This is a genomic window from Phaeodactylibacter sp. (assembly GCF_040219495.1).
In the GTDB taxonomy this organism is placed as follows: Bacteria; Bacteroidota; Bacteroidia; order Chitinophagales; family Saprospiraceae; genus Phaeodactylibacter.
In genome coordinates this window covers 1-94,464 of record NZ_JAVJSK010000124.1, presented here as the reverse complement: position 1 = coordinate 94,464, position 94,464 = coordinate 1, and the positions used below count along the sequence as shown (strand labels likewise).

At 51.6% G+C, this 94,464-nt stretch carries 74 protein-coding genes; 32 read left to right on the top strand and 42 right to left on the bottom strand.

What is annotated here, in order from left to right; translation table 11 throughout:
• Positions 1-377 precede the first annotated feature (377 nt).
• Positions 378-938: a hypothetical protein gene (locus RIC19_RS20040; RefSeq protein ID WP_350180143.1), complete on the top strand. Its 561-nt coding sequence runs from the start codon at positions 378-380 to the stop codon at positions 936-938.
• A 23-nt stretch (positions 939-961) separates the two neighbouring features.
• Here the strand turns inward: RIC19_RS20040 and RIC19_RS20035 are convergent, their stop codons facing one another.
• The 6 genes from RIC19_RS20035 to RIC19_RS20010 are packed head-to-tail and all read right to left on the bottom strand — an operon-like array spanning position 962 to position 8,079.
• A complete protein-coding gene (locus tag RIC19_RS20035; protein ID WP_350180142.1) occupies positions 962-1,375 on the bottom strand; it encodes a secondary thiamine-phosphate synthase enzyme YjbQ in 414 nt (137 codons plus the stop codon).
• A gap of 11 nt (positions 1,376-1,386) precedes the next feature.
• Positions 1,387-2,730 carry a TolC family protein gene (locus RIC19_RS20030; protein WP_350180141.1) on the bottom strand — a complete coding sequence of 448 codons (1,344 nt, stop codon included), beginning with the start codon at positions 2,728-2,730 and terminating at the stop codon, positions 1,387-1,389.
• A gap of 7 nt (positions 2,731-2,737) precedes the next feature.
• Positions 2,738-3,151 carry a GtrA family protein gene (locus RIC19_RS20025; RefSeq protein WP_350180140.1) on the bottom strand — a complete coding sequence of 138 codons (414 nt, stop codon included), beginning with the start codon at positions 3,149-3,151 and terminating at the stop codon, positions 2,738-2,740.
• Between the two features lie 37 nt (positions 3,152-3,188).
• Positions 3,189-6,395: an efflux RND transporter permease subunit gene (locus RIC19_RS20020; RefSeq protein ID WP_350180139.1), complete on the bottom strand. Its 3,207-nt coding sequence runs from the start codon at positions 6,393-6,395 to the stop codon at positions 3,189-3,191.
• A gap of 8 nt (positions 6,396-6,403) precedes the next feature.
• Positions 6,404-7,588, bottom strand: a complete 1,185-nt coding sequence (locus tag RIC19_RS20015; protein ID WP_350180138.1) for an efflux RND transporter periplasmic adaptor subunit — start codon at positions 7,586-7,588, stop codon at positions 6,404-6,406.
• A 44-nt stretch (positions 7,589-7,632) separates the two neighbouring features.
• Positions 7,633-8,079 (bottom strand): MarR family winged helix-turn-helix transcriptional regulator, encoded by a 447-nt coding sequence (locus RIC19_RS20010; RefSeq protein WP_350180137.1) that lies wholly within the window; start codon positions 8,077-8,079, stop codon positions 7,633-7,635.
• A 192-nt stretch (positions 8,080-8,271) separates the two neighbouring features.
• On the opposite strand from RIC19_RS20010, the gene RIC19_RS20005 reads away from it, so the two are divergent.
• Both RIC19_RS20005 and RIC19_RS20000 read left to right on the top strand, forming a co-directional pair.
• A complete protein-coding gene (locus RIC19_RS20005) occupies positions 8,272-8,673 on the top strand; it encodes a heavy-metal-associated domain-containing protein (RefSeq protein WP_350180136.1) in 402 nt (133 codons plus the stop codon).
• 39 nt (positions 8,674-8,712) lie between these two features.
• The gene (locus tag RIC19_RS20000; protein WP_350180135.1) at positions 8,713-9,261 is read left to right on the top strand and encodes a group I truncated hemoglobin; all 549 of its coding nucleotides are present in this window, start codon (positions 8,713-8,715) and stop codon (positions 9,259-9,261) included.
• Between the two features lie 83 nt (positions 9,262-9,344).
• Here the strand turns inward: RIC19_RS20000 and RIC19_RS19995 are convergent, their stop codons facing one another.
• Together RIC19_RS19995 and RIC19_RS19990 are read right to left on the bottom strand one after the other, a co-directional pair.
• The gene (locus RIC19_RS19995) at positions 9,345-9,641 is read right to left on the bottom strand and encodes a hypothetical protein (RefSeq protein ID WP_350180134.1); all 297 of its coding nucleotides are present in this window, start codon (positions 9,639-9,641) and stop codon (positions 9,345-9,347) included.
• Positions 9,642-10,022: 381 nt separating this feature from the next.
• On the bottom strand, positions 10,023-10,769 hold the full coding sequence (locus RIC19_RS19990; RefSeq protein ID WP_350180133.1) for an RDD family protein: 747 nt from the start codon (positions 10,767-10,769) through the stop codon (positions 10,023-10,025).
• Positions 10,770-10,872: 103 nt separating this feature from the next.
• Between RIC19_RS19990 and RIC19_RS19985 the strand changes: the two genes are divergently transcribed.
• The 6 genes from RIC19_RS19985 (at position 10,873) to RIC19_RS19960 (ending at position 18,039) form a co-directional block, all read left to right on the top strand.
• Positions 10,873-12,723, top strand: coding sequence for a stage II sporulation protein M (locus RIC19_RS19985; protein WP_350180132.1), 1,851 nt, complete (start codon positions 10,873-10,875; stop codon positions 12,721-12,723).
• Positions 12,720-13,499: a DUF4129 domain-containing protein gene (locus RIC19_RS19980; RefSeq protein ID WP_350180131.1), complete on the top strand. Its 780-nt coding sequence runs from the start codon at positions 12,720-12,722 to the stop codon at positions 13,497-13,499. The genes RIC19_RS19985 and RIC19_RS19980 overlap by 4 nt, the downstream gene beginning before the upstream one ends.
• Positions 13,489-14,766, top strand: a complete 1,278-nt coding sequence (locus tag RIC19_RS19975; protein ID WP_350180130.1) for a DUF4350 domain-containing protein — start codon at positions 13,489-13,491, stop codon at positions 14,764-14,766. Before RIC19_RS19980 ends, RIC19_RS19975 begins: the two co-directional genes overlap by 11 nt.
• The gene (locus RIC19_RS19970) at positions 14,767-15,861 is read left to right on the top strand and encodes an AAA family ATPase (protein WP_502930850.1); all 1,095 of its coding nucleotides are present in this window, start codon (positions 14,767-14,769) and stop codon (positions 15,859-15,861) included.
• On the top strand, positions 15,861-17,183 hold the full coding sequence (locus tag RIC19_RS19965; RefSeq protein ID WP_350180129.1) for a DUF58 domain-containing protein: 1,323 nt from the start codon (positions 15,861-15,863) through the stop codon (positions 17,181-17,183). The genes RIC19_RS19970 and RIC19_RS19965 overlap by 1 nt, the downstream gene beginning before the upstream one ends.
• A 181-nt stretch (positions 17,184-17,364) precedes the next feature.
• Positions 17,365-18,039 (top strand): response regulator transcription factor, encoded by a 675-nt coding sequence (locus RIC19_RS19960; protein ID WP_350180128.1) that lies wholly within the window; start codon positions 17,365-17,367, stop codon positions 18,037-18,039.
• Here the strand turns inward: RIC19_RS19960 and RIC19_RS19955 are convergent.
• From RIC19_RS19955 to RIC19_RS19945, 3 genes are all read right to left on the bottom strand, one after another.
• Complete coding sequence (locus tag RIC19_RS19955) at positions 18,036-21,326, bottom strand: sensor histidine kinase (protein WP_350180127.1); 3,291 nt, start codon at positions 21,324-21,326, stop codon at positions 18,036-18,038. The two genes, RIC19_RS19960 and RIC19_RS19955, sit on opposite strands and share 4 nt — an antisense overlap.
• A 53-nt stretch (positions 21,327-21,379) precedes the next feature.
• Positions 21,380-21,919 carry a DedA family protein gene (locus RIC19_RS19950; RefSeq protein WP_350180126.1) on the bottom strand — a complete coding sequence of 180 codons (540 nt, stop codon included), beginning with the start codon at positions 21,917-21,919 and terminating at the stop codon, positions 21,380-21,382.
• A gap of 72 nt (positions 21,920-21,991) precedes the next feature.
• On the bottom strand, positions 21,992-22,216 hold the full coding sequence (locus tag RIC19_RS19945; RefSeq protein ID WP_350180125.1) for a heavy-metal-associated domain-containing protein: 225 nt from the start codon (positions 22,214-22,216) through the stop codon (positions 21,992-21,994).
• Positions 22,217-22,584: 368 nt separating this feature from the next.
• Here RIC19_RS19945 and RIC19_RS19940 point away from each other — a divergent pair, with 368 nt between their 5' ends.
• Entirely contained in the window at positions 22,585-23,439 is an 855-nt protein-coding gene (locus tag RIC19_RS19940) for a tetratricopeptide repeat protein (RefSeq protein WP_350180124.1), read from the top strand.
• 53 nt (positions 23,440-23,492) lie between these two features.
• Positions 23,493-24,269, top strand: a complete 777-nt coding sequence (locus RIC19_RS19935) for a DUF2189 domain-containing protein (RefSeq protein ID WP_350180123.1) — start codon at positions 23,493-23,495, stop codon at positions 24,267-24,269.
• Between the two features lie 29 nt (positions 24,270-24,298).
• On the opposite strand, the gene RIC19_RS19930 is transcribed toward RIC19_RS19935, so the two are convergent.
• Complete coding sequence (locus RIC19_RS19930) at positions 24,299-25,438, bottom strand: VWA domain-containing protein (protein WP_350180144.1); 1,140 nt, start codon at positions 25,436-25,438, stop codon at positions 24,299-24,301.
• 104 nt (positions 25,439-25,542) lie between these two features.
• Here RIC19_RS19930 and RIC19_RS19925 point away from each other — a divergent pair, with 104 nt between their 5' ends.
• Positions 25,543-26,424 carry a bile acid:sodium symporter family protein gene (locus RIC19_RS19925; protein ID WP_350180122.1) on the top strand — a complete coding sequence of 294 codons (882 nt, stop codon included), beginning with the start codon at positions 25,543-25,545 and terminating at the stop codon, positions 26,422-26,424.
• A gap of 640 nt (positions 26,425-27,064) precedes the next feature.
• Here the strand turns inward: RIC19_RS19925 and RIC19_RS19920 are convergent.
• Complete coding sequence (locus RIC19_RS19920) at positions 27,065-30,322, bottom strand: PAS domain S-box protein (protein ID WP_350180121.1); 3,258 nt, start codon at positions 30,320-30,322, stop codon at positions 27,065-27,067.
• 30 nt (positions 30,323-30,352) lie between these two features.
• Complete coding sequence (locus RIC19_RS19915; RefSeq protein ID WP_350180120.1) at positions 30,353-31,723, bottom strand: sigma-54-dependent transcriptional regulator; 1,371 nt, start codon at positions 31,721-31,723, stop codon at positions 30,353-30,355.
• 275 nt (positions 31,724-31,998) lie between these two features.
• Between RIC19_RS19915 and RIC19_RS19910 the strand changes: the two genes are divergently transcribed.
• Entirely contained in the window at positions 31,999-38,880 is a 6,882-nt protein-coding gene (locus RIC19_RS19910; RefSeq protein WP_350180119.1) for a T9SS type A sorting domain-containing protein, read from the top strand.
• A 194-nt stretch (positions 38,881-39,074) separates the two neighbouring features.
• Here RIC19_RS19910 and rbp read toward each other — a convergent pair whose 3' ends face one another.
• The 7 genes from rbp to RIC19_RS19875 form a co-directional block, all read right to left on the bottom strand.
• On the bottom strand, positions 39,075-39,584 hold the full coding sequence (rbp, locus tag RIC19_RS19905) for an RNA-binding regulator (protein ID WP_350180118.1): 510 nt from the start codon (positions 39,582-39,584) through the stop codon (positions 39,075-39,077).
• A 582-nt stretch (positions 39,585-40,166) separates the two neighbouring features.
• The gene (locus tag RIC19_RS19900) at positions 40,167-40,586 is read right to left on the bottom strand and encodes a DoxX family protein (protein WP_350180117.1); all 420 of its coding nucleotides are present in this window, start codon (positions 40,584-40,586) and stop codon (positions 40,167-40,169) included.
• Positions 40,587-40,650: 64 nt separating this feature from the next.
• Positions 40,651-42,210 (bottom strand): NAD(P)/FAD-dependent oxidoreductase, encoded by a 1,560-nt coding sequence (locus RIC19_RS19895; protein ID WP_350180116.1) that lies wholly within the window; start codon positions 42,208-42,210, stop codon positions 40,651-40,653.
• Entirely contained in the window at positions 42,203-42,769 is a 567-nt protein-coding gene (locus tag RIC19_RS19890; RefSeq protein ID WP_350180115.1) for a hypothetical protein, read from the bottom strand. The genes RIC19_RS19895 and RIC19_RS19890 overlap by 8 nt, the downstream gene beginning before the upstream one ends.
• 122 nt (positions 42,770-42,891) lie before the next feature.
• Positions 42,892-43,335: a hypothetical protein gene (locus RIC19_RS19885; protein ID WP_350180114.1), complete on the bottom strand. Its 444-nt coding sequence runs from the start codon at positions 43,333-43,335 to the stop codon at positions 42,892-42,894.
• 183 nt (positions 43,336-43,518) lie between these two features.
• A complete protein-coding gene (gene kdsA, locus RIC19_RS19880) occupies positions 43,519-44,334 on the bottom strand; it encodes a 3-deoxy-8-phosphooctulonate synthase (RefSeq protein WP_350180113.1) in 816 nt (271 codons plus the stop codon).
• A 112-nt stretch (positions 44,335-44,446) separates the two neighbouring features.
• Entirely contained in the window at positions 44,447-45,022 is a 576-nt protein-coding gene (locus tag RIC19_RS19875) for an outer membrane beta-barrel protein (RefSeq protein ID WP_350180112.1), read from the bottom strand.
• Between the two features lie 416 nt (positions 45,023-45,438).
• Here RIC19_RS19875 and RIC19_RS19870 point away from each other — a divergent pair, with 416 nt between their 5' ends.
• The gene (locus RIC19_RS19870) at positions 45,439-46,668 is read left to right on the top strand and encodes a metallophosphoesterase (protein WP_350180111.1); all 1,230 of its coding nucleotides are present in this window, start codon (positions 45,439-45,441) and stop codon (positions 46,666-46,668) included.
• A gap of 68 nt (positions 46,669-46,736) precedes the next feature.
• Here RIC19_RS19870 and RIC19_RS19865 read toward each other — a convergent pair whose 3' ends face one another.
• Positions 46,737-47,420 (bottom strand): hypothetical protein, encoded by a 684-nt coding sequence (locus tag RIC19_RS19865; protein ID WP_350180110.1) that lies wholly within the window; start codon positions 47,418-47,420, stop codon positions 46,737-46,739.
• Positions 47,421-47,696: 276 nt separating this feature from the next.
• Here RIC19_RS19865 and RIC19_RS19860 point away from each other — a divergent pair, with 276 nt between their 5' ends.
• Complete coding sequence (locus RIC19_RS19860; RefSeq protein ID WP_350180109.1) at positions 47,697-48,269, top strand: PhnA domain-containing protein; 573 nt, start codon at positions 47,697-47,699, stop codon at positions 48,267-48,269.
• A 76-nt stretch (positions 48,270-48,345) separates the two neighbouring features.
• On the opposite strand, the gene RIC19_RS19855 is transcribed toward RIC19_RS19860, so the two are convergent.
• Positions 48,346-48,918: a hypothetical protein gene (locus RIC19_RS19855; RefSeq protein ID WP_350180108.1), complete on the bottom strand. Its 573-nt coding sequence runs from the start codon at positions 48,916-48,918 to the stop codon at positions 48,346-48,348.
• Between the two features lie 282 nt (positions 48,919-49,200).
• Positions 49,201-49,836, bottom strand: a complete 636-nt coding sequence (locus RIC19_RS19850; RefSeq protein ID WP_350180107.1) for an outer membrane beta-barrel protein — start codon at positions 49,834-49,836, stop codon at positions 49,201-49,203.
• Between the two features lie 115 nt (positions 49,837-49,951).
• On the opposite strand from RIC19_RS19850, the gene RIC19_RS19845 reads away from it, so the two are divergent.
• Together RIC19_RS19845 and RIC19_RS19840 are read left to right on the top strand one after the other, a co-directional pair.
• The gene (locus tag RIC19_RS19845) at positions 49,952-51,088 is read left to right on the top strand and encodes an OmpA family protein (RefSeq protein ID WP_350180106.1); all 1,137 of its coding nucleotides are present in this window, start codon (positions 49,952-49,954) and stop codon (positions 51,086-51,088) included.
• Positions 51,089-51,114: 26 nt separating this feature from the next.
• Positions 51,115-51,405, top strand: coding sequence for a hypothetical protein (locus tag RIC19_RS19840; protein WP_350180105.1), 291 nt, complete (start codon positions 51,115-51,117; stop codon positions 51,403-51,405).
• A gap of 47 nt (positions 51,406-51,452) precedes the next feature.
• Here RIC19_RS19840 and RIC19_RS19835 read toward each other — a convergent pair whose 3' ends face one another.
• Both RIC19_RS19835 and RIC19_RS19830 read right to left on the bottom strand, forming a co-directional pair.
• Positions 51,453-51,938 (bottom strand): heavy-metal-associated domain-containing protein, encoded by a 486-nt coding sequence (locus RIC19_RS19835; RefSeq protein ID WP_350180104.1) that lies wholly within the window; start codon positions 51,936-51,938, stop codon positions 51,453-51,455.
• Between the two features lie 315 nt (positions 51,939-52,253).
• Entirely contained in the window at positions 52,254-53,162 is a 909-nt protein-coding gene (locus tag RIC19_RS19830; protein WP_350180103.1) for an ROK family protein, read from the bottom strand.
• Between the two features lie 356 nt (positions 53,163-53,518).
• Here RIC19_RS19830 and RIC19_RS19825 point away from each other — a divergent pair, with 356 nt between their 5' ends.
• The 3 genes from RIC19_RS19825 to RIC19_RS19815 are packed head-to-tail and all read left to right on the top strand — an operon-like array spanning position 53,519 to position 57,403.
• Entirely contained in the window at positions 53,519-54,658 is a 1,140-nt protein-coding gene (locus RIC19_RS19825; RefSeq protein WP_350180102.1) for an alpha/beta hydrolase-fold protein, read from the top strand.
• 4 nt (positions 54,659-54,662) lie between these two features.
• Complete coding sequence (locus RIC19_RS19820; RefSeq protein ID WP_350180101.1) at positions 54,663-56,144, top strand: leucyl aminopeptidase family protein; 1,482 nt, start codon at positions 54,663-54,665, stop codon at positions 56,142-56,144.
• A gap of 47 nt (positions 56,145-56,191) precedes the next feature.
• Entirely contained in the window at positions 56,192-57,403 is a 1,212-nt protein-coding gene (locus RIC19_RS19815) for an ATP-grasp domain-containing protein (RefSeq protein ID WP_350180100.1), read from the top strand.
• Between the two features lie 177 nt (positions 57,404-57,580).
• Here the strand turns inward: RIC19_RS19815 and RIC19_RS19810 are convergent, their stop codons facing one another.
• Positions 57,581-58,042, bottom strand: a complete 462-nt coding sequence (locus RIC19_RS19810; RefSeq protein ID WP_350180099.1) for a hypothetical protein — start codon at positions 58,040-58,042, stop codon at positions 57,581-57,583.
• The gene (gene tatC, locus RIC19_RS19805; RefSeq protein WP_350180098.1) at positions 58,042-58,881 is read right to left on the bottom strand and encodes a twin-arginine translocase subunit TatC; all 840 of its coding nucleotides are present in this window, start codon (positions 58,879-58,881) and stop codon (positions 58,042-58,044) included. The genes RIC19_RS19810 and tatC overlap by 1 nt, the downstream gene beginning before the upstream one ends.
• A gap of 331 nt (positions 58,882-59,212) precedes the next feature.
• Here tatC and porM point away from each other — a divergent pair, with 331 nt between their 5' ends.
• The 4 genes from porM (at position 59,213) to RIC19_RS19785 (ending at position 63,185) form a co-directional block, all read left to right on the top strand.
• Positions 59,213-60,730 carry a type IX secretion system motor protein PorM/GldM gene (gene porM, locus RIC19_RS19800; protein WP_350180097.1) on the top strand — a complete coding sequence of 506 codons (1,518 nt, stop codon included), beginning with the start codon at positions 59,213-59,215 and terminating at the stop codon, positions 60,728-60,730.
• A gap of 17 nt (positions 60,731-60,747) precedes the next feature.
• A complete protein-coding gene (gene porN, locus RIC19_RS19795) occupies positions 60,748-61,566 on the top strand; it encodes a type IX secretion system ring subunit PorN/GldN (RefSeq protein WP_350180096.1) in 819 nt (272 codons plus the stop codon).
• A gap of 168 nt (positions 61,567-61,734) precedes the next feature.
• A complete protein-coding gene (locus RIC19_RS19790; RefSeq protein WP_350180095.1) occupies positions 61,735-62,664 on the top strand; it encodes a calcium/sodium antiporter in 930 nt (309 codons plus the stop codon).
• A 5-nt stretch (positions 62,665-62,669) separates the two neighbouring features.
• A complete protein-coding gene (locus tag RIC19_RS19785) occupies positions 62,670-63,185 on the top strand; it encodes a gamma carbonic anhydrase family protein (protein WP_293568028.1) in 516 nt (171 codons plus the stop codon).
• A gap of 17 nt (positions 63,186-63,202) precedes the next feature.
• On the opposite strand, the gene RIC19_RS19780 is transcribed toward RIC19_RS19785, so the two are convergent.
• The 10 genes from RIC19_RS19780 to RIC19_RS19735 all read right to left on the bottom strand — a co-directional run bounded on the left by RIC19_RS19780 (position 63,203) and on the right by RIC19_RS19735 (position 76,523).
• Positions 63,203-64,633 carry a transglutaminase-like domain-containing protein gene (locus tag RIC19_RS19780; RefSeq protein WP_350180094.1) on the bottom strand — a complete coding sequence of 477 codons (1,431 nt, stop codon included), beginning with the start codon at positions 64,631-64,633 and terminating at the stop codon, positions 63,203-63,205.
• 33 nt (positions 64,634-64,666) lie between these two features.
• Positions 64,667-65,857 carry a C40 family peptidase gene (locus RIC19_RS19775; RefSeq protein ID WP_350180093.1) on the bottom strand — a complete coding sequence of 397 codons (1,191 nt, stop codon included), beginning with the start codon at positions 65,855-65,857 and terminating at the stop codon, positions 64,667-64,669.
• Between the two features lie 25 nt (positions 65,858-65,882).
• Positions 65,883-67,526, bottom strand: a complete 1,644-nt coding sequence (locus RIC19_RS19770) for a caspase family protein (RefSeq protein WP_350180092.1) — start codon at positions 67,524-67,526, stop codon at positions 65,883-65,885.
• Between the two features lie 353 nt (positions 67,527-67,879).
• Positions 67,880-69,181 carry a sensor histidine kinase gene (locus tag RIC19_RS19765; protein ID WP_350180091.1) on the bottom strand — a complete coding sequence of 434 codons (1,302 nt, stop codon included), beginning with the start codon at positions 69,179-69,181 and terminating at the stop codon, positions 67,880-67,882.
• A complete protein-coding gene (locus tag RIC19_RS19760; RefSeq protein WP_350180090.1) occupies positions 69,171-70,541 on the bottom strand; it encodes a sigma-54-dependent transcriptional regulator in 1,371 nt (456 codons plus the stop codon). The genes RIC19_RS19765 and RIC19_RS19760 overlap by 11 nt, the downstream gene beginning before the upstream one ends.
• A 44-nt stretch (positions 70,542-70,585) precedes the next feature.
• Complete coding sequence (locus RIC19_RS19755; protein ID WP_350180089.1) at positions 70,586-71,758, bottom strand: ABC transporter permease; 1,173 nt, start codon at positions 71,756-71,758, stop codon at positions 70,586-70,588.
• On the bottom strand, positions 71,755-73,095 hold the full coding sequence (locus RIC19_RS19750) for an ABC transporter permease (RefSeq protein WP_350180088.1): 1,341 nt from the start codon (positions 73,093-73,095) through the stop codon (positions 71,755-71,757). Before RIC19_RS19750 ends, RIC19_RS19755 begins: the two co-directional genes overlap by 4 nt.
• A 21-nt stretch (positions 73,096-73,116) precedes the next feature.
• Complete coding sequence (locus tag RIC19_RS19745; RefSeq protein WP_350180087.1) at positions 73,117-73,782, bottom strand: ABC transporter ATP-binding protein; 666 nt, start codon at positions 73,780-73,782, stop codon at positions 73,117-73,119.
• Between the two features lie 21 nt (positions 73,783-73,803).
• Positions 73,804-75,231, bottom strand: a complete 1,428-nt coding sequence (locus tag RIC19_RS19740; RefSeq protein ID WP_350180086.1) for a TolC family protein — start codon at positions 75,229-75,231, stop codon at positions 73,804-73,806.
• Positions 75,232-75,272: 41 nt separating this feature from the next.
• Positions 75,273-76,523 (bottom strand): efflux RND transporter periplasmic adaptor subunit, encoded by a 1,251-nt coding sequence (locus RIC19_RS19735; protein ID WP_350180085.1) that lies wholly within the window; start codon positions 76,521-76,523, stop codon positions 75,273-75,275.
• Positions 76,524-76,848: 325 nt separating this feature from the next.
• Here RIC19_RS19735 and RIC19_RS19730 point away from each other — a divergent pair, with 325 nt between their 5' ends.
• From RIC19_RS19730 to RIC19_RS19720, 3 genes are all read left to right on the top strand, one after another.
• Complete coding sequence (locus RIC19_RS19730) at positions 76,849-77,064, top strand: hypothetical protein (RefSeq protein ID WP_350180084.1); 216 nt, start codon at positions 76,849-76,851, stop codon at positions 77,062-77,064.
• Positions 77,065-77,067: 3 nt separating this feature from the next.
• A complete protein-coding gene (locus RIC19_RS19725; protein WP_350180083.1) occupies positions 77,068-77,517 on the top strand; it encodes a type II toxin-antitoxin system death-on-curing family toxin in 450 nt (149 codons plus the stop codon).
• Positions 77,518-77,878: 361 nt separating this feature from the next.
• On the top strand, positions 77,879-78,196 hold the full coding sequence (locus RIC19_RS19720; RefSeq protein ID WP_350180082.1) for a HigA family addiction module antitoxin: 318 nt from the start codon (positions 77,879-77,881) through the stop codon (positions 78,194-78,196).
• A gap of 135 nt (positions 78,197-78,331) precedes the next feature.
• Here RIC19_RS19720 and RIC19_RS19715 read toward each other — a convergent pair whose 3' ends face one another.
• From RIC19_RS19715 to RIC19_RS19700, 4 genes are all read right to left on the bottom strand, one after another.
• A complete protein-coding gene (locus tag RIC19_RS19715) occupies positions 78,332-79,867 on the bottom strand; it encodes a T9SS type A sorting domain-containing protein (RefSeq protein ID WP_350180081.1) in 1,536 nt (511 codons plus the stop codon).
• A gap of 62 nt (positions 79,868-79,929) precedes the next feature.
• Positions 79,930-81,453, bottom strand: coding sequence for a T9SS type A sorting domain-containing protein (locus RIC19_RS19710; RefSeq protein ID WP_350180080.1), 1,524 nt, complete (start codon positions 81,451-81,453; stop codon positions 79,930-79,932).
• Between the two features lie 57 nt (positions 81,454-81,510).
• Positions 81,511-85,839, bottom strand: a complete 4,329-nt coding sequence (locus tag RIC19_RS19705; protein WP_350180079.1) for a T9SS type A sorting domain-containing protein — start codon at positions 85,837-85,839, stop codon at positions 81,511-81,513.
• A 199-nt stretch (positions 85,840-86,038) separates the two neighbouring features.
• A complete protein-coding gene (locus RIC19_RS19700) occupies positions 86,039-87,520 on the bottom strand; it encodes an ArnT family glycosyltransferase (protein ID WP_350180078.1) in 1,482 nt (493 codons plus the stop codon).
• A 380-nt stretch (positions 87,521-87,900) separates the two neighbouring features.
• Between RIC19_RS19700 and RIC19_RS19695 the strand changes: the two genes are divergently transcribed.
• From RIC19_RS19695 to RIC19_RS19675, 5 genes are all read left to right on the top strand, one after another.
• Positions 87,901-88,425, top strand: a complete 525-nt coding sequence (locus RIC19_RS19695) for a DUF4920 domain-containing protein (protein WP_350180077.1) — start codon at positions 87,901-87,903, stop codon at positions 88,423-88,425.
• A gap of 616 nt (positions 88,426-89,041) precedes the next feature.
• Complete coding sequence (locus RIC19_RS19690; protein WP_350180076.1) at positions 89,042-90,289, top strand: hypothetical protein; 1,248 nt, start codon at positions 89,042-89,044, stop codon at positions 90,287-90,289.
• A 4-nt stretch (positions 90,290-90,293) separates the two neighbouring features.
• Positions 90,294-91,106 (top strand): hypothetical protein, encoded by an 813-nt coding sequence (locus RIC19_RS19685; protein WP_350180075.1) that lies wholly within the window; start codon positions 90,294-90,296, stop codon positions 91,104-91,106.
• Positions 91,107-91,219: 113 nt separating this feature from the next.
• Positions 91,220-93,886, top strand: coding sequence for a T9SS type A sorting domain-containing protein (locus tag RIC19_RS19680; RefSeq protein ID WP_350180074.1), 2,667 nt, complete (start codon positions 91,220-91,222; stop codon positions 93,884-93,886).
• A gap of 310 nt (positions 93,887-94,196) precedes the next feature.
• Positions 94,197-94,464 (top strand): hypothetical protein (locus RIC19_RS19675; RefSeq protein WP_350180073.1); only part of this gene is annotated, 268 nt, incomplete at its 3' end.

Sequence of the window (94,464 nt, the reverse complement as noted above, 5' to 3'; positions counted from 1 at the left end):
TAACTTGAAATAACCTATCTTGGAGTCGTGCCCACATGGATGACTTTTTTGGTCGAACTCTAAAGTTACGAAGTGTGGGCACACTTTTTCGCTGTCACAAAAGCAGAGCGGGAAAATTACTTCAAACCGAACAGCCTAAGTTAAGAGAAGAAGCCAGTGCTGATATCGTTGTGGTTCTAACATTTGGAGAATATATAAGAGAAACTATTTTGGGAGAAGCCGAATTAGCTGTTACAGCGTTTTCTATTTGAATTTAAGAGGAAGTAACGAAACTCATACACAACAGCTATTGATCTCTAAGTAAAGCGTAACCTTTTATTTATAGAGTAAGGAGGAAACAAATAGCTGTTTCCTCCTTGTAAAATCCACACCCGCTCATGAAATATCCAGCCGTTTTTCTAACAACCTTCCTGTATTCTGTTACTATTTTTCTTTTTACCTCCTGTGAGAAAATCAGCCCCCGGCCTGAAAAAAAGTCTAATGCTTCTTACCACCTGAATGGGCTGGATGAAGCACTATGGAAAGGAGCTAGTGCAGTAAAACGAAACTATGTCAAGGATACTTTCAATTTGAATATTCAAGCTTCTGAAGACGGATTTGTGAAAAGGAGTATGTCATTAGACCATTTATTAATTAAAGAAGGTATCCAGGAATTGAGAAGTATTGAAAAGCTAGGTGTTATAAATGACGATAGCCCATCCGCAAGTGTGCGGACCATTTCAGATGATGGCCATGACTTTTTAATTCTGGACTGGTATTACCTGGATACATCCGCTGTAGACAACTGGGTCAATATTATTCAGTATAACAAAGAAACACAGTTTATACAAGGTACGTTTCAGTTTACGGCTATCCGTGATACGGTATTCGTTGGTGGTAATGATTTACCAGATACGATTCAGGTGCGAGAGGGGTATTTTGAAGCCACTTTGGAATAATCGAACCTCTATCCTTTTAACATTCACCCATAAACCGTAGCTACCAATTGCCGGCTACCCCCATGATTGCGGAACTCGCACAGATAAATCCCCTGCCAGGTGCCCAGGTTGAGCCGGCCTTTGGTAATTGGAATGGTAATAGAGGAGCCGATCATCGCTGCTTTGATGTGGGCAGGCATGTCGTCGGGGCCCTCAATGGTGTGGGTGAGGAAGGGGAGGTTTTCCGGCACCACGTGGTTGAAGATGCTTTCGAAGTCCGTACGCACATCCGGGTCGGCATTCTCATTGATGGTGAGGGCAGCGGAAGTGTGTTTGATAAACAGGTGAAGCATGCCGCGGTCGGGCAGGGCACCCTTCAACTGCCGTTGCACTTCAGCAGTGATGATGTGGTAGCCCCGCTCGAAAGCAGGGAGGGCGAATTCGTATTGTTGTACCATGCTGTAAAGTTTTATCGCACCAGCCCCCCAATCAGGCGGATCAGCTCTGTCTCTGTATTTTTAAGGTTGAAGACAGCATTGAGGCGCTGCTGGGAAGCATTGATGTAACTCACCTGTATAGTACGATAATCGAAGCTGTTAATCAAGCCCCCCCGGAAGCGCTCCTCGGCAATTTCCAGGTTGCGGCGGGCATTACTCACCAGGCTTGTGGTTACTTCCACCAGGCGCTTTTGGGTGTTGTAGGTCGCCAGGGTGTTGGCCAACTGGTTATTGAGGGTGCGCTTGAGGTCGCTAATGTTGAGCTGAGCGATGAGTTCCTCCTTGCGGGCATTCTCCAACCGGATTTTACGGGCCCCACCATCGTAGATCGGGTAGGAAGCCGAGAGGTTGAGGAACGGCTGAAAGGTCTTGGCGGCAATCTGCGGGATTTCCTGAATGGTCTCATTCGGGCCGAAACTCAGGGTTTGTTCGCCAAAGGAGATACCGACGTTGTAGGTTGCACCGGCGTTTACCTGCACCGTAGGCTTGAAGGCTGCTTCCTGCAGACGGGTATTGATAGACGACAGCTCCCGGTTGATGTACTCGTTGCGCAGCTCCACGTTGTTGCTTTCCATCTCCTGCTGCAGGTCGGCCAGCTGATAGTCTTCAGCTGCGTAGGAAAGGGTGTCGGTGAGGGTGTAGGAAGTGCCCATATCGTCGATACCCATCGCCAGGTTGAGGTTGCGGATGGCGGTTTCGTAGGCATTGATTTGCAGCACGTAGTTGGTGGAGTCATTGAGGTAAGCATCCTGCGTCTGTAGGATATCGAAGGTGCTCGACTGCCCGAATTCCTGCCGCACTTCCTGATACGCCACGCGGTCGTGGGACAGTTCCAGGACTTCCACCAGCACGTCGAGTTGTTCTTTTTGCACCAGGGCATTGTAATAGGCATTGATGATAGCCTGAATGCTGTTTTGCACCGCCAGTTGCTGGTTGCTCTGGCTCAGCTCTGCCTGCGTTTCCAGCTGCTCTTTGGTAATCTGCACCCGGTAGCCATCGAAGAGGATCATGCTGGCCTCTATGCCCGGTGTGATGCCGGTGTTGTAAGTATTGGCAGCCGTCAGCGGGCCTGCCGGGTTGCTGAGGTTGCGGTAGTTGTTTTGAGAATTGGCCGTCAGGTTGATGGTCGGGACTTTCCCGGCGATGGCCCAGTCGTCATTACGCTCCGCAATATCGGTGCGGGCTTCCGCAATTTTGATCTGGTAGTTGTTGTCCAGCCCCTTTTGGATGGCATCGGACAAGCTGAGGTTTTCCTGAGCCTTTCCCGTAAGGGCAAAAAGCAGCAGTGCGGGCAGTAATGCGAGTTGTATTTTCATGTTCGGCTTATATAAACTTGCGTTCAAAGACATATCGCTTGAGGTAAAAGTTGTAAAAGAATACGACGCCTGTCGCGATCAGCTTAGTCAGGACCTGGTATTCCATAAAAAAGGCAAAGCGGGTCAGCGCATAGACGATGCCCGTGTTGATGCTGAGCCCCACTATGGAAACCAGCACCGAGAGCAGGAAAGCCCGTCGGGCAGAGCCCTGCAGCTGAAATACGAAGCGCTTTTGCATCATGAAATTCAGCACCACCGCACAGGAGTAGGACACGATATTCGCCGGCACCGGCGTCCAGTCCTGATAGTCCACGAGCCAGAGGTAGAGCAGGAAGTCCACCGAGGTGGCTACCGCGCCCGACATGGCAAATTTGGCTTTCATTTTCACCAACTGCGCCAGCGTTTCCCTATTCAGCCTCATGACTTTTCATTTTGGCGGCAAAGGTAGCCCTTTATAATCAACCCAGCATAAAGGATACGGCCCCCGCCACTACGATAACGGTGACCAGCACATACCACAGGAATTCATACCCGGTTTCCCGCCGTACCGCAGGCTCCACTGCTTCGTAGCTGGGCTTCACGCCATTCCAGGCGTAGGAGGTATAGACTTTGAAGCGGTTCATGATGATGAGCAGCACCGGCAACAGCACCAGGATCACCGCCGTGATGACCAGCAGCCCAAAGGAAACGGAAATGGCCATCGGGATGAGGAACTGCGCCTGCAGGCTCTTCTCAAACAATAGCGGTGCCAGTCCGGCAAAGGTGGTGACAGTAGTCAGCACGATAGGCCGGAAACGCGATAGGCCGGTCTCGTAAATGGCATCCATGTGCGAGCGCCCTTCCTCAATGAGGGTGTTGTAGGTGCTCACAAAAACCAGGGCGTCATTCACCAGAATACCGATCAGCGCGATAATGCCCAGGGCAGAGAATAAGCTGATCGGCAAGCCCATGAGCCAGTGCCCCCAGCCCACCCCAATGAACCCGAATGGGATCAGCAGGAAGACCAGGAAGGCCTGCCCGACGGAGCGGAAGGTCAGTGCAATCACAAAAAACATAAGTGACAGCACGATGCCAAATACCGTCTGAATGGAACTGGCCGATTTTTGCTGCTCCCGGTTTTGCCCTTCGTAGATAGCAGAAACGGTGCTGTAACCGCTTATGATTTCGGGTATGATGTTGTCCTTCAGGCTTGCGGTGACATCGCTTACCGACACATCGTTGCTCGATACATCGGCTTCGATCTTCACTTCCCGCTTACCATCAATGTGGTTAATATTGATGACGCCCCGCTTCAGCTCCAGGGTGGCAATTTCCGAAAGGGGAAACGCCCGCCCATCGTCAAAGCGGATGCGCATGTCTTTTAGTTTGTTGATGTTGTCGCGGTCTTCGCGGTCGTAGCGCACCCACACCCGCACCTCATCCTGCCCGCGTTGCAGGCGTTGTACTTCGCTACCAAAGAAGCCACTACGCACCTGACCAACGACATCCTGCAATTTCAGCCCCAGGTATTTGCCCTTTTCGGTGAGCTGAATGTTGACCTCCCGCAGCCCCTCCTGATTGTTGTCCACTACATCTGCCAGCTCAGAAAGCCCCTTCATAGCGGCTTTGACTTCCTCGGTCGCCGCTTTGAGCTGAGTGTAATCCTCCCCAATCAGGGAGATGGAAATGGGCTTGCCAAAAGCAGAGGCTGCCCCGAAGGTGAGCACCTCAGCGGTAGGGATATCGCCCACCATTTGCCGGATCGTATTGGTGACGGCCCGGGCAGTAAGGCTGTCCCGGTTTTCACCATCCAGGATGCTCAGGCTAATGTTGCCCTGATAAGTGGTAGGGCCGAGATTGACCTCCACCCGCTCAATAGCTTGTTTCTCTCCCTTGAAGTAATGCTGGCTCAGGGAGTCATTGGCACGCCAGGCGGCTGCCTCAATCATTTGGAGATTATCCAGGGTGATGTGCTCCCGGGTACCGGCGGGCATTTGGAGCTGTATGGAGATGTCGTCCCGCTCAATAATCGGGAAGAAGGTAGTGCTGATGATCCCCCCGCCAATAGCGCCGCCAGTGATAACCAGCAGGCTAACGAGCACAGCAATTGTAAAAAACTTGTTGTGCATGGCAAACTTCAGGGTCGGCCCATACATTTTGTGGCGCATCCAGTTCATGAACCGCTCGAAGCCTTCCTGGATTTTGTTGGTGTCGCGGTCGGGGCTCAGGGCCTTACTGTGCGCGACGTGGGTGGGCAAAATGACCGCCCCCTCAATGAGAGAGAAAACGAGGGAGAAGATAACCACAATAGCCATCTGCGAGAAGAAGTCGCCCAGCCGCCCGTCAATGAAGAGGAAAGAGGAAAAGGCCAGCACGGTTGTTACAATTGCGGCAAAGACAGCAGGTAGGACCTGCATCGTGCCTTCCAGAGCGGCCTTCATGCGGGGCACTCCGGCTTCGTACTGCTGATAGATATTCTCCCCAATGACGATACCATCGTCTACCAGGATACCGATCACGAGGATCATACCGAACAGGGAGATGACGTTGATACTGACGCCCAGCGCACCCGCTACCAGGAACATACCGGCGAAGGAAATCGGAATCGCAATAGCGACCCAAAATGCCAGGCGCCAGTGCAGGAACATGGCCAGGAGGACCAGCACGATTCCAAAACCTAAAAGGCCGTTTTCCATCAACAGGCTGATCCGTTGCCGGAGCACTTCCGAGCCATCGCGGACGACTGTCGCTTCAATAATGTCGTTGGCCTCATTGAAGTCGATGATGTACTGCTGTACTTTGTCCGTGATGGAAATCATGTCTTCTTCCAGGGTATTCTGAACGGTAACCACCACAGAAGGCACTCCATTAAGGAAGCTGCGGTTGGGCGAGTCGGCCCATTTATCTTGCAGGTCGGCAATCTCATATAATCGCACCACGCTGCCCTCGGCCGTCGTCTTGACGATGATGTCGCGCAGCCCCTCAGCGTAGTATTCTTTGTTGCGGGCGCGCACCAGCAGCTCTTCGTCTTCCCCTTTGATGGTACCGCCGGTGATTTCGATATTGGCCGCCCGAACCGCCTGTGTAGCCTGCTGAAAAGTAAGCCCGTAGGCGCGCAGGTCCTTTTCGCGGAAAGCGATCTCAATTTCTTCATCCGGAAAACCACTCAGGCTTACCTTAGAGATGCCCTCCATTTGCCGGAGGTTTTCTTCCACCTGACGCCCGTAGCGTTTCAGTGTTTTGAGGTTCACGTCACCGCTCAGGGCAAAGCTGATGGCAAAGCCCAGGTTTTCCTGAATGTAGACGACGGGAGGCTCCAGGCCAGTGGGGAAGGAGCTGATCTGGTCCACGGCATTGCGTACATCCACGAGGACATCATCCGTATTAAAGCTTTTGAGGACTTCAACGGTAATGCTGCCGCTGTTTTCGCTAGAGACTGAGGTGTAGCGATCTACCCCCGTCACGCCTTTGAGGTTCTCCTCGATACGTTTGACCACGCCCTCCTCCATCTCTTCGGGAGAAGAGCCCGGGTAGACCAGCTGTATTTTGATGATTTTGCTGGGTACCTCCGGGAAGAAGGTGGACTTCATGTTGAGCAGCCCGGCGATACCGAGCACGAAAAGCCCCACCATGATCAGGTTGGCCGCTACCGGGAATTTGATGAAGTAGTTGACAAATCTTTTCATAATGGAGTTTATTCAGCGCTGCCCAGTTGACCGTTAGAGCCAGCTGCTGCTGATTGGGCGTTTTTGGATTTTTGCTTTTTGCTGATGCGGACTTTCATGCCGTCAAAGGCATCAGGTATAGGCTGTGCCAGGACGGGCGTGCCTGGTTTCAGCCCGCGGATAATGGCGGACTCATCCGTAATTTTAACGACCTCCACTGTTTCCAGCCGGAGTACGGAGTCTCGCACCACAAATACCCCCCGCTGATCATTGAGCAGGTTGCGGGGCAGGGCAAAGGCCTGGTCAATATTGCTGGACACGACGTCACCGCGCAGGTACATATTTTCCCTGAGGTTTTCTCCACTCACACTGATGAACACCCGCACCGTCTGCGTACCGGCGTCCACCTGATCGCTGATGCGGCGGATTTTGCCACTCCAGCTGCCTTCGATGTCTTCAGAATACAGCTCTACCGGGTTACCCACCGCCAGGTATTTCAGGTCGCGCAGCGCCACGGTAGCTTCCAGTTCATAACTGCCCGTGCTCATGAGCTCGCCCAGTTTCTGCCCCGCACGGACTACCGCACCGGAGTTGATGGACGCGGCCGTGATCACCCCGCTGAACGGTGCATAGAGGGCGTATTTGTCCAGCCGCTCTTCCTGGCTTTTGATGGTGTAATACTGACTATACAGATTCCGGGAAGCAATGAAGTATTTCTCCTGGTCATTCACCGGCTCCGGGAAGGCTGCGATGGGCGCATCCACCTCAAAGTTGTCGAGGTAGGCTTTCCAGTGCTGATAGCTTTCCGGGTAATCGATTTTGAGGTCGGGCATCAATTGCGTAATGCCATTGAGCAGGCTGCTTTTTTGGGAAAGCAGGGAAAGCTGAGCTTCCTCCTGATCCACCTTAATGAGCATTGCGCCTTTGGGGAAATAAGTGCCTACCTTGAAGGGGCGTTCTGTTTTTTCGAGGGTGCCCGTCACTTCTGAGAAAAGGTCAATTTTGTCGTAGGCCGACAGCTCGCCCTGAACATCCAGCGTAGTAGGGATGCTGCTGAGGCGGACGTGCAGGGTGTCGACGGTTTTGACCTGTGTGCCGGCGACCTTGGGGCGGGGCGGGTCTTTCTGCTGGCTTAGAAAGCGCGACAGGGCAAAGGCGCCAAGCAGGAGAACAAGCCCTGCAAACATGATGATTCTTCTTGCGGTGATGCTCATAAAGCAGCTTTATTAGTGGCTTTTAATTGTTGATTTTGCAACTTTTATGTATTGGTAAAGTTCTGGTAGATTTGCCATAGCACACGCTGACAGGTGGCCAGATCTTGCTCTGCTATGCCTGCGGTGGCTTCTTTGACTGTTTCTTGTGCTTCGGGCATTAGCTTTTCCCGCAGGGCCCTGCCCCGGTGGGTCAGGTAGATCAGCTTATTGCGGCGGTCTTCCTGATCGGGTACCCGTACCAGGATGTTTGCCTCTTCCAGAACCTGTAGGGCACGGGCTATAGTACCTTTATCCTTAATATTGGAAATGGCCAGGTCCTGCTGCCGTACGCCCTCCTTCATCCACAGATCCACCAGAATGCCCATGTGCTGAGGGGACACCCCCCACTGATCCACTGCTGTGCGGTGCCGGATTTCATGGGCCAGCAACCGACCGACACGATTGGTCAGAAACACCAGTGAGTTAATAGGGAATTCAGCAGAATGATCCATCCAATTAGTTGCGTTTGCAACGAAAACACAGTTGTTTCAATAAAGTTTAAACAGGGGTTGTTTTTTTACTGCCTCAGGAGCGGAACACAAAAATCAGAAAAATGTCAAAAAAAAGAGCAGGTTTTTTGATCCGCCCCCTTTGCATCTCCCGTAAATCAGGGAAAAACAATGGCAAAACATTCAAAAAGAAGCTTGCTGACAGCAAGCGCCCTGGCGATAGGCATGGCTTTGTTCTTTGCATTGGCACTCAACCGGCAGCAGCCTCTGCCCCACGCACAGGTTCAGATGAGCCGTATCGACTTTGCTGCCCCTCTGCCCGGACCGGATGTTCAGGCGGTCAGGGGTGCGGTGATGCAGGTACCTGGTGTAAAACACTGTTATGTCAATCCGGAAGCGGGCACCCTGACGTTTAGCTATGACCTGCGCGAACAGGAGCGCGGGGCGGTCCTGACTGCTGTTCAGCAATCTACAGCTGTGGGGGCGCATCTTTTTGAAGTACCGGCGTCAATGGCAGCGTCAGGCTGCCCGGTCACCGGGCCTAATGCTCCCCTGAGTAAAGCCATAGCGCTGGTAGGCCAGGTCTGGCCATTTTAAAACACCATTTACCATTCCATAATATTTAAAACTGAAAACATGAACACTCGATTATTGATTTTACTGCTTGGCATGGCCTGCCTGACTTTTACGGCCTGTGATAATGATGATGAAGAACCGATGATGGCGGAGGACACCCTCTACCAGAAGCTGGGCGGGACCAATATGGTGGCTGACCCGGCAACGGGCGGCATGATAGAACAGGGCCGCCTGGGTCTACGCTCGGTGGTGGACAGCTCCATTTTTGTGATTGCCGCTGACCCCGTTCTGAGCCCCTACTTCGCTTCCTTACTGTCAGAAGTCGGCAACGGCAACACGACTAACCTGGCTGTGCTCAGCGAAAATCTTACCGACTTTTTCTGTGTCGCCACCGGTGCAGAAAACTATACCTATGATGGTATGGACATGGTCAGTGCGCACGACCCGGCGCAAAATCCCCGAATGGCACAGAAGTCTACGGATGCCGCCTATGATGCGTTTGTCGCTGCGGTAGCCGAAGGGGCTATGCAAAACAACGTACCTGAGGACCTGATCGGGGAAGTGGGCGCGCTCCTGGAGACGTTAAGAGCAGATGTCGTACAGCAGTAACGGGCTCTTAATCTAACGAAAGAAGCCGCTTTGAGCATGAGCTCAAAGCGGCTTCTTTTATTTAACGTAATTCAACCATACTCTTAGTTCAAAGAGAACTGCAGGACGGCATCAGAAGTATTGTGGAACATCAGCTCCGAAATATTCGGGCTCATATACTCGCTCAGGGGCAACTGCGCGATGTTTTCCATTACTTCAAACTCCGAAGTACCGGTCATAATGGCCCACAGCCTGGACCGGTCCATAGACAGGGAATACGCTTTAACTCTTCCGTCTGCCAGCATGGTATTGATGATGTAACGCTGCTTAGGTATGAGCGCCATAAACTCTTCATCAAAAGATTGTGGCAGGTCGAATTCTATCATGAATGTCTTTTTCATCTTGTTGCTTTTAGTCCTGTACTTTTTGGGCAGCCGTCGCATTTATCAACTTTACCCAATGTATGCAAGCACAAATTATTAAGGCAATGTGGTCAGCATTGACGGACCATTTAGTAATGTAAATGCGAAAAGGGGGGCAGATGTTGTCTTCGTGCTGTTAAGGAAGCATTAAGAGCAGGGCAAAATTTGGCAAGAGCAGCCCGAAGTGTAAAGTCCCAACACGCTCTTAAACACTGCAAGCCTTCGGAGAAGTTACACCTTCTTAACCTTGGCAACACCACAGGAGCCCGACTTCGGAGAAGTCGCATGTTTCCCCCAGCCGGGGGGAAGTGTGCCTTCCGCTCATCTCCGAACACCCGGCTTTTCAAACTTTCCAAAGCACTATCGGGTGATGACGATATAATCACGGATCAGCGTTTTGAGAAAGGCGATTGGATCCCGGGGGCGTTCCTCAATATCCAGCAATTCCTGCAATCGGGTGGTCAGTTCCAGAAGTGCTTGGTCGTGGGCTGTGTTGCGGTGGCTGCGGTACCGGGTGAGCATATTTTTAATGAGCAGCATGTCTTCCTCTGCCAGCTGTTGCACCTGCGGATAGGTCAGCTCGTAGTTGTCCAGGGAGTTGATGCCCAGAATATCCGACAGCCCGAACTGCAACTGATGGCGCAGGCGGATGACCGTGGTATTGGCCGTCATATCCCCCAGGCGCTGATTGTTGGTGGAGGAACTGATAAAAATAGCCGCCAAAATACCGGAAGAAAAAACGGCATCAACGATATGAAACACCGCCCGGAGCAGATAATCGCTCAGCCCCGGCTCCTGCCCGTCAATCCGCACCACCCGAATGCCCATAGCGCGCTTGCCCCAGGTCTGCCCATTGGACATAATTTCGGAAAACAGATGGTACCCGATAAATAGGATCAACGGAAAGAGCCCGTACAGGACACCGCCCAGCATGCTGCCCTCAATGGCGTTGCCCAGGATCCGGCCAAAGATCAGGACCACAACCACAAAAAATACCATTAGAATGATAAAGAGGTCGATGAGAAAAGCCATAGCGCGTTCACGAAGCAGCGCGAGCTCATACTCAATGACGACATTCTGAGCGGTCTTGATTTCTATAGTCTTCAAAGCAAATAGACAAGTTTGTCCTCTAAACTAACGCAAATAATTCACGGTTTGCAACATTTTCCCTAAAATAGAGCTTCCTGTAAAGGAGTTACAACCTCACCGCATGCGCGAGACGAAATTCATTCAGCAAAATAAGGACAAGTGGCGGGCCTTTGACCAGGCTCTGGACCAGGAAGGGCGTGACCCCAAAGAGCTGGATGAGCTTTTCGTGCAGGTCACCGATGACTTGTCCTACGCCCGTACGTTCTACCCCAACCGCTCAGTGCGCGTGTACCTCAACGGGCTGGCCCAACGGGTATTTACCGTCCTCTACCGCAACCGCCGGTCTTCTGCTCACCGACTGGTCACCTTCTGGACAGACGAGTTGCCGCAGTTGGTGTACGAGGCCAGAGGGGAGTTCCGGTTTGCCTTTCTGGTATTCGCCCTGGCTATGCTCATCGGTATGGTATCCAGTGCCAGTGACGCGGAGTTCCTGCGGGTCATCCTCGGCGATAGTTATGTGGATATGACCCTGGAGAACATCGATTCTGGCGACCCCATGGCCGTGTACAAGCAAAAAGGCGAGTTTGAGATGTCGCTGGGCATCACGCTCAACAACCTTTGGGTATCCTTTCTGACCTTCGTGACCGGTGCTTTCTTCACCATAGGCTCCATTGCCGTACTGGTCCGCAACGGCATTATGCTGGGCGCCTTCCAGTATTTTTTCATTGAGCAGGATTTATTCTGGGAGTCGTTCCTGACGGTATGGATTCACGGTACGCTGGAGATTTCGGCCATCATTATTGCTGGTGCAGCGGGCATCACCATGGGCAAGGGGCTGGTCTTTCCGGGCACTTACAACCGCATACAGGCTTTCCAGAAATCAGCACGTCGGGGCATCAAAATCATGGTTGGCATCGCCCCGATCATCATTTTGGCAGGCTTCATTGAGGGCTACCTGACCCGGCACACCGAGACCCCAGATGCCGTACGGGCGCTTTTCATACTGCTCTGCCTGTCTTTTGTGCTCCTGTACTTTGTCTGGTATCCACGGATCAAAGCCCGGGTGGGCTTTGATCAGCCGGTGCGGGATACGCGGCTTACGCCGGATGCACGGTCGGAATTGTCGTTTACCAAAATCCGGTCGGCCGGGGAGCTGTTTACGGACTTGTTTGTCGTGTACAAACGCCACTTTGGGGTTATTTTATTGACCACTGCCGGAGCTGCCCTGCTGTTTACCGCTTTTGCTTTTTTGCCGGGCGATGCACTGCCGGAAGACCGCTTCCGGTTTCCATCCGGGGTATTTTTGGGGCTTGGGCACCTCGCCCAATTTTTCAATAACCCCTTCGCTCCGCTCATCCCGTTTGCCCATGTTTTAAACCTCTCCGTTATTGCGCTGCTGGTCTTCCGTAAACTGGCGCAGGAAGAGCGGCCGGGCTACAAACGGTCCGTGGGCATCGCATTCATCAACCTGATGCCCCCCATGGGCGCACTGACTGCCCTGCTGTACACCAACGACTGGTACACGGTTTTTCTGTCCGTCCTTTTCATTGTCATTCCTGCGGTTTGGGGCTACTGCAGCTACCGGGAGGGGCTCAATTCGCTGGCGGCTTTCAGCAAAAGCCTCTCTTTATGGAGCGCCAACTTCAGCCGTATCTTCAGCCTGTCCCTCATGCTCATGCTGATCGGGCTGCTGTTTTACTCTTTGGTCAATACCGTGCTGGCCTGGTTCTTCCTCGATCTGGTGACCTGGGTGGTGCAGCTCGACGAGGCAGGGATGGCTCAGCTAAGCGTAGTCTTGCTGGCCTGGCTGAGCGTATGGTTGTTGTACCTGGTCGGAGCCATGCTCCTCCTCGGCGGCGGGCTGTTGTACTACACCTTATTGGAAATACAGGAGGCGCCCGGGCTGCGAACGCGCATCGCACAAATCGGGCAGCAGGTGCGGATCAGAGGGCTGGAAAAAGAAAGGAGATGATGCATAAAGGGCAACGGATAATAAGATGGCTTTTACCGGCGCTGCTCGCCTTTGGGGCAGGGTTGGCGCCATTGCCGGCACAATCCTATCTGGAGCAGGAGGTCAGGCCAGCAGAGGTAGACCGGGAACGCTGGGCAGCTGCCAAGGAGGGCATAGATTATGGAGTGCCGGAGCCCCGTCAGGAGCGGGAGCGCAGCGGGCAAAGTGAAAACCAACGGGGCGGAGGAGAACGGGAAGGGCCTCAGGCCGAGGCGCCACCGTCCCCTGAGCCCTGGGTAGGTGGAGAAACGGCAGCGCTGCTGCTGCGCCTCTTTTTTTGGATTCTTATTGCCGTATTCATTGCGGTGATTATCCGCTACCTGCTGGGGCTCAAGCGGCCGCCGGGGAACCCGAGCATTGAAAAAGGCTTTAGCTCCGGCATTGATTTGGAAGCCATAGAAGAAGACCTGCCCGAAGTGAAGCTGGAAGATTTTTTGCAACAGGCCATCAACAATAAGGAATATACCCTGGCGGTACGTTTGTACTACCTGGTGCTGCTACAGGGGCTGGCCCACAAGAAACAGGTGGCCTGGCAGAAAGACAAAACCAATAATCAATATGTGCAGGAACTGAGCGGTACGCCACTGCAGGCTGATTTTCGCAGGGTGACGTTGCTGTTCGAGCGGGTCTGGTACGGCGATCAGCAAATCGACGAGGCCGCATTCGAGTCGATTGCACCCCGATTTCAGGATTTTGCACAGCGCATTCAGGATTTAAAACCAGATTATGCTCAGTAGGCGGCGCACTATAATCATTGCAGTAGCGCTCCTGCTCATTGGCGTGTTACTGACCCTGCTCTTCCGCAGCGACCGGAAGGAGCCCGTAGACTGGCGGGAGACCTACGAGAGCCAAAGCCGTGCGCCCTACGGCACGTCTGTTTTGACGGCCATGCTGGAAAGCCATTTCCGTAAGGATAGCCTGACGATATTGCGGGATAGCCTGCGCGGTCAGCTCGACTCCCTGCCCTCGGATGCGGTCTACCTCTTTTTTGGTCAGGCCCTGTACCAGGATTCCGCCGATCAACAAGCCTTGCTGGACTTTATCGCGGCGGGTAATACGGCTTTCATTGCCAGCAAAACAGTGCCGGACCTGATCGGGTCATCCTTATTCTCCACCCGGGCTTACTGCCAGGGTACAAGTTGGGACGAATACCAGTTGGTGGAAGACTCCACCGCCGGGCTTAATTTTGTGCACCCTGACCTTCAGGTGGATACCAATTTTCAGTACACTTTTGCAGATCGGGGGTATCCGGCAAACTACTATTGGACAGGATTGCCGCAAGCGCTATTCTGTGGCCGGGAAGCCTCCTTTTTGCCCTTGGGCACCCTGAACGACAGCCTTTATAACTTCACACGTCAGGCGTATGGCAACGGGTATGTGTACCTACACACCACCCCACTGGCCTTTACCAACTACCACCTCATTGAAGAAAACGGGCTGGAGTACCTGCGCCGCGTCCTGATCCACCTGGACGCCACCGGGCCCGTATACTGGGACCGTTACAGTCAGGTGCCAGAAAAGTCGGACGGGCAACCGGACCCTTTCCCCGAAAGGCGGCTGAGCGCCAATAGCCCGCTGGGCTTCATCCTGAGCGAGCCGGCCCTCACCTGGGCGTGGTACCTGCTGTTGAGCATGGGCATACTCTATTTGATTTTCCGCGCCAAGCGGCAGCAGCGTGTTATCCCTGTGCTGGAGCCGAATGAGAACACTTCACTGGAGTTTCTGAATATGATCGGGCGCTTATATTTCCTACAGAACAACCACCGTCAGCTGGCTTTACAGCAAATCAAAATGCTAAAGCAGCACATTCGCCGGAGGTACAATATCAAGGAGCTGAATGAAGAGGCGGTTGAAACATTGGCACAACGTTCGGGGGTGGCAGAAGCGCATATCCAACGCCTGCTTACCTTTAACCGCAACATCCAAACCTCTACCTTTATGTCGGCCAAGTCCCTAGCGGACTTTCACCAATTAATCGAACATTTTTACCAAAACAGCAAATAGATGCACCTGGACGAGCACGATGAACCCTGGAATACCCCGGAAGAGGATGCCGGGCGGCAGGAGCCGCAGGAACGGCCCGATGATGAACGGCAGGAAGTACCGCCGCTGCCGCCCCAAGCAGATGCGCAGTGGCAGCCGCCCAACCCGGCTATGCAACAGATCAATATTGCGGTAAGCCGCGTCAGAGAAGAATTGCAAAAGCTGATTATCGGGCAGGAAGAAATGTTGGAGCTGCTGCTGGCCGCCTTGTTTTCCGGAGGCCACGTGCTGCTGGAAGGGGTGCCCGGTATTGCCAAAACCCTCACCGCCAAACTGATGGCTCAGGCTATGGAGGTCGATTTTTCCCGCATTCAGTTTACGCCCGACCTTATGCCGAGCGACGTTGTGGGCACCACGATCTTCAATATGCAACAGTCCTCGTTCACTTTCAACGCGGGGCCGGTCTTTTCCAATGTGGTGCTGATTGATGAGATCAACCGGGCGCCCGCCAAAACACAGGCCGCCCTGTTTGAAGTAATGGAAGAGTATCAGGTCACGGTTGACGGGCAGACCTACCCCATGAAGCTGCCCTTCTTTGTGATTGCTACCCAAAACCCCATTGAGCAGGAGGGGACCTATAAGCTGCCGGAGGCGCAGCTCGACCGCTTCCTGGTCAAGATTAACCTGCATTACCCCAGCCTGGAAGAAGAAAAGCTGATCCTGCGGCGGTTCCGCTCGGATTTTGGTATGGCACAGCGCAGCACGGTCCGTCCCGTTTTTAATGCTCAGGAAATCCAGGAATGCCAGGCATTGGTGCAGCAGGTGCACATCAAAGATGAACTACTGGACTATATTGCGGGCATTGTGCACGATACGCGGAATAACGGCGACCTCTTCCTGGGCGCTTCCCCCCGGGCTTCCCTGGCCATTCTGAAAATGTCAAAAGCGATAGCCGCCATTCGGGGACGTGATTTTGTGACCCCCGATGACATTCAGTATGTGGCTTACCCGGTCCTCAACCACCGGGTCATGCTCACGCCGGAGCGGGAGATGGAAGGCTATACCACCCGCGAGGTGGTGCAGTCGATTATACAGAAGATTGAAGTGCCCCGCTAATGAAAGCCATTTACCTCACCAACCGGTTCTTTTGGGCTTTCGGAGGCCTGGTGCTGCTGTTTGTGGTCAGCTTCTGGGTGCCGGTCTTGCTGCCTGCTTCACAAGCCATTTTTGTGCTGCTGCTGGCGGTAGTCATACTCGATGGGCTTCTGCTGTTTGGCAGGCAGCTGGAAGTCAGTGCCACCCGGCATACGCCTAAAATGATGGGCCTGGGGGATGAAAACCCGATCAAAATAACGCTAAACAGCAAGGCTAACCTGCCCCTTCGCCTGCGTGTAATTGATGAACTGCCGGTGCAGTTCCAGCGGCGGGATTTTGAATACCGGGTGGGCCTACAGCCGGGGGCGGCAGAAAAACTGCAGTACACACTCCGGCCGGTGGAGCGTGGGCGGTATGCATTTGGAGATATCAACCTCTTTTTGTCTTCACCCATCGGCCTGCTGGAGCGGAGGTGGATTGCGCCCGCGGAAGTGACCATCCCGGTTTATCCGTCTGTGCTACAGATGAAGCAACTGGAACTGCGCGCCCTCGACCGCATTGCTCAGCACCCCGGCATTAAGAAAATCCGCCGTATCGGGCACAGCTACGAGTTTGAACAGATCAAGAACTACGTACGCGGTGATGACTACCGCAGCATCAACTGGAAAGCCAGCAGCCGCCGCAGCACACTGATGGTCAATCAGTACGAAGACGAGCGCTCCCAGCAGATTTATTCCATCATCGACAAAAGCCGGGTGATGAAGATGCCCTTTAAGGGGCTGAGCCTGATGGACTATGCGGTGAACGCCAGCCTGGCCATTTCCAATATTGCGCTTAAAAAATACGACCGGGCGGGGCTGATTACCTTCTCGGATAAAATCGGGGCTACCGTCAAAGCCGACAGCAAGGCCATGCAACTCAACAAAATCCTCAATGCCCTCTACGCCGAGGAGGAGCGGCAGGTGGAAGCCAATTACGAACTGTTGTACTACGCTGCCCGCAAGCTGATTGCCGGGCGGAGCATGATTCTGCTGTACACCAATTTTGAAAGCCGGTTTGCTCTGGAGCGGGCACTCCCGTTCCTGCGCCGTATCAACCGCACCCACCTACTGGTGGTCATCTTCTTTGAGAATACCGAAATCCGCACTTTTATCGAAAAAGAAGCGGAGCACATCGAGGACATCTACCTGCAAACGGTGGCCCGCAAATACCTCAATGAGAAGGCACAAATGGTGCATCAGCTCCGGCAATACGGCATTCAGGCTGTTCTCACCCGCCCTGAAGACCTTTCGGTCAATACGGTGAATAAATATTTGGAGCTGAAATCCAGGGGGTTGATTTAAGAGCTTGTCGGGACTTTAGTAATCGGTCTAACCAAAAAATGGTTAGTTTTCGACTAGAAGACAAAAGCCCCAACACGCTCTAAGTTGACCTTTAAAGCCATCTTTTTAAATCATTTTTGAGTTTCCTTCGTTTCTATTGCTGTTTTCTTTTCTAACTTACAATTCACCAAACAAACAGGAGTTGGGGCAAATAATACGCACAGCGATCATAGACGATCAGCAACTGCTGCTACAGCAAATGAAGATGCTTTTGGAGCTATCGACCCATCAGATCAAGTGCGTTATTATGGCTACTTCTGTAGAAAGCTTTTTTGATGCGTTATTAACGCAGCAGCTTTCGCTGGATATTATTCTGTTGGATCTGGACCTGCGGGGCCAGGAAAGCATTACCCACCTGCCTAAGATCAAACGCCTGACCGGAGGTGCCAAAGTTATTATGGTAACCGGGCACGACAACCCGGAGTTATTGGCCAAGGCCATAGCAGCGGGAGCAGACGGTTACTTTGTAAAACGGACGGACCCCCAGCCTGACCTGGCTGAGGTGGTGAAGCTCACTTTTGAAGGAGGGGCATTTCTGGAGCCTAGCATTTCCGCCAATTTACTGCAAGCCTTCCAAAACCGGAAGGTGCCGCACCGGCAAGTCAATATTGGACAACTATCCAAAGCACTGGGCATTCTACTCTCCAAACGGGAAGTAGAAGTACTGGATGGATTGCTGGAAGAAAAGAGCTATCAGGAAATTGCGGACCAAAACCACATTTCTATCAATACGGTGCGGCACTATGTCAAGGAGCTTTACCAAAAAATGGGCGTCAGCAGCCGGCGGGAACTGATCGAAAAGGTGCTGGAAATTTAGAGTGTGTTTGGTGGTGACGACCCTGGCGTTGCCTTTTTGTGCAACGGCAGGGTTATGATTACCGTAGTGCCTATCCCTACTTCACTCTCAAAAGCAATAGAGCCGGATTGCTTTTCAATGAGCTCTCTGGTGATATTCAATCCCAGTCCGGTGCCCACTTCGCCTGAGGTGCCTACCTGGCTTTGCGTTAGTGTATTTGAAGTGACCCGGTCAATGGTTTCCGGAGTCATACCAATGCCGGAATCTTTTACTTCAATGTGTGCATTTCCCCCTTGCTTATAGCACGACACTACCACTTCCCCACCCTGATCTGTAAATTTCAAGGCATTGCGCAACAGGTTTTGCAGGCAGATACTCATAGCGTTGGAGTCTGCAAATACAGTAAGGCTACCTGAATCCTCCACGCTAAGTATTATACCTTTCCGATCTGCTTCCGGCTGATGCGCTCTGACCAGGTGTTGCAGTAGCGGACTAAGCTCAACGTCACTTTTCCGGACCACCATCTTGCCATTCTGCAGAGAGGCCCAGCGGGTAAGGTTTTCAATCGCCCCTTCCATGCGCAGGGCAGCGAGGTGAATATTCTGACTCAGTGCGGCCGCACTGTCATAATCTTCTGATTTGAGCGTCTGCAGAATTTGGCGGGTGGCGCTGCCAATGAAAAAGAGGTTGCCTCTGATCTCGTGCCCGATGATGGACATGACCTTGTCCTTCCCCTCGTTGAGCTGTTCGAGTTCTGCATTTTGCCTCAGTATCGTTTGCCGGTCCTGTTCGATGGTTTTGGTGCGCCGCTCCACTTCCCGGCGCAGCCGCTTCTCCGAAAACCGGAGTTGCCTCAAACGGAAGCGGAAGAGTAAAAAGCCCACTCCAAAGGTGCCCACACCAACCAACAGCCAGAAGTACCATTTTTCGTAATAGGGCCGGTGTACCACTATTGGAATGCGCAATTCATTGGACCGATGCGAATAAGTAGTGGTGCGGCCTCTGATGCGTAGCTGATATTCGCCATACGGCAACCCGCCAATCACCAACTCATTGCTACTCATCGGGATCCAGCTATCGTGCTGCCCATCAATACGATAATCGTATTGGTGGTTTTTGAGGGGCAGGTAAGAAGCAACATGGACTTTGAGGTGGCACGCTATATTGGTCAGTGGAGAAAAATCAATCCTTTGCGTTTGGTGCCACTGTGCAGTACGATCCTGCAACAAGCCTGTTTTTTTGTCTGGCACCCCAAAGTAGACCAGGTTGAGGGAAACATTCTGCTCCTGCCCTAGCAGCAGGCTGTCGGGATGAAAGACCACTGCCCCGGCCACCCCGCCAAGCAGGAGCCGCCCATCGGGAAGCCGAAGGTGGGCATTATAGTTGAACTCGTTGTCGGGCAAGCCACTTTGGCGGGTAAAGGTGCCAAAATCCCCGGTACCCGGCATAAACCAAATCAGCCCGTCGTTTGAGGGGATCCACAAGCGCCCCGACCCGTCAGTGAATACAGCATGGTGGACATCATTCGGCAGCCCTGCGGTCTCCCGGTTGTACTTTCGTAGGGCGCCATCAGAAGGCGTCCATCGCCACAGCCCACTGCCATTGGTAGCCATCCAGCAGGTATCCGGTGCAGCCCAGTAGAGGTAGTTGAGCGATACAATGGTGTCGCCATCCAGGTGGTGCTGTACAGCCCGGGTATCCGCTTCCATACTGTACAGCCCTTTGTTGGTCGCTATCCAGATGCGGTTTTGGTATTCAACCAGGTGCCGGATTGAGGCATTGCCGAGCGCTCCGGTAGTATTGATATCCGCACAATGATCGTACAAGGTGTCTCCGCGGTGATATTCAGCTAGTCCAGCAGCTGTGCCTACCCAAATACGCCCTGATGTATCTTCAAGCAGTGAATGCACACTCAAAAACGAACCAAAAGGCTTGGGTAGATACACCTGCCGGTACACGCGGCCAGCTCCGTCAACCAAGTTAAGTCGAGAATTATGCGAACAAGTCAGAATGGTATCCGGAGCTAGTTGAAGGGCATCCAGCCAGACCTGATCTGCAGCTCTGTTGATCCGGTAAGTATCATGGCTGACCGGATTGTAGCCCCAAAGCCCTGAGTAGGCACTCAGTAGTATGGTGTCTTCCCGGTAAGGGACAAAGCTGCGCATACTGTTTAGCCCTTCTTCTGTAAATAGCTTTCGGAAAGGGAGGCTGGAAATTTTCAGTGCCAGGACCTTGGAGTAGAGTGTGGCGTAAGCCACGCCTTCCTCATCGAAGTACAGCTCCTGAGGGTAATTATTGATAATATACCCATTGACTTCCTCCGGATAAGCTTCTTTAAATGAAAAGGACTGCTTGGTTTCCTGGTCAATCACTTGCCAGTCTTTTCGGCTAACGATATGCCAAAGCCTGCCCTTCTGAAGCTTGACCATAACGGCTTGGGTGATATCTATCTGGTTGTCATTACTGACCTCAAGGTAAGGTTTGACTCCTTGTCCAAGGTACAGCATCAGATGCCTGCAGAGTTCGCCATTGTAGGTGATTTCCGGCAAAAACAAAAGCGAGTAAATATTCGGGCCGGCTTGTATAATCTGCATCGGTGCAATGGGCACCTGATAGGTATTCAATATTGCTCCCCAACGGTCTTCCTGTTCTATTTTTCCAGGGCGGCCAATCAGATAGGTACCATCCGAAACCGGATAAACGGTGTTGATCAACTGCCCGGAGTTGTGTTCCAAAACTTCATGGAAGCCCGCCTCATCGTAGCGGAATATCTTGTGCTTGTTGGTAATGACGTAGATAGGGGCTCCGGGCACCCCGTTGCTGCAAACATTGATGATGTCATTCGTATGGAAGGGCAGCTGACTTTTGTAGAACGTATTAAAATCCGTTAGCTCCTCTTCAGGGCCAAGTACTTTGATTTCAAATTTCTCGCCAAAAAGCAGCTGTTTTTGCCGGGCGTGTTGGTAGCTACCGGCCCAGATTGTGCCATCGGGTGCTTCGAGCAGCAGGCCATTGATTTTCGCAACAGCCGGGGGGCTATCGCTGGAGAACGCTTTTACGGTATACCCATCGTAGCAGTTGAGCTGCTTTTCGGTGTAAATCCATAACCTCCCATCGGTGCTGATCATACTGGTATGAGGCGCATGGCCTTCTATCCCATCCCGGTAACTGATACTCCCGAATTTGCTCTGAAAGTTTTGCGCTGGCAACCCCATACAAAACAGCAGCAGCACGAATATGCAACAGGCTATTGCCAATCGCCTGATCGTTGTGGTCTTATAACTATTCTGGTATAGCTGTTGCTTCATGCTCTGCGTTCGTCCCTGCAAACCAAAGATAAGTGTTCCTGAACAGAAACAGGCTATCGGGTAAATGGATACCGGAAGAACAGTACGGCAACAATAGCGAGCAGAGCAAGCAAGACCGGCAGGTAGGGCTTTACCGCTGACAGCCCGTAGAGTAAAGGCTCAGAGAAAAAGAACCCTAAATTGCCCACGATGGTTACCCAAAGCAATGTACTGATGAAGCTAAATACGGCAAAGCGGGTTACCGGCACTTTCGCTACGCCAAAGAGGGTAGGCAAAACGATACGAAAACCATACATAAAACGATAAACAAGCAGAAGGAGCGTGGATCGCTCCTCAACGGCAGCTGACATCTGATTGAAGCGGAACTGTAGTTTCGGCCGGCGGTCGATCGCCTTTTGGCCACCTTTCCGCCCGGCAAGGTACAGAGACCAGTCAACCACCTGTGCGCCTAAGAATACCGCAAGCAACACGTAATAAAAATTGAGATACCCCAACCGCGTAGCCTGAATCGCCGTCAGAAAAGCCACCTCTCCTTCGAGCACAGCGCCGAGAAAAGCTCCCAAATAGCCCAACGATGAAATCCATTCTGCCATGAGGCTGGTTTTTTAGATGATCTAAAGGTCTCCGTTTTGCGCTAAAAGTGCATCAGGCAAACGTAAAAACAATTACCTGTTTGCTACTTCGACAGGGCTGATATCAAAACCCGCATCCTCCACCGCTTCAATAACGGCTGCTTCTTCGAAACTGCTGCCGCTGACGGATAGTACTTTTTCGGGGTGGCTGGTGTCTACTTCCCAATGATCGATGCCGGGCACGTCGCTCAGAAAGCCGGTAACCGCTTTGACACAGTTGCCGCAATTAATGGTGGTTTTGAATTTTTTAGTCGACATAGAAATTTACGCGATGGTTATGGGGTTAAAACGTCGTGTAAAAGCGGATAGTTGAGGAGCAGGAAGCGGTAAATACGGCCCAAAATTTGGGATCAAAAGCCTTAACGCTTATCTTATCCCTGAATTTAGGCCAAACCGCCTGATGCTATAGCCCCAATCCTGTTTCGGAAACAACCGGCTTTTTATTTGGTAAGAGTATGTTTGGAGGTGTTTTGTTAGCGAAAATCAATGGTTTAGGGTTCTGGCTAACCGTTTTGAAAGGAGTTTAGCAGGCTAAATGACTGCCAGCACTGGACGCCAAGGTTCCTAAAGCATTGATTATCAGTATAAAAAATACTCCAAACATACTCTAAGGCAGAGGAGATAAGATGAGCAATCAACCATCAGAGCAACACCGAGCACTATTTGAACAGGCGCGGCAATACGAAGCGGCAGCTGACCCCTATAATGCTGTAAAGTTGTATAAGCGGGTGATCAAAGAAGTACCTCAATGGCAGCAACCCTACCTGCGGCTGGGGCACATGTACAAGTACCGCAGAGAATGGAAGCCAGCGCTTTACTACAACAAAAAGGCGGTGGCTTTAGAGGTGTCTAACCGCCAGGCTTGGTGGGATGTTGGCCTGGCAGCAACTGCTTTGGGAAAGCTCAGGCAGGCCCGGAGGGTTTGGGAAAAGTTTGGCTGGAATACAACCGGGCAGCATTCGCTGAAGCCCGTCTCGGTAAGGCTGCAATTTCAAAATCAGTTTGAAGTCCTGTGGGTGCAGAGGATCAGCCCCTGCCTTGGCTATATCCGCTCCATTCCACAGCCGGCATCAGGCCGGCGTTATGGCGATCTGGTGCTGATTGACAATATGGTGAGGGGCTATCACAGCAGCGGCATGCACCGCTTACCGATCTACGACGAGCTGGGCCTGAAAAAGTGCGGGCACTACGGTACCTTTTCCTGTACGCTGCTGCAAGCCACAGAGGAAGACATCAAACTGCTTCAGCAATTGTGCCAGGAGCAAAATATGGGCTTTGAGGTCTGGGGCAACGCGGCTCAGGCTGCTACGGTCAGATCCGCAAAGGGTAAACCGGAGTACTATGCATTCAGCAGGTATGCTGCACCAGAACTATTAGTCGCCATTGCGGCCCGGCAGCAGGCAGAGGTACGCAGTGTACTCAAAGCCTGGGAAGTCATCTCACTGAAGAACTTCGCGGACTTCCGGGTCCATCAATTGTAAATATTCACCAATAGGGTTTATAATAAACTCTAATAAATATCCAGCTAAACTCCATGACTGAACAACAACGTAACCGACTGAATACCATCATCGAAGATGGCTACCAATTTGATCTTGGCGAGTACATTAGCAAAGGGGCCTCCCTTTTCCAAAAAAGTGCCGGCAATTTCATTGGCTTTGCCTTCCTGGCTGGTATGATCCTTAGCGTCGCCAGCTTTATCCCGATCATCGGGTCTATACTCACCAACCTGGTCTTATCGCCAGCCCTTTTTGTAGGAGGCTACCTGGCTGCGCATAAACTTAACAATAAGGAACCTCTTGAATTTGGCACCTTTTTCAAAGGTTTTGATCACGTTGGGCAGCTCGCTTTGGCGGCTTTGGTAACCAATCTGATTCTCTTCGCCACCTTTATCCCACTGCTGGCGGTTTGGTATATGTATGGTGCAACCGACTGGCTCTATGACATCTTTAGTAACCCGGTGATGGCAGGTGAGCCGCCGAGCTTCCCGGTCTGGTCCTTCCTCCTGACGCTGCCAGCTATATACCTTTCCATAGCCTACGCCTGGTCTTATCTGTTTATCGCCTTTTACGGCATGGACTTCTGGGAAGCCATGGAGAGCAGCCGGAAAATCATCAGCAAAAAATGGGGCATATTTTTTCTCTTTTTGCTGATCCTGGGCCTAATGGCAGCTTTGGGTTTCCTGTTTTTCTTCGTCGGTGCGCTGGTGACTTTCCCCATCTTAATCTGTGCCAATTATGCGGCATTCGCTGAGGTGACGGAGCTGCTGGCAGAACAAGAAGATGACCTGGTAGAACACCTGATCGACTAAGAGCATGTTTGGAGGTTCACGCAGAGGCTCTAATGCTTTACAGGGATGCCTTCCTGCGCGAGCCATTCTGTGATAGGGCGTTGCTGAATAGCGGCAGCCATCAGGCCCGGGAATTGATCCGGCGTGCAGGCAAAACATGGAATGCTCAGTGCTGCCAATTGCGCTGCAATATCTCTGCTGTAAGCTGGTGCTCCCTTATCATTGAGCGCAAGCAAGACAATAAACTGAGTGCCGGCAGCTTTGATTTGGGCAGCCTGAGCAAGCAGCCGTTCCGGCCGGCCGCCCTCGTACAAGTCACTGATGAGGACCAGGATCGTATCATTGGGGCGGCGGATGAGCGGCTGTGCGTAGGCGACTGCTTTGGCAATGTCTGTTCCTCCGCCCAGCTGTGTGGCAAACAAAAGGTCTACCGGGTCCAACAGGTGTTCTGACAAATCAGCTACTGAGGTATCAAAGGCAATAAACCTGGTGTACAATGCCGATACAGAAGCCATGATGCAGCTCAGGATGCCGGCGTAAACGACCGAGGCCGCCATAGAGCCACTCTGGTCAGCGAGGATGAGCACGTCTTTTAGCCGGGACCGCTTGCGCCCGTATCCGTGCAATCGCTCCGGGATGATGGTTTTGTAGTCGGGCTGGTAGTGCTTTAAATTGGCACGGATGGTCCGGTTCCAGTTGATTTCATTCAGCCGGGGGCGCCGGTTGGGCGTTGCCCGGTCGAGGCTGCCCCGGATAGCCCGCTTGAGCGGAAACTCCAGCCGCTGCTCCAGTTGTTTGACAATACGGCTAATGACGATACGTGCCGAGGCGCGCGTTTCATCGGTCATCTGTTTATTGAGGCTTAGCAGGGTGCCCACGAGTTCCACATCGGGCTCAATAGCTTCCAAAAGCTCAGGCTCCAAAAGCATGCGCTCCAGGCCCAGGCGTTGTAGTGCATCGCGCTGCATAAGCTGCACCACCGGCGTTGGGAAATAACGGCGAATGTCACCCAGCCACCGGTTGACATTAGGCGCAGAGCTGCCCAGCCCGCCTTTACGGTCGCTGTCATAGAGGGCTTCCAGGACCTTGTCCATCCCTTTGGCACTACCGGAAAGCGGTACGGTTGCCGAGGGGTCGGATTGTTTCCCCAGGATAAGCCGCCAGCGTTCTGTTTTCTGAGCTTCTTTCAATTTCAATCCTGAATTTAGCCTGGCTTTAGCCAAACTTATAACTTTTACCTTTCTTTACACAAAGGTAATGGATAGCGCCGCCTTTCGCACATTTTCAATCCAATATGGCATTTATAGATATTCTCATCCCGATTGTGCTTGCGCTGACGATGTTTGGCGTCGGCTCTTCACTGCAGCTTTCCGACTTCAAAGCGATTGCTGCCCGGCCAAAGCTCGTATTATTAGGGCTGGGGCTGCAAATGCTCTTTTTGCCTGCCGTTGCTTTGCTGGCGTGTTTCCTGTTGCCGATCAGCAATGCCTGGAAACTGGGGATTATCATCTTGTCGCTCTGCCCCGGTGGCGCCACTTCCAACTTTATTGCTTATTTGCTGGAGCTCAAGACCGCACTTTCGATTTCGCTGACCGCCATCAATAGTTTACTAATCCTGATAACGATACCCCTGGGGGTTAACCTGGGAGCGCATATTTTCATGAACACCTCTGCCTCCTTTTCCCTTTCTGCCGCTGAAACTTCGCTTAATGTGTTTTTTATTGTACTGCTTCCTGTTTCACTGGGCCTTCTTTTTCACCGTCGGTATACAGCTGTTTCAGAACGTTTAAAACAACCGGTGAAAATTATAACCACACTCCTTCTGGCTACCGTTTTTGCAGTCAAATTCTTTGGCAGTGAAGAAAGCGGGGGTAGTGAAATTGAGTGGAGCGATATTGTAATACTTGCGCCAATCATGCTCACTTTCCACTTCATTACGATGTCTATGAGCTATTGGGCTGCATACCGGCTGCTCAAAGGCGGCGCTTATGATGCGATCACCATTGGGATCGAAGTGGGGCTGCAAAATACAACCCTTGCGCTCCTTGTCGCTACAGTCATGATCGGGGACGAACAAATGGCTGAGCCAACCTTGGTGTATGCGATGTTCTCTTTTTTTACCACCCTTGGCTTTGGTTACTTTGCCAAACGATATGCTGATAAGCACCGGGGATAGGGGAGTGGCGTGGCCTTTTACTCCTTCTGGCAGTTGTCTGAGATGTGCTGATGTAGCGAGCGTAAAAAAGCCCTCTGAGCGTTAAGCTCAGAAGGCTACAATTCTCCCAACACATTTAATCTTTTATCGGTTTTTTGGGGGTTCGGTAAAGAAACAAACATTTTAGTTTTCTTAAAATGTGAAAAACATGTAAGGCCATGAAAACGCCGGGTATGCAGTGCATTTGCCTACAACGGACTCCCAATTGACCTTTTTCCCAAAACAGGAACAATGTCTAATTACAGGATCATATCAATTGAATAAATACCTTTTATTTGCTGATTTACAAGTGTTTGTAAATTTGGCACAACTTATGAATCAGAATTTATTGGTAATGAGAACGAAGTTACTAAAGCGTAGCTTCCAAATTGTGTTATGTTGGAGGAAGCCTTACTTTTTAATGGGGAATGTTATCAGAGAGGCTTCCTCCCCATAACTTATCACAAGACAATCACCGTACGTTTTCGTATCGGTTAATATATATGGGTTTTTAGGTGTATTTATGGTTAGTTGCTATAGGCTGATTTCATTCATAAAAGAGCGCATGAATATCTGGAGCGTTAAAAGTAAATTGAAATCAACACGAGAGCAACTAACCTTTTTAAGCCTCCAGCTCCGATAGCTTACCTTCCAGAAGAGGGAAAGCCAACTCTGTATCTGACACAAGCTGCCTTACCGTTTCGTGTATCCCTGTTTTTTCCGTTTCGTTTTTCGCTAGTTTTTCTACAGCCAGGGCTTTTTCCTGTTGTGCAGACATGCCAAGCATCATATAATTAGGTTTAAGTTGATGCGCCATTCTGTAAACGGTGTCCCAGTCTTCCTGGCTGAGCCCCTCCGACAAGCGTACTACATTTGCAGGGGCTTCCTCCAAAAAGGTTTGAATAATTTCTTTGATGAAGGCTTGGTCCCCACCACTAAACTCGTTGAGGTAGGTCAGATCGATCTGTACAGGTGAAGAACTCTGCTCCTTGTCCGTATTCATATTTAACTGCTTTTCTTGAGAGGTGGTACTAAGCTGCAGGCTTTTGAGCATAAGCTCTGATAGCGCTACAGGTGAGAAAGGTTTAGTAATGAACTCGTTCATGCCTGCTTCGATAGCCCGCTTCTTTTCATCCAGCATGGCAGCGGCTGTCAATCCTATAATTTGGGAGTTCCGATTGGGATTGGCCGGGTCTGCCCTGATTTGCGCCGTTGCCTCGCATCCGTCTAATTTCGGCATGTGAATATCCATCAGGATGATATCAAAATGTTGCTCCCTGGTTTTTTCTACCGCTTCGATGCCATTACTGGCTATTTCAAAATGGCAACCCCACCCTTTAAGAATGTGGCCAGCCAGCTTTTGGTTCATCGCGTTGTCTTCCACCAAGAGCACCCAAAGGGACCGGAGCAGGTCTTTGTGATCAGCATCTGCCAAACTGATTGGGGCCCTTTTATTGTCCAACTGATCAGACATGGGCAGCGATAAGTTAAAAAGGAAAGCGGTCCCTTTACCCACCTCACTCTCTATCCAGATTTTACCGCCCATCAATTCTACCAGCTGCTTCACAATTGAAAGCCCAAGCCCCGTCCCACCGTACATTCTGGTGATATCGGAATCCGCCTGCTTGAAATTCTTGAAAACCAGTTCCAGCTTTTCGGAAGCAATACCAATGCCGGTATCAAAAACGGAAAACTGTAAGTGCATATGCGTATCGGTACGGTCCAGCAAATGCGCTTTGATCCCAATCGTACCCCGGCTCGTAAATTTTATGGCGTTGCCCAGCAAATTGGTAAAGATTTGGTTCAACCGGGTCGGGTCACCAATGAGCTTCCGATCTATTTTTTCATCCAGCTCCAAGTCTACACTCAGAGGTTTGTTCTTTACTTTCAGCTGAAAGCTTTGCCTGAGGTTGCTCAGCATATGGTACAGGCTAAACGGCACCGACTCCAGGCTGAGTTGGCTGGCCTCGATCTTAGAAAGGTCCAGAATGTTATCAATTAAGGCGAGCAGGCTATCCGCAGAATACTTTAGAGACTGCAGATAATCTTTTTGCTCAGGGGTGGTCGCCGTATTGAGGAGCAAGTGCGTCATCCCAATCACGGCATTCATAGGCGTACGGATTTCGTGGCTCATGTTTGCCAGGAACTGCCGCTCGGCCTTTATGGCTTTTTCTGCCCGGGTTTTAGCAGCCTGCAGGCGGTCTTCCAATTGTTTGCGCTCAGTAATATCATAGTAGATGCCTATGTAGCCTTTCAATTGCCCTTTGCGGTTCAGAATGGGGGTGTTGCTCACAATCGCCCAAATGACAGCGCCATCTTTGCGCTTAAATTGCTGCTCGTAGATCACCGCTTCAGAAGCAACCTGCCCGGCCTGCCCCGGCCACTCGCGGTACACTCCGGGTTGGGACACAAAAACATCACCCGGTTTTCTGCCCGCCAGCTCGGACTCTTCGTACCCCAACATCGCGCAAAACCGGTCGAAAGCACGAGTGATGACCCCATGCTCGTCAAGTTCCAGCAAGCCAAGCTCCATGTTCTCCAGTATCCCCCGGTACCGCTCTTCGCTCTCCTGCAGCCGGGCTTTGGCTGTTGCCCGGGCAGTGATATCATGGCACTGCCATAGCAAGCCGAGGTAGTCTTGGCCCGAATACACAGGGATCGCATCAAAGCAGAGCACCTGCCCGTCAGGCATAATAAATTTTTGCCCCATAGAGAGCTGCCCTGCATGCCGTACCTCCTCAGCCCATTTTTCGAACACTTCCGGTTGAGCATGCTTTTGGGCTACTTCCCTGAGTAAAACCCCTGCATTTAACCCGATCAGGTCCCCGGGGTAGTACGGAATACTAAACTGCTCACAGAACAGCTTATTCACCAATAACGTCTTCCGCTCAGTGTCCTCAAAAATAATAGCAGCCTGAAGATTGGAAACCAGCGCTTTTAGCTGTGTATTCAGTTGACTCAGCCTATTTTCGTAGACAATCTGACTGGTAATATCCCGAACGATATGCCGCGACCCGGACTGATGCCCACTTTGATTAAGGATCAGGCTGGAGTTGAAAGCCACAAATCGTTCTACCTGGCCTGTGGTTAAAACCCGGCACCGGAAGCTTCTGTCAGACTTATGGTCAAGCAGCTTTTGCAAAAAATAAGCAAACTTATCCCGGTCTTCCGGGTGAATAAAGCGGGGCAGCTCATGCTGAAAGGGAAGCTCCCCGTTTGGGGCTGCCTTGATATCCAGCAACGCCTGAGCAGACCGGTTCGCCTGAACAATCTGGTGATCCTCATTGAGGATGAGCAATGCATCTGACATATTCTCAAAAAGATCACTATACTGAGCAACACTTTTTTCGAGCTGCCCTTGCACCTGATTGATCAACTGCTGTTGTTCCCTCAGGCGGGCGTGCACCATGCAGGCATCCATAGAAATGCCGAACTTTATAATCAGCTTAGCAAGCTCACGCATAGAAATTGCTTCAAATGGGCGTGTTCGCTGGGGTTCGAAAATTTGCATAAAGCTGAATACCGGCAGCTGGAAGTAGCCGTAAGCACCCGGGCCAAGCTCCTGGCTATTGATAAAGCGGGTAGTAGCCTCCCCTTCCTTCAGGACCTCGGTGAAAAAGGGCTGTTTTTCGAGTACTTTTACCATAGGATGGTGATCCGGGACCTCCACAGGCGAGTGCTCATCTTGAGCAGGAAAGGAAAACTCCAGGCGATAAACACCATCGGCTGACCTCAGCCAAAGCCCTGCGAAAGAGAGACTGGTAGACTCGACAAGCTGGCTAAGAAAAACCTTAGCGTTCTCTTGTGCATGGAGCGATGTGCCGATGGCGAGCGAGAGCTCAAAAAAGCGCTCCAGCTCGTTTCTTTTTATTTGGTGCATATCTGTTAGCCCGCTTGATCAACAGTCAGATCATCCAACATTGTTGATATCTTCCTTTTCTTCCTTAAGCATTCGGTAAATCGTGGATTTACCAATATCCAGTTTTTTGGCGACCCGGATAACATCATCCTCATATTTTTTCAGAAAATGATGGATAATCAGCCGTTTATATTCTTCTAAAGTCAGTTCTTCGGTCAGGAAAGCGTCTTCCTTCCGTATACTTCTAAACTGAATATCATCAGCGAGTATACCCTCCTGCTCATCGGCCATGACCGCAGCCAGTTCAATTACAGCTCTAAGCTCCCGCACATTGCCAGGAAAGCTATAACCCAGGAGTTTGTTCTTCGCTTCCTTGGTCAAATTAAGATTGCCCAGATTGTTCTGCTGCTGAAACTCCTTTAAGAAAGCGTTGGCCAGCAGAAGTACATCATTGCCGCGATCCCTCAGGGGCGGCAGCTCAATCGTCAGGCCAAGTAAGCGATAATACAAGTCTTCTCTGAACAGCCCTTTCTTAACCTCCTCCCCCAGGTCTTTGTGGGTCGCAATGATGATGCGGGCATCAAAGGGGATGGGCTCTTCCCCTCCTACCCGTACAATTTCCCGCTCCTGAATAGCCCGGAGCAGCTTGGCTTGCAGGTTGAGGTCCACCTCGCCGATCTCATCCAGAAAAAGCGTCCCTTTATCCGATAATTCAAACCGCCCCTTCTTCCGGGCAACAGCACCGGTGAAGGCGCCTTTCTCGTACCCAAAGAGTTCACTCTCCAACAGGTCTTTGGGAATAGCCCCCATATTTACGGCCACAAAGCCGCCGTCTCTGCGTATAGAATTATAGTGGATGCTTTTTGCCGCCACCTCTTTCCCGGTACCAGTCTCTCCATATATAGATACGGTGATATTGGTCCGTACTGCTTTTTCCATCAATCGGAAAACCCTTTGCATAGCCGGGCTGCCACCAATAACCGACTTGCTGAATTCATACTTAACAGCCACTTCCTGCCGTAGTTGGTCTACTTCTTCCTCAAGGTCAAGCTTCTTCTTGATTTGCCGAATGTCATTCTCCAGCCGGGCCCGAAAATCTTCATTCTTGGTGATGTAGTCATAGGCCCCGTCGTTCCGGATGAGCTTTACGGCGGTTTCTACGTCCTGTTGCCCGGATAGCATGACCACCTGTATATGCTCATCGTAACTTTTTATACGCTCCAGCACTTCTTCCCCGGTCATATCGGGAAGCGAGTAGTCCAGAGAAATCAGATGAGGGTTGAGGCTGAGCTTCGCCAGGCAAGCTGCGCCGGTAGCAAAAGCGTGCACCTCGTGCTCAGGGTCGAGCTCCAGAAAGTAGCGCAGCATCCGCATATATACAGGGTCGTCTTCGACGACAAATATTCTAAAGGATTTATCCATGAATTATACAGCAAACAAGTTTATGGGTAAGATATTATTTATGGTGCAATATTCCTAGCATGGCGCTAAGGAAAACCACTTCATGCCGTTTTTGGCACGGTTGTTGAAATGTATTCAGTGCAGGTCTTTTTACAGCCCTGCCAAACGGTCTGCACGCCCCCCTACAGAACCGCTTTCAATGCCCGAAAGGGCCATTTATTCATTAACCGATTGATCGCAAGCCGGTGAAACGACCGGGGCTTGCCTGTAAACCGTATTGTCAAAACTAATGTACCATGCACAACTTACTTAACCTTCGGACAAAGCAGTACCCCCCACAGCCTGTGCCACTGATGAGCCTGCTACTGGCCATCTTGCTTTTCGCAAATACCCAGGCCCGGGCCAATGATTATGGTAGTACTGAAGCATTCCAGATGCCCAACTGTACCGCACCGGTATTGAACCCGGTACAGTACAACTGCGATGGTTCAGTTACAATAAGTTGGACTCCTGCTCCCAGCGCAGCAACCTATTCCGTTGATATCATGAATGGTGGCAATCCTGTCCTCGACTTTGCGAACACAGGGGATACCGCTTTCACGGTTGTTGCCGGATCACTGACGCCAGGAACCGATTACACCTTTGCTGTAACTTCTGAATGCAACGGCACCACCGCAGCTTCCGCTCAGGGAACCATACAGGGGGACCAGATACAAAACCTCTTGCCCGTTTTGGCCCTAGCCGGCTCTGAAGGCACTTCCTGCCCGGACGCAGCAGATGGCATGGCCATGCTCGTAGTCAACGATGAAGGGTGCGGCGCTACGTACAACATCACCGTCGAAGGCACTAGCCAGATGACAACGAGCGGCAATTTTGTTACCTTCAACAACCTGACCGTTGGCGATTACACAGCTACGGTTACCCTGAATGACCCGGGTATGTGCAACCTGAGCAGTGATTGTATAGACGGTATGAGCATAGACTTTTCTATTGCCTCTACTGATGATATGATGCCCACTCTGGATATCACATCGAATATCGGTATCACCCCTCCTGCATTTTCCACCTTCAACTTACCGGAGGGGGAGTGTGGGCTACAGTTCCTGTGGTTCATCACCACCAACGACAACTGCGATAACGCACAGGTGAGCGCAACCATCCAAACCTTCACAAACAATGCAGCGGTATTCCCGGGCGGCAGCATCAATCTGATCAATACCGGCAGCGCTTATGTGCTCGAGGGCTTTGCGGCTATTGGTACAAACCTATTGACCATTACCTCGTCCGATGCAGATGGCAACCAAATCACTGCCGAATTTGAAATCGAAATCAAGGACAACCGCCCACCGGTATTCCAGGGGCCCAGTTCGCTCTTGGTGGAGACCCCATCCTGCGACAATGAAGTACCGGTAAACTGGTCTGTCATTGCAATTGATGATTGTGATATCGACGCAGAAATTATCCAAACCCAAGGGCCGGCTTCCGGCTCTTACCTGACCCCGGGCACTTATACGGTGGGCTATGAAGCCTTTGACGACTACGGCAATACCGCAACCTACAGTTTCGACATTACCATAGTGCAAGGCGAAAGCCCGGCCCCGATCGTGGATGTGAGCGGCAATACCCAGTATACCGTCACCGCCTGTGAAACCGAAGCTTTTACCATCTTTTCCGGAAATATTTTTGATTGCAATATTACGCCGGGCACTAATGTCCAGCCTGATATTGAAGTCACGGGAGCACCACTAAACGTAGGCTACACCAGCGTGCAGAGCGGCTTCGCTTACTTCGAGCTTTCGGGCTTCCTGAGCCCCGGAATTTATGGCCTGAACGTATCCTACCAGGGCGTGGAAGTAAGCAATATCTTGCTGGAAGTCGTGCAGGAAGCTGATATCCCTGCTGAGGTGACCCTCCCCGGGAACCTCACCTATGCTTTACCTTACTGCCAGGACTCCCTATGGATTAACCTGCAGGTACAGATTGATGATGATTGCGACGCCGTGATCAGTGGCGATGACCTGACAACCACCCTTAATGGCTCAGCGATTGACTTTGACAACAACCTGTCGGAGCTGGGTACTTTTGTCTACCCGGTCCTGCTCACACCAAGCCTCGATAGCGCAGAGCTGCTCGTCATCTATACCGATGGGGCCGGCAATATTACCGAATCAAATACCCGCCTTAACATCATCAGCAAACCAGATACGATTGCCCCCATCATCATTTATCCGAATCAAAACCTCAATCAGCACCTGAATGCATGCGAAGCGAGCCTGACGGAAGTCTGCTTCCAAATCAAAGCGATAGATGACTGTTCGGATGAGGTGACCCCATTCATTCAGCTTATTGGCAACGGTGGCAGCTTATTCCCCGTTACGAATACCACCGGAGACACCTACTGCGCCAACCTGAACCCCGGCCTGTATACTGTGAATGTTGTGGCAACCGATGACCACGACAACACTCGCCAGGTATCTTTCAGCATTGGCATCACGCAGGATACCGCCCAAATGGCCAACCTGGCGTGCAACGATCAAATCAACGCCGTCACGGATGCAGCGTGCCAGCGTACAATCACCCCCGACATGCTGTTGGACGGCAACTTCGGTTGCCTGACTGATGCCGATTTCAGCATCAGCATTGCCGACACAGACCCTACCAATGGTAACATCCTGGACGGCCACGGTTTATTCTCTTATGAAATCGAACTGGCACCTGGCGTTGATGCAGGAACGGGCTTCATCCCATGCTGGGGCTACATCAAAGGCATTGACAACAAAGCGCCGACCGTAATCGCGCCGGCAGATACAGACGAGGCGATCATCAACTCCAACGGATACGTACTGCAAGGTGCACTGACTGACACCATGCCTACGATGAACGCTCCGACTTACATTTGCCTCGATGGACTGAGCAGCAACGGCGCCCGCTACTACAACCTGCAAACAGTGGAAGTAGACGCTACTGGTTTTTACACCTTCCTGCTGACCTCTGATTTTGCAGATGGGCTGGTTGCTATGGCGCTCTTCGATGGAAGTTACAGCCCGTCCAACCCTTGCCACAATATTGTAGTGGAAGGTACCAACCTGGAAGGCACCACGGGCACTGGCATTCCATACATTGCCCTGAATGTATTCCTGACAGAAGGGGAGACTTATACCGTACTTACCACTTCTCAGCAACCCGGACAGACGGGCAACTACACCTATACCATACTGGCTGACGGGCCGGGGCAGGCTGGGCTTTACGACACCACCTACAACGCTGCTATGGCTGAAACGGTGACCTTTTCGCCCTTCGCCCTCTCGCCGGTCACCTTTAATCAGCCGCTGTTCTGCAAGGACCTGGACTCCCTGTTGAACAACCCTGCAAGTCTGCAGTATACCGGCACGCCAACCATTGAAGACAACTGTGGGGACGTAACCCTTACTTTTGAAGATACATACAGCCAAGGTAGTGACTGTGGGAATATTACCATTACACGGACTTTCACCGTCACGGATGCGGCGGGCAACAGCGCTACAGCACAGCAGACCATCACCCTGCAGCGCCCTGACCCCGAACTGGATGTCAACCTGCCCCCCAACAACCTGCCTATTGATTGCCAGGCTGTATACGAAACCTTGCCTAATGGCTACCCGGCACCTTCTGTTACCGGCTACCCCTACATCAACGGGGTGTTTGGAGTGACCGAACTGAAATATGCCTTCTGTGATGTAGCCGCTACGTTCCAGGATGGCCCCCAGATTCCGTTGTGCGCAGGTGCCTTTAAGTTTGCACGGACCTGGCAGGTCTTCGATTGGTGCGATATGAGCACGCTCTATACCTATCAACAGTGGATCAAGGTGGGCGACTTCTCCGCGCCGGTAATAACCGCACCCGATATTGACTATAACAACGATGGGGAAATTGACATGCCCGTATACTCCAACAGCCCCTTCAGCTGCGATGCGGCTTTCGAGGCACCATTGCCAGTAGTAGAAGAAAACTGCTCCGATTATCAGGTACATACCCAAATTGTAGCAGAAGAAATAGACAGCATCTTCGGCAACAACGGTCAGCTGACCGGTACCGAAACAGATACCGTAGTGGTGCGCGTCATCGGCTGGAATGCACCCAGCCGGATCGTTTCCGGTATACCGATTGGCAGCTACTACTTCCGTTATACAGTAACTGATGGCTGCGGCAATAGTGCCACACGTTACTTCCCCTTTGAGGTAGAAGACAACGTAGCGCCTACTGCCGTTTGCGACCAAAACACGGTAGTCTCGATTGGCGGGCAGGACTACGGCCGGGTTTATGCAACAGATATTAACAACGGCTCCTGGGACAACTGCGGTATTGAAAACCTGGCAGTCCGCCGCAACGGCTTCAACAACTCAACCGGAAGCTGTGGCAACGACTTCTCCAACTTCGGCCCCTATGTGGACTTCTTCTGCTGCGATGCCGGAGAACCGGTTATGGTCGAGCTGCGGGTAGTGGATGTTCATGGCAATATCAATACTTGTATGGTACAGGTCATCCCGGAAGAACAAGCGGCTCCGGAGTGCGTAGCGCCGGCTGATGTCACCGTTGACTGCACCGACCTGCCCCTGGGCTTTGATGCTGAGAATACAATGAGCCTTCAGCAGCTCTTTGGCAGTGCTTCTGCCAATGACAACTGCGGTGCAACCACCACGGAGCTCACGCCTATTGTAAATATGAACTGTAACGCCGGTACCATCCTGCGCCGTTTCACCGCTACCGATGGCTTTGGTAACGTGAGCGGAGGGGATTGCCAGCAACTGATCACCGTGGAGCAGGTGCACAATTACGAAATCCGCTTCCCGGCAGATAATGCGGCCGTCTGCGGCGCTACCCTCGCCGACAGCGTCACCTACAATGCCCTCGGCTGCGACATGCTGGCGGTTAGCTCTGAAGACGAGATCTTCGAGCCCACCAACGGAGAATGCTACAAAATATACCGGACCTGGCGCGTGATGAACTGGTGTCAGTACGACGGGGTAAGCGATCCATTCGTTGTGAGCCGAGACCCCGACTGTAATACTGAAAACGGCGAAGAAGCCGTATTTGTCCTCCACCGCCCGGATGGGTTTACCTACATCGACCGCGACAATGACGAGACGGAGCCTAACAATAACCCACTTGCGAGTGAAAACCTTTGCCAGGGCTTTGACGACTACTGGCAGCGGGCAGATTATGCCGGTGGCTTCTACGAGTACACACAGGTTATCTCGGTCTTTGATGAAGCGGCACCAACGATCAGCTTTGCCCAGGCTTCTCCTTTCTGTAGCCTGGATAATGAAACCTGCGAGGCACAAGTGAACTACAACTTCAGCGTCAGCGATGACTGTGTGACCGGTACCGCCAACAACGATATTCTGCAAGTACGAGTCTTCCTGGATGCAGAGAATAATGGCACCCTGGATATGGAGCTTACCCTTACCAATATGGTAGTGGCCAACTTCCCCAACTACGAAGTCAGCGGGTCCTTCCCGATCGGGAGCCACCGTTTCGAGGTGCAGGTGAGTGATGGCTGTGGCAATACTACGGTTGAAAGCCTGCCTTTTGATGTGGTAGACTGTGCCACCCCAACCTTATCCTGCCTGAATGGGCTTGCGGTGGAGCTTGATGCTCACGATGCTGACGGAGACGGTATTGCAGACGGCGGCATTGGAGATGTATGGGCAGATGACTTTGTGATCGGCGACCTGACGGACTGTTCTGGTGAAATCACCTACTCCATCAACCGGCTGGGCGATCAGCCCAATGTAGACAGCACCGGCATCTACTTCAGCTGTGCCGATACAGGCTTGGTCATGGTGGAAGTGTACGCCTGGGACCCTGCCGGAAACAATACAAGCTGTGAAACCTTCCTGTTTGTTCAGGACAACGATAATGTCTGCAACGGCGGGCAGCCTACTGCAGCTGCTGCTGGCAGCATCGAAACGCCGGCTGGTGCCCATGTGGAAGAAGTAGAAGTCAACCTGAGCGGTCAGAACGGCGGATGGATGGTCACTGGTGCAGATGGGTCCTTTACTTTCGAAGGGCTGGTACCAGGACAGGATTATACCGTGACGCCTTCACGTGACGGGGACGACCTCAACGGGGTCTCTACCTTTGACTTACTGCTCATGAACAAGCACATTCTCGGCATACAGCCGTTCAGTACGCCTTATCAGATTATCGCTGCTGATGTGAACAACTCCGGCAATGTCTCGACGCTCGATATGATCGTACTGCGGAAGCTCATCCTGGGCGATGAGCTGGAAATGGCCAACAACAGCAGCTGGCGGTTTGTGGAAGCAGACTACATCTTCCCGAACCCTTCAAACCCCTGGGCAGAGCAGTTCCCCGAGGTGCTCAACATCAATGATATCCCACAGGCTGGTATTGCCACTGCGGATTTCGTAGCCATCAAAATCGGTGATGTCAGTGGAGATGCACAGCCCAATAATCTGATGGGTATTGATGAGCGGGACTTTGACGGCATCTTTGTCCTCAACCTCGAAGACCGTGAGCTGGAACAAGATGAAGAGCACACCATCTACATCACTTCCGAAGACATTCGGTCGGTAGGTGGCTATCAGGGCACGATCAACTTTGACGAGGACGCTGTTGAGCTCCTTGATGTAATCCCGGGCCGCATGGAGTCCCGGTACATCGGCACCTCTTTTACCGACCACGGTATGGTAACCCTGAGCTGGAATAAGTCTGAAGATGAGCTGGCCGACTACTTCGCACCCAATGACGTCTTATTCTCTATCAAGCTACGAGCTAAAACGAGCCTGATCCTGAGTGAAGTAATGGGTACCAACTCAAGAGTGACCATCGCGGAAGCTTATAGCGAGAGCGGCGACCTCTATGAGTTTGGGCTGGAGTTCTACGGCCGACTCAACGGTGCTAATGCCAGCGACCGGTTTGAGCTCCACCAGAATTACCCGAACCCATTCCGTGATGAAACCGTGATTGGTTTTGAATTGCCGGAAGGGACCCCTTACCTGCTTACCATCAGCGATGTTGCAGGCCGGGTAGTAAAGACCATCGAGCAGGAAGGCCAAAAAGGCTATAACACAGCCACTCTTAGCAAGGCGGGCTTACCCGAAGGTTTGCTGCAGTACACTCTGCAGGCCGGGACGCATATCGCCACCAAACGCATGATGATACTGGCGGATTAATCCGGGCCAGAAGATAAATATAGTGTTTCATGATGATGCCGGGCGTACAGGAAGTGCGCCTGGCTTTTTTTGTGGCTGCGGGCGCAAAAAAATACAGGGGATAACCCGAAGGCATCCCCTGTATGACTGGTAAGGGTAAACAAGTTGGTCAGACCCTTAGAGCATGTTTGGAGCGTATTCCGGATTGATTCATCCTAATCGTTGCGGCGATTGTCATCATCTCGTCTTGGGCGGTAGTCGTCACGGTCACGGCGTTCCCGGTAGCCACCGCGGTCGCGGTTTCCACCATAATCGTCTCTGCGACCACCGTCAGAGCCGCCACGGTCACGGCCACCGCCGCCGTAATCATCCCTGCGGCCGCCATAGCCACCACGGTCACGACCACCGCCGCCACCGTAATCATTCCTGCGGCCGCCGCCGCCACCGTACCCGCCGCGGCCACCGCCACCGCCGCCACGTTTTTCACGCGGCTCCGCTTTTTTCACTACGATTGTGTTGCCGTCCAGGTCAGACTCGTTAAGCGCCTCGATAGCGTTCATGGCCTGCTCATCATCTGGCATTTCTACAAAACCAAAGCCGCGGGACTTACCCGTAAATTTATCATTGATAACTTTGGCGGAGTCTACCTCTCCATAGGCTTCAAATGCATTGCGCAGACCATCGCTGTCTGTGTCAAAATTGAGCTTAGCAACAAAAATATTCATCACAAGAAAGTTAAAAAGGTGATTAGGAAAAGATTGAAAAGAAAACCCGGGCGCAGAGCCCTCACATACCAGGCGCACGAAAGGTGCGAAAGCGTCTTATCGAATCAGTCTTGGATTATTGGAGGCCGGTACAAAAGTGGGCGATCAATAGAAGGCTGGCTTAATAAGGCTAGATGATATGGATATCGCTATTGGGTATTTATATTTTTGCGGTCATTAGTTATGATAGATGCATCAATTATTACCTCGATACGAACAAGTCGGCTAAATACGGTACAATCGTTCCCCGGTTACGGAGCGTATAATTCTTCTATTGTGCTGTAAATACAACCCAATATAGGATAAATTCGGAATAAAAATCAAGTCCTTAGAGTTTATTAATGCAGGTTTTGTGCAAGGCCTGAATTAGGATTTTTTGCCAGATCAAGACCTGTCCCGCCAAATAGCGTTAGAGCAACGAAAAGCAGGACGAAATTTGGAGAGAGCAGCCTGAAGTGCACAATACCACCAAGCTTTTAGACTATGTTTGGAGCGGGTTCATAACTCCTTGGTTTGCAATAGGATCAAGCTCCAAACATAGTCTTAGTTGCCAGGTACATGAGTCGTTGCAAAGAGCCGTTTGATGCTGTACTTGCCTACACCATTGGCCCAAACCATCAGCAAGCCGCCAACGATAGCGATGTTTTTCATAAACATAATCGACTCAAGGCGGCGCTGCGGCTCAGGGTCGAGCCAAAAGGAGTGCACAATAAAGGTAACGGGAATCCAATAGCACAACAGGAAAAACATTGCGAGCCCGGTACGATAGCCAATCAATAGCAGGATCCCCCCCATCGTGAGCAAAATGATGGCCCCGAACAACAGCAGGTCTTGCTGCCACTCCAGCCCGTAAGCGGTCATCTGCTGCTTGGTGGCTTCGTAGTAAAAAATGGAATCATAGGCTTCATACAAGAAAATAAAGGCCAACATTCCTCTGCCTAGCAAATCAAGAATATCTTTCATTAGCTGTTGTCTTTTGGAGGCCGAAAGGTAGGGTATTTTTACTTGATGCTGCGGCTTAAAAGCACTATTCGCTTAGGAACCTTTTGACGGCCCTGGCCACGTTTTGCCCATCCATAGCAGCGGAGATGATGCCTCCTGCATAACCCGCGCCCTCACCCGCAGGGAATAGTCCCCGGGCATCACCGTGCATATAGGTCTTAGGGTCTCTGGGGATTCTGACCGGGGAACTGGTCCGGCTTTCGGTACCAATCACATTGGCTTCTTCAGTGTAGTAGCCTTTCATTTTTCGGCCAAAAACCTGTACGGCTTCCCGCAGCCTTCCGGCAATAGAGGCGGGCAGCAGGTTGTGCAGGGGCGCCGCATAAAGCCCGGGAATGTAAGAGGTCCCATTCAGGCTGCCGGAGACCTTCCCCTTCACGAAGTCGGTCAGCCGCTGCGCCGGCGCTTTCTGGCTGCCATCACCATGATTGAAAAGAGCCTGCTCCACACTTTGCTGAAAAGTTAAGCCTGCAAAGACGCCATGCTGCTGAAAAGGTTTGAGGTCTTCAAGTTCTACGGCCACTACAGTGCCTGAATTGGCATAGGGGGAATCACGTTTGGACATGGACATGCCATTGACGACGAGCTCGCCCGGGGCGGTGGCGGCAGGGACAACAAGCCCGCCGGGGCACATACAAAAAGAAAAAACACCACGGTCGCCGACCTGGCAGGCGAGGCGGTAACTGGAGGCTGGCAGCCCCTCTTCCCGCTGACGTTGATTGTACTGTATCTCGTCAATCAGGGGCTGCGGGTGCTCAATGCGCACGCCAAGAGCGTAGGGCTTTGCTTCCAGTCTGATGCCTTTGCGGTGCAGGAGGTGGTAGATATCGCGTGCCGAATGCCCCGTAGCCAAAACGACTGCTTCGGCAGTATGTACTGTACTGTGATTAATGATTACTCCTTTAATGACACCGTCCTGCAGCAAAAAATCGGTAACGCTGCTCCCGAAGTGGACCTGACCGCCGTAACGCTCAATAGTGGCGCGGATATTACTGACGATTTTAGGTAGCTTATTGGAGCCAATGTGCGGATGAGCGTCCACCAGTATGTCGGTTTTGGCACCATGCTCTACCAAAAGGCGCATGGCTTTTTCGATATTCCCGCGCTTGTGGGACCGGGTGTAGAGCTTACCGTCCGAGTAAGTGCCGGCCCCCCCTTCGCCGAAGCAATAGTTCGAATCGGGGTTGACTTCATCAAATTGCTGAATAGCACGAAGGTCTCTGCGCCGGGCCTGCACATCCTTGCCCCGGTCAAAAATAACCGGCTTCAACCCCAGCTCAATAAGCTCCAGCGCAGCAAAATAGCCTGCCGGGCCGGCCCCGACAATAATCACCTCCGGGGCTTCATCCACCATCTTAAATTGGTCGAGAATGGCTGGTTCGGGCTGATAGCTTTCGCCTGCGTATACCGCTACCCGCAACCGGATTGCCGGGCGCTTGCCACGGGCATCTACCGACCGCCTTAGCAAGCGGACTTCCTGCACGGTGTCGGCAGGCAGCCGGCATTTCTGTATAGCCCGGGTATGTACGATCGTTTCATCCTGAGCTTCCGAAGGGCTCAGCTTAAGTTCCAACTCTTTAACCATTGTCGTCATTCTGGGTGCCTGGATCAGTACTCGTACCTGTAGAGTCCGGGGCAGCAGGCTTCACCGCCTCTTTTAGCTCCTCGTTTACGTCCATTTTTTCCCGGTTGAGCTTTTTGCGCTTTGGCTGCTGATCCTGTTGTTCTTCCGGCCGCTCCCAAAACGTGGGAGACTGCTGAACGAAGTAATCGGGGATATAGATGCGGCTATGTACCTTCTCCAGCGCCTCCACATCTTCTAATTTGATCACGCGCCGGAGCAAATCCTTGCTACTCACAATCAGGCTGTCACCCTGAGGCGCAGTGATAAAATCATAACGGCCTTCTTCCAGGAAGAAATCAAAAACCCCGCGTGAGGCCTTGTACATTTCCACATTTGTTTCTGCCATTATAGTATTGCCCGCCCAGGGGATAACATCGTAGGAGTCCCCTTCATAGATATTGAGGACCAGCTGATTAGCGGTCTCCGGGACTTCAAAAACTTTGTGTAGTGTCTTTTTAAGCTGAGCCTGAGCAGGACTGCTAAGCAGGAACAGCCCTATTAGGATCGATCCGATTCTCATTGATACTGCTGGTTTGTGGGCCAAAGGCAAAAAACGCCTTGGCAAAATAAAAGGTGTGCCGCATTTTCAGCAGCACACCTCTTATAACGTTCTGTTCTTTTTAAAAGTTGCTCCGCGGGAGCTTACAGTGACGAAGCTGTTTCTTCGGTCATATTTTCCGGTTGTGCCGGGTTGAAAACCACATTGCGTGGCTTCTTAATCACAAAAGAAACCCGGTCGCTCAGGGGGTGCCCGCTGATGGTAACCTCCCGGCCCAGGTTGGGTGCGGAAATACCATAAACCTGATCGGATTCTTCTGCGGTTAGGTTGTACCGGCCGGCACGTACAAGGGATTTGAGCAGGGCTTCCGTGCCTCTGTCAAGCTCTATATGCATTTGTACACGCACAAAGGGCTGATCCCAATCTGCCACTTCTACCGGCGCATCGACATTAAGGGACACCGTCTGCGCCCCGTTCAAATTGAAGGATTTGACCAACGTCTTTTCTACTTGTTGCCCAATCAGGGTTGTAGTGGCGAACAGCAGGAGGATGGTCAGTGTTGAATTGTAGATGTTGCTTTTTCTCATAGTTCCTCCTTTTGGTTTGGGTTTACGAAAAAATTACAAAATTTTCTTGTAAAAAACAAGGCTTGGGTGGTGTATTGTTTTGTTTTCATTTCAACCGGAGCGTAGCGTCTTCACAGCTAACATGAGTAGCCGCTCTGATTTAAAGACCCTTCGTTTTTCAAAAACGCTGCCTGACAGGTCTTTTTAAATTATAGCTTTTCTGATGTTTACCAACCGCTCCAGCAAAGGCTCCAATTGGTCGAGCGGGAGCATATTCGCACCATCCGACTTCGCTTCCGCCGGTTTGGGGTGGGTCTCAATGAAGAGCCCGTCGACGCCAGCGGCAATACCGGCTTTGGCAATAGTGCCAATCAGTGCCGGGCGGCCACCGGTCACCCCGGAAGCCTGATTGGGCTGTTGTAAAGAGTGCGTGCAGTCTAGTACGACGGGAGCCCCCAATGCCTGCATAGTCGGAATACCCCGGAAGTCCACCACCAAGTCCTGATAGCCAAACGTGGTGCCCCGCTCAGTGAGGAGGATATTTTCGTTCCCTGCCGCCCGTACCTTATCCGCAGCAAACTGCATGGCGTCCGGACTGAGGAACTGTCCCTTTTTGATATTGACAACCTTACCGGTTTCCGCCGCCGCCGTGAGCAGGCTCGTTTGGCGGCAAAGAAAAGCAGGGATTTGAAGCACGTCTACGTACTGAGCAGCAAGCGCTGCTTCCGGTTCAGAATGAATATCTGTCGTGACCGGAATCTGATACTTTTCCCCTACTGCTTTCAGAATGCTCAGTGCTTTTTCGTCACCGATACCGGTGAAAGAATCTGTACGGGAGCGATTGGCCTTACGGTAGGACCCCTTGAAAATGTAGGGAATCTTAAGCCGGCTACAGATGTCATGTACCTGCTCAGCGATTTCGAAAGCCATATCTTCTCCCTCGATGGCACAGGGGCCGGCAATGAGGAAAAAGGAGTGCCCGTCGGTGAACTTCAATTTAGGGATATGCTTCAGTTCCATAGTTTTTCTTGCAGGAGTTAGAGCGTGTTGGGCCTTTGCTTTTCCAAGTCAAAGGAGAGCAAAAGCCCGTACATGCTTTATGCCTTTAACCCCAATCGGGGCGGCTTAGTTCCTATAGTCGGAAACTGATGCCTACGTTCAGCAGGCTGTTGCCATAACCAACCTCGCCGAAGAAGCCCAGGTTGCTTTTAGGATAGTAAGAAGCTCCGATAAAAGCACTGTAGATGAGGGAGTTGTTGTCGTCCTCGGGGCGGATGAAGGAAGGCTCGTCGCCTTTGCTCTTTGGCTGCCCGTTAATTGATTCTTCTACCGTTGCCATGTCGTAACCGAGCATGCCACCACCGTAGATGTCAAACTTTTCGCCCACCTGACCATGTGCAGCGGCGCGCAGCCCTACCTGAAAAGACTCGTTGGAAATATCCTGTACTGCTCCCGTTGGCAGGACACGGCCGTTGCGCTCAAAGGAGGCATAAGCGGCGTAGGCGCCCAGGCTAAAGTTGGAAGACAAACGGGCATTCATGCGCAAGCTTACCGGAGGCACGATCGTAGTAGCACCGTCTTTGGCATAAGTGGAGACAACGCCATAGCCAGCAGCTAATTCAATATCGCCAGGCTTGAATGACAATTGAGCAGAAAGAGTAGTAAGGCTTGCAAACACCAGGGCGCAGATTAAAGTTAGGTTTTTCATCGGATTCTCGTTTTTAGCTTTTTGCGGTTTTGTTGCCGCAAATGTAGGTGCAAATGGCGTAGGAGTCAAGCTTATAGGCAGAATTTTATTTTGAATAACCCTATATTGAAAGGCTTTTGAAAAATTTAATTAAAAATTAACGTGTTTTTGTTTATCATTATTTTAAACAGAATTAAATTTCGATATAAAAATGGGTGAGGGGGGAAGAATCGAAATCTAATTTTTTTGCTTCGATTTGGCTTATAAACGGGCCCAAACTTCGGTTTAGTATAGCACCGTTTCATTTCGCTAAAAAAAAGGAATTCCAAATGCCAAATACTGACATTAATCAGGGCAGAAGCAAAAAATATTATGACATTTCTCAGTTCGCTGCAACAAAATCAAAACTGCCCTCTTTGTAGTAGGAAACAAAGCGTATGCGCCTTCTGATTCTAATACTGATCCTCCTGGCTTTTGACGGGTATGCCTTCATGGCTATACGAACCCTGGTGCAGGACTGGCAACCGACAATACGCTACGCTCTATACGGTATATACTGGGCCGTGCCGGTTCTCTTGCTGGTATGGATGCAGGGCGGTGATGCCGGGTGGTTTGAGGGCTGGTCAAAATCGACGGTCACCGTAGTGCGTACCTTATTTTTCATCCTCTACATCTCCAAAATGCTGGTAGCGGCCGTTGTGCTGATTGACGACCTGCGGCGGCTGATCGGCTGGTCGGCGGCCCAATTGGGTAGTGGTGCGAAATTCAGCACCGGGCGGTCGCGTTTTTTGGCACAACTTGGCCTGATGCTGGGGTCGGTACCTTTCTTTAGCCTCATCTATGGAATGGTGCGCAATCCCTACCGCTACCAACTCTTCAAGGAGACGGTCCGCATACCGGGGCTTCCGGCTGCGCTTGAGGGGCTGAAGATCGTACAAATTTCGGATATTCATTCCGGCAGCTTCCTGCACCGGGAGCCGGTGCGCAATGCCGTAGACCTTATTAATGCTCAGGAGCCCGACCTGGTCTTTTTTACTGGCGACCTGGTCAACAATAAAGCCGAAGAGGCACAACCTTTTGTGGAGGTGTTTGATAAAATCAACGCGCGCTTTGGCGCCTACTCCGTTTTGGGCAACCACGACTACGGTGATTATGTGCGCTGGGGATCTGCCCCGGAGAAAGAAGCCAATATGGATTTGCTCAAAGATATCCACCGCCGCATCGGCTGGGACTTGTTGCTGAATGAACACCGCTCGGTTGATGTGAATGGTGCCAAGGTGGCGGTGATTGGGGTGGAAAACTACTCCACCCACCCCCGTTTTCCTAAATATGGCGACCTCAGGCAGGCTACAGCGGGCTTAGAATCCGCTGATTTGAAGCTCTTGTTGTCCCATGACCCTTCCCACTGGAAAGGGGAAGTGACGAATGACTTCAAAGATATAGCGATCACTTTTTCCGGGCATACGCACGGTATGCAGTTTGGGGTGGAAATCCCGGGCTGGATCAAATGGAGCCCTATCAAGTACGTTTACAGGCAATGGGCGGGGCTGTACCAAAGCGGGCAGCAATTCCTGTACGTTAACCGGGGGCTTGGCTATTTAGGCTACCCGGGGCGCGTGGGCATCCTCCCGGAAGTCACCCTCATAGAGCTGCAACGGGAAGCCTGATGGCACACAAAGCGGGGGCAAAGTGGAATTCCACCTTGCCCCCGCAGCTTTTTTTTCTGACCTGTCCCCTAATTTTTCAGGGACTTGGTTTTCGCTTTCGCCTGATCGACAATTTGCTTTTGCTTGCTAACGGCATCGGCTTTCATCTCCGTTTCTTTCTTAGCGCTGGCCAACTGCTTTTTGAGTTCGGCCAGTTCCTTTTCCATATCCTTGATTTCTCCCGCGACGTTCTCTTCCGTCTTGCGTGCATCCTTGAGCACTTTCTCCATCTCTTTGAGCTTATCCTCTTCGGCTTCCAGCGCCTCCTCGGCGTATTCTTTCAACACAAAATCGCGAAAGCCCTGCAGCCAGTTGCGGGCGCCCTCCATACGGTCGGGGTGGGTAGCGGAAGACAGGTAAGCACCGCCCAGGTCAAACCAAATCGTGACCGTAGCGCCCGGAGCGGGTTTCTTCGACTGCACCGTAGAGTAAATATCAATGGTGTTATCGCTAATGGCTTCGATCTCGGCATTATCGCCAAAGTACTCCCCGGCTTTGTTTGGCTTCGGTTTACGGGCGTCAAAGTCTTTCTGATAGTCTACCCACAGGTCGGCAATAGCATCAGCTTCCCCAATTTGGAAGTCGATCAGGAAGCTGCTGTGGACGCCCTTGCTCATGGAGCGCTCGCCTTCCTCAAAAGGCTGGCCCATAGCGGTTCCGAAACTCAGTACCGACAGCAGCAGTGCGCATGTCATTTGTTTTGGCAGTAGCATAGTTTTTGTTTTTTTGACGGCTGAAACGGAAAGCGTCACAACCAGATATCTTCTACTGTTTTAACGGGCTGCCCGGGCAGGTGTTCAAAGGGGCAAAATCCAGGTAGGTAAGCCTTGGCCCCACGCCGGATTATGGGTTTAAGGATTTACCTCCGCCAGAGGCCTGGAAAAGCCCGGTGCGCCCGTCTTTTTTGGAGGAAGCTGCCAATCAAACGCCTATTCCGACCAATGAATGCGGGGTTTGCCCTACCTTTGCGGCAGCCAAAAAAAGTCACCATGTCTGTAGAAAAAGAATTGATGGCCCGAAGCGGTCAGGCTTGCGAACTGTGCGGCCAAAATGAAGCCCTTGAGGTATACACGGTCCCGCCTGCTGATAGCCCGTCTTTTGAGGAGAGCCTGCTCGCCTGTGCTATCTGCCGAAGTCAGCTCGCCGCTCCGGAAACCCTCGACCCCAACCACTGGCGCTGCCTCAATGACAGCATGTGGAGCCCGGTCCCCGCAGTGCAGGTTGTAGCCTGGCGTACGCTCCATGCCCTCCGGAGCGAAGGCTGGCCAGCTGAGCTGATTGATACAATGTATTTGGATGAGGAGGCCCTGAAGTGGGCGAAATCGGGCATGCCGGATGAGAATGCCGTCATCCACCTCGACAGCAACGGGCAGGTACTCGAAGCCGGGGATACCGTAACGCTCATCAAAGACCTGAAAGTCAAAGGCGCGAACTTTACGGCCAAACGGGGCACAGCGGTGCGCCGCATTTCACTGGTGCGCGACAATCCCGGCCAAATCGAGGGCAAAGTGGAGGGGCAGCAAATTGTGATCCTTACGGAATATGTGAAAAAGAGAGGGTAAAAATGGGAATGGGGGAATTGAGAGACAGAAAACAGCCGAGATAAGGCTATCCTGAGCCCTCAATCCCAACACGCTCTTAATCATTCCAGGACAGCCCAAACCGGAGGGCAATATTCACGAACGGAGAAGAGAAATCGCTGGAGTTATACTCCGGAATATCATCGTAGGTAATGAAGCGGTAGCCGGCTTCAAGCCCTACCCGGAACCACTGCGTGGCGTTCAATTCCAGCCCGGCAGAAGGCTTGAGGACATAGACCGGGTCATCGCCCACACCTTCGACGGTTGCTCTACCGCCCCCGGCAAAAAAGCCAATACGCGGGTGGAGCAAGCGCTCTGATTTTGGTGCATACGCCAGCTGTAAGCCATCGTAGTAAAGGTCGAGTCGGCGGTTGTCCGGCCCGGTGACCGGCTCCTGCCGGAAGCTGTTGCGGGCATAGCCGATGTAGATCGAACGGCTGACTTCAATACCAATATTGAAACCACGGGCGTAGGCGTATTCGTCCTCAAAGAAGTTGTAATTGTGGTCAATACTGGCCCAGATACCGGAAAGCCGGATGTCGGTGCTGTTGAAAAGGGTTTCTTCCTTCTGAGCAGTCAGGCTCAGAGCGGAAAGTAAAAACAAGGTGGTGAGTAAGTGGGTGATTTTCATAATTCCTTGATTTTTGATTCTGCATTCAAATAAAAAGGAAATTTCACATCCATGCTGGTTTTTAACCCACTTTAACCGGCTTTAGCATTTGGTTAAGAAAGCTTAGAGCTTGTTTGGAGCGGTTTCGTCATGAAAATCAAGGATTTATGGTTCTGGCGAAGTCACTAAATTTGAGTTTAGCGGGCTAAGTGAAAATGTAGTGAGGAAGTCAGAGCTTGCCCCGCATTTCTGCGGGGTTCATAAAGCGTTGATTTGCGATAGGAACGAGCTCCGAACATGCTCTTAAAAAAGGTAGCAGCCCCGTACGGTGATGGTACGCCCGATCCAGGGTACAAGCGTTTGCTCGTTGGTTTCCGCCAGCTCCTCGCTGTAGGGGGAATTGAGCCAACGCGACCACCGCACATCAAGCACCCAGTTTTCGGTGAAGTAAAAAGAGCCGCCAAGGATGACGGAGAAGATGTCCTGCGATAAGGGGTGGGCTTCAATACCGTCCTCGCCGGTCACCTCCGTCACACTATAGTTGATGATGTTACCGTAGGAGCCCCCTGCCGTCACCTGCAGCTTCCAGTCCCGGAAATGGACCAGCACTGGTGCTTCCACCATATTAAAATGTATCTCCTGCACGTCCAGTTCGGAACTGGGCACATCAAATTTACTTTGCCGCGCCCCTTGCTGCGAATAGAGGATTTCGATACCGACCTTCCAACGGTCGGAAAGCACGGCATCGGCCTTTATGCCGCTCTGGAAGCCAAATTTATAGAAGCCGCGCAGCTTGTCGCCGTCCACCTGTGAAATATTGAGGCCGGCTACCACACCGGCTTCGAAGCGGCGCTCCGGCCCGGTCTCCTGCGCCTGCAAGCTCCAAAACAAGCAGCCTGCCATGATGGTCAAAAACAATCGTATGGGTCTCTTTTGCATAGCAGCGATTAAAGTTATGTGGCAAAGTTATCAATTGAACGCATTTTGTGTCACTATGGTCTAGTAAAGACCGCTGTAACTTATGCCACTGCATTGCATTATTATGTAAAACCCTATGAAAACTTTCCTGTTCGCCGCCGGAAGTTTTTTGTGCGCCTTTAGCATTTGCGCCCAAAATCTGGTGCTCAACCCCGGCTTCGAAATCTTACAGACCGATAAATACCAAGCGGACTGCCGCTTCTCGCAAAGGACCTATCAGTTCAACGAATCGGCAGCGTACTGGAATTCCTTCAACGGGCTTACCCCTGATCTGATCTCTTACCCCGACTCTGCTGATTGTGTATTCCCCAAGCCCTTTGCGGGCAAAAACATGCTGGGCTTTATCAACTTCTACCCTGCCGCACAAACAGGCTGGCTCAATGACTATCATGAGTTCGTACAGGGGCAGCTCAGCGAACCCCTGGTGGAGGGGGTAACTTACGAGGTCCGCTTCTGGGTCAACCGGCAGGTGCAGGCTCCGCTACAGCACCTCAAGACCCTGCCCCGGAGCGAATTCAACGTCCCGCCAGTGCCCGTAGCCAGCAACAACATCGGCATAGCCTTCCTGCGCAGCCCCGCCGACCCCAATGAGTTTTTCGATCAGTCGGTGCGGCAGTTTGGCATCCGGCCCCACTTTAATGTGGATACGATTGTGGGCGACAGTGCCATGACCTGGATGCAGGTAAAAGGTACATTCAAAGCGCCCTTTGCTACCCGTCACTTTGTGATTGGCAACTTTTTCAAAGACGCGCATACCGACGTTAATTTCGAGCCTTCCCCCTATGTCGTCTTCCCCGTACGCATTGCCTACTACTGCCTGGACGAGCTCTACATCGGCCCTGCAGGTTCAGATTTGGAGGAAGCCCTTACGCAGACCGGGCGCTATACCTTCCGATCGGTACACTTCCCCACCGCAAGTGCAGCACTGCAGCCCGAAGCCTTCCCAGAGTTAGATACGCTGGCCGGCTATCTGGCCAGGCATCCGGAAATACAGGCCAAGATTGCCGGACATACCGATAATGTGGGCCAGGCAGAAGACAACCAAATACTTTCGGAGCGCCGCGCCGGGGCTGTCCGGCAGTACCTCATCGGGCAGGGCATTGACGACAGCCGCATCACCTATCAGGGCTATGGAGAAAGCCAGCCTGTAGCCGGCAACGGCACCGCAGAAGGCCGGCAGCAAAACCGCCGTGTAGAGTGTGTCTTGAAATAACTAATTTAGCGCCAAAGCCATCACGTATGTTCAAGTACACCCGCCATAGCCTGAAGAAGCTGGAAACGCTGTTTGAAGAAATTGACTTCACCATCCGCTACGAGAAAGGGAGCTTCAACTCGGGCTATGCCATTGTAGAAGACCGAAATATTATTGTGATCAATAAATTTTACGATATAGAAGGGCGGATCAATGTCTTGCTAGACATTCTGGGGCAAACAGAAGTGCGTATGGAAGCACTCAGCGAGCCCTCGCTAAAGCTGTACAAGCAGCTTGAGAAGAATGAGTTGATTTCTGATGACGAGGAGGAAGAGTAATTGTTGGCTGCTCTTTGAACAGCCAACAATCAGGTGTAGGCAGCAGGCTACCCCTTTGGACGGTCGTACTGACAGCAAGCGTGCAAGTTGGCATACACCTCATCCGGTGCGCGGTGGGTATCAGAATCATACCCCGCTGCCGCCACTTTGGCCTTGATATCATCTTCGGATACTTTGTCCGCTTCGTACGCTACCGAAAGCATACCGGATTTCACATCCCAATCTGCAGAGTGGACACCTTCCACTTCGTTAAGAGCACTTTCGATGGTACGCTTGCACATACCGCAATTGCCGTAAATGCGGATAGAAGCCATCGTAGCTTCCGCATCCATGCTTACCTTTTGTGCTTTGGCGTCGCCCATTTTAGCGCAAGCTTTGCCGTCTTCATTTTTGGCGCAGCAAGCCTTTTTCGCTTCTGCTGTTTTGGTGCAGCTGGTCTTATCTTTACCGCTACAGCATGCTTTGGCCGACTGTGCCTGCAGGGACATAGAGCCCAGGAAAAGCAGAGCCAGCATCATCATTAATGGTTTCATGGTCATTATTTGTTTCTTTCATGAATAAATCAGGTTAAAGATACGGACTTTTGTGGTATATCCATCCAATTACCGTCCAACCAGGCTTTCCCTTTTGCTAAACCAGCGGTTATAAATGCCCGTGGTGCCGCTTATGAAAGTCATGCCTCCGGGGCAGTAATTGCAGGGAATAACAGGGGAGCGTTCGCTTAAAGCCCTGCCAGGTACAACGCAGAAAGGCGCGGCTGTGTTATTACCTGGTAGCGTTAAAAGTTTTCACGCCTGCTGTTCATTCTGTGTCGAAGCCATTTACGAAAGTGGCCGTGTCCCAATAGGCTACGCCACCAACATCGCCGCCCCAAAAACCCCGGCGCTATCGCCCAGCTCCGGCGCCATAAACTGCGTATCGAGGCGGTGGTTAAAGACGTGTTTTTTGACCGATTCCACGCCCTCCGTGTAGAGGTTGGGAATGTTGCCCAGGCCGCCGCCGAGCACAATCACATCCGGGTCGAGGATATTGATGACGGAAGCCATGCCCTTCCCGAAAAAGTGGATAAGGCGGTCGAGGGTCGCCTTGGCGTGCTCGTCTGTATCTACGCGCTGCAGGATGTTTTTGAGTTTGTCTTTTTGTCCGGACTGACTGTGGTAAAAACGCTGCAAAGCCGGGCCCGAGATGATACTTTCGACGCAACCCACCTGCCCGCAGTAGCATTCTCCGCCCGAAAAATCAAGGAAGTTATGGCCCCATTCGCCTGCGATGCCCTGCCGGCCGTTGCGCACCTGCCCGTTGATGACCAGCCCGCCGCCCACACCGGTGCCCATAATGACGCCGAAGACCACCTGTGCGTCCGGCGCTTCCCGGGGCACTTTGCCCAGACGGGCTTCCGCAATAGCAAAACAGTTGGCATCATTAGCCATTTGTACCGGCAGGCCGAGAGCTTTTTCCAAATCCTGCTTCAGGGGCTGCCCGTTCAGGGCGGTGGTATTGGCGTTTTTCATCAGCCCGGTGATGGGGTCGAGGGTGCCCGGGGTGCCGATGCCCACGCGTTCCGGTGCTGCCCCGCTGTCTTTCTGCAAGAGGTCTAAAACCTTACCGATTTGCCCGATGATGTGCTCATACCCTTTTTCCTTTTCGGTAGGAATGCGCAGTCGGGAGCGCACTTTCAAAGGTTGAATGCTTTCGATGATCGCACCTTCAATTTTGGTGCCGCCGAGGTCAATGCCCCAAAGGAGTTGGTTTTCCATGGATTCGTTTTGTTGTGCCTGACAAAATTAGGTTTTCGTGGGGATTATTAGGCATTGGGGCGGGAGATTTGGGGCACTATCCGAGAGAGAAAGTTCTGGTGTTGTAAGCAAGTAGTCTGTTTACCGCTGAATTAGCCCAAGGCTGCTAAACGTCATCAGCAAAAAGTCCCAACACGATCGTAAAAGCACTCAGCAATCCGGCATCCATAATTTTCATACACAAGTTCCTGATTTTGCTTAAAACTACAACTTTCGGGGTTCTGTTTTCACCTTCGGTCAGGCACCCTACCCACAAAATAAGCTTATTTCTTACCTTTGGCTTGACAATCAACAAAGACAGACTTTAGCAACGACATATGACAGAAGGCGCTTCTTCCAGCAGCCATGCCCCTTCGAATGGCACCCAACTGCGGCTACAGCTACAAACTCCGGCTGAGGAACACGGCCGGGCCATCTTCGTATCGGGCAACTTCAATGGCTGGCGCACCGGCAGTGGTGCGTATGAAATGCAGCAAACCGGCCCGGGCTACTACGAGTTCAACTTCCCCCCTGATGAATGGCTGCCAGAGCAGCTCGAATACAAATACCACCGGGGCGACTGGGATCAGGTAGAGCTCGACCGCTTTGGTAATACCCGCACCAACCGGACCCTCAACACCCGGGAGCAGGATACGCAATCCGACAGTGTAGACCGGTGGCTGGTTGATGGCTTGGCTTACAACCCGGCCTATCTGCCCAAAATTGAAATACTGACCGAGGACTTCAAAATCCCTAAGCTCATTAGGACCAGGCGCATTGCCGCCCTGCTGCCGCACGATTATTACGAAACCGACAAACGGTACCCGGTGCTCTACCTGCAGGACGGGCAAAACCTCTTCGATGATTATGCCCCCTTTGGCAGTTGGGGTGTGGACAAGAAGCTGGCGCTGATGAAAGAACAGGGTTTCGGTGATATCATTATCGTGGCAATTGACCACGCCGAGAAGGACCGCATCACGGAATTTACGCCTTCCTATCGTACCCAACTGGGCGCGGGAAGCGGGAAAAAGTACCTCCGGGTGCTCGCCGACCGCCTCAAACCCTTCGTAGATGAGCACTTCCGCACCCTGCCTGGCCGCGAAAACACCGGCATCGGCGGCAGCTCTATGGGCGGTCTGATCAGCATCTACGCGGGGCTGATTTATCCGGAGGTGTACGGAAAGTTGATGATTTTCTCCCCCTCCCTGTGGGTGAGCCCCAATATCCCGTTCCGGGTCATGAACCTCAATGACCCGCACGATATGGATATTTACATTTATGCCGGGGAAGGGGAAAGCAAAAATATGGTGCCCAATATCCGCAGGTTTATGCAAGCCGCGGAAGAACAGGGCGATGCCTCCTTCAACTTTGAGCTCTCTTTGGACCCCGATGGCGCCCACAACGAAGCCCGCTGGGGGCAGGAATTCCCCCGCGCTGTGGAGTGGCTATTCTATTCTCAATCCTCACAAACCTCCTGAAAACATGAAAATTCATCTCGCACACGAATTCAATCCGCAACCACAGACGCAGCTCATCCCTCTCCCTGCCGGTGCACAACTAGAGGACGCGCTCCAGCAAATTGCAGTACAATGGGGCCTGAGCCCAGCTGGGCTTTCCGGTCATTTTAAGGCGGAACCCGGAGAGCAGATGCTCCTCATGGCAGATCAGCGGTACGCTTACCTGCTTGGGCTGGGGCAACAACCGGCCTATGCAGACACCTTAAAGACTGTACGCTCTTTTGCCCATAAGCAAAAAAGCAAACTTTCACCCCGTCTTGGCGTCAATCTGATGTACCTGGCAGCGCTTCCCGGAAGCCAAACCGAAGCCATCGTAAGCGGCCTGCTGCTGAGCACCCTCCCAACGGGGCAGTACCGGCAGGAAACCGAAACGCCACACCCTCTCGCTACTGACGAAGCCGAACTGACACTTTATACCCCGGAAGCAAATGCCGGCATGTGCCAACAGGCAGCAGAACGCGCCCGGCACCTTTCCGAGGCCCAGCTGTCCATCATCGGGCTGGTCAATGCGCCGAGCAATAAGAAAACACCGGCTATGCTGGCGGACTGGGCAGAACAGTCGGGCCGCAAGCACGGCTATAAAGTCACCGTCTTTGACAAACCTGCCATTGAGGAACTGGGGCTGCATGCCCTACTGGCGGTCAACCGAGGGAGTGAAGAGCCGCCACGCTTTATTGTCATGGAATACCAGCCCAAACAAGCCAACGGGCCGCTACCCAAAGTGGGCCTAGTCGGCAAAGGCGTTACCTTCGATACCGGGGGTATTTCCATCAAGCCGTCCACCAATATGCACTACATGAAAAGTGATATGGGAGGTGCCGCTGCTGTTTTTGGCACTATGGAAGCTGCCGCCCGCCTGCAGCTGCCGGTCCATCTGATTGGTATTGTGCCCGCAACCGATAACTGTGTGGATGCCAATGCCATCAAACCCGGCGACGTGATCGGCTCTTACAGCGGTAAAACCATTGAGGTAATTGATACGGATGCAGAGGGCCGACTGATTTTGTCGGACGGCATCGCCTACATGCTTAGGCACTTTGCACCGGATACGCTGATTGACCTGGCTACGCTTACCGGCAGTGCGGTGCGCACCTTTGGGTATCATGCGGCGGCTTTGTTTACCAATAACACCGAGCTGGAGCAACACCTGAAAAGCGCGAGTGCAGCCACCGGCGAGCGCGTCTGGCCATTGCCACTCTGGGAGGTATACGAAGAAGACCTGAAATCGGATGTAGCTGATGTTCGCAACTTCAGTGGCCGCCCCATAGCTGGTGCCATCAATGCCGCCAAATTTCTGGAATACTTCACGGAAAAACACACCCGCTGGGCCCACCTCGATATTGCCGGAGTCGCCTTTGGTGACTCTGAATTTACCATTCAGAAAAGTGCAACCGGCTACGGTGTGCGGCTGCTGATTAACTTTTTGGAACAACAGAAACAAGCATAAATCCATCGCAGCCTCCGCGGCTTCGAGCAACCTAAAATACCATCATCATGCGACCACTGACTTTCCTCTGCGTCACTTGCTACCATAAAGGGCAGGATTTTCTGAGCGCCTGCAAAGCCGCGGGCAATACGGTCTACCTCCTCACAGCCAAAAACCTGGAGCATGCCGAGTGGCCGCGCCACGCCATCGACGAGTTTTTCTATATGGACTCCGATGAGAATACGCCGGAGAACTTCGCCAACCTGGAGAAGGGCCTGGCCTGGCTGATGCGCAACAAGAAAATTGACCGCATCGTTGCCCTGGATGATTTTGATGTAGAGAAAGCGGCCTTTCTGCGGGAGACCTTCCGTGTGCCGGGCATGGGGCAAACCACTGCCCGCTACTTCCGCGATAAGCTCGCTATGCGTATGAAAGCAGCCGAGGCTGGTATTCCGGTCCCTCCGTTTTCGCCTTTATTCAACGATGAGGAAATTACGCACTACGCCACGACGGTACCCGCGCCCTGGGTCGTCAAACCGCGCTCCGAGGCATCTGCTACCGGAATCAAAAAGGTACACTCCCTGGAGGAACTTTGGCAGGTGGTGCATGACCTGGGCGACAACCGCCATGAGTATCTGGTAGAACAGTTCAAGCCCGGTGCGGTCTACCACGCCGATGCCATCACGGTAGATGGGAAAGTGGACTTCTGCCGGGTGTCCAAGTACCTGAACACGCCCTTCGAAGTCGCGCATGGAGGAGGGATTTTCCGGTCGGCCACCCTGCCAATAGGCAGCGAAGATGACATAGCTATTCAGGCGCTCCATGCGAAAGTTATGCAAGCCTTTGGGATGCAGTTCAGTGCCTCACATACCGAATTTATCAAATCGAATGACGACGGGCAGTTTTATTTTCTGGAAACGAGCTCGCGAGTGGGCGGCGCGCACCTGGCCGAAATGGTAGAGTATGCCTCTGGCATTAACCTATGGGCAGAGTGGGCACGGCTGGAAACAGCCATGGCCAAGCAGCAGCCCTACGAAACACCAAAGGCGAAAGCTGACCATTCAGGTATTGTGGTTTCTCTTTCCCGCTTTCAGCACCCCGATAACTCCGGCTTTGATGACCCGGAAATTGTCTGGCGGCTCCGCAAGGACCACCACATCGGCATGATTGTCCGCTCTTCTGACCTCCAACGTATTCATACCTTACTCGACGACTACGCCGGGCGTATCCACCGGGACTTTCACGCAAGTGCGCCGGTACCAGATAAGCCAATGGATTAGGTGCAGATAGTGGATATAGACGGGGTGGGAATAGGTAGAGCAAAGGACGGGGAGCATCTGTCTGGCCTTGCTTTGGTGTGCCCCGTAGTATAAACGCTCCAGGAAAAAAATACAGTTGGCAGACCTCCCTTCGATGAGCGGTGCCTCGGTCTGCAGTACCGAAGTGCGGTGGGCCGTTTACCCTTCCTTTCCTTCGTCCAGTAAATGGGCTTTGCGCTCCGGATAGGCTACAAAATAGCCCTCTACAAGATGGCGGCTACCCAGGAAGAAAAACCGCTTTCCGAAGATGCCTGACTCGTGCAGGTGCACGGTGGCCAACTGCAAAAACAAGAAACGGCTCAGGCGCAAGTGCGCTACATTATGAAAAGGGTAACGCGCCGTTTTGAAGTAGTTGGTCACATAAAGGAAATCCCCGTCCGCTTCCACGCGCTTGAGCCGTAGGAGTGTGAAAGCAAACAGCAGTACGCCAGTGACATAAAAAAAGACCATACCGGCTTTGAAGTAGATCGCCGGTGTATTGCCCACATAATCGTACTGATAAAACAGTGCGACCAGGGTACTGACCCCAAAAAACACAATCCAGAAGACCGGGATAAAAAACTTCAACAGCAAGGTTGCATTACTCGATAATCGGTGCATTAAAAGTCTTCATTTTCTCGGTTAACACGTGCAGATACTACAATACTGACTTCGTAAAGAATGTAAAGCGGTATGCCGATGAGGAACTGTGTTACCACGTCTGGCGGGGTAATCATAGCAGCCAGCATGAGCACCCCGATGATGGAATGGCGGCGGTACTTTTTCATGCCTTCCGGTGTCACCAGCCCTATTTTGGAAAGGAAGTACACGATGATGGGCAGCTCGAAAATCAGCCCGGCCGGTGCCGTGAACATGATCATGTAGTTGATGAAGGAGGACATCGTCGGCGTATTCTGTACGCCCGGTATTTGGTAGCCCGCCAGGAAGTTGATGGCAAAAGGGGAGATGATGTAATATCCGAACAAAACCCCCGTCATAAACAAGGCCGAGCAAATGCCGACCATCCCACGCGCGGCGTTGCGCTCTTTGGAATACAGCCCCGGCTTGATGAACTTCCAGAACTCCCACAGCACGTAAGGGAAAGAGACGATCAGCCCCATCACGAAGCACACCTTGATGCTCATAATAAAGGGCTCCCCGAAGCCAGTGGCAATCTTGGGGAAATCCGGCGGCACAAAGCACATCATATCTCCCAGCCCTACCGCATTAGAAAAGCTGCAAATAGCCCGGTAGGAGAAAAAGTCGGCCTTGGTGGGGCCAAAGATGACCGTATCAAACAGCCACCCCTGAAAGAAAAACAAAACGATCCCCAGGCCCACTACAGCGATCAGTGATCGGATGATGTGCCAGCGCAGCTCTTCCAGGTGTTCCAGGAAAGTCATCTCGTTGCTTTCCTGCCCGGACTCCAGCTTGTCTACGTCTATTTGGTCGAGTGGCATATGTGTCTGCTAATTTTCATCTGCAAAAGTAACAAAAAACCTATCCCCGGCAATTTTAACATTTTGGAACTGTAACGGACATACCGCCCTGCATTATGAAGCCACAACATCGGAAAAACATCATACATAATCATCGCTACTCTGTAAAAGAATTATCCGACTTAATTTTTAGGACCATCGTTCTATTTTATTGTTTAATCGGGCCGGGGCAGCGCTATTCGCTGGCGCTCTGTCCCTGACCGGTCACCCTTGCATAGTCGATATGCTTTGTACGCCCCTGGCTTGCATACCCTGCCTGCCCCGGGAGTGGCCTGCCCATAACTGAATGATCATGTCCATACCTAAAGATCCTCGTCAGCTGATGATCAACCTGATGTATATTGTGCTGACGGCCTTGCTGGCCCTGAATGTGTCAGCTGAAATTTTGGAAGCCTTTTTTACCATTGACCGTAGCCTGGGCGAAAGCAGTGCCGTGGTCCAGCATTCCAACGAGCAGATGCTGCAGGCCATCCGGGAAGAAGCGGAGGCCTACGAACAGTACCGGCCCTATGTGGCTAAGGCCGAAAAGCTTGGTCAAATTACCGGGCAACTGCAAGAGCAGCTCCGGCAGGTCAGGGCAGATATTGTGGCAGCTGCCGGCGGGCTCGATCAACAAGGTATTCCGGTCCGGGAAACCGACAAGGACATCCCCACCCGCATCCTCATCAATGAGGGGCATGGCAAAGCACTCAGAACGGCCGTCCTCCAGGCCCGGCAAGATCTTCTTTCCCTCATTGAAGACGAAGAGCAAAGGCGCCGACTGGAAGCCAGTATTCCGCTGAGCATCCCCGCCTTGCCCGCGGATGCGACTCACCCTACCTGGGAAGCCCATACCTTTCAGCAAATGCCGGTAGCGGCAGTCCTGCCTATTCTGCGCAAGTTTGAGAACGATGCGGAGGTGGCCGAAGCTGCAATTCTCAACTACTTCCTCAGCAAAATGGGCGCACAGATCGTCATGGACGCCTACGAGGCGGTGGTCGCTGCCCCCGAAAGCTACATCATCCGCGGGGATACGTACCAGAGTGAAATCTTCCTGTCGGCTTACAGCAGCACCGCCGATAACATCCGCATCAGCGTGGACGGGCAGCCGTTGCGGGTGAAGGATGGAAAAGCCACCTTCTCTACCACGCCCACCCGGCCCGGGCAACATGCGTACGTAGCACAGATTGAGCTCAAGGACCCGGTAACCGGTACTGTACAGCGCTTTGAGCGCCCGTTTCGGTTCCAGGTGGGGGAACAGGCTGTAGCTGTGGCTGCCGATAAAATGAACGTGCTCTATGCGGGTGTGGATAACCCCATCACCATCTCAGCAGCGGGCATCCCGAGCGCAACGATGAAGGTGAAAGCTAGCGGGACTGAACTGCAACATCGGGGCGGTAGTGCTTATATCGCCCAACCCCGTCAGCCCGGAAAAGCCGTCATCACCGTCTCCGGTGCAGGCCTGGCCCCGGTGCACTTCGAATACCGGGTCAAAAAAATACCGGACCCCGTGCTGGAGCTCGCCCAAAAGCGGGGAGGCACCCTGCCCGCTGCTGCTTTCCGGGCACAGCAGGGCATCATTCCGGTGCTGGAGAACTTCGACTTCCAGGCTCGTTGCGAAATCACCGGCTTTGAGTTGGTGCGGAAGCCTGCCCAGGCCGATATCGCAGTAGCCCGCAATGCAGGTGCCCGCTTTACCGGCCCTGCCCGCCGGCTCATCGATGCGGCAGAGCGCGGGGATACCTACTATTTTAATGAAGTGAAAGTGCGCTGCCCCGGCGATACCGGCCCGGCCCGCGAACTGAACAGCCTGATATTCAAAATTCGTTAACTCAAAATCAAAGGAAAATGAAGTGTTATCTGATCCTGGCGCTGAGCTTGCTGCTCGCGCCCCTCTTTGCGCAGACCGAAAGCACCCGGCTGCCCCTGAATGATATTACCAACCGTACCCTGACGCACGAAGAGCGCCCGCTGCCCTACCCACCGGTACGGGAAGCCGACATCCTTTGGGAAAAACGCGTGTGGCGGGTCATCGATACGCGGGAGAAAATCAACCTCCCTTTCCGCTACCCCAAACAGCCTTTTGTTACCCTTTTGACTGAAGCAGTGGAGTCCGGCAGGCTGCAGGCGTTCAGCACGGTGAACGACGAGTTCAGCCTGCCGCTTTCGCAGCAGGAAGTCGCGGGTATGCTCTACCGTATTGATACCATACCCATTTACGACTTTGATACAGGCGAGGAGGTTTATCAGGTCGTCAAAGACGAGCTCAACCCGGAAGATGTCAAACGCTTCCGCATCAAGGAGCATTGGTTTTTTGATACCCGTACCTCCACCCTGCAGGTGCGTATTCTCGGCATTGCACCGCTTATTGAGGAGTTTGACGACAACGGCAATTTTAAATTTGAGCGGCCCTTGTTCTGGATTTATTACCCGGATGCCCGGGAAATGCTGGCCCATGTGCAGGCGCCCACAGACGGGCTGTCCCACAGCCCTATGAGCTGGACCGACCTCTTCGACATGCGCAGGTTTTCCAGCTATATCACTAAGGCCTCCAATATCCACGATGACCGGCTCGAAGCCACTTACAGTGGCGTAGACCTGCTGCAACAGTCACAAAAACTGGAACAGGAAATCTTTAACTACGAGCACGATCTTTGGTCGTATTAGATGGTCCTTTTGCCACACGGCTACAAACGGGCTCCAACCGGCAATGAAATTTGTACGCCCCTGCTCAAGCACAAAAGTCCCTGCAAGTTGTTACTTTTGCGGCACACCTGAAGAAAACAGGTGTTTAGGGTACCGGGACTTTTCGGTACCCGCCGCAGAAGAAAGATTATGGAGATATTAATGTATACCGGGCTGTTTATTGTGAGCCTGGGCGTGTTGTTGAAAGCATCGGACTGGTTTATTGACTCGGCTGAGCAAATTGGCTTGTCGCTTGGAGTCTCTCCTTTTATCATTGGGGTGACAATTGTGGCCTTTGGTACTTCTCTGCCAGAGCTCGCTACGTCTATCGCCTCTGTGCTCAGTGGGGAGTCGGAAATTGTGACGGGCAACGTCGTGGGCTCTAATATCACCAACATCGCGCTCGTATTGGGCCTGGCTGCTCTTGTGTCTGACAAAATCGAGCTGGAATATAATATCTGGCATATAGACATGCCTTTCCTTTGGGGCTCTGCATTTTTACTTTGGTTTGTGCTCAGGGACCTCCACTTTTCGCTCTTTGAAGCCATTCTCTTCATCATGGGCATCGTGGTCTTTCTGGCCTACAGCTTCAAAAGCGAGCAGGAACCCGAAGAAATCGAGCGCCCTACTGTAAACTGGAAAACCTATGCCATGCTTATCGTCGGGGGGGCTTTTGTTTACCTCGGTGCCGATTACACCATTTTGGCCATCCGCAAACTATCCACCTTTGCAGGCATCGACCCGGAAATCATCGCCTTGTCCGCCGTAGCCCTGGGCACTTCCCTGCCGGAGGTGATCGTGAGCCTCAATGCCGCCCGCCGGGGCAAAGCGTCTATTGCTGTGGGCAATGTGCTGGGCTCCAATATCTTCAATACTTACATCGTGATGGGCGTTTCCTCTTTCTTCGGCAAACTAACCATCCCTGCTAATATCAACGAACTTTACCTGCCGCTCATGGTGGCCTTGACGGTCCTCTTTGGTATTATGGCGAACAATAAAAAAATCACCCGCTGGGAAGGCGTACTTCTGCTGATGTTCTACGCTTTCTTCTTCGGGCAGCTTATCGAATCCGCAATCTAATCCTTATGGCACTGATCAAACCTGTAAAAGGCATCCTTCCTCAATTTGGCGACAACTGCTACCTGGCTGAAAATGCCACCATCGTTGGCGATGTGCAAATGGGCGATGACTGCAGCGTTTGGTTTCAGGCCGTCATCCGGGGCGATGTGCACCGCATCCGCATGGGCAATAAGGTAAATGTGCAGGACGGTGCCGTTATCCATTGCACTTACCAAAAAGCGCCGACAACCATTGGCAACAACGTCTCCATCGGGCACCGGGCGCTGGTACACGGCTGCACCCTAAAAGACAACGTGCTCGTGGGCATGGGCGCTATCGTCATGGACCACGCCGTGGTGGAAGAAAACGTGCTGATCGCAGCGGGTGCAGTGGTCCTGGAAAACAGCCACCTGGAATCCGGCTATATCTACGCGGGCGTACCGGCACGCAAGGTAAAAGCCCTAAGTGCAGAAGCCTTCAGCGATTCCATAGAGCGGATTGCTAATAATTATGTGATGTACAGTAGCTGGTTTAAGGAGTAGCCATCTGCTGACAGCAATCACTCTTCTTCGAACTCAATCGCCATATTGTACCGCCACTGATTGAAGTACAAATTCCCCCCACGCCATTCCACTTCGCCCCGCTGAAAGTCCACCGTTTCACTGCGGGGGTGCACCTTGGCCGGAAAGAAATCACCGGAAAAACCATCATTGACAATCAGTCGGTAGGCATCCGCACCGCCAAAGAAAAAGCGGCGGGCCTCCGGGTGGTCTTCAATGGCCTGCAGATTGAAATCGGGGTCAACGGGCACCCAGCCCAGCCCCTCGAAGTACAGCTCCGACCAGTCATGCAGGTTTTTGCTGACTGGATAAAGGAACCAACCGCTCTGCCACTTTGCCGGAATGCCCACATAACGGCAGAGCGTAATAAATAATAAGGCTTTCATCCCACAGTCCCCCCGCTGATTTTCGATACAGTAGGCTGGGATATTGGGCATGGTAGAATACTCCAGCGCACTCGCCCAGGGAATATTTTCGCCAATCCACTGATAGATAAGCCAGGCTTTTTGAACGGGGTCCTGCTCATTGCCAACGATGTCCTGAGCGAGCTGCTGTACCTCCGGCGTGAAGCGGATGTGCTTTGCCCGCTCCTGCGTGTAGTATTGGTACAGCATAGAGGAGGTATCGTAAGGCTCCACTTTCGCATTCCGCAAATCCTGCCAGTGGTCGTAAGCCGTGTAGGATACTTCGTACTGGAATTCCGTCCACTCCCCCGCCAGTGCCGGCTTTTCCATGTAAATGGACGTATGCGGATAGCTAAGGGGCGAAATAATGTAATGCGGCTCACTCGCATTGAGCAATTGCGGAGCAGCCAGGCGGTCGCGGCTCGTACGCGGATAAGGCAGCCAGGCGCGGACCATCTCGCCGTGGGGTACGGCATCGGGCTTCACGCGCAGGGTGTACGTGAGCTTGAGGGTGCGGGGACGGGCAATGGGTGCATCCTCCCCTTTTACCGCCTCCACAGCGCGGGGCAGGTACACCTGCAGGAAACTGTCCAGGGTTTGACTGCCGGGGCCATCCACTTCCTCCTTCCGGGCTTTGGCCTCCGCATTTACCCGGAAAAGGTTCCACACCGCATTCCGGAAGTAGCGCTTTTTGCCTTCAATAACGCGCATTTCCAGTTCGCCGCTCTCCTCCCAAGCCCGTAGCTGTGCATCGGTCAGGTTGGGAAAGTAAGCGCCCAGCGTCTCCCGGATGTAGGCTTCATCCCGCGAAAAGTCAAGCTTGATACGGTCGAGCAGGGCGGACTGTAGTTGTAGCTGATAGGCAGTGGCCGCTTCCAGCCCTCCCTCGGCAATACGGCTGGCCATGAGGTCCTGAGCGGTCCGGTATTCCCCTTCGTCTATAGCCTGATCAATGTCAGGAAAGCCGGTCTGAGCGGACAGAGGAATCATCATCAGCAAGATTAGTGCAGACAGTAAGCTTCGCATGGCGTATGGACTTGATTTTTTTACATGATATGTTTAATAGCCCGGCACTTCTGCCAAGGGCAATATCCCGTACTCCGTGGGCTGATCCACGAGCATACGCCTGGCCCGTACAAAAGACGTCAGCCGGTATTCAGTAAAGGTGGAATCGCCCCGGCGCAGGCTTTCTTCCCGGACCTGCCCGGAGGCGTGAATGATAGCGCCGTCACCCTGATAAATGGCTACATGGGTAATCTTCTCCGGCTTTTCGGCGGTAGCTTTCCGACCAAAGAAAAGGAGATCGCCTGGCAGGAGGTTGGAGAAGGTGGTATCGGTTTCCACTTCCACGCCGGTGTGCACCTGCTGGGAAGCGTCCCGGGGCAACATCAGCCCGTTCAGGTAAAAAACCGTTTTGGTAAACCCGGAGCAGTCCACGCCTTTGCCAGAGGTGCCGCCCCAAAGGTAGGGGCGCCCCATGAAGCGGCTTGCGGTACGGAGGATGTTCTCCGCTGTAGGCGAGCGGCTGTCGAGCCAGGCCTGATAATCCATGGCTTCATCGGCCATAATGTAGGCTTCCCGGCCATCGGGGTACTGTACTTTCGTAAAGCCGCCCTCCTGCCCCAGCTTGCGCAGGATATTGCCGGCCACCAGATCAGAAACGATGCCTTCTCCGCCCGGGTCGCTGTAGGAAAAACCAAAATCCGGCAGGTAAATCACCCGCTCGTTATTGACCCAGGCGTCTGCACCGGCCTTATCGGTCAGCTCAAAACCTCCGGAATCCAGCCAGCCCAGGTAGCCATCGGGGGTTTGCACGAGGTACCAGCCGTCTTCTTTTTTCAGTACGTTGAGGAGGGTGCCCAGGGTGGACTGCGTTGATAGTTCGGAAGAATGCCCCGGCTTGGAGCGGATATTGCAGGCGGAGAGATTCACGATGCCGTAATGCAGACCTTCCAGGGCTTCATCCGGCAGTTGCTGTACCGTGGTGGCGTACCCCAGTGCTTCTGCTTCTGACTCCAAAGCGGATTTAGCATTAGGCAAATTGGTTTCGCCGGTGAGCAGCCATTGGCCGTCCTGCTGTTCTGCGCGGATATCGAAGAGGGCTACCCGCTTGTCGGGAGCGTGGGCTGCCTTGAGTTGGTCAATCAGGTCAGAAAGCTCAGCCGGTGGCTGTGGTGCCTCCGCCTGCTCACCGGAGCTGCAGCCTGCGGCAGATAGTAGGAGGGCGAGGGCAAAAAGAAGGTTTCGCATCTTTTTTACCGGGAAGATAAAGAATTTAATCCTCCCGCACCACCGCAATCGGCATACGGTGGTCAAACTCCCCGGTGAGCGTTGGCGTCTGCACATTTCCGGTATATCGGCGCACCTGCTGATGCACAAAATCAAACAGCTCCTGAATATTCACGATGCCGTCGTGGTTGTTGTCTGCTTCGCCTTTCAGCCCGCGCACCATGAAGTGGCTGAAAATACCGGAACGCAGCCCGCCGTCTTCCAGAGAGTACTCTTCCCCCTTGGAGGACATCATGAGGGCCAGTCCGCCCTTGGTATCTTCAAAGGCTTTGTACAACCGGCTGAGATCGCCGGCTGCACCACCGCGGCGCGCCAGCAAACTACCGGAGTGGCAGGCATCCGCCAGTACGACTTTGTGCTTGGCCCGGCTGTTCTCGAGCATAAACCTGATATCTTCATGCATGAGCTTGTTGTGGTAGCCATCGTAGTCGACTGGCATGAAGAAGCCCTGCAGGCCATGGCCGGAGAAGTAGAACAGGATCACGTCATTCTCATCGGCCCGCATAAAGGTAGTGCGCATGGCTTCCTTAATGTTGCGGTAAGTCGCGTCTTCATCGATCAGCAGGCGCATCTGCTCATCGGGGATTGCGCCCCCTTCCGGACTTTTGAGGAAGGCATAAAGCTGATAGGCATCGTCGTCGGTATAGCGCAGGGTGGGCATGTAGGAATAGGTCGCAGCGCCAATGATGACGGCCCAGATTTTCACTTTGGGGTCTCTTTCCACGGCCACCGGCATTTGCTGATCGGTGCCGCCTTCCACGAAGAGCTTTTTGGCAGGCTTGCCGAAGTCCCAGATGGCACCTACCACGCGGCCACTTGCGTAGTACATCACGCCCCGGCCGTGGGGGGTGTGGTCTTTCCAGCTGCCCATGTATTTGCTGCCACTGACGTAGTAAACTGTGCCGTGCCCTTCGGGCTGCCCGTTGCGGAAGTCCCCTACATATTTGGAGCCATCCTGATAGCTGAATTTACCCTTACCGTTCCGGCAGTCTATATTATTGCAATTGCGGAGGTTGATGGTGTCCCCTTCATAACCAAACTTGCTCCAGTCGGCCAGGTACTGCCCGTCTGACCATTCGCCTACGATCTCTTCCCCATCCGTGAAGGAAAGGTTCCCTCGTCCGTGGCGGTCGTTGTCTTTCCATTGCCCGTCGTAGACCGAACCATCAGAATAGTGCATGGCCCCCATCCCATTGAATTGCCCGGCCATGAAGCCGCCCTCGTAGCGGTCCCCATTGGCGAAGTGGAACGTGCCCTTGCCCGATTGCTGACCATTGACCCAGTGGCCCTCATACCGGTTGTCGTTGGCATAAGCCATGATGCCCCGGCCATGGAATTTGTTGTCCCGGAAGTCGCCAGTGTACTTGTCGCCATTAGGGTAGGTGAGAATGCCCCGGCCTTCCTTGAAGCCATTTTTCCAGTCGCCAGTATATTCCCGGCCGTCGGAAAAGAACAGGGTACCTTGCCCCTGTGGCTTCCCATCGCGGAAACGCCCTTCGTAGCGGGCACCACTAGGGTAGACGCAGACGCCTTCTCCGTTGATGCAATTGCCAGACTGGCAGTCGATTTGTGCGCTGAGCGAAACGGTGAATACCGTTACAAGTAGTGTGAATAGTGCAGCCCTCCTCATGGTTGTGTTGTTTTTGTCGCCCTGACTACGCTGAATCCTAATGCAAAAAGAAGATCAGTACTTAGCAGTTAATCAACGCTGTTGTTCAAGCAGGCTTCGGGTTTGGTACAAAGCCCAATGAGTAGATGTAAAGAGTAGGGGGTACTGCCATATGTGGAGGTCTCGGTTTTGGATGTTAATCAATACGCTTTTCAAAACTGCACAACCGGTGCGGGTATTGCGAAGTTCAAAAGCTTTAATAAAACATTAGGAGTTTTTCGATGTATGTAGGCGTTTGTCAGACGGGGAGGAGGAAAGTGGGCAAGCGCCTGTACCCTGTGCTACAGTACGAAAGCCCATTGGCCCGGTCGTATTCACCCCAGGCGGATCCGGCACTCCGTCCATCCATTGGAGAGGGTTTCCAGCTCGCAGCGGCCATTGTGCTGCCGGGCAATCTCCTTAATCAGGGTAAGCCCAATGCCCTGCCCATCCGGTTTGGTACTGTAAAAGGGGGACATCCATTCTTTTTCAGCTCCGGGAGGCAGGCCTGGTCCGTTGTCGGCAACGATAATCTGAGAAGGGTGGGCAGATAAAATCAGCTTAATCTTACCGTCTTCCCCGAGCGACTCCAGGGCATTTTTGACCATATTAACGAGTGCCTGCTCGATTTGCTCTTCGTCTATCTCCATCCGAACCGGGTGATCCGGCAGTACCAGTTCCACCGCTGTACGTTGCTGCTGGGCAAGAGGAAGCATAAGCTGACGTACGCGCTCTAATACCGTGTTTACCACCCTCCATTCCAGTTTAGGCTCGGGAAGGCGGACGACCTCAGCAAAGTTGCGCATAAACTGATTCAGCCGCTGATTGCGCTGATGGGCAACCTCAAGGGAGGCTTTGATGTCCTCGGCAAACTCGTCGCCAGGCACTTCAGGGTAGGCCTCGATGGTGCTCTGCAGAATGGAGTTGATGGCACCAATGGAATTATTGACTTCGTGGGCCATCATACGGATGACTTTGGCGTACGCCCGCTTCTCGGTGGCCAGCATTTCTTTGGATAGCTCCTGTATCATGAGGAACCTGCGGTTAAAGCCCCGGTGGACAAACTGCACCACTTCACATCGGTAACGCTCCTGCCCTTTTCCGGAAAGAATGCCCGACTGTCCGGAGTCCCACCCGGCAAGCTCCTTTAGCATAGGGTGGTTGATGGCTTCCAGCTTTTGCCCGATCGGCGGATTGCGCAGCCCCAGCAGCTCAAGTCCCATCGGGTTGATTTCCGTAACGTGCCCGTCGTAATCAAGGAGGACGATACCTGCCGGAGAGGCCTGTATCAGCCGGTCCAGAAAAAAGTGCTGCTCCTGCACCTGACGCCGTTCCTCCCTGATGTGGTCCAGCATCTGATTGTAGACCTTGACCAGGCGGTCCATCTCTGCAGAGCCCGTAGGCCGGAAACGGACGGAAAAATCCTGGTCTTTGATTGCGTCAATGCCCGTGCCCAGGAGCCGAAGCGGGCGGGTGAACTTTCGATACAAAATGTAGGAAAGCACGAAAGAGAGGAGCAGTCCGGCTTCCACCAGAAGGAGCCAGGCTACCGCTTCTTCCAAAAGCTTATACGCCATAAGCCCCAGCAGTCCATGCAACAGGGCTACGTACAGGAAATACTGCCAGTTAAGTCGCATAGAGGATTCCGTATTTTTGTAACCGGCGGTATACCGCAGACCGGGTCAGCCCCAGGTCCTGAGCCACGAGGGTGATGTTGCCATCGTGGTGGCGCAGCGTCCGGCGGATCATTTCCACTTCCATTTCCTCCAGCGAGGCTTTGCCGACTTCGGGCAGGGGCAGGCCGCCCTGCAATTGGCCCGTTGCCGGCTGGTAGAGCTGCTGCAAATCTGCGGCTTCCAGTGCAGCCGTTCCGGAGACAAGTACGCTGCGTTCAATGAGATTGCGCAGCTCCCGGATATTGCCGGGGAAACGCTGTTGCCGCAGCCACTTTTTGGCACCCGGGCTCAGGTGCAGTTCCGGGCGCTGGTAATTGCGCTTGAAGGTTTCCAGAAAATGATCGGCCAGCAGGGGGATATCCCCCGGGCGGTCCCGCAGTGGCGGCAGGGTGAGCTTGATGAGGTTGATGCGGTAGAATAAATCTTCCCGGAAAGTCCCCTCTGCGACCATGGCGGAAAGGTCTTTGTTGGTAGCGCTGATGACGCGGCAGTCTACCCGGAGCGTTTCGCTGCTGCCCAGGGGCTCAAAGGTCTTCTCCTGCAGTACCCGAAGCAGTTTCACCTGATTGGGCAAGGGCAGGTCACCAATCTCATCCAGAAAAATACTCCCCCCGTTGGCTTTGGCAAACCGCCCCTCCCGCTCAGCGATGGCATCGGTAAAGGCTCCTTTTTTGTGTCCGAACAGCTCGCTCTCGAACAAGCTGGAGCTAATCCCCCCAAGATTGACCCGCACAAAAGGCGCCTGCTGCCGCTCCGACTGATAGTGGATGGCTTCTGCCAGGACTTCCTTGCCGGTGCCGCTCTCGCCCAGGATCAGCACGCTCGCGTCCGTTGGGCTGATGCGTTTGGCTACCGCCAGCGTCTCCAGGAAAGCCGGATCTTCGCCTACGATGTGTTCAAAGCCTACATTAGAAGGTGTGGGTTCGTCTGCCGGGTTTTGCAAATCCAGCAGCGTTTTGATGGTTTTCAGCAGCGCTTTGTTATCCCAGGGCTTGGCGATGAAGTCGCGGGCCCCGAGCTTCATACCCTCCACCGCCAGTTGGACGGTTGCCCAGGCGGTCATCAGCACCACCGGAATTTCCGGATGTTTGGCTTGTAGTTGTTGCAAGACCCTCAGCCCCTGCCGCCCGGATGTGTCGATGGTGAAGTTCATATCCAGGAGGATAAGGTGGGGCAGTGTTTTGGCCATCGCCTCTTCCATGTCCTGAGGCCGGTTGATGGAAGCGGTGCTGTAGCCTGCCCGTTTGAGCAGCAGCTTCATCGAAACGCAGACCGCTTCGTCATCGTCGATGATCAGGATATGGGCTGAATTGGGTTTCATAGGATGAAAAATAGTTAAATTATGTGGGATGGGGTGCTTTTTCCTTATTCTTCGTGCAACACGATCGCAGGCTGCAGGCGCCCGGCTTCCTGTGACGGATAGAAGGTGCAAAGCAAGACCAGCCCAATGATGAAGGCTGCACCTACCCCCATGGCGACGTAGTAGTCAAAGGCTTCGATTTCACCCTCCAGCACACCCATCAGAGGGAGCTGTACCGCAAAGACGGCCCCAAGCAAAAGGGCGAGCAGGCTCACGATCATGATTTCTCCTACAAACTGCAGGCTTACTTCCGTCCGGCTCGCGCCAAGGGTACGCCGGAGCCCTACTTCCGCCCGCCGCTTGCTGATGTTGTACCAGAGTACGCCAAACAGGCCCAGCGCTACGTTAAGCACCAGAAATCCGCAAATACTCAGCATGCTGATCATAGGTACCCATACACTCCGGGCAGCCTGATCCCGGCTTTTTTGCAGGTGCTCAATGGTGAAGTCGCTCTTGCCGGTGACATCGGTGACGATACGGTTGACTTCCTCTTCGAAAGCGACCGGTGTGCCCGGTGCGAGCAAAAGGTGAAGGTTAGGCATGTCAATAGCGGAGGAGGGCTCGTAGAAAAAGGTCACATTGTACTCCGGGGAGAAATCGCCGTGGTACTTGTAGTGGTCGACTACACCGACGATTTTATTTTCCCCGTCAATCGTGTACACGCTATCCTGCAAATTGCGGCCCTCAAAGCTTTCGTCGTATAGTTTTTTGCTGATGACTACCGGCTTGTACCTGGCGTCCCGGTCTGTTTCGTCAAACCAGCGGCCTTGTACCAGTTTCAGCCTGGCGGCATCCTTATAGTGCTCATCGGCAAATACCAGGTGGGTTTGGATCATAAAACCGTTGTTGTCGTTGTTGGTCGACCAGATCGACCCACTGAAGGGGCTCACGTCTCCACCGTAGGAGGCTGCTTCTATCTGTGGCAGGGCCAGCAATTCTTCCCTCAGCCTGACTTTGGTTGCCGAGGCCGCCAGGGTATCTTCGGCATCGTAGAAATCCAGGTGGACGATCCAGGTGTTTTCGGTTTCAAACCCCAAAGGCGTGCTGAACAGGCGCAGGTTGCGGGTCACCCAGGTCAGCACCAGAAAAAGGATGGCAAAGGCGAAGAAAATTTCGAGGAACAACAGGGCATTGCTCCGCTTCTTGTTCCAGACCAGTTGGAAAATATGGCGTATCATAGGTTGTTGAATTTTATGGCGTTCACGATATGAAGTTTGGACATGCGGTAGGCGGGCAGCAGGCCGGAAAGGATGCCAAAGACCAGGCAGATCAGCAGGCTGTACAGGAAGACGGCGGTGTTGAACTGCAGTTGGGTGTCGCCCAGCACCTGACTGTCATTGACGAGGTAAATCAGGGCAAGGGCAAAGAGCCAGCCCAGGATACCGCCCAGGAAAGTCAGCACGACATTCTCAAACACAAGCTGTGCCAGGATGCTGCCGGAATGGGCGCCAAAAGCCTTACGCACCCCGATTTCTGCGGAGCGCTCCATGGCCCGGCTGATGTTCAGGTTGATGAGGTTGAGCGTAGGCAGGAGGATAAACAACAGCATGAGGCCGATGGCTACCAGGGTAAACATTTGCAGCGCGCCTTCCGGGTCGTCCTGTACCGGCATCATGTAATAGGCATACAGCCCGATCACTGTAGCCGGCATGAGCTCCAGCTTGTTGTAGTCTTCCGGGTTGGGCAATGGGATACGGTCGGCTTTTTGGCGGATCGATTCCACAATTGTTGACCGGGCCTGCGGGCTTTCTGCCAGAAAGACAGCTGCAAAGGGGCCGTGGAAGCCGGTTTCCGTCAGGGCAGACCCTGACATCAGGGTGAGTGGGAGGTACACCTCTGAAGTCACGTAATCCTTGGAGTTGGAAGGCTGCTCTACGATGCCGATGACTTCCAGTTGTCTACCATCCATCTCGATACTACGGCCGACTACCTGCTCGGTTGTCCCAAAGTAATCCACGGCGGCTTTGCGCGACAATACCGCTACCTGTACCTGCCGCTCCACCTCAGAAGGCTGGAAAGAGCGCCCCGCCAGAAAGTTAAAGTTAAAAATTTCCCAGTAGGTGGCATCGCTGTACAGGGTTTTAAAGTTGAGCTTTTTGCCGTTGATGAAAATATCAAATTGAGTGTCTGAGCAGAAGAAACTGTGTGCCTCCGCTCCCGGAATATCGCGCATGTAGCGGTCCAGGAAGGAATAGCTCAGGGAAGATGAGGAATAGCTGTTCTGCCGCTGTTTGCCTACCGTAAAGGTGCTGTCGTACGCGGGCTGCCCATCCAGCATCGTGGTATCTACCGTCCAGGTGGTATCGGTGACCAGGCTCTTCATGATGAGGCGGGGCAGGAGGACCATGCGGTCTTTTTCGGTCAGGGGCGGATGGCTGCCCAGCTCGGTCTCCAGGAAGGAAGTCGTCACCATCAAAATCATCAGGGTGAAGCTGATGCCGAAGAGGCTGATGAAGGTGAAAAACCGGTGCCGCCCCAGCACCTTGATCGCTAATTTGAAATAACTGCTAAACATAGGACTTGGTGTTTTTCGGTTTTAGGATACTTGCTGCCCATCAAAGAGGCGGACCAGGCGGTGGGTCTTGCGGGCCATGGTCTCATCGTGGGTGACCATGACGATGGTCGTGCCCTGCTCCTGATTGAGGCGCATGAGGATGTCCATGATTTCGTTGCCCATGGCGGAGTCGAGGTTGCCAGTCGGCTCGTCAGCAAGGATGATGCGCGGCTGCCCGACGATGGCCCGGGCGATAGCCACCCGCTGCTTTTGCCCGCCCGACAACTGTGAGGGGAAGTGCTTCATACGGTTGCTCAGGCCTACCTGCGTAAGTGCCGCTTCGGCCATTTGCCGGCGCTGCTTGCCGGACACCCGGCGATAGATCAGCGGCAGCTCCACATTATCGATGACTGATAGCTCATTGATGAGGTGGAAACTCTGGAAGATGAAGCCCAGTTGCTCATTGCGGAAGCGGGCCGTGGCTTTGGAGTGGTAATTGCCCACCAACTTTCCGGCAACCGTGACCTGCCCGGTAGTGGGCTCATCAATCATGCCCATGATGTTGAGCAGGGTACTTTTTCCGCAGCCGGACGGGCCCATGATGGATAGGAATTCGCCCTCCGGCACTTCGATGTTGATGTTGTCCAGGGCAGTGGTTTCAATGACTTTGGTCTGATAGACTTTGGTGATGTTTTCAAGCTGTATCATGGCGTAGGTATTTTTGAAAATTTAAAATTCGATTAAAGTCAGCCGCTGCAGTTCGTAGTAGGCCTGCCAGTAGTCGCCCAGGGCGAAAATATAGGTGCGCATGGCCAGGTCTTTCTCCTGCTGACTGATGATGAGATTGGTGATATCAATGCCGCCGAGGCGGTAGCTTTCCAAGGCGATGCGGAAGCGCTCCTGTGCCAGGTTGGTCAGGGATTGTGCCAGTTGTACCTCCTGCTGCAGGTTTTGGACCTGCTGCAAGGTCTGCCGTACATCGGTCTGAAAATCCAGTTCTTCCTGTTGGACTTGCCGCTGCTCCAGTTCGAGGCGGGCCTGCTGCAGGGCTACGCGGCTACGCTGTGCGCCCCAGTCCAATATGGGCACGCTGACCTGTACCTGCAGCAGCTGTTCGTTCAGTGGCGACTGGTAAATCTGCTCCAGGTCCTGAGCCGAACGGGTCCAGCCTACAGAAGCGATCAGGTCAGCCTGAAAGCCGCCCTGCCCTTTGGCGCGGGCCACTTCCTGTTCGGCTTCAAGAATGCGGCGGGCATAGCGGTCCAACTCCGGGCGGTTTTTGAATGCTTCGGCAATGGCTGTTTCCGGTTCAAGGGTAACCTCGGGAGGCGTGCCTGGGCGTTTGGGATAGGGCAGGGCAGCCTCCGGCGACAAGCCCAGGAAAGCCCGGATTTGAGCCGCCCGGTCGCGGTAGGTCTGCTCTGCATTGCGGCGGCTGCGCTGTGCAGAGAGCAAGCTGACTTGTAGTTGCATCAGGTCGCTGTCCGAAATTTTGCCCAGGTTATGTCGTTCCTGTGCGATATCGAACAGCTCCTGATTGCTTTCCTGATTGGCAATAGCGATGTCGAGTTCCGTACGGGCATAAAGGAAATTAAAAAACAGTCGGGTGGCTGCGGTACGGATGGTGGCCCGGTCGGCGCGGTATTGCTTCTGCGCTTCGGTCAGGCGTACGGGCGCCAGTTGTTGCGCCCACTTTTGCTCGTTGAAGCCAAACAGGGGTTGTGCCAGCCCTATGCGGACGGGTATGCCGTTGTAGAGGGAGTTGTTCCCTTCAAAGTCATCGAAGCGCTGCAGGTTGCTTTGCACAAACAGGGTGCCGCCGGTAGCCGGGATGGCTTGTGTGAGGCGCAGCCCCAGGGCGCTGTTGTTGTTGCGAATGGGCTGGAAGAGCACCGTGCCATTTGGCTGCACAATTTCACTTACGGTACGCTGGTAGTTGGGGAGATTGGCGCTCGCCAGGAGCTGCGGGCGTTGGCTGGCGCGGAACAACCGGAAGTCCAGCTCTGCCAGTTCCAGGTCGGTTTCAGCTTGCTGCCGGTCCAGGCTGCGCGCTTCGGCCAGTTGCAGAAAGGCTTCCAGTTGCAGGCTGTCGGGCAGCACCTGCGCCACGAGGGCGATAGGCAGCAGGCTGAGGTATAGGGTGATCATTCGTTTCATGGCTTAGGTTTTGATCGCTTTTGAATAGGAGTTGCAGGCGCTTATTCTTCCAGCTTGATCTGCTCCAGGTGTTCGTAGGCAGCCATATCGGAAATGATGACTTGCTGGCCGGGCTGCAGGTCGGTTTCCAGCAGCTCCACGTAGTCGACACTAGTGAGGCCAATGCGGGCTTCCGTGCGGCGGGCTTCCTTGCCGTCCACGACAAACAGCGGCTGTATGGTTTTGCCCCGGAAGGCCGGCCCGTGCTTTAGGCGCAGGGCCTGCTCGCGGGCATTGGCAATCAGGAAGACCTCCACGCGGCGGTTGGGGCGAAGCTTGGGGTGGTCGGGTTCGTCCAGCTCGACGATGAAGGCCACGGTATTGTTCTCCACGGCCGGCAGGATGGTAGAGATGCGCCCGTTCAGATCCGTCCGGTTGATGCGTACCCGCACCGGCAGACCAATTTTGACCTGGCCAGCGTAGCGGTCGGAGCAGGTAGCTTCGATGCGGTAACGCTGCAAGTCGGCCAGGCGCACCAGCAATTCTCCTTCGCTGACCTGCTTACCCAGGTCTTCGTTAATCCAGGTGATGACGCCGGAGCGGGGGGCGATGACACTCGTTTCCCGGAGCTTGCGGGCCAGTTCACTGCTTTTCTTTTCCTCCATACGGACCTCCAGTTCCAGGTTGCGGCGGTCGCCGGGCAGGACCTGCTCGCGGAAGCGCAGTTCATTGTCCAGTTTTTGCTTTTCCAACCGGGCAATATCCAACTGCAATTGGGCCTGATCGACTTCCTCCGGTGTGGCAGAGCCGATTTCCCGCAGTCGCCTCGTGTCCGCCAGCTGGGCTTCCAGGCTGGAAATTTGCAGGGCTTTGATTTCGCTTTCGTAGGCCAGATCCTGAATGTTTTTGTCGTACTCGTGCCGCAGGCGGGTGATTTTGTTCTTTTTCAGTTCCAGCTGATCGGCCAGCGACTCGTACTGTAGGCGGATGTACTCCTCATCCAGTTGGAGAATGGTGTCCCCCCGCTCCACCTGATCGCCGGACTGCCGGTGGACATCCTGAATGGCAGCCGAGATGGGGGCGGTGAGTTGCTGCTCAAAGGCCGGTACCACCAGCCCGGAAGCAGTGATGGCTTCTTCCACTTTGCCCACCTCTACGGTAGCCGTTTGAAAATCTTTGTAGTCCAGCTCTTTGGTGAGCAGGCTGCGCAGCACAAACAGGGCTCCAACTAATACAGCAATCAGCCCGGTAATGCGGAGGGCATTTTTGCCCCGGCGGCGCTTTTTCTTGGTGTCAGATATTGGTCGGTCCATCTCTCAGGTATTGTTTTGCTGAGCCGGGTGCAGGAGTCGTGCCAAAAATGGAGGTATTGATTATCAGGTTTTTACGTTTTGAGGTTTTTGCTACCTGTTCGATATCGGACGCGTAGTGTTTGGAAGTGGGCGGAGGGGAAGTTCAAACAACGTGGAATGTAAGCCTTAATTTGGTTTGCATAGCCGTTCTGTATCATAAAGATGGACGGCGATTGCTATCAATAGCTCACTTACCGTTGCCCGCATGCTAAATAGGAAACTAAAATTTGTGAATGAGTGTTTAAAAAAGTTGAACAGGTGATAGCTGTAAAAACGTAAGAATAGGATGAATATCGAAAAAGTGGATAAAGAGGTGCTAAAGTCAGTAATAACAGAGGTCTTGATAGAGAACCCAAATTATTTCAAGGAGATACTGACAGAGATTTTGTCCGAGAATAGCATCATTGACCCAAAGGTCAAGAATAACAGGTCATCAAGATTGAAAGAGATGATTCAGGAAGATTTTGATAAGTATGGAGAGGTATTTAAATCTCTGGCATAAGAGATGGAGTATCTGGAAAGAGAAGACATTATCCTGATAAACAGAATGACCATTGATCAGCATGGCGGGAATTTTGTACCACCGAATAATCTGCTAAATGAAAATGGTCTTGAATATGTTTTAGAGGCAGTAAAAGGAGAGGTATTTGGTCAGGAAGTATATCCAAAAATATACGATAAGGCAGCCGTTTACATGTTTACGATAATATCAAATCATATATTTCAAGACGGTAATAAACGGACGGGATTGGAAAGTGGACTGTTGTTTATGAAATTGAATGGATACCAACTAAAAGAAAACCTTTCCAAGGTGGCGTTAGAAAATAGACAAATCCCGGAATCAGGATCAGATATCAAAGAAATCTTGTTCCATTTTACAATGGAAATGGCATCAGGTGAAATAAATTTGAATGAATCCAGGAAATGGTTTGAAGAAAATATCGAAACGATATAAAAAGAAGGGCGAGTTGTCTAAAGAAAAACCGCCTACACAGGCTATTTGTCCTTTGATAGCAAAACTGAACTCATTGAACTTTATCAAGCCAGGTACAGAGCGACTTTAGCCGCCGGGCAAAAAATGTTTATAAGCCCTGAAGCAGGAAAGGGTTTAATAATGGAATATCTGAACATCAAACTTTGAAGATGAATAAGCAAAAAAAATAAACCCGGGAGGCCTGCAAGGAACCGGAGAAGGTAACGTTGACCGAAAATCGCCCGCATTCCAGCAACTGCAGGAAGCGATTCTGCAGCATTCGGGCCAGCAGGAAGAGTCAGAAAAGGTGTCTAACCAACTGTTGTCCCTGAGGTTCCAAATGATGCACTACCTGGAATCAGATGCTCCTTCTGAGGTAAAGCCCGCAGGTTACTTCCTTGAAAAATATCTGGAAGTGCTGGTTATTAAGAAGAAAACATTAGCCCGTTACCTTGGCTACCAGGAAAGCAATTTAAGCGCTATTCTTAAAGGCAAGCGTAGTATCAATACGGATCTGGCGATTAAGTTGGGGGAAATCTTTCAGTTGGATCCGGAATTGTGGCTAAACATACAAAGCAAGAATACATTAATTGAAGTCGCCAGGAAAAACAAAGCTCAATATCAGCATTACAGTCTGCAGGGGCTTTTGAATGAAGGTTAGCAAGTAGCAGGTGCATGCTATTTGCATTGCCGCCTTACCCACGCACCTGGCGTCAGACCTTCCATCTTTTTGAAGCATGCATTGAAACGCTTAACCATATGTTCATTGAGGGGCTTCGGTGAGCTCTGTTATGAATTACCTGCCCGTTATCACTAACTTCTTCACGCCCGTCCATCCATCAACTCCTGTCACCCTGCAAAAGTAAGTCCCGCCGGGTAAAGCCGCTGTTTCAAGGATGATATGCTGCGCGCCTTTTCCTATTGTTTGCTGTAGCACCGGCTGCCCCTGAAGGCTATAGAGGGTTACCCTTGCCCGGCTGGTGATAGGGGTACTGAACTCCACCGTCGTAAGCCCGGAGGCAGGGTTGGGGTAGAGGCTAAAGCCCGGCCCGGCCTGTGGCGGCACCGTAGGCGTACTCACCACCGTCTCGCAGGGCGGAGGCGGTGCCTCGCCGGGGATTAAAGGCCCAAGGCGGTAGTTGGGGAAGTGGGGGAGCATGCTATAGTTTCTATAGGGCAGTATTACGCCCCTTTGCTCCACTTGACAGGCTGTGCCTCTTTCATTGGGCTGATGTATGACATGAAGATAAGGTACAGCGGCGAATACCTTGCAGTATATTTTGCAATCTGGACCAAGCTGAAGGTTCCCAAAAGTGATGGCAAAAAGGTCAATAAACCCATCATATACTGCGACGACGGTGCCGGAAGCTTCAATATCCGGTGCCATGAGGTCAAACTGCATAATGGTATCAAAGGCGCTGACGTAGCACAGCTCGGAGCTGGGGGAGAAAGCTACTCCGCCCCGTGCATGCACGTCCGGTATGGGGATATGCTGAAACGCACTCAGCACCCCGGCCTGCCGGTCGAATTCCATTAGGAAGAGCCCATCGGCACTGTAGCGGGCGTAGTAGCGGCCATCGGGGGAGAAGTTGGCCTGGCCGCCGCCAGAACCGTCAAAACTACTGCTGTCGCCCAGGGTCTGGGTGTGCGAAAAAGAAGGACCACTGCTATCGAACAGAAAAAAAACATACTCATCTGATTGGTCCAGGGCATTGACAATCCACCAGTCTTCGCCATTGGCATGCTTCACAGCGGTTAATTCACCGTAGACCGTAGGCTCCTCAAAAAGGGCAATATTTTTCTCCACCACCCGGCCCAGCCCCTGATTGGCGCTCATATCCACTACGGAATAAAGGATACGGTCGGTGATGACATCAAAGACCGGTTCTTCCTGATAAATGATCCGCTTGTGGAAAAGGTAGTAGAGGCTGTCGCTGCCGGGCATGGGCAGGATTAAGCTGCTTTGGCGGCCGGCGGTGTAGCTAAACCTAACCCCCTCACAGTGTTCTTCATAAACAGCCCCAAAATTAAGGCTGTCCCCATTTTCCATAACCGCCCCTGTGCTGGTAAACACCGAACAGCCATTAGTGTAAAACAGTGGATTGCCATCTTCATCGGCAATGCAGGCACTGCTAATAAACAAGTTGGCATTGATAGCATAATCTTTCACCTGCATGGGGGTATCGTTAAAGTCTAAAATCATACCCTCGTACCCCGGGGCAGACTCACTATTGTAGCCTATGATCCATCCATAATCATGCTCCTGGGTATTTCCAGTGTATAGGGTAAGCAAAAATATAGGTATAAGTATTTGTTGCAGCCAGTGTTTCATGTTTTACGCTTTATTCAACAAGGGCAATCCAAGACATTACTGGATAGCCCTTGGTTATGATCTTATAATTTCACCAACTTCTTCACGCCCGTTATTCCGTCAACTCCTGTCACCCTGCAAAAGTAAGTCCCGCCGGGTAAAACCGCTGTTTCTAGGATGATATGCTGTGCGCCTTCTCCTGCTGTTTGTTGTAGTACCGGCTGCCCCTGAAGGCTGTAGAGAGTTACCCTGGCCCTGCCGGAAAGCGGGGTGCTGAACTCCACCGTCGTGAGCCCGGAGGTAGGGTTGGGGTAAAGGCTAAAGCCCGCCCCGGCCTGTGGAGGCACCGCAGGCGTACTCACCACCGTCTCGCAGGGCGGAGGCGGTGCCTCGCCGGGGATTAGGGGGCCGAGGCGGTAGTTTGGGAAATTGGGCAGAGCCTTATCGTGCCAGAAGGGTAAATCCAAGGCATGTTGTTCAACAAAACAAGCTGTGCCTCTTTCATTGGGCTGGTGGATAATATGAAGGGTTTTTACATTGGCAAAAGTGTTGATATAAATTTTACAGTCTGGCGCTAACAGTGCATTTCCAAATGTAGTAGCAAATAATTCTTGATTGCCATCATACACCGCAACGACAACACCAGAAGCTTCAATATCCGGTGCCATGAGGTCAAACTGCATAATGGTATCAAAAGCGCTGACGTAACACAGCTCTGAGCTGGGGGAGAAGGCTACCCCACCCCGTGCATGCACGTCTGGTATGGGGATATGCTGAAACGCACTCAGCGCACCAGCCTGCCGGTCGAATTCCATGAGGAAGAGCCCGTCGGCACTGTAGCGGGCGTAGTAGCGGCCATCGGGGGAGAAGTTGGCCTGGCCGCCTCTTGATCCACTATAGGAAGCTGGCAGGCCCATTGAATCTATATGAGAAAAGGCAGCACCTGTATTATCGAGTAGAAAAAAAGCATATTCTGGGGATTGATCCAAAGCGTTCACAATCCACCAATCTTCTCCATTGGCATGCTTCACTGCCGTTAATTGCCCCCCTACGGTAGGCTCCTCAAAAAGGGCAGCATTTTTCTCCACCACCCGGCCCAGCCCCTGATTGGCGCTCATATCCACCACAGAATAAAGGATGCGGTCGGTGATGACATCAAAGACCGGCTCTTCCTGATAAATGATCCGCTTGTGGAAAAGGTAGTAGAGGCTGTCGCTGCCTGGCATGGGCAGGATTAAGCTGCTTTGGCGGCCGGCGGTGTAGCCATATCCTATTTCTTCGCATTGGAGTTGGTGAACCGCTCCAGGGTTTATACTGTCTCCATTTTCCATGACTTGGTGGACAGTGTTGTATATGTCGCATCCATCGGTATAAAATTGCAAAACGCCCTCTTGGTCTGCGATGGATGTACTACTAAGATAAAAACCACCACCAGTTCTTATACTGTCCACCTTTACCGGAGAAAAATTAAAATCAAGTATGCTCGCTTCGATTCCTGGCTCACCAGCATCACTATCATATCCCTGCAACCAGATGTAATCGTGCTTTTGTGCTGCTCCCGTTACTACGCATAGCAGAAAACCAACTGCACATAAATACTTTTTCATGGTATACGCTTTAGTCAGCAAGGGCTATCTGCTAAAGCTCCGGATAGCCCTCACACTTTATAACTTCACCAACTTCTTCACAACGGTCACTCCATCAACTCCTGTCACCCTGCAGAAGTAAGTCCCGCTGGGCAGAGCCGCTGTTTCTAGGATGATATGCTGTGCGCCTTCTCCTGCTGTTTGCTGTAGTACCAGCTGGCCCTGCAAACTATAAAGAGTAACGCTGACACTGCCAGAGATTGAGGTACTAAACTCCAGCACCGTAAGACCTGAAGTGGGATTAGGAAACAGGGTAAAGCCAAGCGGTTCGGTTGCTTTTGGCGCCCGCAAGGCAGCACTGGGTTGGCAGAGTGTAGCATTGTCAAAACGGTAGGTGGGAGCTGCAAGGCGGTAAAGGCTGCGGGCCCGGAAGACGGCATCGCCCCCGGAGAGCGGGCATTGATTTGCAAGGCTGAATAGTGCATTCAGCTCTGAGCCGGAAAGGCTGTCAATACTTGCTGCCGCTTTGATAGCAAGGGTATTGAAGGCTTTTTCATTAGCTTCGTACAGCGAATCAGCCGGGGCGTTTTGGTTAGCGGCTTCAATTAGAGAAAGGGTTTCCTGCTGCTCTTTTTGAACGGCTGCACGGAGGTTGCAGGCAATGGAATCCTGAAGAGCCAGGCTCGCTAGTATTTCCCGCCTTTTGAGCAGTAATGCAGCCGTGTCCGTTGCAGGCTCAGCTGAAAGCGCGGCATCAATGCCAGATAGTTCATCCATGATTTCCATGAGGGTGCTATCCTGAGCGGCAAGGGACTGCGCTGTAGTGTCTGGCAGGGTGAGCGCTTCTTTAATACTTTGGTCAATACTGTTGTACTCGCCTACCGGAGTAGAGCCCGCTTGATTCAGGAAACTGAGCTTCCAGTTGCTAAATGGAGTGCTTTCCTGCTCCAGGCGCTTGTAAAGGTGGCGCTGCCCGGTGTACTTCAGGGCACTCTGATAACGGCTGGCCTGAAAGGTGCCATTGCCCAGCTTACGGAGTAGAATGTCCTCGTCTTCTTCCTGTGGGGTTGGGGGAGTAGGGGCATCGTTGGAACAGGCATCGAAGTTGGGAGTTGAACAGAAATAATTGGTGTCTTCTTCATCCAGTGCAATTGGTTCAAACCAGTCGCCCGAAGCTGCCCAGCCCGGCAGTACTGCACAGTTACCTTGATCAATCAGGCTTGGGTCAATGAAGAAAGGAGATTGTGCGACAAATTCCTGAATCCCCAAATGCCGGGCACCGACTTCCACACCATTCTCCGAATCCATATAGCTGCCGCACCAGTAGTTGTTGTGATAATTTTGTTGCCCGATCACTCCATCTTCACTGAGGAGCAGCCCATGGAAATGATCCCCCATGGTATTCCCCCGGAATTGGACGGCATCGCCCATGCCATTGAAGCGGAAGCCCCGGAAAGTATTGTTGGTTTGGTTGCAGTCGAGCCAGGTCCCGGCCGCGCCAAATCCATCTATACCGATGGTGTTGGGGCCAAAATTAGCGGGGCCTTCCACGGTGTTGCAGCGCAGCCATGCGTTTTCGGTGCCCTCAAGCTGAATACCGGTTTGGTTGGCGTTGTTGCCTTCGAGGCGCACCACATTCTCTTTGAGGTCGATGTAGCGGCCGGTGCCCAGGAGGATGCCGGTGCCGTTGCCGATTATATCGATAATATTATTCGATAGCCGGTATTTATTATAGGAATCTGAGCCTGTAAATGCATTGTCATTCAATAGTATTCCCGCAGCCTGAGTATTTATCAAGCTTGGACTATCTACCAAAATATTATTCTCAAGGAGGATTGAACTGATAGGATTATTTTGCGAAAGTTCAATTCCAATTTGTTCAGCCCTTATATTGTTTCTGAGCACTCTAAGCGAACGATTAGTACATTCTGAAAGCCTAATGCCATGCTTAACATTTGTTATTTCAGTGTTTACTATCCAACATGAACCATTACGGATATCAATTCCAATGTCCGAGTCCCTTATCAGAATAGTATTGTCCTCATAGCCAACAGCAAATAATGAGCCATTATTGGAAGGTGAATTCCGAATATAAATCGCCTGGCCTCCTTCCTCTTTAATATCGAAGGTAACCGGAGCCTTAATGTCATAGAATTGGCAGTTGTTTACCCTAATATCAGAATTGATTCCGAAAATTCCATTGTACAACCCTCTAAAAATATTAGGAGAGGAGTTATATACACCTACCGTCAGATTTGTATTCCTAACTCTGACTCCTGCTTCACTTTTTTGATTTTGCAGTGGTGGCAATAAATAGTCTGTACCAAGGAATTCGTTCCCGTAAAAATTGAAAAGATTAATGGTCTCATCTCCAACGGACTTTACGAAAATTCCAATTTTGTTATTTTCAAAGGAGTTATCATAAACCGAAGCTTCAGCGCCATCCAGAAATCGAAATGCGTTCATAGCGTCTGAGATATAATTATCAAAGGCAAATACTTTTCCTCTTTTGCCTACCTGAATGGCATCCCACATTGATCCACACCCTACTATGTTGCAGTTTTCAAAAATTACTTCCCCTTCAATTACCATCTTTGTGCCTTCTGACATAATGATATCGCACTGCTTGAATAGAAAACTTTGGTTCCCATCCAGATTCATATAGAAATCATCAGTGACCAATAATGTACCCCCAAACCTTTCTGCACTACCAGCAATTGGCGAATTTGAAAACAAGCCGTTTAAGTTAATAGCATTCGCATCTTGTGGGTTGATTGCGTCAGTTGAGGAGGTTAAAGAACCAACTTCTTCGACAATGGTCGATGTGTTTCCATTACCATCTACATTAGTTGTTACTTTTTCTACAACTATGTCGAAAGAAGAAGGAGGGCTTAAGGCTAAAAGCTCAGTCTTAAATTCAATAGTGTAACACTCCCCATCTACAAGGTTAAGGCCATCAAAATCAAATTTCCGCCTGAAGCCTTCAATATAGGTTGAAATGTTGGTTGAAATGATATTTTCACTTTGGTAGTTAGCCTGCTCAATGCCGATATTGTATTCCCCATCGCCACACTGATTACAAACCTCTATAGTATATGATATTTCATTGCTGCCTTCACAACCAAATACAGGTTTTTGACTCCTTTCAAGGGATATTTGAACATCACATTCCAGGCAAGGGTAGGTGTAATATTGATTATTGTCAATAAGGCATGTATTGTTATTATTGGAAAACAGGTTCTCTATAAAGCGGCATGTACAAGACGAAAGATAACTTAAATCTAGACTGTTACTACCTGCTGCTTGATCACAAAGCATAGGGGCAGGCAGAAATCCGGACCCACAAGCAAGTACCAGATCGTCATATTCGGGACAACTTGGCGTATCAAAATCGCTTTCTTGGTCTTGGTTAAATACATTTTCATCAATATGATTAGCTCGTGCTATTGCGTGCACAATTTCATGCACAAAGTTAACCTCGTCAGCAGATAGTATTCTTTGATTTTTGGGAATGTTTAACATAGCATTAGGAATTTCATCGAAGAATAATCCGTTATCTATTTCATTAATACACCATGAATCTGGATAGGCCCTGCCTCCACTTATAAAGCCTTGGGAAGTGAATAGATAAAGCATATCTGCGGTGATACAGGAAGTAGCTCCTGTTTGCCAACTAATTTGCATACTTTGGCTTGCATTAAACGCAGAGTTAAATCCTCCACCTAGCAAAAATGGCCCTCTCATCTCAAATATGACATCTACTCCATTATCAAATAGCCAGCTACTGGCCTTTGAAAGGAAATCAGCTACGTCTCCAGCCATTTCATCTAAAACATTTTCGCTTTCGTAATAATCATAAATCCCCTGATCAACAAAAACACCCATTTCAATAGTAAACTGCCCATTAATATTGCAGTTTTGTGTATCCTCTATGGCTTTTTTAATTAAGACATATGTGTTTTCTTGTAATCCTTCTATTCCGGAAGGCGCAGGTTTAAGTTGCAACAAGGAGTCATTCCTGAAAAGCGTGAACGATAAATCACCATTGAAAAAAGAAAACGATCCTTTCTTATTGCTGTCAATTCCTCTGTATAGGTTAGGTTGTATTTCCTTAAGGATTAAGGATTCATGAAGCTCTTCCAGCCCAACCTCAAGCTGGATAGAGTCAGGCGATAATGAAGTTATTTGGGTTATTGAATCTATGTCAATTAGATAAATACCTTCTAAATAGCCATCATATTGTTCGGCTATGCCCTTGATGATTGCATCATCCTGAAGAATTACAGGTTGACCAGTCAGTTGGCATGCAGTTTGAGCGTTGCCTGTAAAGGATACGAAGTGAAAACTCAAGCCAAGAAAAAAAGCAAGAAGGATAGATGGGTTTCTGAAGGGTAGTAAGTTTTTCATAGAGAGAATTTTGTTTTGATGGTGAATTGATTGGAGTTGCTTTTGATTTGTTTCTGTGTGAAGATACGTTATAAAGTTGAAAGGACAATGCACATTGCTTAATTTTAGGGCAAACGTGCCAAAATTGGACCATTTTATGGAGAACGTTTAAATCGGGCTGCTTTCATGTAGGTGCAGTGTAACCGTCTCCTTTACCCGCTCAATCAAAAATATGCGGTTCATAATCCTTCCACCATTGCTCAATATCCAGTTTAGGCTTACGGCACAGGTAGAGCGGAATCCCATTTTCTTCATCAATGGCGTATTTGTGGTGTATCATTTTCACTAATTCTACCTCTTCAAACACCTGCTCAACGGACGGTTTTTTATTCCCCAGGCTGATCCAAACCGCTGCTTTATCGTTGCCATGGCCCCAAGACCAAAAGCTGCCGTGGCGACTAATGGGGTTAGGTAAACCATACTTTTTGCCCAAAATCTTTACCGCCCCGGCTTCCCCGTAATTCTCTGCCCAGATTACGCAGTTCCTTTTTTCTGCTTCGCTTAGGGACCGGTAAACACTATCCACTAATGCGGTCTGCTCTTCCCAGCCAAACATATCGGCGTAGTCTCCGGTAAGTTGAACGCGGCCGTCGCGGTGCTCCAACTGGGCGTAGGCTTCGAAATCATCAATATCCAGCAAAGGGGTCGCATAGGGAATAAATGGAATGGAAGGCGCCAGGACCACCACCGCTATCCCCAGCTTCCAATACCAACGCTTTTCCGCCAGGCTATTAGCCACCTGTGCCGCTCCGGCCGCAAACAGGACGGGGTAAAGGGCAAAGACATAATAGGGTTTGGCCTGCAAAATCCACAGGGCCGCAAAAATGACCACAGCGCTGACCCCGATGGGCCTGAACCTTTCCGATTTTAGCAAAAAATACACCCCTGTCAGGCTGATCAGAAAGGTAAAGGGCGATTCCAGCTGCGCTAAACCAAAGGCCAGCGGCTGAATTTCGTCCAACTGAGCTGCTTTAAGGGCTTCGAGGTGGCGCAGGGCAGGCCAGTTATGCTCCAACTGCCACAGTACATTGGGCAGAAAGAGGAGAGCCGCCAGTAAGCCCGCAGCGTACAACCACGGGTTTTTAAAATGCTTCCCGCGTTTATGGAAGAGCAGGCCCGTGAAAATCCCCAGTGCCCATACCAGGATCGTATACTTGGTCAACAAGCCGAGGCCCAAGGCAAAACCGGTGAGCAGCAGGTATTTTTTATTTTCTGTTTTCAAAAACAGGATCATCAGGTAAAACCCCACGCCCCAGAATAGCTGATCAAAAGCGACGGGCTGAAAGAGCGTATGATTGCGGTAGAACGGGACAAAAGCCAGAAAGCACACGCCTGCCAGCAGTACCGCGTACGGTTGCTTTGAAAACGTCCTCGCCATAAGGCCGCACAAAATAAGGAGGAGCACGCCGGCAAGGGTGGGGAACAGCCGCGTCCCCATCAGGGAGTAGTCAAACAGCCAGTAGGAAAGCCGGCCTACCCAGGCAATCAAAGGCGGAAATTCCATATAGCCCCAGTCCAGGTGCTCACTGACGGACAGGTGTAGCAATTCGTCTCTGTGAAAGCCATAGTTCCTGTTGCCTAGGAGCTGAAGGATTAATTTGACTACGGCCAGGATGGACAGAATGACGATGCTTTTTTTCATGGAGGATAGGCGCTTGGTTTATTTAGGCAGCTCTGATACACAATGCACCAGCAGTTGTAAAGTTAGGGGAAACCTGGAAAAGGTTTAGTTGCTATTGTTTTTACCCGACCGATTTCATCCACTTCTTCACACCCGTCACCCTGCAGAAGTAAGTCCCGCCGGGTTGGTTTCAAGTTTATCCGGATTCTAACTCTAAGGAAAAGCGACCGAAGGGACAATCCAAAATGCAATTTGGGACATCATGTCTATCCAAGGCAATGCGCCAGTTGCAGGACTCCATCTGACAATTCCTTCATATATAATTGGCAGCCTGAGACAGAGCCTGTATCTTTGCGCTGCTATGCCTCAAAAGGCCGTAAAGAAATCAAAACCTAGAAATTATGTTCAAGAAATTATTATTTGCCGGCACATTTGCTGCCCTCTTGTTTTCCTGTAATTCCGAAAGCGCTCCGGCGGAAGAAGCGACGACTGAAACCACCGAGACGGAAGCACCCGCAGCGCCTCAAACCTTTGGTGAAACCATCACGGCTGATGGCACTATTCCCTACGAAGCCTTAAAGACCAAAATGGAAACGGAAGCTGCCGACTCTCTAGCCGTCAAATTTACCGGTACCGTGCAGAAAGTCTGCCAGGCAAAAGGCTGCTGGATGACCATCGCTTCTGACGATCCGGATGCAGAGCCCATCATGGTGCGCTTTAAGGACTACGGCTTCTTCATGCCCAAGGACATCGCTGGCCGTAAGGTCATTATGGATGGCTACGCCTTTGTGGAAGAAACACCGGTAGACGAACTGCGCCACTACGCCGAAGATGCAGGCAAGTCGAAGGAAGAAATTGAGGCCATCACCGAGTCGAAGAAAGAGACGAAGTTCCTGGCAAGCGGTGTGTTGCTGCTGGAAGATTAGGAAGATGTAGTATTCCATACGGAATCGGGATCGCGATCGGAGCAACAGATGCTGCGGTCGCGATTTTTTATTGCCTAATTTTCACAGTAAAGCCGATTGGTTAGATTGTAATATTAAGGGCCAAACCGTAAGGAAGGTCGCTCTGGATTTACTTTGCCTAAAGATAATGCAGCCCGATTACTAAAGTCCAAACAGGCTCTAAGAGCTTGTTTGGATTTTGCTTTTGGAGCGAACGCCGCCAAATTTTGTTCTGATCGAGGCGTGATGAGGGAGCATAGCCTTAGCTACGTGATCGAAGAGCAACGAAGAGCAGGACGAAATTTGGCAAGAGTAGCCCAAAGTGTGAAATCCAAACAAGCTCTAAGTCCGTGTAGTACCTTTATGATAGCATCAGTTGGAGGGCAGGGGCTGTAATGCAGATGGGTATAGAGGTTTGCTTAATCAGTATTGAGGTAGATATAATTTTCAAAATGATGAGATACAATTTTGTGCGTTTTTTATTCTGTAATGGGGTGTTAGAAAAGGGAAGGTTTGTCCTTGAATGAGTAGCTCAATAGCGATAAATTTGTTGTATACAATTGGCTATAATATTACTTAGCAACAAAACCAATCGCTTATGAAGACGGAATCCACTTTGATGGTCATATTTTGCATTTTTGTTGGGTTTATTCAACCATCACATGGGCAACAATGGGTGCCCTCAAACGCTAATTCAATGGACCACATTTACCGTGGTGGAAATATAGGAATTGGCACTACAATGCCTGCAGCACAAGTCCACCTGTCTAACCAAGCTCCGAACTTTGAGGTCGAGGTAGAAAAAACAGAGTCCCCCAGTCTTATTAACATGGGGTTCACTTCTCCATTTCGTCCTAACCTCCTGCTCGAAAAGAAGATGATTAACCCTGACGGAAGTGTGGCGGAAACGTTAGGCTGGATTATTGATGGAGGTCCAGCATTAGATTTTGTAAGGGGTAACCTGGTATCTGGATCAGAGCGCCGTTTTTCTATTAACGAGACAGGGGCACGAGTATTTGGAAGTACTTTCTCAATTGGTAAAGAAAACAGACAAATAAACCTGGGCTACAGCGAGGAAGGAAGGTATATAGGTATGGGGTATCGTCCATTGGCTGGAGCTGCCTTCGGCTCATTGGGGAATGGAGGTGGTGCCATTATTTTTAGTAGCCCCGATGGGAAACTATCAGTAGCCACTGGTACTGCTGACATAATGAGCTCAGGCAATAGTACCCGCATGACAATTGATGCACAGGGTTCGGTGGGTATTGGTACAGTTTCTCCTTCTGCCCAGTTGCATATTAGTGGAGAGAAACCGGGAATTCGTTTGGATAATCAGTCAGGTGGCTGGTGGGATATGCAGCCGCTGTCATTATCCGGAGACCATACATTTGTCCTGAGTTACGGAGGAGTAGACCCGATTATTCTCGCGAAAGAAAACGGCAATGTAGCGATTGGAACAGAACTCACACCTTCTGTTTTAGGAAATGATGATATCAGTGCCTACCGCTTATTTGTTGAAGGTGGGATATTGAGCAATGAGGTCAGAGTACGAACCGGATGGAGTGACTATGTTTTTGCACCGGGTTATGAACTATTGCCTTTAACCGATGTAGCAGAGCATATTGCAGTGTATGGGCATCTCCATAATACCCCATCTGGAGCTCAGATTGAAGCTTCGGGGCTGGAGCTTGGCAGTATGGCAGCTAATCAGCAGGCCAAAATCGAAGAGCTCTTTCTTCATCTCATTGAAATGGATACACGTTTGAAAGAGCTGGAGCAAGAGAACACCCGGCTTCGCAAGTTTATGGAGAAGAATAAAGGAGCAAATAACCTCAAAAAAAGATAATACCATGCAAAAAGCAATCCATCCTGCCTTAATCCTGGCACTGGCCCTACTGCTGGCAAGCGGTTGTAGAAAGGAAGACGAAGAATGCTATGACCCCACAGATTCATCTTGTGCCAACTACGACCCCTGTTGGGAAAAAGAAGCGGTTTCTGCTGGCTTTGTCATGGAAGAGCGTGTTGCACATTTCGACTCGGTGTGGCATATCCCCACGGATACGATACTGGAAGGCGGTATCTTACGCCTGCGCGCTCTGCAGCCCGCCGATTCTATCCGCTGGCAAATGAGCGGCGATCCGCGGACATGGGACAGTGAGGAGCTCCGGATGCAATTTGGCGGTTCGGAATCGCTGGAGATTAGCCTTACACTATGGCGTGAGCCGGATACCCTCTGCTTCCCGGATGATGATGGAATTGACTCTCTGACAAGGCGCCTGACTGTCGTACCCCACCCGGAAGCTGCGATTATTGGGCGCTACCGCGGCGCCACTGATGCCAACCCGGATGAGCCTTATGAGCTGGAAATATTCTGGAGAGAGAGTACCCCTTCAGCTTCACACGCAACGATTCAAATTACAGGGATACACCCAGGCTGCAATAATACCTTTGACTTTAATGTCATTACCTCAGTTGGCTCGGGCTATCTCGCCTATGCTTTTTGGCGTGGTTCCTTAGAAACCACTACCGGCTGCTCTGCCCCTCAGGGCATTGCCCGGCTAAGTGCAAATCGTCAGGAAATCACGGTACGCTTCCGGATGCGCAATCTGGAGAATGTCAGCGAGTTCCTGCCGGAAACGACCTTCCGGGGCGTTAGGCTTTGAGCAAGAGCACTCGCTAGAGATTTTCCTGTCGGTTCATTGCTTTCAGGGAGGTTAAGCTGCCTCCCGGAAAGGTGATACCCTAATGAAGATTTTGAAAAATAAAAACCCCTACCATGATTTATAGTAGATACTTTCGATTTGGAGTTGTAGTAATGACTTGTTGCTTGATAGGTTTTTTGGCAAAAGCACAAAATCAAAGCATAGAACAAGAATGTGGCTATATGTTATTTTCATCCATTGAGTGCGAGTCCGAAACTAGCTTGCCTCCCTGCGATGTAAAAGAAATACGCACAGACCCCTATAATCCTTTCAATTGTGAAGTACCAGATAAGATTAACCGCTTTAATTGGATAGATCCTAATCCTTTCCTGAATACCCCCTTTCCTGAATACTGCCTTAATTCTTGGGTGTTGCCCCAGGATTATATTCAAACCCCGTATAGCCAAGGTGATAATATTCCAATTAATCACTTCCTTGGAAAAACGGATGCCCCTGAGGATGGTTGGGAAATTATCAAATATGACTTTGGTTACACAGAGAATGGTGTAGAGAGTACACCCGTTGATTACCCCTATTTAGTACTCTACAACCGCTTTACGGCTGTGCTTAGAGTATTTATTGCAGTATCAGAACAGCAGCATCCATTTAATGTAGCAGAAGTAGCACTTAGCTTCACAACAGGGCCGGTAGCATCAACGCTTGATCTTTCCACTGCTTTTATTTCTAATGGAGAAGGAGTGGTTTCCATTGAAGGCTTCTTTGAAAATGAAGTACAGTTTCTCTCGGGCTCCCGTTTCCTGAACGGTCCTGGTCGATGGCTATACGCTGACTTCCCAATGATGTATGACCCATGCGCGTGTGGTCATGGCTCAAAACTAGGTCTATCGCTAAATTTGATTAGTTCAGCTGAAATCAGTTTGGAAGGTACAGCAACTGGCACTGCATCACCCATTCTGGACAGCTCCAACGGAACCTACAAAGATGTCCATGGGCAGCACACTTGGGGCTGGAAGGAAATTACGGGTTTTAATGAAAAAGCTCTCCAAAAGTCAGTGAAGTCATACAAGGACATGAAAGGGTTCACTACAAGTGTCAAGAATGCTATTGAGCGATCAGGATTGAGCGTAAGTGACAAAGCGGAAAAAGCAGATGATGTTGAAAAGCTTGCTGATGCCGCAGCTTCGCTGGGCTTTCTTAAATCAGGGCTGACCGCACTACCCTGGATTACTTCGGCGATTACATTTTTGGACTTTTTTGTTACTGGTGGAAAGAAGGATACGCAACAAGAGTTACAGATCGGTCCGATGGGGATAGAGATGAACATGAGGTATAAAGGGAATATTGAGGCCAGTACGTTTCGAAAAGAAATTACCTTTTTCACACCGGGTTCAAACAACTACCCCTTAAACACCTCCTCGGAAATAGATTATCCCTTATACAATCAAGCATTGGGGGTATTTAATCTCTTAGAGCCTCCGGAGTTAAAATATACAGCAGACCCTGAGCCGCCATCAGATTTTCTGGTCATAATCGACCAAGAAAGTCCAGTATGGAGTGATTGGGACCCTTATCAGCCAAATGATCATCCAGTTTTGGCACAATACCAGGGGCAGCATATACTCGTTGACCCTTACAATCATGATGCCTTTGAGTTATTTCCTGATGGCTATCCTTATATTCATTACCGTTATAAGATGGAGCAACCACCAGCACATGCGGTTAATCCTGCAACAGGCTTTCAAGGAGACTCGGAAGTATTAGCAGCCATTTTCATTGAGGCATTTGAACTCAAAGAAGACGAAGAAGGAAATGAGGTTGAGGACGCAGCAGGCCTTGGGTTTGCACTTGGTTCTGACTTCAATTTATTTAGTGAAGGCAAAGGCCTTTATCGAACGCATTGGATACCCCTGAGTTGCCTAGAGCAAATTGCACTTGAATTTGCAACAGGGCTCAATACTCAGCTTCGCGTCACCCTAAAAGTAATGGGTAATTTTGAACGGGGTGACATGTATGCAAATGAACAATCCCAAAATGTACTGCACGTTTGGAAATTTGCTACTAATCAGGTTTTCTCTTCCGAGCCAGGGTATGACTGGAGCACTCCGTTTGTTAACATACCACTCAATAGGTTTATTACTGGCACGCAGGTACTTACAGGGGATTTATATGCCGGGGAGACTATTGAGATCGGAGCAGGTGCTGAATTACAGGCTCCCATATCATCTCCGGTTTCGATAATCGCTGGTAAAGATATCATAGTATCCCCTGATGCCAAGATTGCACCAAATATCACACTAAAGATTGCCAGCCCCAATGGATGTACAGAAGAATATAAACCTGCGACCACTGAATTTGTCGACAACTTTTGTAATGAGAAGTACGATTTGAATAAGCGAGCCATGCCTGAGTCAGGTACCGGGCCTGAGGATGAAGAGACTGCACTTCTAGAAGCCGCTGTTAATGAACAGATCGCTTCAGAAGCTAAATTGGGCATAGCGAGTATCGATTATGAGAAACTCGCAGAATATCAGGTAGAACTCTATCCCAATCCTGTATCTAATCAGGCGTCACTAAAAATACATTTGCCTGAAGATGGACGAGTAGAAGCTAAAATTAGAGATGCAAAAGGGCAGCGGATTCAGGAAATATTACCTGCCGCTTACCTGGAATCTGGCGTTCATAACTTTGACCTCTCCACTAAAGAGTTACAGACTGGTGCATATATTATAACAATAATCACTAAACAGGGACCATTGACTGTTAGGCTAATCAAACAGTAAGTCCACCTTGTACAAGAGGTATCCCGTCAGTACTCCTTTCAATGACGGGATATCTTCATTTGAGTTTATTACCGTAAATTTTGTGTGTCCCTTAATTGTCTTTTTCACCAGCTCTGCATCACGTCCTCACCTTAGTAGCTTCACGAAGAAAGGGAGTTAAAGGGCTCCCTTTCTGAAGTCAAGATTCCGGGCGTTCTCCCGCTGTTTGGCGGGACAGGTCTTGATCTGGCAAAAAATCCTAATCCATGTCCTATACAAAACCTACATTAATAAATTCTATTCTAAAGATTAGCCAAAAACGGAAAATACCATGCAAAAAGCAATCCATCCTGCCTTCATCCTGGCACTGGCCCTACTGCTGGCAAGCGGTTGTAGGAAGGAAGACGAAGAATGCTATGACCCCACAGATTCATCTTGTGCCAACTACGACCCCTGTTGGGAAAAAGAAGCGGTTTCTGCTGCCTTTGCTATGGAAGAGCGTGTTGCACATTTCGACTCGGTGTGGCTAATCTCCAGCGATTCCGAACCGCCAAATTGCATCCGGAGCTCCTCACTGTCCCATGTCCGCGGATCGCCGC

What these genes read in the sequence shown, in the direction of transcription:
- RIC19_RS19910 (WP_350180119.1), top strand. Translation starts at nt 31,999, where the DNA reads ATGCACAACTTACTTAACCTTCGGACAAAGCAGTACCCCCCACAGCCT.
- RIC19_RS19915 (WP_350180120.1), bottom strand. Translation starts at nt 31,723, where the DNA reads ATGGATAAATCCTTTAGAATATTTGTCGTCGAAGACGACCCTGTATAT.
- RIC19_RS19980 (WP_350180131.1), top strand. Translation starts at nt 12,720, where the DNA reads ATGATGCATAAAGGGCAACGGATAATAAGATGGCTTTTACCGGCGCTG.
- RIC19_RS19955 (WP_350180127.1), bottom strand. Translation starts at nt 21,326, where the DNA reads ATGAAGCAACAGCTATACCAGAATAGTTATAAGACCACAACGATCAGG.
- porM (WP_350180097.1), top strand. Translation starts at nt 59,213, where the DNA reads ATGTCCATACCTAAAGATCCTCGTCAGCTGATGATCAACCTGATGTAT.
- RIC19_RS20000 (WP_350180135.1), top strand. Translation starts at nt 8,713, where the DNA reads ATGAACACTCGATTATTGATTTTACTGCTTGGCATGGCCTGCCTGACT.
- RIC19_RS19970 (WP_502930850.1), top strand. Translation starts at nt 14,767, where the DNA reads ATGCACCTGGACGAGCACGATGAACCCTGGAATACCCCGGAAGAGGAT.
- RIC19_RS19900 (WP_350180117.1), bottom strand. Translation starts at nt 40,586, where the DNA reads ATGAAAGATATTCTTGATTTGCTAGGCAGAGGAATGTTGGCCTTTATT.
- RIC19_RS19840 (WP_350180105.1), top strand. Translation starts at nt 51,115, where the DNA reads ATGTTCAAGTACACCCGCCATAGCCTGAAGAAGCTGGAAACGCTGTTT.
- RIC19_RS19755 (WP_350180089.1), bottom strand. Translation starts at nt 71,758, where the DNA reads ATGATACGCCATATTTTCCAACTGGTCTGGAACAAGAAGCGGAGCAAT.
- rbp (WP_350180118.1), bottom strand. Translation starts at nt 39,584, where the DNA reads ATGAATATTTTTGTTGCTAAGCTCAATTTTGACACAGACAGCGATGGT.
- RIC19_RS19865 (WP_350180110.1), bottom strand. Translation starts at nt 47,420, where the DNA reads ATGCTACTGCCAAAACAAATGACATGCGCACTGCTGCTGTCGGTACTG.
- RIC19_RS19700 (WP_350180078.1), bottom strand. Translation starts at nt 87,520, where the DNA reads ATGAAAAAAAGCATCGTCATTCTGTCCATCCTGGCCGTAGTCAAATTA.
- RIC19_RS19745 (WP_350180087.1), bottom strand. Translation starts at nt 73,782, where the DNA reads ATGATACAGCTTGAAAACATCACCAAAGTCTATCAGACCAAAGTCATT.
- RIC19_RS19920 (WP_350180121.1), bottom strand. Translation starts at nt 30,322, where the DNA reads ATGCACCAAATAAAAAGAAACGAGCTGGAGCGCTTTTTTGAGCTCTCG.
- RIC19_RS19945 (WP_350180125.1), bottom strand. Translation starts at nt 22,216, where the DNA reads ATGTCGACTAAAAAATTCAAAACCACCATTAATTGCGGCAACTGTGTC.
- kdsA (WP_350180113.1), bottom strand. Translation starts at nt 44,334, where the DNA reads ATGGAACTGAAGCATATCCCTAAATTGAAGTTCACCGACGGGCACTCC.
- RIC19_RS20020 (WP_350180139.1), bottom strand. Translation starts at nt 6,395, where the DNA reads ATGAAAAGATTTGTCAACTACTTCATCAAATTCCCGGTAGCGGCCAAC.
- RIC19_RS19715 (WP_350180081.1), bottom strand. Translation starts at nt 79,867, where the DNA reads ATGAAACACTGGCTGCAACAAATACTTATACCTATATTTTTGCTTACC.
- RIC19_RS19710 (WP_350180080.1), bottom strand. Translation starts at nt 81,453, where the DNA reads ATGAAAAAGTATTTATGTGCAGTTGGTTTTCTGCTATGCGTAGTAACG.
- RIC19_RS19750 (WP_350180088.1), bottom strand. Translation starts at nt 73,095, where the DNA reads ATGTTTAGCAGTTATTTCAAATTAGCGATCAAGGTGCTGGGGCGGCAC.
- RIC19_RS19925 (WP_350180122.1), top strand. Translation starts at nt 25,543, where the DNA reads ATGGCATTTATAGATATTCTCATCCCGATTGTGCTTGCGCTGACGATG.
- RIC19_RS20035 (WP_350180142.1), bottom strand. Translation starts at nt 1,375, where the DNA reads ATGGTACAACAATACGAATTCGCCCTCCCTGCTTTCGAGCGGGGCTAC.
- RIC19_RS19730 (WP_350180084.1), top strand. Translation starts at nt 76,849, where the DNA reads ATGAATATCGAAAAAGTGGATAAAGAGGTGCTAAAGTCAGTAATAACA.
- RIC19_RS19740 (WP_350180086.1), bottom strand. Translation starts at nt 75,231, where the DNA reads ATGAAACGAATGATCACCCTATACCTCAGCCTGCTGCCTATCGCCCTC.
- RIC19_RS19815 (WP_350180100.1), top strand. Translation starts at nt 56,192, where the DNA reads ATGCGACCACTGACTTTCCTCTGCGTCACTTGCTACCATAAAGGGCAG.
- RIC19_RS19985 (WP_350180132.1), top strand. Translation starts at nt 10,873, where the DNA reads ATGCGCGAGACGAAATTCATTCAGCAAAATAAGGACAAGTGGCGGGCC.
- RIC19_RS19825 (WP_350180102.1), top strand. Translation starts at nt 53,519, where the DNA reads ATGACAGAAGGCGCTTCTTCCAGCAGCCATGCCCCTTCGAATGGCACC.
- RIC19_RS19680 (WP_350180074.1), top strand. Translation starts at nt 91,220, where the DNA reads ATGATTTATAGTAGATACTTTCGATTTGGAGTTGTAGTAATGACTTGT.
- RIC19_RS20025 (WP_350180140.1), bottom strand. Translation starts at nt 3,151, where the DNA reads ATGAGGCTGAATAGGGAAACGCTGGCGCAGTTGGTGAAAATGAAAGCC.
- RIC19_RS19890 (WP_350180115.1), bottom strand. Translation starts at nt 42,769, where the DNA reads ATGAGAATCGGATCGATCCTAATAGGGCTGTTCCTGCTTAGCAGTCCT.
- RIC19_RS19685 (WP_350180075.1), top strand. Translation starts at nt 90,294, where the DNA reads ATGCAAAAAGCAATCCATCCTGCCTTAATCCTGGCACTGGCCCTACTG.
- RIC19_RS19760 (WP_350180090.1), bottom strand. Translation starts at nt 70,541, where the DNA reads ATGAAACCCAATTCAGCCCATATCCTGATCATCGACGATGACGAAGCG.
- RIC19_RS19770 (WP_350180092.1), bottom strand. Translation starts at nt 67,526, where the DNA reads ATGAGGAGGGCTGCACTATTCACACTACTTGTAACGGTATTCACCGTT.
- RIC19_RS19780 (WP_350180094.1), bottom strand. Translation starts at nt 64,633, where the DNA reads ATGCGAAGCTTACTGTCTGCACTAATCTTGCTGATGATGATTCCTCTG.
- tatC (WP_350180098.1), bottom strand. Translation starts at nt 58,881, where the DNA reads ATGCCACTCGACCAAATAGACGTAGACAAGCTGGAGTCCGGGCAGGAA.
- RIC19_RS19785 (WP_293568028.1), top strand. Translation starts at nt 62,670, where the DNA reads ATGGCACTGATCAAACCTGTAAAAGGCATCCTTCCTCAATTTGGCGAC.
- RIC19_RS19845 (WP_350180106.1), top strand. Translation starts at nt 49,952, where the DNA reads ATGAAAACTTTCCTGTTCGCCGCCGGAAGTTTTTTGTGCGCCTTTAGC.
- RIC19_RS19830 (WP_350180103.1), bottom strand. Translation starts at nt 53,162, where the DNA reads ATGGAAAACCAACTCCTTTGGGGCATTGACCTCGGCGGCACCAAAATT.
- RIC19_RS19775 (WP_350180093.1), bottom strand. Translation starts at nt 65,857, where the DNA reads ATGCGAAACCTTCTTTTTGCCCTCGCCCTCCTACTATCTGCCGCAGGC.
- RIC19_RS19690 (WP_350180076.1), top strand. Translation starts at nt 89,042, where the DNA reads ATGAAGACGGAATCCACTTTGATGGTCATATTTTGCATTTTTGTTGGG.
- RIC19_RS19810 (WP_350180099.1), bottom strand. Translation starts at nt 58,042, where the DNA reads ATGCACCGATTATCGAGTAATGCAACCTTGCTGTTGAAGTTTTTTATC.
- RIC19_RS19860 (WP_350180109.1), top strand. Translation starts at nt 47,697, where the DNA reads ATGTCTGTAGAAAAAGAATTGATGGCCCGAAGCGGTCAGGCTTGCGAA.
- RIC19_RS19735 (WP_350180085.1), bottom strand. Translation starts at nt 76,523, where the DNA reads ATGGACCGACCAATATCTGACACCAAGAAAAAGCGCCGCCGGGGCAAA.
- RIC19_RS19720 (WP_350180082.1), top strand. Translation starts at nt 77,879, where the DNA reads ATGCACTACCTGGAATCAGATGCTCCTTCTGAGGTAAAGCCCGCAGGT.
- RIC19_RS19835 (WP_350180104.1), bottom strand. Translation starts at nt 51,938, where the DNA reads ATGAAACCATTAATGATGATGCTGGCTCTGCTTTTCCTGGGCTCTATG.
- RIC19_RS19695 (WP_350180077.1), top strand. Translation starts at nt 87,901, where the DNA reads ATGTTCAAGAAATTATTATTTGCCGGCACATTTGCTGCCCTCTTGTTT.
- RIC19_RS19975 (WP_350180130.1), top strand. Translation starts at nt 13,489, where the DNA reads ATGCTCAGTAGGCGGCGCACTATAATCATTGCAGTAGCGCTCCTGCTC.
- RIC19_RS19850 (WP_350180107.1), bottom strand. Translation starts at nt 49,836, where the DNA reads ATGCAAAAGAGACCCATACGATTGTTTTTGACCATCATGGCAGGCTGC.
- RIC19_RS19820 (WP_350180101.1), top strand. Translation starts at nt 54,663, where the DNA reads ATGAAAATTCATCTCGCACACGAATTCAATCCGCAACCACAGACGCAG.
- RIC19_RS19940 (WP_350180124.1), top strand. Translation starts at nt 22,585, where the DNA reads ATGAGCAATCAACCATCAGAGCAACACCGAGCACTATTTGAACAGGCG.
- RIC19_RS19950 (WP_350180126.1), bottom strand. Translation starts at nt 21,919, where the DNA reads ATGGCAGAATGGATTTCATCGTTGGGCTATTTGGGAGCTTTTCTCGGC.
- RIC19_RS19935 (WP_350180123.1), top strand. Translation starts at nt 23,493, where the DNA reads ATGACTGAACAACAACGTAACCGACTGAATACCATCATCGAAGATGGC.
- RIC19_RS19895 (WP_350180116.1), bottom strand. Translation starts at nt 42,210, where the DNA reads ATGGTTAAAGAGTTGGAACTTAAGCTGAGCCCTTCGGAAGCTCAGGAT.
- RIC19_RS19765 (WP_350180091.1), bottom strand. Translation starts at nt 69,181, where the DNA reads ATGCGACTTAACTGGCAGTATTTCCTGTACGTAGCCCTGTTGCATGGA.
- RIC19_RS19885 (WP_350180114.1), bottom strand. Translation starts at nt 43,335, where the DNA reads ATGAGAAAAAGCAACATCTACAATTCAACACTGACCATCCTCCTGCTG.
- porN (WP_350180096.1), top strand. Translation starts at nt 60,748, where the DNA reads ATGAAGTGTTATCTGATCCTGGCGCTGAGCTTGCTGCTCGCGCCCCTC.
- RIC19_RS19875 (WP_350180112.1), bottom strand. Translation starts at nt 45,022, where the DNA reads ATGAAAAACCTAACTTTAATCTGCGCCCTGGTGTTTGCAAGCCTTACT.
- RIC19_RS19965 (WP_350180129.1), top strand. Translation starts at nt 15,861, where the DNA reads ATGAAAGCCATTTACCTCACCAACCGGTTCTTTTGGGCTTTCGGAGGC.
- RIC19_RS19870 (WP_350180111.1), top strand. Translation starts at nt 45,439, where the DNA reads ATGCGCCTTCTGATTCTAATACTGATCCTCCTGGCTTTTGACGGGTAT.
- RIC19_RS19705 (WP_350180079.1), bottom strand. Translation starts at nt 85,839, where the DNA reads ATGAAAAACTTACTACCCTTCAGAAACCCATCTATCCTTCTTGCTTTT.
- RIC19_RS20010 (WP_350180137.1), bottom strand. Translation starts at nt 8,079, where the DNA reads ATGGATCATTCTGCTGAATTCCCTATTAACTCACTGGTGTTTCTGACC.
- RIC19_RS20030 (WP_350180141.1), bottom strand. Translation starts at nt 2,730, where the DNA reads ATGAAAATACAACTCGCATTACTGCCCGCACTGCTGCTTTTTGCCCTT.
- RIC19_RS20015 (WP_350180138.1), bottom strand. Translation starts at nt 7,588, where the DNA reads ATGAGCATCACCGCAAGAAGAATCATCATGTTTGCAGGGCTTGTTCTC.
- RIC19_RS20040 (WP_350180143.1), top strand. Translation starts at nt 378, where the DNA reads ATGAAATATCCAGCCGTTTTTCTAACAACCTTCCTGTATTCTGTTACT.
- RIC19_RS19855 (WP_350180108.1), bottom strand. Translation starts at nt 48,918, where the DNA reads ATGAAAATCACCCACTTACTCACCACCTTGTTTTTACTTTCCGCTCTG.
- RIC19_RS19725 (WP_350180083.1), top strand. Translation starts at nt 77,068, where the DNA reads ATGGAGTATCTGGAAAGAGAAGACATTATCCTGATAAACAGAATGACC.
- RIC19_RS19790 (WP_350180095.1), top strand. Translation starts at nt 61,735, where the DNA reads ATGGAGATATTAATGTATACCGGGCTGTTTATTGTGAGCCTGGGCGTG.
- RIC19_RS19995 (WP_350180134.1), bottom strand. Translation starts at nt 9,641, where the DNA reads ATGAAAAAGACATTCATGATAGAATTCGACCTGCCACAATCTTTTGAT.